This window comes from Effusibacillus lacus (assembly GCF_002335525.1).
Taxonomy (GTDB): domain Bacteria; phylum Bacillota; class Bacilli; order Tumebacillales; family Effusibacillaceae; genus Effusibacillus; species Effusibacillus lacus.
In genome coordinates this window covers 1-95,740 of record NZ_BDUF01000008.1, presented here as the reverse complement: position 1 = coordinate 95,740, position 95,740 = coordinate 1, and the positions used below count along the sequence as shown (strand labels likewise).

Annotated in this window: 92 protein-coding genes, 1 rRNA gene, 2 pseudogenes and 2 riboswitches; of the genes and pseudogenes, 83 read left to right on the top strand and 12 right to left on the bottom strand. The window is 50.9% G+C overall.

The window, feature by feature from the left end:
* Positions 1–187: 187 nt before the first annotated feature.
* Complete coding sequence (gene alaS / locus EFBL_RS02245; protein ID WP_096180509.1) at positions 188–2,827, top strand: alanine--tRNA ligase; 2,640 nt, start codon at positions 188–190, stop codon at positions 2,825–2,827.
* Positions 2,828–2,895: 68 nt separating this feature from the next.
* On the opposite strand, the gene EFBL_RS02240 is transcribed toward alaS, so the two are convergent.
* Positions 2,896–3,372: an acyl-CoA thioesterase gene (locus tag EFBL_RS02240; RefSeq protein WP_096180521.1), complete on the bottom strand. Its 477-nt coding sequence runs from the start codon at positions 3,370–3,372 to the stop codon at positions 2,896–2,898.
* Positions 3,373–3,556: 184 nt separating this feature from the next.
* Between EFBL_RS02240 and EFBL_RS02235 the strand changes: the two genes are divergently transcribed.
* The 9 genes from EFBL_RS02235 to EFBL_RS02195 all read left to right on the top strand — a co-directional run bounded on the left by EFBL_RS02235 (position 3,557) and on the right by EFBL_RS02195 (position 11,086).
* Positions 3,557–4,447, top strand: a complete 891-nt coding sequence (locus tag EFBL_RS02235) for an acyl-ACP desaturase (RefSeq protein WP_096180520.1) — start codon at positions 3,557–3,559, stop codon at positions 4,445–4,447.
* 139 nt (positions 4,448–4,586) lie between these two features.
* A complete protein-coding gene (locus EFBL_RS02230) occupies positions 4,587–5,756 on the top strand; it encodes an MFS transporter (RefSeq protein WP_096180508.1) in 1,170 nt (389 codons plus the stop codon).
* Between the two features lie 25 nt (positions 5,757–5,781).
* Positions 5,782–6,153, top strand: coding sequence for a sirohydrochlorin chelatase (locus EFBL_RS02225; RefSeq protein ID WP_096180507.1), 372 nt, complete (start codon positions 5,782–5,784; stop codon positions 6,151–6,153).
* Positions 6,154–6,157: 4 nt separating this feature from the next.
* A complete protein-coding gene (locus EFBL_RS02220) occupies positions 6,158–6,568 on the top strand; it encodes a hypothetical protein (RefSeq protein WP_096180506.1) in 411 nt (136 codons plus the stop codon).
* Between the two features lie 102 nt (positions 6,569–6,670).
* On the top strand, positions 6,671–6,976 hold the full coding sequence (locus EFBL_RS02215; RefSeq protein WP_231705652.1) for an iron-sulfur cluster assembly accessory protein: 306 nt from the start codon (positions 6,671–6,673) through the stop codon (positions 6,974–6,976).
* Positions 6,977–7,185: 209 nt separating this feature from the next.
* On the top strand, positions 7,186–7,968 hold the full coding sequence (codY, locus tag EFBL_RS02210) for a GTP-sensing pleiotropic transcriptional regulator CodY (protein ID WP_096180518.1): 783 nt from the start codon (positions 7,186–7,188) through the stop codon (positions 7,966–7,968).
* A gap of 185 nt (positions 7,969–8,153) precedes the next feature.
* A complete protein-coding gene (locus tag EFBL_RS02205; RefSeq protein ID WP_172899622.1) occupies positions 8,154–9,416 on the top strand; it encodes an adenosylhomocysteinase in 1,263 nt (420 codons plus the stop codon).
* A gap of 98 nt (positions 9,417–9,514) precedes the next feature.
* Complete coding sequence (locus tag EFBL_RS02200) at positions 9,515–10,222, top strand: gamma-glutamyl-gamma-aminobutyrate hydrolase family protein (RefSeq protein WP_096180504.1); 708 nt, start codon at positions 9,515–9,517, stop codon at positions 10,220–10,222.
* A 24-nt stretch (positions 10,223–10,246) separates the two neighbouring features.
* On the top strand, positions 10,247–11,086 hold the full coding sequence (locus tag EFBL_RS02195) for a lipid II flippase family protein (protein WP_231705655.1): 840 nt from the start codon (positions 10,247–10,249) through the stop codon (positions 11,084–11,086).
* 35 nt (positions 11,087–11,121) lie between these two features.
* Here the strand turns inward: EFBL_RS02195 and EFBL_RS20415 are convergent, their stop codons facing one another.
* From EFBL_RS20415 to EFBL_RS02180, 3 genes are all read right to left on the bottom strand, one after another.
* Complete coding sequence (locus EFBL_RS20415; RefSeq protein ID WP_165912584.1) at positions 11,122–11,364, bottom strand: DUF1450 domain-containing protein; 243 nt, start codon at positions 11,362–11,364, stop codon at positions 11,122–11,124.
* Between the two features lie 26 nt (positions 11,365–11,390).
* Positions 11,391–11,978, bottom strand: coding sequence for a DedA family protein (locus EFBL_RS02185; RefSeq protein WP_165912583.1), 588 nt, complete (start codon positions 11,976–11,978; stop codon positions 11,391–11,393).
* 217 nt (positions 11,979–12,195) lie between these two features.
* Positions 12,196–12,483 (bottom strand): DUF3055 domain-containing protein, encoded by a 288-nt coding sequence (locus EFBL_RS02180; protein WP_096180500.1) that lies wholly within the window; start codon positions 12,481–12,483, stop codon positions 12,196–12,198.
* Positions 12,484–12,723: 240 nt separating this feature from the next.
* Between EFBL_RS02180 and EFBL_RS02175 the strand changes: the two genes are divergently transcribed.
* The 10 genes from EFBL_RS02175 (at position 12,724) to EFBL_RS02130 (ending at position 25,006) form a co-directional block, all read left to right on the top strand.
* Positions 12,724–14,937, top strand: coding sequence for a Tex family protein (locus tag EFBL_RS02175; protein ID WP_096180499.1), 2,214 nt, complete (start codon positions 12,724–12,726; stop codon positions 14,935–14,937).
* Positions 14,938–15,316: 379 nt separating this feature from the next.
* The gene (locus tag EFBL_RS02170; RefSeq protein ID WP_096180498.1) at positions 15,317–16,216 is read left to right on the top strand and encodes a cation diffusion facilitator family transporter; all 900 of its coding nucleotides are present in this window, start codon (positions 15,317–15,319) and stop codon (positions 16,214–16,216) included.
* Positions 16,217–16,288: 72 nt separating this feature from the next.
* Entirely contained in the window at positions 16,289–17,341 is a 1,053-nt protein-coding gene (gene thiL, locus EFBL_RS02165) for a thiamine-phosphate kinase (protein ID WP_096180497.1), read from the top strand.
* An 11-nt stretch (positions 17,342–17,352) separates the two neighbouring features.
* Positions 17,353–17,820 (top strand): tRNA (adenosine(37)-N6)-threonylcarbamoyltransferase complex ATPase subunit type 1 TsaE, encoded by a 468-nt coding sequence (gene tsaE, locus EFBL_RS02160; RefSeq protein ID WP_096180496.1) that lies wholly within the window; start codon positions 17,353–17,355, stop codon positions 17,818–17,820.
* Positions 17,808–18,569: a tRNA (adenosine(37)-N6)-threonylcarbamoyltransferase complex dimerization subunit type 1 TsaB gene (tsaB, locus tag EFBL_RS02155; protein ID WP_096180495.1), complete on the top strand. Its 762-nt coding sequence runs from the start codon at positions 17,808–17,810 to the stop codon at positions 18,567–18,569. Before tsaE ends, tsaB begins: the two co-directional genes overlap by 13 nt.
* Complete coding sequence (gene rimI / locus EFBL_RS02150) at positions 18,569–19,051, top strand: ribosomal protein S18-alanine N-acetyltransferase (RefSeq protein ID WP_096180494.1); 483 nt, start codon at positions 18,569–18,571, stop codon at positions 19,049–19,051. The genes tsaB and rimI overlap by 1 nt, the downstream gene beginning before the upstream one ends.
* 48 nt (positions 19,052–19,099) lie before the next feature.
* Positions 19,100–20,155, top strand: a complete 1,056-nt coding sequence (gene tsaD, locus EFBL_RS02145) for a tRNA (adenosine(37)-N6)-threonylcarbamoyltransferase complex transferase subunit TsaD (protein WP_231705654.1) — start codon at positions 19,100–19,102, stop codon at positions 20,153–20,155.
* A 396-nt stretch (positions 20,156–20,551) separates the two neighbouring features.
* Positions 20,552–21,958, top strand: coding sequence for a PAS domain S-box protein (locus EFBL_RS02140; protein WP_096180492.1), 1,407 nt, complete (start codon positions 20,552–20,554; stop codon positions 21,956–21,958).
* A 380-nt stretch (positions 21,959–22,338) separates the two neighbouring features.
* Positions 22,339–22,779, top strand: coding sequence for a hypothetical protein (locus EFBL_RS02135; RefSeq protein ID WP_096180491.1), 441 nt, complete (start codon positions 22,339–22,341; stop codon positions 22,777–22,779).
* A gap of 355 nt (positions 22,780–23,134) precedes the next feature.
* Entirely contained in the window at positions 23,135–25,006 is a 1,872-nt protein-coding gene (locus tag EFBL_RS02130) for a hypothetical protein (protein WP_096180490.1), read from the top strand.
* Here EFBL_RS02130 and abc-f read toward each other — a convergent pair.
* Positions 24,903–26,879 (bottom strand): ribosomal protection-like ABC-F family protein, encoded by a 1,977-nt coding sequence (abc-f, locus tag EFBL_RS02125; RefSeq protein WP_096180489.1) that lies wholly within the window; start codon positions 26,877–26,879, stop codon positions 24,903–24,905. The genes EFBL_RS02130 and abc-f overlap by 104 nt on opposite strands.
* Before the next feature lie 213 nt (positions 26,880–27,092).
* Between abc-f and EFBL_RS02120 the strand changes: the two genes are divergently transcribed.
* From EFBL_RS02120 to EFBL_RS02050, 15 genes are all read left to right on the top strand, one after another.
* Positions 27,093–27,695 carry a 5-formyltetrahydrofolate cyclo-ligase gene (locus EFBL_RS02120; protein ID WP_096180488.1) on the top strand — a complete coding sequence of 201 codons (603 nt, stop codon included), beginning with the start codon at positions 27,093–27,095 and terminating at the stop codon, positions 27,693–27,695.
* An 11-nt stretch (positions 27,696–27,706) separates the two neighbouring features.
* Positions 27,707–28,420, top strand: coding sequence for an SDR family oxidoreductase (locus EFBL_RS02115; RefSeq protein ID WP_096180487.1), 714 nt, complete (start codon positions 27,707–27,709; stop codon positions 28,418–28,420).
* A 35-nt stretch (positions 28,421–28,455) separates the two neighbouring features.
* Positions 28,456–28,950 carry a hypothetical protein gene (locus EFBL_RS02110; protein ID WP_096180486.1) on the top strand — a complete coding sequence of 165 codons (495 nt, stop codon included), beginning with the start codon at positions 28,456–28,458 and terminating at the stop codon, positions 28,948–28,950.
* Positions 28,951–28,961: 11 nt separating this feature from the next.
* Positions 28,962–29,939 (top strand): molybdopterin-binding protein, encoded by a 978-nt coding sequence (locus EFBL_RS02105; protein ID WP_096180485.1) that lies wholly within the window; start codon positions 28,962–28,964, stop codon positions 29,937–29,939.
* Positions 29,936–31,198, top strand: coding sequence for a molybdopterin molybdotransferase MoeA (locus EFBL_RS02100; protein ID WP_096180484.1), 1,263 nt, complete (start codon positions 29,936–29,938; stop codon positions 31,196–31,198). The genes EFBL_RS02105 and EFBL_RS02100 overlap by 4 nt, the downstream gene beginning before the upstream one ends.
* A complete protein-coding gene (gene mobB, locus EFBL_RS02095; protein WP_096180483.1) occupies positions 31,195–31,698 on the top strand; it encodes a molybdopterin-guanine dinucleotide biosynthesis protein B in 504 nt (167 codons plus the stop codon). Before EFBL_RS02100 ends, mobB begins: the two co-directional genes overlap by 4 nt.
* 12 nt (positions 31,699–31,710) lie before the next feature.
* Entirely contained in the window at positions 31,711–32,448 is a 738-nt protein-coding gene (gene tatC, locus EFBL_RS02090; protein WP_096180482.1) for a twin-arginine translocase subunit TatC, read from the top strand.
* Positions 32,449–32,482: 34 nt separating this feature from the next.
* Positions 32,483–33,148, top strand: a complete 666-nt coding sequence (locus EFBL_RS02085; protein WP_096180481.1) for an HAD family hydrolase — start codon at positions 32,483–32,485, stop codon at positions 33,146–33,148.
* A 307-nt stretch (positions 33,149–33,455) separates the two neighbouring features.
* Complete coding sequence (locus tag EFBL_RS02080) at positions 33,456–34,721, top strand: MFS transporter (RefSeq protein WP_096180480.1); 1,266 nt, start codon at positions 33,456–33,458, stop codon at positions 34,719–34,721.
* On the top strand, positions 34,711–35,301 hold the full coding sequence (locus tag EFBL_RS02075; protein WP_096180479.1) for a DUF2087 domain-containing protein: 591 nt from the start codon (positions 34,711–34,713) through the stop codon (positions 35,299–35,301). Before EFBL_RS02080 ends, EFBL_RS02075 begins: the two co-directional genes overlap by 11 nt.
* Before the next feature lie 275 nt (positions 35,302–35,576).
* A complete protein-coding gene (groES, locus tag EFBL_RS02070; RefSeq protein WP_096180478.1) occupies positions 35,577–35,861 on the top strand; it encodes a co-chaperone GroES in 285 nt (94 codons plus the stop codon).
* 40 nt (positions 35,862–35,901) lie between these two features.
* Entirely contained in the window at positions 35,902–37,524 is a 1,623-nt protein-coding gene (gene groL / locus EFBL_RS02065; RefSeq protein ID WP_096180477.1) for a chaperonin GroEL, read from the top strand.
* 234 nt (positions 37,525–37,758) lie between these two features.
* Positions 37,759–37,986, top strand: a complete 228-nt coding sequence (locus EFBL_RS20860) for a hypothetical protein (RefSeq protein ID WP_165912582.1) — start codon at positions 37,759–37,761, stop codon at positions 37,984–37,986.
* Positions 37,962–38,216, top strand: coding sequence for a phage holin, LLH family (locus tag EFBL_RS02055; RefSeq protein ID WP_165912581.1), 255 nt, complete (start codon positions 37,962–37,964; stop codon positions 38,214–38,216). The genes EFBL_RS20860 and EFBL_RS02055 overlap by 25 nt, the downstream gene beginning before the upstream one ends.
* Positions 38,217–38,401: 185 nt before the next feature.
* On the top strand, positions 38,402–38,971 hold the full coding sequence (locus tag EFBL_RS02050) for a hypothetical protein (protein ID WP_096180475.1): 570 nt from the start codon (positions 38,402–38,404) through the stop codon (positions 38,969–38,971).
* A gap of 56 nt (positions 38,972–39,027) precedes the next feature.
* On the opposite strand, the gene EFBL_RS02045 is transcribed toward EFBL_RS02050, so the two are convergent.
* From EFBL_RS02045 to EFBL_RS02035, 3 genes are read right to left on the bottom strand one after another with little or no spacing between them, the layout of a single operon-like run.
* The gene (locus EFBL_RS02045; protein ID WP_096180474.1) at positions 39,028–39,666 is read right to left on the bottom strand and encodes a hypothetical protein; all 639 of its coding nucleotides are present in this window, start codon (positions 39,664–39,666) and stop codon (positions 39,028–39,030) included.
* 34 nt (positions 39,667–39,700) lie between these two features.
* Positions 39,701–40,447, bottom strand: a complete 747-nt coding sequence (locus EFBL_RS02040; RefSeq protein WP_096180473.1) for a hypothetical protein — start codon at positions 40,445–40,447, stop codon at positions 39,701–39,703.
* Positions 40,431–40,946, bottom strand: a complete 516-nt coding sequence (locus EFBL_RS02035) for an RNA polymerase sigma factor (RefSeq protein ID WP_165912580.1) — start codon at positions 40,944–40,946, stop codon at positions 40,431–40,433. Before EFBL_RS02035 ends, EFBL_RS02040 begins: the two co-directional genes overlap by 17 nt.
* Before the next feature lie 440 nt (positions 40,947–41,386).
* On the opposite strand from EFBL_RS02035, the pseudogene EFBL_RS21770 reads away from it, so the two are divergent.
* Positions 41,387–41,763: pseudogene (locus EFBL_RS21770) on the top strand (thermonuclease family protein).
* A gap of 253 nt (positions 41,764–42,016) precedes the next feature.
* Here the strand turns inward: EFBL_RS21770 and EFBL_RS02020 are convergent.
* The 3 genes from EFBL_RS02020 to EFBL_RS20410 form a co-directional block, all read right to left on the bottom strand.
* Complete coding sequence (locus EFBL_RS02020; protein WP_096180469.1) at positions 42,017–42,265, bottom strand: hypothetical protein; 249 nt, start codon at positions 42,263–42,265, stop codon at positions 42,017–42,019.
* A gap of 39 nt (positions 42,266–42,304) precedes the next feature.
* Complete coding sequence (locus tag EFBL_RS02015; protein ID WP_096180468.1) at positions 42,305–42,667, bottom strand: hypothetical protein; 363 nt, start codon at positions 42,665–42,667, stop codon at positions 42,305–42,307.
* A gap of 374 nt (positions 42,668–43,041) precedes the next feature.
* Complete coding sequence (locus tag EFBL_RS20410; protein ID WP_165912578.1) at positions 43,042–43,701, bottom strand: LexA family protein; 660 nt, start codon at positions 43,699–43,701, stop codon at positions 43,042–43,044.
* A gap of 154 nt (positions 43,702–43,855) precedes the next feature.
* Here EFBL_RS20410 and EFBL_RS02005 point away from each other — a divergent pair, with 154 nt between their 5' ends.
* The 11 genes from EFBL_RS02005 (at position 43,856) to EFBL_RS01960 (ending at position 55,359) form a co-directional block, all read left to right on the top strand.
* Entirely contained in the window at positions 43,856–44,080 is a 225-nt protein-coding gene (locus EFBL_RS02005) for a helix-turn-helix transcriptional regulator (RefSeq protein WP_096180466.1), read from the top strand.
* 54 nt (positions 44,081–44,134) lie between these two features.
* Positions 44,135–44,320, top strand: a complete 186-nt coding sequence (locus tag EFBL_RS02000) for a hypothetical protein (protein ID WP_096180465.1) — start codon at positions 44,135–44,137, stop codon at positions 44,318–44,320.
* Positions 44,321–44,347: 27 nt separating this feature from the next.
* Entirely contained in the window at positions 44,348–44,617 is a 270-nt protein-coding gene (locus EFBL_RS20405; protein WP_165912577.1) for a hypothetical protein, read from the top strand.
* Positions 44,532–45,683 carry a murein hydrolase activator EnvC family protein gene (locus tag EFBL_RS01995; RefSeq protein ID WP_096180464.1) on the top strand — a complete coding sequence of 384 codons (1,152 nt, stop codon included), beginning with the start codon at positions 44,532–44,534 and terminating at the stop codon, positions 45,681–45,683. The genes EFBL_RS20405 and EFBL_RS01995 overlap by 86 nt, the downstream gene beginning before the upstream one ends.
* A gap of 227 nt (positions 45,684–45,910) precedes the next feature.
* A complete protein-coding gene (locus EFBL_RS01990) occupies positions 45,911–46,906 on the top strand; it encodes an AAA family ATPase (RefSeq protein WP_096180463.1) in 996 nt (331 codons plus the stop codon).
* Complete coding sequence (locus EFBL_RS01985; protein ID WP_096180462.1) at positions 46,907–48,133, top strand: DUF58 domain-containing protein; 1,227 nt, start codon at positions 46,907–46,909, stop codon at positions 48,131–48,133.
* Positions 48,117–50,345, top strand: coding sequence for a DUF4129 domain-containing transglutaminase family protein (locus EFBL_RS01980; protein WP_096180461.1), 2,229 nt, complete (start codon positions 48,117–48,119; stop codon positions 50,343–50,345). Before EFBL_RS01985 ends, EFBL_RS01980 begins: the two co-directional genes overlap by 17 nt.
* A 19-nt stretch (positions 50,346–50,364) precedes the next feature.
* Positions 50,365–50,467: riboswitch (purine riboswitch) on the top strand.
* A gap of 131 nt (positions 50,468–50,598) precedes the next feature.
* Complete coding sequence (gene guaA / locus EFBL_RS01975) at positions 50,599–52,131, top strand: glutamine-hydrolyzing GMP synthase (protein WP_096180460.1); 1,533 nt, start codon at positions 50,599–50,601, stop codon at positions 52,129–52,131.
* A gap of 22 nt (positions 52,132–52,153) precedes the next feature.
* Positions 52,154–53,530, top strand: coding sequence for an NCS2 family permease (locus EFBL_RS01970; protein ID WP_096180459.1), 1,377 nt, complete (start codon positions 52,154–52,156; stop codon positions 53,528–53,530).
* A gap of 386 nt (positions 53,531–53,916) precedes the next feature.
* Positions 53,917–55,002: a flavodoxin-dependent (E)-4-hydroxy-3-methylbut-2-enyl-diphosphate synthase gene (gene ispG, locus EFBL_RS01965; protein ID WP_096180458.1), complete on the top strand. Its 1,086-nt coding sequence runs from the start codon at positions 53,917–53,919 to the stop codon at positions 55,000–55,002.
* 90 nt (positions 55,003–55,092) lie between these two features.
* Complete coding sequence (locus tag EFBL_RS01960) at positions 55,093–55,359, top strand: nucleotidyltransferase family protein (protein ID WP_103143236.1); 267 nt, start codon at positions 55,093–55,095, stop codon at positions 55,357–55,359.
* Between the two features lie 115 nt (positions 55,360–55,474).
* On the opposite strand, the gene EFBL_RS01955 is transcribed toward EFBL_RS01960, so the two are convergent.
* On the bottom strand, positions 55,475–56,686 hold the full coding sequence (locus tag EFBL_RS01955) for a copper amine oxidase N-terminal domain-containing protein (protein WP_165912576.1): 1,212 nt from the start codon (positions 56,684–56,686) through the stop codon (positions 55,475–55,477).
* Positions 56,687–56,993: 307 nt separating this feature from the next.
* Between EFBL_RS01955 and EFBL_RS01950 the strand changes: the two genes are divergently transcribed.
* The 36 genes and pseudogenes from EFBL_RS01950 to EFBL_RS01770 all read left to right on the top strand — a co-directional run.
* Entirely contained in the window at positions 56,994–57,476 is a 483-nt protein-coding gene (locus EFBL_RS01950) for a helix-hairpin-helix domain-containing protein (RefSeq protein ID WP_096180517.1), read from the top strand.
* A gap of 14 nt (positions 57,477–57,490) precedes the next feature.
* Entirely contained in the window at positions 57,491–58,327 is an 837-nt protein-coding gene (locus EFBL_RS01945; protein WP_096180516.1) for a VanW family protein, read from the top strand.
* A gap of 110 nt (positions 58,328–58,437) precedes the next feature.
* Positions 58,438–58,539: riboswitch (purine riboswitch) on the top strand.
* A gap of 204 nt (positions 58,540–58,743) precedes the next feature.
* Positions 58,744–59,232: a 5-(carboxyamino)imidazole ribonucleotide mutase gene (gene purE, locus EFBL_RS01940; protein WP_096180515.1), complete on the top strand. Its 489-nt coding sequence runs from the start codon at positions 58,744–58,746 to the stop codon at positions 59,230–59,232.
* Positions 59,229–60,446: a 5-(carboxyamino)imidazole ribonucleotide synthase gene (purK, locus tag EFBL_RS01935; RefSeq protein WP_096180455.1), complete on the top strand. Its 1,218-nt coding sequence runs from the start codon at positions 59,229–59,231 to the stop codon at positions 60,444–60,446. Before purE ends, purK begins: the two co-directional genes overlap by 4 nt.
* A gap of 33 nt (positions 60,447–60,479) precedes the next feature.
* Positions 60,480–61,841 carry an adenylosuccinate lyase gene (gene purB / locus EFBL_RS01930; RefSeq protein WP_096180454.1) on the top strand — a complete coding sequence of 454 codons (1,362 nt, stop codon included), beginning with the start codon at positions 60,480–60,482 and terminating at the stop codon, positions 61,839–61,841.
* A 291-nt stretch (positions 61,842–62,132) separates the two neighbouring features.
* Positions 62,133–62,852, top strand: a complete 720-nt coding sequence (gene purC / locus EFBL_RS01925; RefSeq protein WP_096180453.1) for a phosphoribosylaminoimidazolesuccinocarboxamide synthase — start codon at positions 62,133–62,135, stop codon at positions 62,850–62,852.
* On the top strand, positions 62,849–63,097 hold the full coding sequence (gene purS / locus EFBL_RS01920) for a phosphoribosylformylglycinamidine synthase subunit PurS (protein WP_096180452.1): 249 nt from the start codon (positions 62,849–62,851) through the stop codon (positions 63,095–63,097). Before purC ends, purS begins: the two co-directional genes overlap by 4 nt.
* 4 nt (positions 63,098–63,101) lie before the next feature.
* A complete protein-coding gene (gene purQ, locus EFBL_RS01915) occupies positions 63,102–63,782 on the top strand; it encodes a phosphoribosylformylglycinamidine synthase subunit PurQ (RefSeq protein WP_096180451.1) in 681 nt (226 codons plus the stop codon).
* Entirely contained in the window at positions 63,775–66,027 is a 2,253-nt protein-coding gene (purL, locus tag EFBL_RS01910; RefSeq protein ID WP_231705651.1) for a phosphoribosylformylglycinamidine synthase subunit PurL, read from the top strand. Before purQ ends, purL begins: the two co-directional genes overlap by 8 nt.
* Positions 66,012–67,427, top strand: coding sequence for an amidophosphoribosyltransferase (purF, locus tag EFBL_RS01905; protein ID WP_096180449.1), 1,416 nt, complete (start codon positions 66,012–66,014; stop codon positions 67,425–67,427). The genes purL and purF overlap by 16 nt, the downstream gene beginning before the upstream one ends.
* Before the next feature lie 9 nt (positions 67,428–67,436).
* Positions 67,437–68,540 (top strand): phosphoribosylformylglycinamidine cyclo-ligase, encoded by a 1,104-nt coding sequence (purM, locus tag EFBL_RS01900; RefSeq protein ID WP_096180448.1) that lies wholly within the window; start codon positions 67,437–67,439, stop codon positions 68,538–68,540.
* An 8-nt stretch (positions 68,541–68,548) separates the two neighbouring features.
* Positions 68,549–69,145 carry a phosphoribosylglycinamide formyltransferase gene (gene purN, locus EFBL_RS01895; RefSeq protein WP_096180514.1) on the top strand — a complete coding sequence of 199 codons (597 nt, stop codon included), beginning with the start codon at positions 68,549–68,551 and terminating at the stop codon, positions 69,143–69,145.
* Positions 69,142–70,710 (top strand): bifunctional phosphoribosylaminoimidazolecarboxamide formyltransferase/IMP cyclohydrolase, encoded by a 1,569-nt coding sequence (purH, locus tag EFBL_RS01890; RefSeq protein ID WP_096180447.1) that lies wholly within the window; start codon positions 69,142–69,144, stop codon positions 70,708–70,710. The genes purN and purH overlap by 4 nt, the downstream gene beginning before the upstream one ends.
* Positions 70,711–71,066: 356 nt before the next feature.
* Entirely contained in the window at positions 71,067–72,332 is a 1,266-nt protein-coding gene (gene purD / locus EFBL_RS01885; RefSeq protein ID WP_096180446.1) for a phosphoribosylamine--glycine ligase, read from the top strand.
* A gap of 247 nt (positions 72,333–72,579) precedes the next feature.
* Positions 72,580–73,172: pseudogene (locus tag EFBL_RS01880) on the top strand (alpha/beta fold hydrolase); the annotation flags it as partial.
* A gap of 70 nt (positions 73,173–73,242) precedes the next feature.
* Positions 73,243–74,103: an alpha/beta hydrolase gene (locus tag EFBL_RS01875; protein ID WP_096180445.1), complete on the top strand. Its 861-nt coding sequence runs from the start codon at positions 73,243–73,245 to the stop codon at positions 74,101–74,103.
* Positions 74,104–74,405: 302 nt separating this feature from the next.
* Positions 74,406–75,053: a PAQR family membrane homeostasis protein TrhA gene (trhA, locus tag EFBL_RS01870; protein WP_231705650.1), complete on the top strand. Its 648-nt coding sequence runs from the start codon at positions 74,406–74,408 to the stop codon at positions 75,051–75,053.
* Between the two features lie 185 nt (positions 75,054–75,238).
* A complete protein-coding gene (locus EFBL_RS01865; RefSeq protein ID WP_096180444.1) occupies positions 75,239–76,129 on the top strand; it encodes a carbohydrate ABC transporter permease in 891 nt (296 codons plus the stop codon).
* Positions 76,129–76,953: a carbohydrate ABC transporter permease gene (locus tag EFBL_RS01860; RefSeq protein WP_424955043.1), complete on the top strand. Its 825-nt coding sequence runs from the start codon at positions 76,129–76,131 to the stop codon at positions 76,951–76,953. The genes EFBL_RS01865 and EFBL_RS01860 overlap by 1 nt, the downstream gene beginning before the upstream one ends.
* A 28-nt stretch (positions 76,954–76,981) precedes the next feature.
* Positions 76,982–78,343, top strand: a complete 1,362-nt coding sequence (locus tag EFBL_RS01855) for an ABC transporter substrate-binding protein (protein ID WP_096180443.1) — start codon at positions 76,982–76,984, stop codon at positions 78,341–78,343.
* Positions 78,344–78,575: 232 nt separating this feature from the next.
* Positions 78,576–79,736: a hypothetical protein gene (locus EFBL_RS01850; RefSeq protein WP_096180442.1), complete on the top strand. Its 1,161-nt coding sequence runs from the start codon at positions 78,576–78,578 to the stop codon at positions 79,734–79,736.
* A gap of 93 nt (positions 79,737–79,829) precedes the next feature.
* Entirely contained in the window at positions 79,830–80,615 is a 786-nt protein-coding gene (locus EFBL_RS01845) for a hypothetical protein (RefSeq protein WP_424955042.1), read from the top strand.
* Complete coding sequence (locus tag EFBL_RS01840; RefSeq protein WP_096180441.1) at positions 80,612–82,228, top strand: hypothetical protein; 1,617 nt, start codon at positions 80,612–80,614, stop codon at positions 82,226–82,228. Before EFBL_RS01845 ends, EFBL_RS01840 begins: the two co-directional genes overlap by 4 nt.
* A gap of 12 nt (positions 82,229–82,240) precedes the next feature.
* Positions 82,241–83,194, top strand: a complete 954-nt coding sequence (locus tag EFBL_RS01835) for an FTR1 family iron permease (RefSeq protein ID WP_096180440.1) — start codon at positions 82,241–82,243, stop codon at positions 83,192–83,194.
* Positions 83,195–84,649, top strand: a complete 1,455-nt coding sequence (locus EFBL_RS01830; protein WP_096180439.1) for an alkaline phosphatase family protein — start codon at positions 83,195–83,197, stop codon at positions 84,647–84,649.
* Positions 84,646–85,404 (top strand): glycosyltransferase family 2 protein, encoded by a 759-nt coding sequence (locus EFBL_RS01825; RefSeq protein ID WP_096180438.1) that lies wholly within the window; start codon positions 84,646–84,648, stop codon positions 85,402–85,404. Before EFBL_RS01830 ends, EFBL_RS01825 begins: the two co-directional genes overlap by 4 nt.
* 388 nt (positions 85,405–85,792) lie before the next feature.
* Positions 85,793–85,996 carry a YezD family protein gene (locus tag EFBL_RS01820; protein ID WP_096180437.1) on the top strand — a complete coding sequence of 68 codons (204 nt, stop codon included), beginning with the start codon at positions 85,793–85,795 and terminating at the stop codon, positions 85,994–85,996.
* A 135-nt stretch (positions 85,997–86,131) separates the two neighbouring features.
* Positions 86,132–87,226, top strand: a complete 1,095-nt coding sequence (locus tag EFBL_RS01815) for a sulfate ABC transporter substrate-binding protein (RefSeq protein ID WP_096180436.1) — start codon at positions 86,132–86,134, stop codon at positions 87,224–87,226.
* A gap of 14 nt (positions 87,227–87,240) precedes the next feature.
* On the top strand, positions 87,241–88,077 hold the full coding sequence (gene cysT, locus EFBL_RS01810) for a sulfate ABC transporter permease subunit CysT (protein WP_096180435.1): 837 nt from the start codon (positions 87,241–87,243) through the stop codon (positions 88,075–88,077).
* 15 nt (positions 88,078–88,092) lie between these two features.
* The gene (gene cysW, locus EFBL_RS01805; protein ID WP_096180434.1) at positions 88,093–88,995 is read left to right on the top strand and encodes a sulfate ABC transporter permease subunit CysW; all 903 of its coding nucleotides are present in this window, start codon (positions 88,093–88,095) and stop codon (positions 88,993–88,995) included.
* Complete coding sequence (locus EFBL_RS01800) at positions 88,976–90,130, top strand: sulfate/molybdate ABC transporter ATP-binding protein (protein ID WP_096180433.1); 1,155 nt, start codon at positions 88,976–88,978, stop codon at positions 90,128–90,130. Before cysW ends, EFBL_RS01800 begins: the two co-directional genes overlap by 20 nt.
* 112 nt (positions 90,131–90,242) lie before the next feature.
* Positions 90,243–91,070 (top strand): alpha/beta hydrolase family protein, encoded by an 828-nt coding sequence (locus EFBL_RS01795; protein WP_096180510.1) that lies wholly within the window; start codon positions 90,243–90,245, stop codon positions 91,068–91,070.
* A gap of 425 nt (positions 91,071–91,495) precedes the next feature.
* Positions 91,496–92,407 (top strand): phosphotransferase, encoded by a 912-nt coding sequence (locus tag EFBL_RS01785; protein WP_165912575.1) that lies wholly within the window; start codon positions 91,496–91,498, stop codon positions 92,405–92,407.
* A gap of 209 nt (positions 92,408–92,616) precedes the next feature.
* On the top strand, positions 92,617–94,323 hold the full coding sequence (gene argS / locus EFBL_RS01780) for an arginine--tRNA ligase (protein ID WP_096180430.1): 1,707 nt from the start codon (positions 92,617–92,619) through the stop codon (positions 94,321–94,323).
* 21 nt (positions 94,324–94,344) lie between these two features.
* Positions 94,345–95,250: an EamA family transporter gene (locus EFBL_RS01775; protein ID WP_096180429.1), complete on the top strand. Its 906-nt coding sequence runs from the start codon at positions 94,345–94,347 to the stop codon at positions 95,248–95,250.
* A 417-nt stretch (positions 95,251–95,667) separates the two neighbouring features.
* Positions 95,668–95,740: ribosomal RNA gene (locus EFBL_RS01770) — 16S ribosomal RNA — on the top strand; the annotation flags it as partial.

The window sequence follows — 95,740 nt, the reverse complement described above, 5'->3', positions numbered from 1 at the left end:
GTTTAAGGGCTTCTGACCCGTGACACCCCCATCATACCGAGGCGTTTCCTGTTTTGGCAAAGGTGAAATCTTAACACCTACAGGAATGTTTATTTTCGAAACGAGCCCAGTCCGAAAATCGGGCCAAGTCCGCAAGTTAGGCCCAGTTCCGTACAAACCATTAATGAGCAATACGAGGAGGATTACAATGAAATCTTACGAAATCCGGGAGAAGTTTTTACGTTTCTTCGAATCCAAAGGGCATGACATCGTGCCAAGCGCCAGCCTGGTGCCTTATAACGACCCGTCCCTGTTGTGGATCAATGCGGGGATGGCTCCGCTTAAGAAGTATTTTGACGGCAGCGAGGTTCCCAAGAATCCGCGCATGACCAACTCGCAAAAGTGCATCCGGACCAATGATATCGAAAATGTGGGAAAGACAGCCCGCCACCATACCTTCTTCGAAATGCTCGGAAACTTTTCGATTGGTGATTACTTCAAACGGGAAGCGATTCATTGGGCGTGGGAATTCCTCACCTCCAAAGAGTGGATTGGTTTTGACAAGGATCGTCTGTACGTGACCGTTCATCATGAAGATGACGAAGCTTTCAAGGTCTGGAATGAGGAAATCGGTATCCCTGCCGAGAAGATTGCCCGAACGGAAAGCGACAACTTCTGGGACATCGGGGAAGGTCCCTGCGGACCGTGTTCCGAAATCTTCTATGATCGCAACCCGGAAAGAGGACAGCCGGAAGATTTCCATCCGGATCTTGATGGAGGCAACCGATTCCTTGAAGTCTGGAATCTGGTGTTTTCCCAGTTCAATCACAATCCGGACGGGACCTACACCGAACTGCCGAAAAAGAACATCGATACCGGCGCCGGATTGGAGCGCTTCTGCTCATTGCTGCAAAACGGCGAAACCAACTTTGATACCGACCTGTTCCTGCCGATCATTGAGGAGACAAGCCGCATTTCCGGAAAACCCTACCGTGAGAAGGAAGAATGGGATGTTGCATTCAAGGTGATTGCCGACCATGTACGAACCGTAACCTTCTCCGTTGGCGATGGAGCGCTCCCGTCAAACGAAGGCCGCGGGTATGTAATTCGCCGTCTGCTGCGCCGGGCAGTCCGTTACGGAAAGGTACTGGGCATTGAGAAGCCGTTCCTGTTCCGGTTGGTTAAGGTAGTAGGCGATATCATGGGCATGTACTACTCGGAAGTAGTGCAGAAACGCGAATTCATTGAGCGTGTAATCAAGGCGGAGGAAGAGCGCTTCTCCGAAACCCTGCAGGAAGGGGAAAATCTGCTTGCAGAAGTGATCGCCCGGGTCAAGGCTGACGGGAAAACCGTTATTCCCGGGGAAGACGTGTTCCGACTGTACGATACTTACGGATTCCCAATCGACCTTACAGAGGACATCGCTTACGAGAACCACCTGACCATTGACCGGGAAGGATTTGAAAAAGCGCTTCAGGAACAGCGGGAACGGGCCCGGGCCGCACGCAAGGACATATCCTCGATGCAGGTGCAAAACACCGTATTCGAAGAACTGGGCGAACTGGCATCCACGTTTGTCGGCTATACGGAAACGGCATCGTCCGGAATCGTACTGGCAATTATTAAAGATGGGGAGATTGCAAAATCGGCCCACGAAGGGGACGTAGTCGAAGTGGTTCTCGACCACACCCCGTTCTATGCCGAGTCGGGCGGCCAGGTAGCAGACAAGGGGATTATCTCAGTCGGTGAAAAGGCACAGCTGCAGGTAATGGATGTACAGAAGGCTCCGAACGGCTACCATTTGCATAAGGTTAAAGTGATTTCGGGTGAAGTGAACGTGATGGATACGGTGGAAGCATCGATTGACACGGACAAGCGAGCCGACATCATCAAGAACCATACGGGCACGCACCTGTTGCACAAGGCATTGCGGGAAGTACTGGGTGAGCATGTGGCGCAAGCGGGATCTTTGGTAGAGTCGGACCGCCTGCGGTTTGACTTCTCCCACCTGAGCGCCATGACACCGGAAGAGATTGCTCAGGTCGAGCAGAAAGTCAATGAACAGATCTGGGCCAATACGCCGGTTGAAATCCGTGAGATGCCGATTGACGAGGCGAAGAAAATGGGAGCCATGGCCTTGTTTGGCGAAAAATACGGAGATGTGGTGCGTGTGGTTAAAGCTGGCGATTATTCGGTCGAGCTGTGTGGCGGCTGCCATGTGGCCCGTACCGGGGAGATCGGCATCTTTAAAATCGTTTCCGAATCGTCCATCGGCGCAGGCATTCGCAGGGTGGAAGCTGTGACCGGACGCGGAGCTTACGAGTATATGCAGCAGCAAACCAGGCTGCTGGAAGAAGTGGCCGGAAAGCTGAAATCCAGCGTCAATGACATTCCGTTCCGGATAGACGTACTGCAGTCCAATGTCAAAGAACTCTCGAAGGAGATTGAATCTCTCAAAGGAAAGCTCGCTTCTTATGAAGTGAAGGCATTGGTCGACAAGGTGCAGCAGATGGAAGGCATTCCCTACATTGCGGCAGAACTGTCCGGCCTTGACATGGACGGACTGCGCAATGTAGCGGAAGATCTGCGAAACCGGATCGGTTCGGGAGTCGTGGTCGTTGGCGGAACCAATGAAGGCAAAGTGAATTTTGTGGCCGCCGTTACGAAAGATCTTGTGGCAAAAGGGCTGCAAGCAGGCAAGATTGTCAAGGAAGTGGCCGCCATTACCGGTGGCGGCGGTGGGGGGCGACCGGAACTCGCCCAGGCGGGCGGACGTGATGCATCCAAGGTGCCGGGTGCCATCTCGCAAGTACCCGAAATTTTAAAGAAACAACTGGCAAGTGTATAAGCCAAGCAGAATGAAAGCCGTTTCCCGTGAGACCGCACCGGCAGGGTGTCTCTACGGGAAACGGCTTTTTAGAAATCAAACCCTGCCCGGCGGCGTTTGCGGTGAGCGGCCCGCTTCTTCGCCAGTTCAAACTGGTATTTCTCTTCCTCTGTTTCCGGAAGAATGGGGGGAACTTCCGTAGGACGCCCGTTCTCATCTATGGCGACAAAAGTCAGGAAAGAGACGCCCGTAACCCGCCGCTCGCCTCGCTCGACATTCTCTCCTTCAATGGTGACCATCACTTCCATGGAAGTGCGTCCCGTCCACGTGACGGAAGCCCGCAGGATAATGATCTCGCCCAGCCGGATCGGAGCCAGGAAATCCAGACTGTCAAAAGAAGCGGTGACCACGCTTTTGCCGCAGTGTCGGGTGGCTGCGATAGCCGCAATACGGTCCACATAGGACATGACTTCACCGCCGAAGATGGTTCCATGGTTATTGGTCTGGGCGGGCAGGATAATATCGTTCATTTCCGTTCGGGACTCGGAAGGTGGTTTTGGTTTCATCAGCATGCTGCCACTCCTTTTCGCTGTAATCGTAATCAGTCTACACCATTCGGGACCAGATACCAATTATGTGAAAAATTTTGATTTTTCCATCTGTATCCATGTCTTTCTGCGGACGGATAGGGTATGATGGATGAAGTCGAGAGAGAAACAGAACTTGGAAGGAGCCTGCAAAAGCCATATGATTCTATTGTCAGACGCCAACCCGCGCCTGGAAGCCCGATTGCGGGAACTGCTTGTCCGCCACCGCGAACAGGCCCGCAATATCGACTGGAGCTATCACGAATATATTCCTTGGGAACAAGGCCGCAGTTTCAAAACAGAACCCTGGGCAAAGGAACAGAGAAAGATTCCTGATGAGATCTACGTTGCCATTGAGACCGCAATGCTGACCGAGGTGAACCTGCCGTGGTTTACCAGCGGTTTGAAGACCACCTTCAAGGGATCTTTTCAGCCGCTTCAGGATTTTGTTCACACTTGGACGGCGGAGGAAGACCAGCACAGCACTTTGCTGGAAACATACCTGATTGTCACACGCAACGGGAATCCGGCGGATTTGCACAGGATTCGCAAACAAGTGGTGGAACAGGGCTGGGAACCGGACTACGAGACGCCGATAGAAACCATGATTTATACCACCATCCAGGAGCTGGCCACGATGGTGTTTTACATGAACGTGGCAAAAGCGGCCCAGCCGCATGATCCGGAACTGTCCGCCTTATTGCGCCGACTCGCGAAAGATGAGACACTTCATTACACGTTCTACCGGGATGCGGTGAAGGTTCATCTGGAGCTGGAACCCAATTATGTAAGCCTGGTGGCTGCCGTAATCAAGGATTTCAGGATGCCGGGAGCCGTTATGCCCGATTTTGAAGAACGGGAACGCATTATCGCCAAGCATGCCAACTACAGCCCCGTGCACTACTTCAACCAGGTGATTGATATCCTGATCGACTACTGGGGCATTCGCGACTTGCGTCCGTCACTTTCGGAGGCAGAGACACAGCGGCTTGCGCTGCTTGCCTATTATGACCGCATGAAACGCATTGTGGACAGGATCAAAGCCCGCGCTTAGATACAAGGATCACCGCTCCCATACGACAGACTGAAACATTCTCCCCTGTGTTAGTGGTTGTTTGCCGCTTCGCAGGGGATTTTCTTCTCTTTTTTCAAGTGATTCGTTACAATGGAAGAGGAATTGAAAGGGTGGAGATATGCGAACCATCACTTACCGCCTTGGCGCTTTTTACTTCTTGTTGTTTTTTGGGTTTGGCGCGCACCTTCCCTTGCTGTCACTGTATCTGAAGGACTTTGGTCTGACAGGGATGCAGATTGGGACCTTGCTCGCTGCAGGCCCGATTGTGTCGATTCTGGTGCAGCCCTTTTGGGGGATGGTAAGCGACCGGTTTCAGGCGCAGAAAAAAATCCTGGTTCTGACACTGACGCTGGCAGCAGTATCCGGACTTCTGTTTACCGTAGCAGACACTTTTAGAGCATTTCTGATTTTGTATGTGTTTCTGGTTTTGTTTCAAAGTGCGATTGTGCCGATCATTGACGCGGTGACACTATCCCATGTGCAGAAAGTCAAAGGGGATTACGGAAGCGTGCGGCTTTACGGAGCCCTCGGTTTTGCGATTGCAGTGTGGGTTGCGGGACATTTGTCGGAAGCAGTCGGACTGCAGTCAATTTTCTACCTGTACGGGGGAGCTTTCCTAATATGTGTCGGAATAGCGATTACACTTCCCCACCAGGGATTGCCCTTGTCCACAAGCATCTGGTCGGGGTTGGGCAAGCTTTTGCGAATCCCCCAATACATTGTGTTCCTGGTTGCCGCTTTCTTGATTTTCGGACCGATCAATGCGAATAATTCCTATTTTTCACTGTTTTATACGGCAATCGGCGGTGCGGTGGCCGGAGTTGGCACGGCATTTCTCTTGTTTGCGGGATCGGAAGCCCCCATTATGAGGGTAGCCGGGAGGTTTGCCAAGCGCTACGGAATGCTTTCCTTGATCGTCCTGTCCGGAACCGTGTCGGCTATTCGCTGGTATTATTACGCATCGCAGCCTTCTCCCCGAATGGTCATTGCACTTTTTTTGCTGCAAGGGATTTCAGTCGGACTGTTTTTGCCCATTGCTGCAAGTTATATCAGAGAGAATACGCCCATTGAGGTACAGGTTACAGCGCAGGCTATATATGCCGCATTTGCCAACGGACTCGGAACAATGGTGGCCAGCTATGCTGCCGGGTGGCTGTTGGATCATTTTGGGATCTTCTCAACATACCGTTATTTCGCCTTTTCGTCCTTGATTGGCGCCATCTTGTTGGTGCTGCTGGCAGTCCGCCAGAAAAATGTCAGCATAAAACGGAACTTTCATAAAATCTGAACGTATTGATTATGGGGGGAAACGAATGGATGGGATTCTCATAATCGGGCACGGTTCCACAATGGAGAATGCCAGTGCGGGCTTGTATCAATTGGCGGAGGAAATCCGCCACCGCATAGACATTGAAGTGATAGAAGTGGCATTCCTCGACACGACACCGCCTGACATTCCCACCGGGGTGCTGACCTGTGTGAAAAAAGGGGTAACCCGCTTATTGGCAGTTCCCTATTTCTTGTCGGATGGGTACCTGGTAAGAAAGGCAGAGCGCATAGTCGAAGAGGAAGTTGCCAACTATCGAGGCATGACGATGCGGTTCGGACAGCCGATAGGGCCCGACCCGCGCATTGTGGAAGTTCTCAAAGATCGGATTCATGAGGCCTTGTCAAAGGAGGAGTAGGAAAATGAAAAAGATACTCGGCTTGTTGGTTCTCTCGTTTGCCCTGGCAGGCTGCACGGGAATCAATGCGGTGGATCAGAAAATAAACCAGGTCAAGGAAGCGGCCGAATCGGAAGTAAGAGGCAAACTGCAGGTGGCCATCCAGCAGCAGGTGGACATACTTAAGGCGAACAACCCGCAATTTGCGGCATTGCTTGCTCAAAAAGACAAATTGAATATGAATTGGGACGCATTGAAAAACACCGAATTGGCCCAGCATTCCTTTTTCTCAGCGTTTGGGTACGAGTATCTGGCGAGAGTTCGCGGTGACGGAACGGTGCAGGTAGTCCAGCGCAACGCCAACACCGGGGAAGAGAAAGTGTTCAAAGAATATAAGATGTCCATTGACGGAAACGGGCAGGTACAATTGCAGTAATGAGAGTAAGCGCCCTCGCTGAGGGTGTTTTGTTTGGTTTCTTGTTTCTGTGTGAATAATTGTCTATAATGAGTTTTCGGAAAATGAAAGGTGGAAACAGACATGGCTGATGTTACATTCAATAAACTGGCTGTTCGAAAAATGCAGGAAGCCCTCGACGGACCCAATGGGGAAGGCAAGATGGTACGGGTAATGGTGGATCATGTGCACGGCGATCATGCGCATTACGGATTGGTGTTGTCCACCCGAACCGGGCATGATGAAGTTGTGGATGTCGGAGGACTTGAAGTGCTTGTGGACAAGCGGCAAATGGATTGGCTTGACGGGGTGGAGGTCAAATACCTGTTATATCCGCAGGAAGGCTGGAAAATCACGAATCCTAAAAGGAATAACCACGGCGATCACTAAGCTGGTTGAATTTTGGAAAAGAGCGGTATATCATAGAATTGATATCGAAAATTGGCGGTATTTGTCGAAGTTGTTACATTTGGTTAGTCTTTTTTAACATTTTGTTAATTTTCGAAGATTTCGAGAAAAATACTTGAATTTTTTTCTTTTTTGGAATACTTTATATATGGTGTACAGAACTTAATAAATAGGAAAAGCAGGTGACTGAATTGCCTCTTTTGGAAAAAATCCAGGAATTTAATCGACTGTTGCAAAAATCGGCTTTGCAAGGTGTGGACTTTAAAGAACTGGCCAAGATGCTCAGTGATATGATTAAGGCAAACGTCTACATCGTAGAGAAAAATGGCAACATCCTCGGTTACGGGGTGGCTGAATACGAATTGACCCTGGAATGGAACCAGATTATGAATGTAGAAAAACGGTTTCCGGGGAATTTCAATGAAAGCTTGTTGAAAATTGACGAAACTGTCAAGAACATTGAAGATAAAGAGCCCTTTTATGTATTCTCCAAGGAAGAGAATGAAGTGTTCAAGAAAAAGAACCTCACGATCGTTCCGATCCGTGCAGGCGGACAACGTCTTGGCACATTGCTGCTTGCGCGCTTGCACAAACAATTCACCAACGACGATCTGATTTTGGCCGAATACGGCGCAACAGTTGTCGGAATCGAAATCATGCGGGCTCAACAGGAAGAAGTGCAGCTGCAGGCAAGAAACCGCACGGTGGTTTCAATGGCACTGGAGTCCCTGTCCTTCTCTGAACAGGAAGCGATTCATCATATCTTCCAGGAGCTTGAAGGAAACGAAGGGCTGCTGGTTGCCAGCAAAGTGGCCGACCGGGTTGGCATTACCCGTTCGGTTATTGTGAATGCCATCCGCAAACTGGAATCGGCGGGGGTCATTGAATCCCGTTCGCTCGGCATGAAAGGGACATACATCAAAGTTCTGAATCCCTTGTTCCTGGAACAGTTGGAGAAACTTCATACCCGCTAATAAAGTTTGTCCTGCGTGTCCCCGGTGGCGGGCCGGAAAGACTTACTTACCCGATGGAAGGAAAGCCGTTCGTTGGAGCCTGTGTCTGGAGGCTGGCGGACGGCTTTGTTTACTGGTATGATACGAAGTGACAATTTACCCGTAGGAAAAGACCATTCAGCGACATAAGGAAAGGTGATGGAACGGTGTCAATCACAGCGGCGGAATCACAAATTCGTGATCTGAAACTGGCCCCCCAGGGAAAGCTGAAAATTGATTGGGTGGCTGCCCACATGCCCCTGCTGAACAGCATCAAAGACCAGTTTGAGAAGGATAAACCCTTTCGAGGCAAGAAGGTTACCATATGTCTCCATCTGGAGGCCAAGACAGCTTACCTGGCGAAGGTAGTTCACGCGGGAGGTGCGGAAGTGGCGGTGGTGGCTTCCAATCCTTTGTCTACGCAGGATGACGTGGTTGCGGCTCTGGTAGATGGCGGGATCTACGGATATGCATGGTACGGAGCCAGCATGGAGGAATACAAGAAGCACATCAACATGGCGCTTGACTTCCGACCGGATGCCATCATTGACGATGGGGGCGATCTGGTAGCCACTCTGCACAGTGAGCGGTTGGACCAGACCAAATCTATACTTGGCGGTTGCGAGGAGACGACAACAGGGATCCTCCGGCTGCGGTCCATGGAGAAGGAAGGCAAGCTGCAGTTTCCAATGATGGCTGTAAACGATGCGTACTGCAAATATCTTTTTGACAACCGGTACGGAACAGGTCAGTCCGTTTGGGATGGAATCATGCGGACTACCAACCTGGTGGTATCCGGCAAGACGGCGGTAGTTGTCGGATATGGCTGGTGCGGCAAAGGTGTTGCCATGCGTGCCAAGGGGCTGGGAGCGAAGGTTGTCGTAACGGAGATCGACCCGATCAAAGCGGTGGAAGCGGTCATGGATGGATTTGAAGTGATGCCGCTGATTGACGCTGCCCGAGTGGGGGATTTCTTTATCACCGTTACGGGAAACAAGGATGTGATTACCGCCGAACATTTCTATGTAATGAAGGATGGGGCCGTACTTTGCAATGCCGGTCATTTTGACGTGGAGATCAACAAGAACGACCTGCACGGCATGGCAAAAACAGTGCGAACGGTTCGCAACAACATTGAAGAGTTTGCATTCGCCGACGGACGCAAAGTCTATCTGCTGGCAGAAGGCCGGTTGGTCAACCTGGCTGCAGGAGACGGCCACCCGGCAGAAGTGATGGATATGACATTCGCCCTGCAGGCGCTCGCGCTTCGTCATGTGGTTGAGAACCGGGCTGAACTTCAACCCAGGGTCTACTCGGTGCCGGATCATCTCGATGAGTATGTGGCAAAGCTTCGCCTGAAGACCTGGGGTATCGGGATTGATGAACTGACGGAAGAGCAGAAGCGCTATCTGGACAGCTGGGCGGAATAGCCCGAGCGGAGAACCTTGCCGGATGTCGTGTGCATAGGATGATAACCAAAGGGCCTTCGCTTGCATGGAAGAATCTGGAGTATTGGAGGTAGGGTCCTATGCGCAAAAGAATCGGAGTTACCGCTTCCGTCTTGACGTTGCGTTCGGGTGTTGAAGGGATCTTTGCGGGCGATGATTACACGTCAGCCATTCTGCAAGCGGGCGCTATGCCTGTGGTGCTGCCGATGATGACCGAAGAGGATGAGATCCAGACGTTGGCCGATCAGTTGGACGGTCTGCTCCTGACGGGAGGGGTGGATTTGGACCCTTCCTACTTCGGGGAGGAACCGATCCCCCAACTGGGGGAAGTTTCACCTGTGAGGGACGAGATGGAGTGGAAACTGACCAGAGCCTTCCTGCAGCTTGACAAGCCGATCTTTGCCATCTGCCGGGGTATGCAGGTACTGAATGTGGCGGCTGGTGGAAGTTTGTATCAGGACTTGGCGGTACAGAAAAGAAAAGTCCTTCAGCATATGCAAAAATCGCCCCGCTGGCATGCGTCCCATGAGGTGATGATTGAAGAGGGGACGAAGTTGGCCTCCATCTTCCGGAAGAAACAGATCCGGGTGAACAGCTTTCATCATCAATCGATCAAGGATGCAGCACCGGGATTTGTCGTATCGGGAACCGCACCGGACGGTGTAATAGAAGCGGTTGAAAGTCCTGCTCATCGGTATGTGGTGGGTGTTCAGTGGCACCCGGAGAATATGTGGCGCCGGCACCCGATTTTTTATCAATTATTTAAGACATTTGTGGATCATTGTTAGGTTGGAGTGAATTCGTTGGATTGGATGGAGCGTGTCACCGGCGGCCAATTTGAGGTCGGCTTGTTGCTGTTTATCTTTGTTATGATCGCCGTGACTAACTTTATAGACACAACCGCGTATGCGGCCAGATTGGCGGGGGTCAGGACGAAACAGCTGGCGGTTGCCAACTCGCTGTTTGCCATGCTGACATTCGGTTCCCGAATGACCACTTTTCTTTATCTGCCGCTGATAGCGGGAATTGTGGAAACGGCTGCCAAACAGGGGACAGATCCGTTCTTTGCGCTGGAATTCGTATTGTTGGGTGCAGCTGTTGGAACAGCGGCCGCCATCCTGCTGTTACCTGCAACCGACAGGTTTTATGAGCTTGGGATCCAGCAAATGGAGAAGCACGAAACTTCCATGCGGGTTTTTAAATCCCTCTTTTTCAGCAAACAGGGCTTGAAAGAATTGGCCGGTTGCTGGAGAGCGCCGAAATGGAGCATGTGGAAGGGAATAGGCTGGGAAGGCGTGCCGAAGGATATGATCATCTTGAACGCCGTACTGTACGGGTTGTTTACGGTAGGTTCCATTGCGGCTTACTATGCGGGCGCGTTCGAACCGGACATCCGGCTGTTGGGAAGCAGTTTGTCGGGGGCAATCAACGCGGTGGCCGCTTTTCTCCTGCTGTTCCTGGTCGACCCTCGTGGAGCCCTGATTATGGATCAAGGAATTCATCGCAAACTGGACATGGGAGTGGTCAGATCATCCATGGTTCTGTTGGCGGTGAGCCGACTTGCCGGAACGATTCTTTCCCTGTTGGTTCTTTATCCAGGGGGGATGTTTGTCGCGTTTTTGGCCAAGCTGATCGATCGGTTTATTGGATAGGGGCTGTCCCTGACAGGATTATGGCACAGCTCCTTTCAGGCCAGGGTCCCGATTTTATTCAGAACTTGATCCAGCAGTTCCTCCGGTGTTTCTGCGGAGAGGATCTCCTTTTCGTCGATTAACACAAACGGTCTTTTGTAACATTCGGAGCAGTTGCCAAGACACGCCCAGCGGTTTTGTGTCAATTGGGGGAATTCTTCCTTAATCTTGTCATACACCAGGTGGGTACCGTTGTTTTGCAGATTGCCCAGACAGTATTCCAGCTTCTTGATTGCCACGAAAGTACCTCCCGAAATCCGTCCATTCAGTTTCTTTTCCACCACCAAAACCCTGCCATGATGATGAGAAGAACCAGAGCAAGCAGGAGCTGGTTGATTCTTTCCAGGATCTGATCCCAATGCTCTCCGAACCAGACACCGATCCAGAGCCATGCGGCACACCACATGGCAAACCCCAACAAGGACATCAGCAGAAAAGTGGGCCAACTCATTCGTCCGATGCCGGCAAAGTAACTGGACAAAGTTCGCACTCCGGGCAGAAACCGTCCAAAAACCAAAATCCAGACTCCGTACCGCATGGACAAAAGTTCCGTTTCCCGAACATGTTTCGGCCTGAGCAGAAGGAACCGGCCAAATCGTTGAAGAAAGCCGACACCGTAAGTGCGGCCCACAAAAAAGGCGGCGATGGATCCCAGCCAACAACCCGCCGCACACCAAGCAACAGCTTGTACATAGGAAAAATGACCGGCTGATATCATATACCCATAGAATGCCATGACGGCGTCTCCGGGAAAAGGAACTCCCAGCCCTTCCAGCAAGAGGTCGGCTCCCATACCCTGATACCCCGCATTATGCACCCAGATGAGGAATTGATGCCAAAGGGATTCGAACATGACAACCCCTCCTTTGGATTGTACCATATCAGTACAAGGTACATCATGTCCCTTGAAACTATGCCAACAATTATTGATTTAATTCATGTATGGGGTTCGGATTAAGTAGAGAAGCGCAAAGAAAGGAGCCCCCGGAATCATCCGGGGGCCAATTGCCTGGTCGATAGGAAAATAAATATTTTGTCCTATCGACATAAGGGCATTTTCTTTGCGTGTATCAATATTGTTCCGTGCGGACAGGGTTCGTAAGCGGCAATTTCAGGAAGCTGGAGAGATGCTGTGCATCTTCCATACTCAGGTTGAAGAACTTCGCCAGATACTCAATGTTTTCAATGTCGTCGCCGTCCAAGAGAGCGCTTCGATTGGATTGAAGGCACGTGACGATGGTCTTTCCGAAGAAATGTTCAGAATTCGTCAGCGTGAAGTCGAACCGCTTCCCTCCGGTGATGAAACCGATGTGGCGTGTACGAGTGGTCTCCACTTCATCAAACAAAATTTCATCCATTCGAGTCGCCTCCTTTGTCGGTATTCAAGCCGTGCGCAGTACCATGCGGCTTGGTATATATCCATAATAACCTATATGGCCGAAAAAATAAAGATCCATTTTGTAAATGTTCCGTGAAGTTATTTGTCGACCTATGTCGTTGGGACAGGTTGTGGTCTATATTAATTTTAGTCCATGCATGAATGTTCGTTTGTGTGTGCATCAGATGGTACAATGATAAGGATGCATGGAGGTGTTGTTATGGCCATTATAGTACCCGATTTTGCCCAAATAATTTCGCAAGAGCTGAAAATCCGGAAAGGCCAGGCGGAAGCGGCCATCAAGCTGCTGGATGAAGGGAACACGATTCCGTTCATCGCACGTTACCGGAAAGAAATGACGGGCGAGCTGGATGAGAACCGGCTCCGATTGATCCAGGAAAAGCTGGAGACGCTTCGCAACCTTCATTCCCGCCGGGAAGAAGTGTTTCGCCTCATCACCGAACAGGAAAAGATGTCTCCTGAGCTGGAGGCTGCCATTCAACAGGCCAGGAACATAACGGAACTTGAAGATATTTACCGCCCGTACCGCCCAAAGCGGAAGACCCGCGCATCGGTTGCGAGGGAGAAAGGTCTTGAACCGTTGGCCGAGTGGCTGCAGACTGAAGGGACAGGAAATGTTCTGGCAGAGGCGGCCAAGTACATATCGGAGGAAAAAGGCGTTTCCACAGCAGAGGAAGCCCTTCAGGGAGCGCTTGACATATTTGCGGAAGAGGTGGCCGACAACGCGGAAAGCCGGAAGCTGGTGCGGGAACTGACCCTGAAGCTGGGAACCATCGTCAGCCGGGCGGCAGATTCTTCCGTTGAGTCTGTCTACGAGGCTTATTACGAATATGAGGAGCCTTTGGGGAAAATCCCTCCTCATCGAATTCTCGCCATGAACCGGGGTGAACGGGAAGAAATCCTGAAAGTGTCGATTAAAGTTCCGGTGGATGAGATCATTGACCGGCTGAAAAATCGGGCACTGCCCAGAACTGGCGAAGGAATGAACAACCGGATGACCGTGACAGATGCGACTCCCTATTTGACAGAAGCCATCCAGGACGCCTATAAACGTCTGATTGCCCCTGCTGTGGAGCGGGAAGTACGTGCAATCCTCACCGAAAAAGCGGAGGAGCAGGCGATCGTCGTATTTTCGGGGAATCTGCGTCAGCTTCTGTTGCAACCGCCTGTTCGCGGGAAAGTCGTCATGGGTGTCGACCCGGCCTACCGCACCGGCTGCAAAATCGCTGTTGTGGATGAAACGGGAAAAGTGCTCGATATTGCCGTTACCTATCCGACACCCCCGCAAAACAAAGTGGAAGAAGCAAGAAAGATTGTTGCGGGACTGATTGCCAAGCATGGAGTTGACGTGATAGCCATTGGGAACGGCACTGCCTCCCGCGAAACGGAGCAGTTTGTGGCAGATCTGATCAAACAACTGCCGCAAGAGATTGTGTATGTAATTGTATCGGAGGCGGGCGCCAGCGTGTATTCCGCTTCCAAGCTGGCGGGTGAAGAGTTCCCGAACCTGGACGTGGCGGAAAGAAGTGCGATTTCCATAGCCCGTCGCCTGCAGGACCCGTTGGCGGAGCTGGTCAAGATTGATCCCAAATCGGTAGGCGTCGGACAGTACCAGCACGACGTGTCGCAGAAGCGTCTGGAAGAACAATTGTCCTTTGTGGTGGAATCGGCGGTCAACTCGGTTGGAGTGGAATTGAACACTGCGTCTGCGTCGCTCCTTTCCTACGTGTCCGGGCTATCCGCAGCTGTGGCGAAGAACCTGGTCGCTTTCAGGGAAGAGAACGGGAAGTTCAGGAATCGGGAGCAAATCAAGAAAGTGCCGAAGTTGGGGCCCAAGTCGTTTCAACAATCTGTAGGATTTCTTCGGATTGTGGACGGCGATAACCCGTTGGACAACACACCTATCCACCCGGAATCCTATGATGCAACCAAATCCTTGTTGGAACGAATGGGCTTTCGTCTGGAAGCAGTCAGTGATCCCAAGCAACGGGAAGCGTTGAAGGAAGCCCTCCAATCGTTGAATATGGAGAAGACAGCGGAGGAACTTGGTATTGGGATTCCTACACTTCGCGATATTGTGGATGCATTGTTGAAGCCGGGACGTGACCCGCGGGAAGAACTCCCGCCGCCGGTATTCCGAACGGATGTATTAAAGATTGAGGATTTGGTAATAGGCATGATTCTCAAAGGCACGGTTCGAAACGTTGTGGACTTCGGGGCGTTCGTTGATATTGGTCTGAAGAATGACGGGCTGGTGCATATCTCGGAACTTGCCGACCGTTATGTCCGCCACCCGATGGATGTGGTAGCAGTGGGTGATGTGGTAGAAGTCAGAGTAAAGAATGTGGACCTGAACAAGGGACGTGTGAGCCTCTCAATGAAAGGAATCAAACAGATACACCATATAAGTTGAGACAATTTGTTGTAAAAATAAGACTGATTGTCAGCCTTATTTTTGACTTTTTGATTGCCGCTTCCAGAATAGGGCTGATTTTCAGACTTATTCTGGGGATTCTCGGGGTGCACAAGCAAGAAATAGCATATAGGACTGAAAAGCAGTCCTATTTCAGGAAGTACCTTTGAATCGACAAAAACAAGCCTGGAATACAGTGCTATTTTTTCTTACCTTTGCAGATGCTTTGAAGATAGGTTCCAAACGGAAACGGGAGCAGACTGTCGTTTAAGACAACTACAGAGATTCCCCAAGTATTGAAGGGATTTTAGTTGCCGGAAACAATGTTTCTGTAGACCCACTCAAGTTTTGTTTTGTAACATGGTTATATTGACAACTCATGGGGGTTTACAGTTTGGAACGTTACGATCAAATCCGGATGGGCGAGAGGGGTGCCTGGGTCAGCATCACCGCCTATATTGCCTTGTCTGTTGTGAAAATTATCACTGGCGGCATTACCCAGTCACAGGCGTTGATAGCAGATGGCGCCAATAACATCACGGATATGTTTGCTTCCGTTGCTGTACTGATCGGCCTAAAATTGTCGCGGAAGCCGCCGGATGAAAATCACCCTTACGGGCATTTCCGGGCGGAAACGGTAGCCTCCCTGATTGCCTCTTTCATCATGCTGGCGGTTGGTATGCAGGTGGTGATCCAAGCGTTCCGTTCTGTCATGCAGGGGGTAACCGTCACGCCGGATATCACTGCCGGGTGGATATCCTTGGTCTGTGCGGCTGTGATGTTGGCCGTGTACAGTTTCAATTCAAAACTGGCCCGAAGAATTAACAGTCAAGCGGTTATGGCCGCTGCGAAAGATAATCTTTCCGATGCTTTGGTCAGTGTCGGAGCGGCTGTCGGCATTTTTGGCTCCCGATTGGGCCTGATGTGGCTGGATCCTTTGGCTGCCATCATTGTCGGGCTCCTGATCTGCAGAACGGGGTGGGGCATCTTCCGGGAGGCGTCTCACAACCTGACGGATGGGTTTGACAAAGACCAACTGGACAAGTTGCAGGATACAATTCAATCGATTCCCGGTGTGGATGAGGTGAAAGACATTAAAGCGAGAACCCATGGCAGCCATGTTCTCGTCGATGTGGTGATTCTTGTTGACCCTGATCTGAACGTAGTGGAAAGCCACGAAATCACGGAAGAAATCGAAGAATTAATGTGGAGAAAACACAAGATCCGGGATGTGCACGTCCATATTGAACCTGTGGAGAACATCAAATGCAGCAGTTGACGAACGACCCCTGTGGGGTCTTTTTTTTCGTACTCCCGCATAAGTTGCCCCAAGTTTTGCGGGAGGGGTATAATGGAAACGCTTAATGAATGTGGAGCGGGGGGACAACTTCGTATGCGCCTGCGCGATATTGGGGAGTTTGGATTAATAGACCTGTTGCGATCCAAATTAAATCCAGCCGATCATACAGTGGTTGTCGGGATCGGGGATGATGCGGCTGTATTGGCTTATAACGCCGGGGCGCATGTCTTGTTGACCACTGACATGCTGGTTGAAGGTGTGCATTTTCGCCAGGACATTATTGATTTTTGTTCCCTCGGCTGGAAGTCTGTCGCGGCTTCCTTGTCTGATATCGCCGCCATGGGAGGGACTCCCCGGCATGCGGTAGTGTCTTTGGCCATCCCGCCGGATGCCAAGGTTGACAGCCTGGAGCGGCTGTATGATGGGATGGCGCAGATTTGTGCGGAATTTGAAACCCATGTGATTGGCGGCGACATCGTAAAGACCTCGGGACCGCTCGTCATTTCCGTCAGTCTGACTGGGGAAGTGGCAAAGGGGAAAGCACTGCTTCGTTCGGGGGCAAGACCGGGGGATCTTGTGTTTGTAACAGGGCATATCGGAGGATCGGCTGCGGGACTTGCTTTTTTGGAAAACGATCAAAAAGCTCTCATACCGGCAGATGAACAACTGGAGCTGACCAACTATCACCAGCGGCCCATTCCCCAGATCACAGCGGGAAAGATTCTGGCGGCAAGCGAGGGGTGTACCTCCTGCAACGATATATCGGATGGGCTTGCCAGTGAGTTGAACGAGATTGCAAAAGCAAGCGGAGTCGGTATACATATTGAGGAACGGAGGCTGCCAATCGCCCCTTCCGTCCGCAATTTTGCCAGATTCAGCAGCCATTGTGCCACCAATTGGGCACTGTACGGCGGGGAAGATTATCAGCTTGTTGGCACTCTGGATCCCTTGCGGTATGAAGAGGTCGCAGACCAATGCCATTTGCAAGGCATTCCTTTGACATTGATTGGCCGGGTCACACAAGGGAGCAGTGTCTTGATGGAGACGGAAGACGGCTACGAGGTTCTGCTGCAAGCAAGGGGATACAATCATTTTGCCGAATAGGAGGGAGCCGGATGTTCCAGAGAATCACTCACTCACCGGATCAGACACAATCGATTGCAGAAAGGCTTGCGGCACTTCTGGAACCCGGCGATATCCTGACGTTGTCAGGAGATTTGGGAGCGGGGAAGACCACCTTTACTCAAGGGCTCGCCAAGGGGCTTGCTGTGGAAGACCCGGTCAATTCCCCGACCTTTACCCTGATCCGGGAGTATGAAGGGCGCATTCCGTTGTACCACATGGATGTCTATCGGCTCGGGGACAAGGCGGGCGCGGAAAATCTGGGAATTGACGAGTACCTTTACGGTGACGGCGTATGTGTCATCGAATGGGCGGAATATATTGCATCTCTGCTGCCGGAAGAGTATCTGGATATAGCAATCCGCAAGACCGGCGAATCGGAGCGGCAGATTCAAATATCAGGCAAAGGGAAGAGATATGCAGGATTGATCAAGGAGTTGGACCAGACATGCCCTATTTAGCAATTGACACGGCTACCCAGGCACTGACCGTTGCGGTTGGCGAACCTGACTTGCTGTTGGCGGAAGCTTCGGTGGTGGTCAAGAAGAACCATTCCAACCGGTTAATGCCGCTGATTGAGTCCTTGCTTGCAAGTCTTGATCTGCAACCTGACGAACTGAAAGGAATTGTAGTGGGGCATGGACCAGGCTCGTATACGGGTGTGCGAATTGGAGTTACAACGGGAAAAATGATGGCTTGGACCCTTAAGGTTCCCCTTGTCGGTGTGTCCAGTCTGAATGGGTTGGCACGTCACTTTGCAGCATTGGACGCTTTGGTCTGCCCTATGTTTGATGCACGAAGAAAACAGGTTTACTGTTCGTTGTACGACAGACAGCCGGGAGATGGACGATTCATCAAACTGGAACCGGATGCGTTAAGGAAACTGGAGCACCTTTTCCAGGTGGTGGAACAGCGTCTGACTCATCGGGAGATGGAAGGCAGACCGCGTCGGGTTCTGTTTGCCGGGGACGGTGCCGAGAATTACCGGGAGTTGATTCAGGACCGGTTTGGAGATGGAGCCATGTTTCCGGTCAGTTCTGATCAGAAACTGGTTCGGGCGGCCTATCTGCTTGAGGAGGGAATCGCCCGGATTGTAGCGGGGGAAACCGTTGAAGCAGAGACGTTTGTTCCGGAATACCTGCAATTGGTGGAAGCGGAAGCGAAACTGCTTGCCCGACAAGGCCAAGCTTGCGGTGAGGAAGGTGCCTGATGAGCGAAATTACCTATCGTCAGATGCATTTATCCGATATTGATCGAATTTTGGAGATTGAACGGCAGTCCTTTTCCGCACCTTGGTCAAGATCCGCATTTGAAGCGGAATTGACGAGGAATCATTTTGCCAAATACATCGTGGTGGAAGTGAACGGCTATGTGGTCGGACACGCGGGAATGTGGATTATTATTGACGAAGCCCATATTACCAACATTGCGATTGATCCTGCCTACAGGGGAAGGAAATTGGGCGAGCAACTGCTGGCCCGTTTGATGGCGATGGCTGTCTGGAACGGGGCCGAGCGGATGACTCTGGAGGTTCGGGTGTCGAACAAGGCGGCGCAAAGCCTGTATCAAAAAATGGGGTTCCAGAATCACGGAATCCGCAAAGCTTACTATTCGGACAACGGAGAAGACGCTTTGATTATGTGGGCGAATCTGGACCCCAAACAGAAAGAATCGGCGACAATGGAAGGATAAGATGCAATGGGCTGGTTGGATCGCGTCAGACATAAATTCCAAAACGACATGCTGCAAGGCAAAGAGTCCCTGATTCTGGGGATTGAGACAAGTTGTGACGAAACCTCAGCCGCAGTTTTACGGGGAGGCCGGGAGGTCCTTTCCAACATAATTTCTTCGCAGGTGGAGATTCATCGGCAATTTGGCGGAGTGGTTCCGGAAGTGGCTTCGAGGCGGCATGTGGAAAACGTTGCGGTTGTTGTAAACGAAGCACTGGCGAAAGCGGGGGTGGGACTGGGCGACCTGTCAGCTGTGGCAGTGACATACGGTCCGGGTCTTGTCGGTGCCCTGTTGGTCGGTGTGACGGCAGGAAAAGCAATCGCTTATGCCAAATCCATCCCCTTGATCGGTGTACACCATATTGCGGGTCACATCTATGCCAACTTTCTGGCGGGCGGGATGGAACCTCCGTTAGTTGCGCTTGTTGTGTCAGGCGGACATACGGAGCTTATTTTCATGCCGGAACACGGCAAATTTCAATTTCTGGGCCGCACCCGGGATGATGCCGCGGGTGAAGCATACGACAAGGTGGCCCGTTCCATGGGACTCTCCTATCCGGGAGGACCTTTGATTGACAAGCTGGCGGCGGAAGGAGATCCGGAGGCCATCGTGTTTCCCCGGGCCTGGTTGGAGGAGGGGTCGCTGGATTTCAGCTTTTCCGGTCTCAAGTCGGCAGTCCTAAACACCCTTCACAACGCGGAACAGCGTGGAAGGAAGTTGAATCCTTCAGATGTTGCGGCCGGTTTCCAGGCATCCGTTGTAGATGTGCTAGTGGAAAAAACCGTTCTTGCCGTGCAAAAAACAGGAGTCAACAATGTGGTGGTGGCTGGAGGTGTCGCGGCCAACAGGGGACTGCGGGCAAGGCTGCGGGAACGGGCTGCCGTGGAAGGGTTTTCCGTGATGTTCCCACCGATGTCTCTCTGCACCGACAATGCGGCCATGATTGCGGCAGCGGCTCACCCTCTTTATGCAAGGGGGCTGTTCCACAACCTCGATTTGAACGCTTACGCGAGTCTGCCTTTAACCAAATGGGAAGAAGGGCCTTTTGTCAGTCTGGAGAAGTAAACCATCATGGACTGTTATCTTATGGCAGATCTTCTGCTATAAGGAACAGGCCATTTTTTTACAGGCCAGTGGTTGATCGTGAGTTTTCCACATAATTATCCACAGCAAAGGGCGGTTATTCACAGCAAGTTGTGAATAACTCCCGGATGGGTTCCAGGAGTAAGTCGCCGGATGGGCTTGTTTATCACCAGATATTATGTGAATTGGCTGTGGAGAATGGGGATAATCCTTAAGGAATGAAATGCACTGCGGCTTTCATTGTGGATAAAGATGTGGATGATGTGGGTTGTTGACTGTCATTATACGGAAAAATCGTAACTGAAAAAAGAAGGAATTCTGGAATGATAAGCAGAACTGAAATTATAATTCAAAGAGGTTAGTGGGGGGTGGCAATTAATGACGATCAACTCAAATTTTTTGAGAGACCGGATTCTGGACTCGATTCCGGTAGGCATCGTCACCTACGACAGCCACGGGAACGTCACTTATGTCAATAAAACAGCACAAACAATTACCGGTTATGATATGCAAGAAATTCAATCATTCCAAAGCATGAATTACATACTTAACGGGGATAGGGAAATCTTCTGGAAGACGCTTCAATCAGGCCAGCCTTTTTTCGGTTTTGAAAGCTACTGTCCAACAAAATCGGGAAAGGACATCCCGGTTGTTACGTCCACTACCCCACTGCTTGATGAGAAGAGCCAACAGATGGGGATTGTCGCCACATTTATCGACAATTCCGAGATGAACCGGCTTCGAGCCGCGGAGGAGCATGCCACACTGATTCTCGATCACATATCGGACGGAGTGGTAACGCTCAACACGGAAGGGGTTATAACGGGTTTTAACAGAGGTGCGGAAGAGATAACGGGAATGTCCTTTGAAGATGTGAAGAACTGCAGGTTCGAAGAGGTGTTTTCCCTTGACCGGCCCATCCTGGACAAATTGCGGGAAACTCTTCGGACAGGCCGGGAGTTCAAAGACAATAAGGCAAAGATTGTAGACAAGGAAGGCCGTACAAGGTACATACTGGTTACGACGCGGGTTCTCCGCAACCGAAACGATACCGTGCTGGGAGTAATGTTGACGTACAAGGATATCACCATGCAGGAAATGCTGGAAGAACAGATTCGTCAGTCGGAGAAGCTGGCGGTCATTGGGGAACTGGCGGCGGGGACCGCGCATGAAATCCGAAACCCGCTGACTTCAGTCAAAGGGTTCATCCAGTTGCTGGACCGGAAATATGAGATGGATGCTCCGGAGAAAGAGTATTTCCGGATCATACTGTCGGAATTAAACAGGGTTAACGATATCATTCGAGAGTTTCTTCTGTTGTCCAAGCCGACTGACCCCAACTTGCGCGTGATTGACATCAACAGTGTGATGGAAGATATCCGAACATTAATGACGAGTGATGCGCTATTACATAATATTGACCTTGAGTTTCATTTTTCGGAAGACCCAGCCGAATGTGAGGTGGATGTGGAACAAATCAAGCAGGTGTTTATCAATTTGATCCGCAATGCATTTGAAGCGATTGGTCTCAACGGCAGACTCTCGATCACAACCCGGGTGCTGGAGAAAGAATGTGAAGTTCTGTTTGCCGACAATGGTCCCGGAATTTCGAATGAGGCAATTTCCCGCATTTTTGAACCTTTCTTTACGACCAAGGAGGAGGGGACGGGACTCGGATTGACCGTTTCCTACCGGATTATCCAAAATCATGGGGGAACCATATCGGTGGATTCGGAAGAAGGAAAGGGGACAACTTTCAAGGTGGTGCTCCCTTTGAAGAAATAGAAAAGGAGCGGCTGTCCCAACAGGAGATACATCTGCCTGAGGGGTACAGCCTTTTTTCACGGAAAAAAACAATAAATCGGTCCAGTGTACTATTGGCAAATAACAGATTCAGGATGAACCCCTTACGATTTTGAGGGGTTTTTTGTATTTCCACGGGGGTTTTAAGACTTAATGCCTGTTTTGGCCCGAAATGACAATAATCTAATAATTTCATTTTTAATTCGACAATATTCGACAAAACTTTGGCTTGCGTTTTGGTAATATTTTATTAAAAAATAAATACAATAAATATTAATTAAAGTAATGATAAAAGGAGTGTTGATTAAGAGGGGTTATTTGTTGTTACCATCCGAGCATATAACAGAAATGAGGTGCACATCATGGGAAGAATTGTTGAATTCAGCAATGGCGAGGTGTACAAGCAATTTCCCAATAAGCAATGGGGTCTCCACACAGTCCGCTATACGGACAGTCCTAGAACAAGTTATTCCCGACCCTCCGGCCAACGTGTTGAGATTGCTGGCGAAGTTTACAGAGTGGACAGAAACACCGGGTCTGTCGATGTAAACGAATTGAACAAAGCAGTTGAGCGAAGAAAAATTGAGTATATGAATGCACAGGCACGCGGTGACTATACAGCCATGGAACGTGCCCACCGCGAAGCAAACGAACTTCGGAAAGCCGGAGCCACACTGGGTGCCAACGAAGATACGGCTACAACCAAAGTCATGAAGAAATCCTATGAAGGCATTAAAGTTGAAATCAGCAGGCGTTCGGTTGAAGATTTGAACAAGAGGAATGGGTGGCACCATTTCTGCTGAAACATCCCTGGTTGACGCTATAAAACAAATTGGCAAAGAAAAGGCTGCAGCAGTAATTCAAAACGTTAAAGACTTTTCAGAGGGTTACACCTACTCAACAGGGAAGGGTTTTCAGATCGTTAGCAGGCGGTCAGGTAGGTTGTTCCGAGTATGAATTGGATGAATTAGTACGTGTGAATCCGTTATCCTGAAAAAAGGCTCGAAGTTATATGAGATAAGTACATGACAATCCGCTATTTTGAGTGGGTGATGAGGAATCCCTTCCCTGTGTTTCCCTCGCTCTGCCATCAGTTGATCCCTGTGTGTAATATGGGAAAAAATGGACACGCTATAGGAAAATCCAAGAGGTGGGCAAGTGTCGGACAAACATAGAACTTGGGCCTGCATGGGATTCGTGCTGGTATCCCTGTTCATTATTAAATGGGCTGCATTCGGGTCAGAGGTCGCAGCATTCGAAGCAGTTGAGGTAAAAGCAATTGAAGCGGCAGAATCCCGGGCAGAAACCCCCGGGAATCCCCATCGAAAAGTGATAGTCCTATTGGTCGACTCGCTGAAAGAAGCGAATCTTCATGCATGGCCCTTTCCCAATTTGAAAAAATGGACGGAGTTTGGCGGAGTTGGCCTTATGAATGCCAACCAACCGGTGGATTGGAGTTCCATAAATTCTGATAACCTACAGGTGTGGCATGGAGATTCCAGCCAGTCGGGTGCAGTGGTCCTGGACCGGACAGCGACGGAGCTGTTAGACAGGGCTGATGAGTCGACCCTGGTGATCCTGATGTCCCCAAGTCCGGATCCAAGCTTTCGGAAGAGAGAATTACTGCCGGTGCTGATGGCAGGAGGGCCGATCCAGCCGCACAGCCTGCTGACCTCCGCCTCCACACGACGAACCGGAATTGTCACCAGCCAGGATGTGGCAGCCACTGTCCATAAGTGGCTGCAGATGGAAATGTCTCTTGAGCAACCCGGTCATATGATTACAGGGGTGCGATCAGAGAAAGATCCTTGGGATGCCCTGCACAGGTTGGCAAGCAGCACAAAAATCAAGTATATGGCAAAACCCTATTTTTATATTGTGTTTGGGCTGATGGGTCTGTTTTTCTTCTTGCTGATGGCAGGGGTACTCTATGCCCCGGGGTTGGGAGAACCGGGTTCCGTGACCAGGATCAACCTGAGAAATTGGGCGTTGTGGGGTGGGACGGCTGTATTGACCACACCATTTGTGACCTTGCTCCTGCCGTACGCGGAAGTATCCGAGCAATGGGGATGGCTGTCCAAAGACCTGGGGGGAGCCACAGTTTTGGCGGCAGTTCTGGCCGCCTGTACGACAGGGTTGATGAGGATCCGAAATTTGCTGGTGCGTCTTTCCGTAATCGGGTTTGTGACTGCGGGACTCGTAGCGGTTGACGTGATTTATGGGGGAACGCTTGCCAGCGGCTCCATCCTGTCCTATGACTCTATCAGGGGGGCTCGTTATTACGGGGTGGGAAATGAGTATATGGCAATCTTCATCTCATCCCTTCTGATTGGTACCGGTTGCGTCCTCAGTTTGCGTCCCGATTGGCGGATCTTCATCAAATGGGGGTTTGCGGCGGCTGGGATGGGCATGATTGTTTTTCTGGCTGCTCCCGGCTTGGGAGCCAACGCAGGAGGGACAATTGCGGCGGCCGTTTCGGTGGCTGTATCCCTGCACCACCTTTTCGGATGGCCGAAGCGGGTCGGGGGGATGGCGGGGGTTGCCATTGTTGCCGGTGCCGTCCTGCTCCTGCTGGTTTCCCATCATTCAACTGACCGCCTGACACATGTATCACAAGCCGTCATGCTTGCCATGGACGGACACTTCCGGCAAATCGGGCAGCTCATTGAAAGAAAACTGGCAATGAATCTGGAACTCATCACGTTGACTCTTGCAGGCCCTGTTTTCTTAGGAGTCATGTTGTATGCGGCTGTTGCCGTATTTCGGCCTCTGTCCTGGATAAAGCGGTTCTGGGACCGATGGGGCAATCTGCAGCCGTTTGTGACGGGGGGGATGGCAGGTGCCCTGGCCGGTTTTTGGTTCAATGATTCAGGTGTGGTGGTGGCCGTCTTGATGATGCTCCCGCTGGTGTATACGGTATGCATGATCAGGCTTGCTGAAGCGTTTCCCACTCCTCATACAACCGTGCCAGAAGCTCTTTCGCCTCTTGATACGCCTGATTGGTATCACGGGCCCGATCCGGGTCGTTGAAGATCTCCGGCAGGCACAACTGCTCTTCCAATGATGCGATGGATGTCTCGGTTTGTTCGATTTGCCGTTCGATATCGGCGATGCGTTCCAGCCGTTTTTTCTCTTCCCTTTGCCGCTGCCGTTCAATCTGTCTCTGCCGCTCCCTTTCTTCTTTGGTGGCGGCGTTTGCTTCCGCTTTGTCTGCACTTGCTTTGTCCGATGAAAGGGGACGGTTCGCCACTGGTTCGGGAAGCAGGCCGGATTCCCGCATGGCGGCAAGTTCCATTTTTTTCTCCAGATACTCGTCGTAGTTGCCCAGGTAGGATGTGAGGCCCTGTTCGGTCAACTCGATTACTCTTGTTGCAATCCGGTTTATGAAGTAGCGGTCGTGAGAAATGAACAGGAGGGTTCCCGGATAATCGTCAAGCGCCACTTCCAGCATCTCTTTGGACAGCAGGTCCAGGTGGTTGGTTGGCTCGTCGAGCAGCATGAAATTGGCCTGAAGCAGCATCAATTTGGCCAGAGCGACCCGGCTGCGCTCCCCGCCGGACAGTGTGGACACCTGTTTCATGACATCGTCGCCGGAGAACAGAAAATTGCCGAGTACGGTTCTGACTCTGGTGAGTTCCAATCGGGGAAACGCATCCCATACTTCGTTCAGTACCGTTTTGTTTGGTGTCAGGTCTTCCTGTTCCTGGGTGTAATACCCAAGCTTCACGTGGGCACCCAGGCGGATGCTGCCGGAACTGGGTTCCAGACGTCCTGCTATCGCTTTGATCAGGGACGATTTGCCAATGCCGTTGGGGCCGATCAATGCAACCCGCTCGCCCCGCGTGATCGAGAGATTCAGACGGTCAAAGAGCGTTTTGGTTCCATAGGACAGAGACAGATTCTCCACAGTCAGCACGTCGTGACCGCTTTGCCGTTCCACAGTAAACGAGAAATGGGCCTGATCCTGAGAGGTGACCGGCTTGTCCAACCGTTCCATTTTCTCCAGCATCTTGCGCCTGCTTTGAGCCCGTTTGGTTGTGGTGGCCCGTGCAATATTGCGCTGGACAAAGTCCTGCATGCGGGCAATTTCCGCCTGCTGCTGTTCATACCGCTTAACCTGAATCTCAAGTTCAGCCTGCTTCTGCTCAAGGAATGCGGAATAATTGCCCGTGTACCGGCGGGTGGTTCCGCGATCCAATTCAAAAATCACGTTCACCAATGCATCGAGAAAATACCGGTCATGGGAAACCAGCAGGAGAGATCCTGGGTACCCCTTAAGATAGCTCTCCAACCAGGTAACGGTGGGTAGATCCAGGTAGTTTGTCGGTTCGTCTAGGATCAAAAGCGTAGGTTGAATCAGCAGGAGTTTGCCCAGGGCCAGGCGGGTCTTTTGGCCACCGGACAGGGATTCAACCGGCAGCTCCCACATGTCTTCCGGAAAATCAAGCCCGCTCAGAATGGAGCGAACCTTGGCATCCACCGCATACCCTTGTCTGTCAGCAAACTCTTGGGTAAGAACGGTATATTGATCCGTCAGTGTCTGATAGAGGGACTCGTTGCCGTAGACGGACGGGTCGCTCATCCGGGCTTCCAGATCACGAATGCGGGCTTCCAACCCGAACAGATCCGCAAACACACTGCGGATCTCTTTGTAAACTGTTTTGTCCGACCGGATGCCCGTTTGTTGGGAGAGGTATCCGATGGTTACGTTTTTGCCGATATGAACTTCGCCGCTGTCTGCGGGAATGTCACCGGTAATGATTTTGAGCAGCGTGGATTTGCCGGCGCCGTTTACTCCTGCAAGCCCGACCCGTTCACCTTCGTGGACCGCCAAAGTGGCGCCGTTCAGAATCACGTCGGTGCCATAGGATTTGACTATTTGACTGGCCGATAGAACGATCATGGCTGCAAGGCTCCCCTTCCGCACAAACTCATATGGTTTTAAGTGTACCGCACGGTTCCCTCACAGACAACACACTGTGTCTGGGATATATTGTGAGGTAACAGTATAATTGCTCTTTCTTTATAGGGTGTTTTCATTTTTTGTCACACCGTTATGGGCATCCTTATGGTAGTTTATAGGGGTAGGATGTATCCAGCCGGTCGGAGGGACTCCATGGACAAAAGCTTGATTCGACAAAGGATTCTCGAACGGAGAAGTGCGATGTCGGGGGGTGTCAGAGCCGCCAAACAGGCATCCATTTTTCGCAATTTGATGACCATTCCCCAATTGCAAACAGCGCTGACTGTTTTTTTATATTTGGATTTTCGCGGGGAAGTGGAGACGGATGAGATCTTTCGCTGGGGCTGGCAGACGGGAAAACGCATGGCGGTTCCGGTCACGGTAATCCAGGAAAGGAAACTGATCCCGGTGGAACTCCATTCCTTTGAGGATCTGGAGATTGGCGCCTATGGCATTCGGGAGCCCCGAATTCAGCATTCCGGGTCTCTTGTGGAAGGACTAATGGAACATGCAGTACCGGTTTCTTCAATCGATGTGGTGCTCGTGCCGGGAGTGGCATTTGATTTGCAGGGAGGGCGTCTTGGGTATGGGGGTGGTTATTATGACCGGTTTCTTCCCATGCTACGTTCAGATGCGGTAAAAATAGGGTTGGCATTTGACCTTCAACTGGTGGATCGATTGCCTGTCGAAGAGCATGACATTCACCTGGATTATGTGGTAACAGAAAGCTCAGTCATTCATTGCAGCAGTACATAGGAGGGAACTGCATGAAAGAGAAAGTGATTGTGATTACTGGAGCGAGTCGCGGTATCGGTGAAGACATCGCGCTGGCATTTGCCGGGCAGCATGCCAAGCTTGTGCTGGTGGCCAGGAATCCCGAGGACCTGGAACGGGTTCGCGGGAGAGCCATGGAAGCGGGGGCCGGGGACGTTCTGACCGTAACAACCGATGTTTCAAAAGAAGACGAAGTGGAAGTTATGGTGGAAGTCACGTTGTCACGCTTCGGCCGGATCGATATCCTGGTCAACAATGCCGGAATCGGTTATTTTAAGCCGGTTCAGGAAACGTCCTTGGAAGAATGGCAGTCGATGTTTGACATCAACGTAACGGGGCTGTTCCTTTGTACCCGAGGGGTGCTGCCGGCAATGCTGGAACAGGGAGCCGGTCACATCATCAATATTTCTTCCGATGTAGGACGCCGTACCTTCGCCGGCGGGGCCGCTTATGTGGCCACCAAGCACGCGGTTCAGGGATTTGCGGACTGTCTCCGTAAGGAAGTACAGGCAAAGGGAGTCAAAGTGACCAATATTCTGCCGGGGATGACCGATACCTATTTTGCCGAGAGCGAGCAGGGTGCCGAACACAAGAAGGAGTGGCTCAAGGCGGACGATATTGCAAGGGCAGTGCTTTTTGCCGCGTCTCAACCGGAAGGCGTATTGGTGGATGACATCACGATCCACCCAATGATACAGGAATATTGAGCCCTGGTAAAAAAAGAAAGAAAGAGGTAACTGGTATGGAGAGAGAGCAATACCTGATAGGGCTGGGGTATGGGGGAACGCTTAAAGCCATGGCCCGGTTTGAGTGGGAGTTCCGCTGCACACTGGGACTGCGGGATCGGAAAGACGCAGCAGGCCGGGATGTGTTCATCCGGGAGTTTGTGGAAACCGTCTCACCGGAAGTACCCGTCGTGCTGGTGCTTGACGACTACAGCAATCCGCTTTTTCGGACGTTTATGGAAACGGGAAAACAGGCAATCACAAAGGATTCCGATCTGTATGTTTTTGTCGTGATAGAGGATCAGACTCAGGAGCCCCATGTCCAATACTTCCTGAATATTGAACAGGATCCCGTTGATGAGACATTAATGCCAAACCAGATGCTGTTGGATGCTGAGGGGGTTCCCGATTTCCTGCTTCTGTTTATGCAGGATCGGTTGAACGTGCGCTTTTACCGCAGGGAAGACGAAGTAATGCTGGAGTTCCGCATGGAGGAACTTCCGGTTCTGTAGGGGGAGAGTCAATGAGAGAGATTCATGTCCGCGATGCGGTGGGACTCCGGTTAGCCCATGATTTGACCCGGATTGTACCTGGAGAATTCAAGGGCCGGATTTTTCGGAAAGGGCATTTGATCCGGGAAGAGGACATCCCAACTCTGCTCGACATTGGCAAGGAGCACATTTATGTGCTGGAACTGCAACCGGGCCAGCTGCATGAAGAAGATGCAGCCATTCGCTTGGCTGGAGCCGTAATGGGAAGCCATCTGACAGCAACCGAACCTTCCGAGGGCAAGGTCGTACTGAAATCCGAAATCAAGGGATTGTTGAAAATAGACAAAGAAGCTTTGCTGATGCTGAATTCGATCGGAGACCTATTGGTGGTGACCAAAAAATCGGACAGCGTTGTCCAGCCAGGCGATGCGGTTGCGGCCATGAAGGCGGTTCCCTTGATTATTTCCGAGCAGAAGGTTGTTCAGGCGGAAACCATCGCCAGAATGTCGGCACCCGTGATAAGCGTTCTGCCCTTTCGCACGATGAAGGTTGGAATCGTAACCACCGGTAGCGAGGTGGCGAGCGGTCGAATTGAAGACAAATTCGGACCCAGAGTTCGGGAGAAACTGTCCCTCTATCAAGCCGACGTCCTTGGTCATAAGATTGTCGGCGACAAGAAAGAAGACATTCAAGCAGCCATTCGGGAGTTTCTGGATCAAGGCGCGGAGGTTGTGCTTTGTACAGGCGGCATGTCGGTAGATCCGGACGACCGGACACCGGGTGCCATCCGTGAACTGGCCACCGAAGTGGTTGCTTACGGTATGCCAATATTCCCCGGTTCGATGATGATGCTTGCGTATATCGGCGGGGTGCCTGTCTTTGGATTGCCGGGAGCTGTCATTTATGAAGAAGTGACGGCGTTTGACTTGTTCTTGCCGCGAATCCTCGCGGGAGATAAAGTATCGGGCCAAGAAATTGCCGAATTGGCCCACGGAGGTCTTCTCAAATGATGCGGGTGGGGCTGACTGTGGAAGAAGCGATCCGGGAAGTGCTGGCTCATGTCAAGCCGGTTTCCACGATCGAAATGCCTATGAAAGATGCGTTCGGATATACATTGGCGGAGGATGTGACGGCCAACGCTCCCGTTCCTTCTTTTGACCGTTCGATGATGGACGGTTTCGCCATCCGAACGGCTGATGTGCAAACGGCCACCCCGGAAACGCCGGTCCGGCTGCAGGTTCGGGGCCGGATTGGGGCGGGACAGGCAACGGATCATGTGCTGCAACCGGGGGAAGCTATCCGGATCATGACCGGGGCTCCCATTCCCAGAGGAGCGGATGGTGTGGCCCGGTTTGAAATTACGGATGCCCAGAACCACCCGGAAGCGGAAGAGGTAGGGATTCTGCTCCCCGTCCGTGAGGGAGAGTCGATTTCACTAACCGGCGAAGACATCGCTGTTGGAGCCAAAGTGCTGAAAAAAGGGACCGTCATTGGGGCGGTGGAAATGGCTCTTCTTGCAACAGTCGGAGTGGCCAAAGTTACGGTGTATCGAAAGCCCATTATCGGGGTGTTGTCCAGCGGCAGGGAACTGGTGGGTGTTGAACAGCCCCTGTCTTACGGGAAAATCTATAACAGCAACACTTATATGCTGTCAGGTCTGATCTCCGCTTGGGGCGGTGTCCCCTATTTGCTGGATCAGGTAGACGATGAAGTGGATGATGTAGTGGAAGCCATACGGAATGCGATGCCGGTCGTGGATGCGCTGGTGACGACGGGCGGTGTTTCCATCGGGGATTTTGACGTGATGCGTGCCGCCTATCATCTTTCTGGAGGATGGGTAAACTTCTGGAAGGTCAACATGCGTCCGGGTACTCCCTTCACTTTCGCCGTTGTCCAGGAGAAACCGGTGTTGGGTCTCTCAGGGAATCCGGCAGCGGGATTTGTCAATGCCATGCTGTTTGTGCAACCGGCGATCCGGGCGATGGCAGGGGTGGCTCAACCTGAAACCAGACCGCTCCAGGTCGTGTTGGCGGAAGATCCGGAGCTGAAAGTCATCGGCATGGACCGGTTTCTGCGGGCAACCGTCAGGATTGATCAGGGACAGGCCAGGGCTTATCCGCTTCCTGCCGGACAAAGTGCCGGAATCATCTCCACTCTTTCCGGCATTCAGGCGTTTATACGAATCCCTGCAAAGGCCGAGGTCAAGCCGGGAGACCTGGTGGAGGCATATATGCTGGATCTTCCCGTCGCCGGAGAGATTGTCCCATGAGTGTCAAAGCGTTTGCCGTAGTGGGGTATAAGAAGACGGGCAAAACCACACTGGTTTGCAGATTGGTGGCCGAGCTCAAGAACCGCGGATACAAAGTCGGAACCCTGAAGCATGACGCCCATGACTTCAGGATGGATTTCGAAGGCTCCGATACCTATAAGCACCGGCAGGCGGGGGCTGATGTGGTAGCCATTGCCAGTTCCGGAAAATGGACGGTTCAGGCTTGGCCGGAAGAGCCTCCGACCTTGGAGGAGATGCTTTCCCGCTTCGAAGGTGTCGATCTTGTCCTGGTGGAAGGATTCAAACAAGGGAACCTGCCAAAGATTGTGATTGCCGATGAACAGGGGGCCATTTTTCAAAACGAGCGGTTGGACAATGTAGTCGCCGTCGCAATGAAGGGAAGCGGGGACTTGGTTGCTCCTCCCGGCATCCCCGTGTATCATAGAGATGACATCGGCTTATTCGTCGAACTCATACTTACAACGTTGGCTCTCAAGTAGGAGGAGCGGGCAATGGATCAGGAACAGAACCTTGTGGAACATCTGGCGGAATTAAGAAAACGGCTGATTATCACGCTGGTTGCCTTTGTCGTTTTTCTCGTCTTGTCTTTTGCGTTTGTCGAGAACATCTTTGAATTCCTGAAGCAGGGGATGCCGCAGGGAACCAAAATGGTGGTATTGGGTCCGTCCGAGGTTCTGCGTGTTTATATGATTGTGGCGGGTGTAACCGCCATTGGCATGACGATTCCCGTGTTGCTGTATCAAGCCTGGAAATTCGTGGCTCCCGGTCTGACGGAAACGGAGAAGAAAGTCACTGCCAGCTTCATTCCAATCATTTCGCTGGTTTTCTTTGCGGGTATCGCGTTTGGATACTATGCCATTTTTCCGACCATCTACGAATTTTTTGTCAATTTGGGCAACACTCAATTTGAGATGATGCAGACGGCGGGCAATTATTTTTCCTTCATGGCAAATATTGTGGTGCCCTTTGGGTTTATCTTTGAACTGCCGATTGTGGTGTTGTTCCTTACAAGGTTGGGGATTCTGACACCCCAATTTTTGACCAAGAACCGGAAATACGCGTACTTCCTGCTGGTGGTAATCGGCGTCATCCTGTCTCCGCCGGAACCGGTTTCCGATATTATTACCACTCTGCCCATGATTTTGCTTTACGAGATAGGTGTTACCCTGTCCCGAATCGCTTATAAGAAACGCATGAAGCAGCTAAAAGCAAGCGGGTTGGCCGATTGATCATGTGAGATGAAAAGACCGGAGGAGTCATGGATTGATTAAGGCGATTGTGTTTGATTTTGACGGTTTGATCTTTGATACGGAAACACATGAGTACAAGGTATTGCAGGAGATTTTTGAAGATCACGGGGCGGAACTGCCGCTCGAAATATGGGGGAAATGCGTCGGCACCCGTGCCAATTTTTTCGATGCCTTTCAGTATCTTGAGGAGTGTATCGGGAAGCCTGTGGACAGGGAAGTTTTGGGCAAGCTTCGGCGGGAGAAGTTTGAGGTGCGAATTGCCAACGAGCGGGCGTTGCCCGGGGTGGAGAATTATCTGGCGGCAGCAAAACATTTGGGATTAAAGGTGGGCCTTGCTTCCAGTTCCGGACGGGCTTGGGTAGAGCGGTGGCTGGCTTATTTGAACCTGCTGCATCATTTTGAATGTGTAAGAACGGCTGATGACGTGGAGCATGTGAAACCGGACCCGACGCTGTACTTGAAGGCAGTCGAGTGCTTGGGCGTGGAGCCGAACGAAGCGATTGCTTTTGAGGACTCCCCTAACGGGGCTTTGGCTGCCAAGCGTGCTGGGCTGCACACGGTTGTGGTGCCGAATTACGTGACCCGGGATCTGATATTCGGTGAACATGACCTGCGGTTGGATTCCTTGGCAGAGATGGAATTGGAGCAATTGATCGAGAGAGTTGTACAGAAGGGGTAGTTTGGATTTTGGGCTCACGATGGAGTCGTGGCTTGGATAAATAAGCGCCTTTTGGGGCTTTGTTTCAGAAAAACCTTAGAATACGTTTTCGAAATAGCGGTGTTTTTCACCGCTATTTTTCAATATGGGGCAGCCTCTTTGCCCAGATATCGTTAAAGAACTCAGATTGTGTCGGCTCCAGTTTGTCCGAAAAGAGGGTTTTGTTCGGGAGTTGACGGCAGAACCTAATTTAATTACCATCTAATTAGATGATCGTCAAATTGCTTTGTCGGGACTCATGACTTGATACTGAAAGAAGGTGACTTGCATGGTTAGACAATGGAATTTCGCGGGAGAGCGGCAACTGCTTCAAGGCAACATGCAGTTTCGCCGGTTGTTTTATGCCGCTTTGATTAGCGGTATGGGGGACTGGATTAACAGTGTTGCCGTATTGGTTCTGGTTCTGGAGTTGACCCACTCCCCGACTGCGGTCGGTATCACATTGGCCATGCGGGTTCTGCCCCATTTGTTTATGGGTCCATTGGGAGGAGTGTGGACTGACAGGATCCGGCGGACCTGGATGATGATCGGAAGCGATTTGATGCGATTTGTGATTGCTTTGGGATTTCTGTTGATCCAAGACGTTTCCCAAATGTGGGGAGTTTATGCCCTGACAGCTTTTCTGGTGGTGTTTTCGGCATTGTTTGTGCCAGCTCGCACTGCATATGTAACAAGCATAGTAAGAACAGAAGAGATCGGACGGGCAAACGCTCTGCTGGAAGTGACCAACGGATTGGTCATGGTGATGGGATTTGCTCTCGGGGGACTGATTGTTGCCAATCTGGGAGTGTCTGCTGCTTTTGTGCTGAATGCCCTTTCGTTTCTTGCATCCGCCTGTTTTTTGCTGAAGCCTGCCATACAGGAGCCGCCAAGTGTTCAAATGAACGTAACAGTACCAACTTTTCGGGAAGATTTTCTCTTAGGTCTTGAATCGATGCGGTCAAACAAAATTGTACTTACGCTTCTGCTGCTGATGCTGGGGTGGGCAGTCGGTGGCGGAGCCTTCAATGTCTTACTTTCCGTTATGGCAACCGACGTTTACCAAAGTGACAGTTTTGGCTTGGGAATGCTGTATGCCTCCATTGGAGGCGGCACTGTAGCGGGGAGTATACTGATTGCGAAACATTCAGATCTGAGTCTGCGGAAAATAAAGGTGCTGGCTGGTTGTTCTTTTGTGGCCGATTCTTTGCTGCATATCCTGTTTGCCAATACTGATTCCTTTCTCTGGGGGTGTCTTACACTGCTTGGGGTTGGAATGGCGGGAGCCTTGGGGAATACCGCGATCGTCACGCTGATTGCCAAGACTACCCCGGAAGACTTGCAAGGAAGGGTTTTCTCAATCACCAATTCACTGAGTTCCTCGGTGCTGGCTTTATCCATGGTGGCAGCCGGCCTGTTGGTCCCGGTCATCGGCCCGCGTTTGTCGGGAACGCTCGGTGGCGGTCTCATTTTTCTGTTTTCTTTGTCGTATTCAGCTCTTATCCTGGCAGAAAGTCGTAAGGATGTAATCAGGAGGGATACTCATGCAGCTTGACAGACTGGTGAATTTTCATAAAGTGTTGGCCGATCCCACAAGGATCCGGATTTTGGTTCTGTTGGCCAATGGACCGCTTCACGGGCAAGCTCTGGCAGGAAAGCTCGGGGTTTCACCACCAACCATTACCCATCATATGACCAGGTTGCGGGAAGCAGGGCTGGTGAAAGAAAGGCGTGACAAGAATACGATCTACTTTCACCTGGAAGAAATGACGCTCAGGAGAAACGCAGGCGCGATTTTGGACGTTGTTTTCCGACACGAACCGGGAGGTCCGACAGAGATGGAGCTGAAACATCACAAAGAACGGAGCGAAGTCGTCAGGAATTTCTTCACGCCTGACGGCAAATTAAAGCAGATTCCCGCCCAGAGAAAAAAGAGACTGATGGTCTTAGAACATCTGGTGCGTGGGTTGGAACGGAACCGCAAATATACCGAACAGGAAATCAATGATTACATTAAGCAGTTCCACGGGGATTACGCCACCATTCGACGCGAATTCATCATCAATCATTACATGTACCGGGACAATGGAATCTATGAGTTGAATCCGCCGGAAATGTGGGCAAAAATTGAATAGAGGAGTATTTTTCCAGTTTGAAAGGACACAATAGAACGTGGTTGTGAAACGGAGCACAAATTAAGAGACAGCAGAAACAAGGAGATGAATGGTCGGGGTATTCTGTACACACAGACGGATTTACGAAAAATTAATCCAAAAAAGTTTAAAATTTTCCTTGTAAGGTCTTGCAAAGACAATATGAAATGAATATCATAAGAATTGTCGTTAGCACTCGGCCGAGGTGAGTGCTAACAAAGATCGACAAAAAATATCCTTTGTAGGAGGGGTAGTCCATGATCAAACCACTCGGTGACCGTGTGGTAATCAAAGTTGTCGAACGCGAAGAGAAAACTGCAAGCGGTATCGTACTTCCGGACACCGCGAAAGAAAAGCCGCAGGAAGGCGAAGTTGTGGCTGTAGGTCCGGGCCGTTACGAAGACGGCAAACGCGTCGAACTGGATGTGAAGGTCGGCGACCGCGTAATCTACTCGAAGTATGCAGGTACCGAAGTCAAGTATGACAATGTGGAATACCTGATTCTTCGCGAAAGCGACATTCTCGCCGTAATCGAGAAGTAATTGAATCGATAGAAACCTACATAAAAGGAGGATATTTATCGTGGCTAAAGAGATTAAGTTTCGTGAAGATGCCCGCCGTGCGATGCTCCGCGGTGTTGACGCTTTGGCTGATGCGGTAAAAGTAACCCTTGGTCCGAAAGGACGCAACGTGGTACTTGAGAAAAAATTCGGTTCCCCGCTCATCACCAATGACGGTGTGACCATCGCAAAAGAAATCGAACTGGAAGACGCATTTGAAAATATGGGTGCGCAGCTGGTGAAAGAAGTTGCCACCAAGACCAACGATGTTGCGGGTGACGGTACCACCACCGCTACGGTTCTGGCACAAGCTTTGATCCGTGAAGGTCTGAAGAATGTAACTGCAGGCGCCAACCCGATGATTCTCCGCAAGGGGATCGAGAAAGCGGTTCGTGCTGCCGTTGAAGAGATCAAGAACATCTCCAAGCAAGTGGAAGGCCGCGAAAACATTGCCCAAGTAGCTGCCATCTCCGCCGGCGACGAAGAGATCGGTTCCCTGATTGCGGACGCAATGGAGAAAGTGGGCAAAGACGGTGTCATCACTGTTGAAGAATCCAAAGGATTCACCACCGAACTCGAAGTTGTGGAAGGGATGCAGTTTGACCGCGGTTACATTTCTCCTTACATGGTAACCGACGCTGACAAGATGGAAGCGGTTCTTGACGAGCCGTACATCCTGATCACCGACAAGAAGATCGGCAACATTCAGGAAATCCTGCCGGTTCTCGAGCGTGTGGTTCAATCCGGCCGTCCGCTCCTGATGATTGCGGAAGACGTGGAAGGGGAAGCTCTTGCAACCCTTGTTGTCAACAAGCTGCGCGGTACCTTCACTGCAGTTGCGGTTAAGGCTCCTGGCTTCGGTGATCGCCGTAAAGCGATGCTGCAGGATATCGCGATCCTCACCGGCGGTCAAGTGATCTCCGAAGAGATCGGTCTCGAATTGAAGAGCACCACCATCGATCAGCTTGGTCGTGCCCGTCAGGTTCGCGTTTCCAAGGAGAACACCATCATTGTTGACGGTTCCGGCAACAAGGCGGACATCGATGCACGCATCAACCAAATCAAAGTACAACTGGAAGAAACCACTTCCGAATTCGATAAAGAAAAGCTGCAGGAGCGCCTGGCGAAGCTTGCTGGCGGCGTAGCGGTCATCAAAGTAGGTGCTGCTACCGAGACCGAGCTGAAAGAGAAGAAGCTGCGCATTGAAGACGCTCTGAACGCAACCCGTGCGGCAGTGGAAGAGGGTATTGTTGCGGGGGGCGGTACTGCACTCGTAAACGCTATCGCCGCTCTCGACAAAGTAACCGCAGAAGGCGACGAACTGACAGGTGTGAACCTGGTTCGCAAAGCTCTCGAAGCTCCTGTGCGTCAAATCGCTGACAACGCAGGTCTCGAAGGTGCGGTTATCGTTGAGCGTCTGAAGACCGAGAAAGTCGGCATCGGTTTCAACGCGGCAACCGGCGAGTGGGTAGACATGATCCAGGCGGGTATCGTGGACCCGGCTAAGGTTACCCGTTCCGCTCTCCAAAACGCTGCATCCGTAGCGGCCATGTTCCTCACCACCGAAGCTGTGGTAGCTGACAAGCCGGAAAAGGACAAAGGACCGGCAATGCCTGGCGGCATGGGCGGCATGGACATGATGTAATAATAAAGCGATCACCTTGAAAAAGTGACCGTTGATTCCCGAAGGAATCCTTGAGAAATCAAGGGTTCCTTTATTTTTATGACATCTAACCAAAACGTTGATTTTTTGGGATTGCAAATCAAATGCAAATCTTTAATTCGCTAAAGTGATTTTTTCCCGAAAAGAGCATCCCCGAATTCTTTTGCAACCTGCTCTTGAAGTCCGGGGAGAACATGAGAATAGGTGTCGAGAGTGATGTTGATCTTGGAGTGTCCCAGACGTTCTGACACAATCTTGGGGTGGACGCCTTGCTGGAGAAGAAGGCTTGCGTGGGCTCTGATTTGCATTGATCCGGGACATGGCGGTGCCGATCCCGATCCCGGGGCTGTTGCCAACGGCATGCCCGACCGTGGCAAGAAGGAAGACGATTATCAAGTGCTGTGTTGCGGAAGAAAATCATGGGGATTCTGTCCACCCATCTGAATGCCAGACAGCAGGAGATGCTGGAGCTTCTCGCACGGGAGGCGTATGCGTTTGCGGAAACCGCGTACACGCAATTAAAAGGGCATGAAAAACTCAGCCATGCACTGGATTATCTGGAGGCCCAGGCCAGGCTAAAAGGGATTCCGTTTGATGCGGCGCGGGCGAAGATCGCCATCGAAAAGGCGTGGCTGGAGATCGAGGGAATGCCGAAGCGGTTGCAGCAGAGATAACTGGACGAGGTTTATAAGTGGATTTTTCTTACAGTGAATGTAAATTGTGTCTCTGTACCTTTCAGATTCTTGAATTCTTGCATTTCTATAAAACTGTGAGGGGGGTGGTTGATAACGTAGCTTAATATTCATACGAGGTTGGCTATTTTTGGACTCAAATCAAAAATTGCAAAGGGGTTTTGCTAATGTGGGTTTTCACTTATCAAGGCGTTGGCGGTTATACTGAATCGGAAGGCGTTCGGGTCGACGACGGGCAACTTTTCTTTCAAGACGAAACCGCGTCTCCTGCCGTATTTTACACTTACGACCGCGTTTATGGTCAAGGTTGGGTTCCAATTAGGTCTGTCGCTATGCAAAATTCAACGTTCGGTATTATCTACGTTAACGGGGACGACGGGCTTCGTCATACCGAAGCGCTTTACCGTCTTGACACTTACAATTGTTCCGTTGATTCAAACTACTGTTTTTCCCTTGGTGGCTCTTTCTATGACCTTCGCCAGAATATGTCGGTTTATAGCTCCACTGGCTTTTTGTATGACACAATCGACTATATTACACACCAAGCTATTTTTGCGAATAATTATGGGTACACCAAGGTAACAACCCCAAGCGGTCTAAATTGTGGTGGAACGGGAATCCGTATTTGGGGTAAACGTCGTAAGTCGGACGGTCAGCTTATTCAATATGTGGGAGAGTATTTTGCTTCCGAGTTAGTTTGTAATGCCCCGAACAACTACATCATCAATACCAAATAAAGACTCTGAAAATAAAAAAACGGGGAGCGATGAAAGATTTCGCTCCTTTTTTTTCGTTATTTGACTTTCGGAACTAGCTTTTGCAAATTTATCCCTTCTCCAGTATAAAAGTTTTTGACTTCGAGTTGGTTATTGCCATAGTAGTCATGGAGCTGGATGGTGTAGGTATTCTTGTCTCCTTTGTTCCACCAAGCGATCACCAATCCGAGGTTTGTTACTCCATTTGGAACCAATGCCTTCTCAACTTTGGCATGCAGCTGCACCGCTTGTTGGGTGGTGATCGATTCACCTATAATTCCGACCAGCACATGGGCTTGATGTTGATTGTTGATGTCCTGTTCCCACTCCCAGAGGTTGTCTATCTCAAATCCGGCATTTTGAACCACCGACCGGAGTTTTTTCGCGGTTTCGCTTGTGTCGTCCCCTGGGTTCCGGTTGAATACAGTCATGGCATAGTTGATGTCTCCATCCGTTTTCCATTCCCGCTTGTAGCCGTATTCTGTAGTGTTCGGTGGCAGCTGCGGATCTGATTTGGTTTCTGTGGTGGGCGCTACTTCTAGCTGCGATTTTGGATCCGACAATTTGGTTTCCTCCTCTGCTATCGACTGTTTTCCGACCGATATTTCCACGGTTTCTTTGCTGCATCCTGTAAGCACAAGGATAGCGAGGATAGTTGCTGTTATTGCTTTTTTCATATTTCTTTACACTCTCCCGTTTTCCAAGTGTTTGTTATTTACCGTCGTTAAGGTAACGGTAATAACGGTTGAAAATTTCCTTCGCTTTTTGAACCCTCTGGTTGTCTAAATCTCCTCGTTCAAGATAAACTACAGCATTTCCGTAAGTATCCAGAACAAGTTCGTTTATTAATGGGACGGTATTCAAGGCTTTTAATTTCTTATATGCTTCTTCATCAAATTGCTTGTAAGGAAGTCCCAATTCTTTGTTTGTTCCTTGGGCCCAAATATACATATTTTGTCCGATCGTTTCGGGGAAAAGTTTACTTATTGCTTGCATATCACTACGTAATTCTTGAGCAGCATTAAAAGATCCTTCTTTACCTTTGGCTTGTTGTTCTACAATAACGTCATAACTATGTTTAAGAATCTTTGCAAATTCGTCTTTACGGTCGCCAATTCCGGGAAGTGCTTCGCTTAATTGCTGGGTGGAGACAGAATACTTCGGAGAGTCAGTATTGGGGGTTGGCGCAACCGAAGAATGCTTGCCGGGTTCAGCCACTTGACTGCCAAATTTTGATTTTATTTGATCGTAATTCATGATCCCGATCATCAATGCGATCGCGGCTGCAACCCCCGCCACACCGCCGGTAGCAAGTTTCATCCTTTTCCTTTTTCGATCAACGGCGGCTTGCCGCTTCATAAGTTCATTCATTTTTCCGCGTGCTGTATCAGGAACGTGCAGCTTTGGGAATTCACGCAATTCCTGAAACAGTTCCTTTTCTTCAGGTGTCCATTCCATAAAGGGCAACCTCCTTTTCCAATATCTCACGCAACGCTTTCATTGCACGATGTAATGTAATCTTCACTTTACTTTCTTTCCAACCAAGAATGGATGCGATTTCTGCCAGTGAAAATTCCTGTATGCCACGTAAAATGACAACGATACGATAATTAGGTATTAATGATTGAATCGCTTCGTACAGAATGCGTTTTCGTTCATTCATTTGCAGCAAATGATCAGGCAATTGTGGATCGTCCACAGGTTCCTTTTGCAAAACGAGATTTAGGGCTTTCAACCGTTCCTTTTTGCGAATGTGATCCAGTGCCACGTTTCGCGAGATGGACAAAATCCAGGTTTTGATACCGGAACGATTGTCAAATTGATGCAAGTTCCGGAAAACTTTAATGAACGTCTCATTTAATAAATCTTCCGCATCATTTCGATTCCCGATAAAATACATGAGAAATCGGTATACATCATCCCCATACTCCTGGTATAAGCTTTCCCATTCGTTCACCCGGTTCACCTCTTTTCGTTCTTTCATAGTGTTAGACGTTTGAAAATGAAAAAAGATATCAGTTAAGCAATTTCCGTTTCTTCGCCAAAGGATTCGATACACATCGCCTCGTCTACGTGCCGAGGCTTTTTTTATTTTTCAGGACTTTTATAATAGCAAGAGAAGAGGAGTGCAACATGAGGAAACTACTGGTCATAACATCTGCTTTTCTGTTCCTGGCCGGATGCTCACCAGGTGCAGAGAATCGGATCCAGCCAGCAGAACAAAGACCTCAGCAAAATGCTCAGGGTCAACAGGATTCGCAATCTGTACACATCAAGGGAAGATGGTCGACAGTCATCAAGGTATAGGACGGCGACACGGTGGAATTGGAAGGCGGAGAGAAGGTTCGGTTGATCGGCGTGAATACACCGGAGACCGTCAAGCCCGGCGTGAAACCTATGCCTTACGGGAAAGAAGCCAGCAATTTCACGAAATCCCAATTGCAGGGGAAGAAGGTCTTTGTTGAGGTAGATGTTCAGCCAAAAGATAAAACGGACGGACACTGTCATACCTTTATTTGCAGGAACCAAAGACTCAGGGTGACATAGAGAAATATATGTGTAACGCCATTTTGCTGAAAGAAGGTTACGCGAAGCTGATGACGATCCCACCGAATGTAAAATATGTGGATCTGTTTGTGAAACTGCAGCGGCAGGCAAGAAAAGAGAATAAGGATTCTGGGCGTTGGGCATTTATAAGGATTCTGCAACAAACTCCAGCGATGTGTTTCTGGATGGGAAGGCACAGAAGAATTAAGGATAACAAAGGGGCGTGAAAGTCCGTGAAACCGATCTAAGTAAAACCAGATCTCACGTGGCATTTAGCGCCCCTTTGAAAATCATTCAAATGGGTTAAATGGGATAAAGTACATGGACATGATGTAATAGAATCTCCTTGTGGAGTCGGGGAACCCCTTGTAAAGCAAGGGGTTTCTTGTTTTGTGCAGGATCATGCTGATCCCAACTCTACACAAACGTACGTTCTATTAGGTGATGAAAAGAAAAGCCCGAAATTGGGCTGCTCTTTTTCTATTTAATTCTCTTGATCTCTCGGATCTCAGACTCTTGTTCCAACGAACGAAGAGCCAAGGATTCAAGGATTTTGTCTTGTTTCTCCTGGATTTTCGCTAAGGAAGAGACCGCATCTTTGATATCTGAGACCTTTTCGTTGGTTGCTTTGACAGTGCCTATCAGCTGAATCAAGATGTCACCTTGCTGTTTTTGTTCAGTTTCGATTCTGTCAAGTCTTTCAAGGATCAAATCCAGTTTGTCACTCATATAAATCCCCTTCCAGCGTTACTCCACCTGCTTCCCCATTCACTGATTCTTCAACCGACTCAGTTCCAGTTCGTTTTGCGCGGTCTTATGATAGGTGTATTCGATATCGCTTTTCAGTCGGCGCAATTCCGATTTCACTTCAGAAAAACGATCGGTGATCTCGGAGCGAATTCCCTGTTGTCCACCTTTGAGGATCTGGATATCGGTTTGAATCGTGTCGATTTTGGATTCTACTCGACCAAGACGTTCACCCTGTTGCTCAAGACGTTCACCCTGTTGCTTAAGAAGTTCACCTTGTTGCTTAAGAAGTTCACCTTGTTGCTTTTGTTCGGTTATTACTTCCCGTAATTCAGTTTCGATTCTGCCAAGCTTTTGTAAAATCAGATCCAGCTTATCAGACATGAATATCATCCTTTCAGTCATTCTGGAATGACAATCTTTGCTCTGATTCCTTGTTGTTCAAGCAAATGCAGCAAATTTGGACCATCGATTCATTCGATTGGTTTGTCTTTTGCAAAACTTCCCCTATACGAGGATGATAACACGGACTAACAGATTTCGACACTTAACTAACTTGATTTGAGAAAATAGCAAGAATATAGCTTTATATTAACGGAATCCGTTACTATTATCTAGGTAACGGAAAACGTTACTTACGGAATCCGTAGCTTGATCTGAGCTCCACACCACATCCTCTCAGCCGCCTGGCGGGCGCAGGCATAGTAACGGATAGGGAGCTCTTTTATCAAGGGCTTCCTGTTTTTGTGCCAGGCTGTTCACACATCAAATTCAACCTTTGTCACTTGACCCTGAAACTGAACTGCTTCTTTCGGCAGAAGCAGGGGAGGGATTTTCCGGTTGGATGACTGCAAGATGACATTGTCTCCCTGGTAGAAAATCCGTTTGAGCTTGGCCCTGTCTCCATCTGCAAGCACTACGCCGATCTTTCCTTCATCAACAGAATCCTGAAGCCTGACAAGAACTCTGGAGCCCTCTTTAATGCCTTCGTCAATCATGGAATCGTCATTGACAATCAAATAAAAGTATTCTCCATCGGGAATTTCCTCTTTTGCCACCAGTCTGTAACCGACCACTTGCTGCTTTTCATACAGTTCGTTTCCGGCTTTGATAAATCCCAGAACCGGAATTCGAATCAGCTTCGCGGTCACATACCGGGATTTGTTTTCGGTTACATGGCTCTCATATCCGGTTGGCAAATAGCCGGCCGCTCTCATCAGGTCTTCATACGGATGCCCGGTTGCCTTGGAGATTCGTTTCAAAGTTTCCGGGGACGGTTTGATTGGCTCCCCCGTTCCCCGGCGGATGCCTTTTTCCAAATCGGCGTAATAGGTATGGCTTACTTCAGCCAGTTCTGCCATTTCCCGCAAACTTCGTTGACCACGTAACTTTCGAAGCAAATTACCCAATTCATTCATTCTGAACACATCCAAAATGTAAGCTGTATATAACAAATTGTAAACCAAACCTGACAAAGACAAAACAGAAAGATTGTTGAACATAGTTGACACTAAGTTGCACGTAATTTACAATTTGGGGTAGGAATCACATTTTGTAAAGAGGGGACTGATTTTGAGAAATATTGTTCGAAAACTGCGCAGGGATATGAATTTATCACAACAAGAACTGGCGGATGCTGTGGGGGTCTCCCGCCAAACCATCATTGAAATTGAAAAAGAAAAATCAGACCCCTCCGGTTCCCTCATGCTCAAGATTTCGAATTTCTTTGGGAAAGATCCGAGAGAGATTTTTTTTACCGACGATGTAAACTTTGTACAACAAAAAGGAACCGATTAAAATGATTTTCCGCAGGTTCCTTCCCAAAACCACAGTCGATAAAGGGGAGTAGGTATGTTTAAAGTTCGGGCGAACAATCTGGTGGATGCAGCCATCAAGGAAATTGAATCAGCCATGGAGCATCTGGAAGCAGCCCAGTCTGCGTTACAAAGCGCTCCGAGTCTGCACTGGGCAAACGTCTGTAACAAACTGTTGGATCTGAAAGAACTGCGTGATATTTTGAAAGAATACGGGGGATAGGAGAATCGGAATCGCCAGCAGGTATGGTTGCTGGCGAATTTTTTTGCGCAAAACCTGCCATTTATCGCCAAAAATATGGCGATTCTCCGAAAAAACCGCAGAAAGCGACAGGAAATCCACGAAACTCGTCGAATAAGTATGGATATCGCTTGGTTTATCATCGAGAAATCTGCTTTCGATGCGATGACAATCGATAGAAGGGAGATCGATCATGGCTTCAAGGAAATGGATGGCAGGGGTTCTTACGGCTGCCATGCTGCTGACACCGGTGTTTACAACGGCTCAGGCAAGTATTGAATCGGACCAACAACGGCTTGATGAACTCAGGCAGCAATATAACCAGAGAATGCAGGAAATCAAGAAACTTCGCAGCGATGAGAAAGACTTGGAGAAAAAGCTGGCGATCATCAACCAGCAAATTGCAGAGTTAGATCAACAGATCAACGCCATTCAGGCGGAAATCAATGCGGGTGCCGCCAAGATCCGGGAACTGGAAGTCGAGATCAAGAAGACGCAGGACAAGCTGGAAACAAGGAAAAAGATGCTCAAACAGCGTCTGCGTGTAATGTATGAAGACGGAGACGTTTCCTATCTGGAGGTCCTCTTCCAATCCACCGACTTCAGCGACTTTATTGATCGTATGAGCACGTTGTCGCTTGTGGTCAATCAGGACAAGCGTCTGGTGGAGGGCATTAAGGAAGAGAAACGCAAACTGGACGAGACCCAGGCGCAGTTGAAACGCGAACAGGATTTGCGCCAAGTCCGTCAGAACGCCATGTACGCCGCCAAGGCCGAACAGGACAAGATCAAGAAAGAGCAGCAGGCGATTCTGGCGCAGGTTCAGAAAGAACGCCAAATTACTGAAGCGCAAGCCAAGAAGGAAGAGCAGGAGATACAGGCAATTGAGGCGCAAATCGCGGCTGCAATCGCCGCCAAACTGAACGGCGGCAAAGGCATCAAGAGTGCCGGGAATTGGACATGGCCGGTTCCCTCTTCCCGGGTGATTACTTCCGGCTATGGACCGCGTTGGGGCACCATGCACGCCGGAATCGATATTGCCGGACCTGTCGGAACACCGATCGTTGCGGTCGACAATGGCGTGGTTCGGTTCGCGGGGGCTGCGCAAGGGTTCGGTCACTGGGTCGTTATAGAACACGCTGGCGGCATTATGAGTGTATACGGACACATGTACGGCAATCAGATCTATGTTTCGGTCGGTCAGGAAGTAAAACGCGGCCAGCAGATCGCGGGTATCGGAAGCGACGGTCAGTCCACAGGACCGCATCTGCACTTCTCGGTTGCTACGGGGATCAGCGGAAGCCGGATGTTGTACGTAAATCCGGGTCCGTATCTGGGTTTATAATAGATCAAGTAACCAAAACACTCTCGGGGATGTCCAATTCTCCGAGGGTGTTTCTTTCATAGCAGGGCCAATTTTTCCCGCGTGCCAGTTTACGTAAAGAATGATAGGTTAATAATAGGAACGTAGATATGGAATAAGGCATTTTCTCATTTTGGGAAGGTATCGCCATTCTGGCAGCGAATTGGAAAAAGATAACACTGATTCAGTGACTGGAGGATTTGACGGGAATGAAGCTGACGGACGAACAACGGCTGGTGGACACGAATTACGACAAACCTTATGCATTGCTGCAGCAAGTGGTTGCAAATGTGGAGAAAGTTATTGTCGGAAAATCCGAAGCCGTTCATTATTGCCTTGTGGCGCTGCTAAGCGGCGGCCACGTTCTCCTGGAAGACGTGCCGGGTGTAGGAAAGACCATGCTGGTAAGGACACTTGCCAAATCGCTGGGCTGTTCCTTCAAGCGGATTCAGTTTACACCGGACTTGCTTCCGTCGGACGTGACCGGGGTTTCCATATACAATCAGAAAACACAGGAGTTTGAGTTCCGGCCGGGGCCCATCATGGCCAATATTGTCCTGGCGGACGAGATCAACCGGACGTCTCCCAAAACGCAGTCGGCCCTGCTGGAGGCAATGGAGGAAGGAAACATCACCGTGGACGGGGTCACGCATGTCCTGCATAAGCCGTTTATGGTGCTGGCTACCCAGAACCCCATCGAATACGAGGGAACCTTCCCGCTGCCGGAAGCCCAGCTGGATCGCTTTCTGTTAAAAATCAGCCTTGGTTACCCGAGCATGCGGGATGAGATTGACATCTTGTCCCGTCAGGAGAAAGGCCATCCCATTGAACAGCTTGAGCAAGTGCTGGATCTGGAAACCATTCAATATCTGAAGGAAGCCGTCCAGGAGGTGTATGTGGAGCCAAGCGTCCGAGAATACATTGTGAAAGTTGCCACCGCTACAAGGGAGAACCGAAATGTGTACCTGGGAGCATCTCCCCGGGGGTCGATTGCGTTGTTGAAAGCCTCCATGGCTCTTGCCTTTATCCTGGGACGTGACTTTGTGGTGCCTGACGATGTGAAGCGGTTAGTGCCTCTTACCTTTGGCCACCGCATCATTCTCAAGAGCGAAGCACGGTTGTCAGGGGTGACGGTGCAGGACGTACTGCAGGATGTGATGCGAAGCGTTCCGGTTCCCATTGCGAGAGACGGGGAGAGAAGATAAGTGCGGAAGACCTTTGGCTTGTATGCACTCCTGTTTCTTGTGCTTGCTTCCACATACTCTTACGCAAAATTTCAGGGGGGATACGCTTCCTGGTTCTTGTTTGCCGCCACCAGCGTAATTGTTTTGTATGAGATCCTGACCCGTCTTTACGCCGGTCAACGCCTGACAAGCACAAGGCGAATCTCCGCCAATAAACTGACGGCCGGTTCCGGTCTGGAGGTGGACCTGGAAGTCAGATCCCAGTCAAAATGGCCGCTGGCCTGGTTGGTGGTGGAGGATGTGATCCCGCACCGGTTGGTCATTCGGGGTGCGGAAAACAAAAGAATCTTCTTCCCGGGATTTGAAAAACAGATCCGGATGAAATACGTGATTCCCAACATGCAAAGGGGCAAATACTCCCTGCAGGACACGATTCTGCAAACGGGGGATATTCTGGGGCTCTATCGAAAAAAAGCCGTCCACTCCCGTCACGACGAAGTGACTGTATATCCGAGAATTGTGCCTGTAAGATACTGGCATACGGTCAACCAGTTCAATGCGGGGATGTCCTACGCGCAAAACCGGATGGCAGAAGATACCACAAACGTGCTTGGAGTCCGAGATTACGCGCCTGGAGACCGGTTATCCCGCATTCACTGGCGGGCAACAGCCCGAACGGGTGCCCTCAAATCGAAAGAATTTGAACTGCATGTAACCAACGATCTGATGTTCTTTCTGAACCGCTGTCAGAAGGATTACGGGGCGGCCGGGGGGCCGGTGTTCGAGACGGCTGTGACCGCAGCCGCTTCCCTGATTCGTTACGGTTTGGAGAGGAAGTATACTGTCGGTCTTGTTTCACACGGGATGGAAAAGAAGATTTTCCCGGTATCCCGCAACCAGGAACAATTCATCAAGATTTTGGATCATTTGGCAATTGTACAGCCGGATTCAGACCTGTCTTTTACGGATACCGTGCTGAAAGAGATCAGCTACCTGACGCGGGGTTCGACGGCCGTGCTGGTTACCCCTGTTGTGGACGGGGAAATGGTCAAGCTCGTGGGACTGCTTGACTATCGAAAGATTAAGACGGAATTTTTCCTGATCAAGAGTTCCTCCATGATTACACAGGCCGAGCGGGAGATGATCGGCAAGCTGGCGCTGTTCGGAGTGCATGCGTATTTTGTTGGGAGTGAACAGGAATTGGAGGAAGCGGTAAGGGGGCCGGTTGTTCATGCAGCGTACATCTAATTGGATTACCGGCACTTTTTCAAGGGATTTTCTGTTGACCGCCATCTTGTTCGTCTGGCTGTACCAGTTGTTGGCTCCGCTGGGGCAGGCGGGCGGCATCCCCGACATGGACGGGTTCTACCTGTTTGTGGCTCTGTTGTTGGGAATTGAGTTGTTGGTTCCCGCTCGGATTGTCCAGATTGGCTTGAAACTGGCACTTATGTTCTCGTTTATGCATTATTTTTATTTCTTTGGCGAGAAGATCTGGGAGTTCAAATGGATTCTGGATCTGGGGAGGGAACTGTCGGTCGGATTCAATCTGCTGGTGGAGCGGAACTTTACGGATGTGCCCGAGATTACCCGGACGTTTCTGTTTCTTCTGTTCCTCTGGTTAACCGCTTCTGTCTATCGAAATGCAATGATCAGCCGGGTATGGTTGTTTGTGCTGCTGTTCATCGGGGAGCTTGTGATTGGCGTGATTGATACGTTCTTCCCGCCGGATGCTTCCGGATATGTGGTTCGCTACTTTCTGCTTGGGGTTATCATGTTGTCGCTTTCCCAACTGCCGGAACTGGAAAAATGGGCCCGCATTCCGAAAAGAATGCGAGGTTGGCCAGCCAAATGGGTGGTGTGGACGTTGGTTGTGACTGCATCAGCTGTCGGAACCGGCATGGCTGCCCCCAAACTCCCTCCTTCCTGGCCGGATCCCGTTTCCTTTCTGCAGGGGAAAGCGGTCAATGAGGGGCTGAACGGTCCGAAAAAAATCGGGTACGGGAACGACGACAGCAATCTGGGCGGTCCGTACGAGATGGACGAGACGATTGCCTTCACGGTACTTACCAATCAGGAAGGGTACTATCGCGGAGAGTCGAAAGCGGTATACACAGGGAAGGGTTGGGCTGATAACGGTTTTACGGTGGCTCCCCGTTTCCCGCTTCAGGAAACAACCCAACAGTTCCGAGACGACTATGCGATTCAGGCGGATGTCCGGACCAAGTACGTTCGTCAGCAAATCCAGATGGAAAACGGCCAGTTTGACGTGTTGTTGGGACAATACCAAATTGAAAACGTCCAGCCAAATCCGTCTGGCGGAAGCCGGTTTTCCATCAAATACTTTACCCCGACAGCTTGGCGTATGGCGTCCGATCTTCGGAAGGGGACCATTTATGATGTGGTGTCCCATGTGCCTTTCTATGACCCGGAGGGGATTCAAACACGGGAGGAGAAGTTCTGGCAGGAGACAAACAAGCAGGCATTTATGGATTTGATACGACAGAAGCGGTATGAAGCATACATGAACCTGCCTGGCACGCTGCCCCAGAGGGTGCGGGACCTTGCTGTTACGATTGCGGGCAATAAGGAGAATTTCTACGAAAAAGCAAAAGCGATCGAAGAATACCTGCGAACCAACTACACCTATGAAACGAAAGACGTTCCCTTCCCGGCCGCCGATCAGGATTTTGTCGACCAGTTCCTGTTTGACAGCCAAAGAGGGTATTGTGACCACTTCTCTTCTTCCATGGTGGTGTTGGCCAGATCTGTCGGGATGCCGGCAAGATGGGTGAAAGGCTTCACCGCCGGGGAGCAGGACACAACCCCCGTCCCGGGCAGTGACATGAAGAAATATCTGGTTCGCAACAAGAATGCCCACTCCTGGGTGGAGGTCTGGATTCCGGGAACCGGATGGGTTCCGTTTGAGCCGACTGCCACTTTCGCCCAACCTGTGGTGCAGGAAGTGACTCCGGTGGCTGCCCCGGAGCAGCCCGCCGAACAAACGGAAAGAAAAGAACCTGACAATCCGCAGCAAACGGATGACAGCGTCAAAGTGACATATGAGATTAACTGGAGACTGATTGGGTCCGTCACTTTGGCACTGTGCATACTGCTGCTTGCTGCGGGATTCCTGTTCCGCCGCCGCCTGCTGATCGCCTTCTATCTGAAGCGGTCTGCCGGGAAAGGTGATGACGGGAAGTTACAGATTGTTCATGCCATAGACCGTTTGTTGACGATTATCCAAAGATTCGGTTTGCGTCGGGATCCGAATGTGACAGTCAGGGAGTTTGGGGCGGAAATGACAGCCAAAGGCTTTCGTGGGAATGAGTGGATTCAGTTGGTCCGAATTTTTGAGCGGGTTCGTTATGGCAACAAACCGGTTGAAAAGAAGGAAGTAATGGAATCACAAGAGCTTTGGGAACGCATCGTTCGAAAAATAGGACGAACAAACAAGCGTTGACTTGCAAATAATGTTCGTGTAAACTGATGTCGGAAACGCTCGTATAACGTCGGGGATAGGGCCCGACAGTCTCTACCAGGTCACCGTAAATGACCTGACTACGAGGCGGTTGTTCGGCAAGTCTTGATTCGCGACCACCGTTTTTGCCTCGTATTTGACTGTCAATCTTTGCTAATCCTAGTAAGGAAGTCAAATTCAACGGGCAAAACCGGTGTTTTTTATTTTCTAATCAGTCTTGGGGGCTAGATGGGCAGTGAAACATGAATCTGTTGTGGTACTCGATTTTGGCGGACAGTACAACCAGCTGATCACCCGGCGCATTCGGGAACTGAACGTTTACTCAGAGTTGCTTCCGCCAACCGTTACGGCTGACAGGCTGAAAGAGATGGGAGTAAAAGGGGTTGTCTTCTCGGGCGGTCCCAATTCTGTGTATGCGGAGGGCTCACCGAAAGTTGACCCTGCCATTTTTGAACTGGGCGTTCCGATTCTGGGAATTTGTTATGGAATGCAGCTGATTGCCCACCACTTTGAGGCGAAAGTGGAGCGGGCGGCTGTGCGGGAATACGGAAAAGCGATGATCGAAGTTCGTTCCGATTCGATTCTTTACAAGAACCAACCTGGAGAACAGCAGGTATGGATGAGCCACAGCGACCTGGTGCTGGCACCTCCGGCCGGTTTTCAGGTGGACGCTTCCACGGAGCATGCTCCCGTTGCGGCCATGAGTTCCCCGGATCGCAAAATCTACGCCGTTCAGTTCCATCCGGAAGTGAACCATTCCATCCATGGCCAAGAGATGCTCAGGAACTTCCTTTACGAAGTTTGCGGTTGCCGCGGAGAGTGGACGATGGGATCTTATGTGGACGAAGCAATTGCCGATATCCGGTCTGTTGTCGGGGGCAAAAAAGTGCTCTGTGCGTTGTCCGGCGGTGTGGATTCTTCGGTGGCGGCCGTCTTGGTACACCGGGCTATCGGTGACAATCTGACCTGCATGTTTGTGGATCACGGCTTGCTCCGCAAGAACGAGGCGGATCTGGTCATGCAGACATTCGCCCAGGAATTTCACATGAACGTGGTCAAAATTGACGCAAAAGAACGGTTCCTGGCCCGTTTGGCGGGAGTCACCGACCCCGAACAGAAGCGCAAGATTATTGGTGAAGAATTTATCCGGGTGTTTGAGGAGGAATCGAAGAAACTCGGTCATTTCGATTATCTGGCGCAGGGCACACTTTATACAGACATTATCGAAAGCGGAACCGCCACGGCAGCCACCATCAAGTCCCACCATAATGTGGGCGGACTGCCGGAAGACATGCAGTTTGAACTGGTGGAACCGCTGAAGACGCTGTTCAAGGATGAAGTGAGGGCCCTTGGCACCGAGTTGGGAATTGCCGATGAAATTGTCTGGCGGCAGCCGTTCCCGGGGCCGGGTCTGGCAATTCGCATTATCGGCGAGGTAACGGAGGACAAGCTGGATCTGCTGCAAGAGGCAGACTGGGTGGTCCGGGACGAGATCAAAAGATCCGGATTGGACCGGGAGATTTGGCAGTACTTCGCGGTCTTGCCCAATATCAGGAGCGTCGGGGTCATGGGAGATGAACGGACCTATGCCTATACCATCGGCATCCGGGCTGTCACTTCCAAAGACGGGATGACAGCCGACTGGGCGAGAATTCCCTTTGACGTGCTTGAGCGGCTTTCGACCCGTCTTGTCAATGAAGTGCCTCATGTAAACAGGGTGGTTTATGATATAACTTCCAAACCGCCTGCCACGATTGAGTGGGAATAAAAGAAAGGGAGGACATCAAGCAATGGAAAAATTCTTCCGATTGCAGGAAAACAACACGAATGTTCGCACTGAGATCATTGCAGGGATCACCACGTTTATCACGATGGCTTACATTCTGATCGTGAACCCGCTGACCCTGACGGCTGGCGGGGCTACCGGAATGGAATTTAACGCCGTATTCGTGGCGACCGCTCTGGGGGCAGGTCTGGTCACGATCCTGATGGGATTGCTTGTGAATTTCCCGATCGCTCTGGCACCGGGCATGGGGCTGAATGCCTACTTTGCAGCCGTCGTCCTCAGTTCCAACGGGCAGATTACCTGGCAAATGGCACTGGGTGCCGTCTTTATCTCCGGTCTTATTTTTATCCTGTTAACCTTGACCAAGATTCGGCAGATGATGCTGGAGGCGGTGCCTAAATCCCTCCGTGCGGCAGTGACAGTGGGGATCGGGTTGTTTATTACCATCATCGGATTCAAGAACAGTGGCTTGCTGACTGCGTTTTACATCGGGAAAGATCCGGCGCAGCCGCTCAAGAACATTGGCGGTTTTGACTGGCTGATGCAATTGGGGAACTTTATCCATGACAAAGGGATTATGCTTGCGGCTATCGGCTTGCTCGTGACCAGCATCTTGATGGCGATGCGGGTTCCTGCCGCGATTTTGCTTGGAATCATTATCACAACGATTATCGGCATCCCGATGGGAATTACCAATCTTGGCTCCTTGGCCAACGCGAATTGGATCCCCGATTTTTCCAATCTGGCGATTGGCAGCCTGGATATTGCGGGTGCCATTAACGCGGGTCTGTTGACCATTATCTTTACCTTTACCTTTGTGGAATTGTTTGATACATTCGGAACCTTGACGGGTACTGCCGCGAAAGCAGGGCTTCTGGACAAGCCGGACGGCAAAGAAAAAATCGGCCGCGCAATGCTGGTGGATGCAGGTGGCGTAAGCTTGGGTGCACTGCTTGGAACCAGTACCATAACTGCATACATTGAAAGTGCTGCAGGTGTTTCCCAAGGCGGACGTACAGGCCTTACCGCTGTCACAACTGGCGTGCTGTTCCTGCTCGCCCTGTTTCTTGCTCCGTTGGCGCTGCTTGTACCGGGGCAGGCAACTGCTGCTGCGCTGATCATCGTGGGTGTATTGATGATGGGAGCGGTAAAAGATATCGAGTGGAATGATTTCGTGTATTCGATCCCTGCGTTCCTGACAATCGTGATCATGCCTTTCACCTATTCGATCGCAAACGGAATTTCCTTCGGGATCCTGTTCTTTGTAATCCTGGCTTTGGCCAACAACCTGGTGGGCGGAAAGCACAAGATCCACTGGCTGATGTGGGTGCTCAGCGCACTGATTCTGGTCAGATTCTTCTTTACGGAATTGAATGTGTAACTTGCACAATTCACCGGGCTGTCCCAAGTGGGGGCAGCCTTTTTTCGTGGTATTATGCAAGTAAGGGATTCAGAGGTCCCTATTTCTGTACTTAGGGAGCAATATATTGAAGCAGGGGATTTTCAGGCACTTATTTCGAGGATTTTTAGGGGGAAGCCCTTGAAATCCCACCAAATAAGACCTACTAAACCCCTTATTGTCAGAAAGGGAGCCAGGTGATACACAATAAGTTCCTCAAAGTCTCTTGTTTTTGGAATCGTCTCCCGAAGTTATGGGTGAGCAAGCAGCTTTCTGAAATGAAGGGTCTGCCGATTCGTGGCACTAGCCCGATTTTTGGCTAGAGGGTATAATAGGTACGAACATCTGACAGATGGGAGACTGTTCGAATGTACCACAGAAGAGAGACACGCCCGGTGCAGGTGGGCAATTTGACAATAGGCGGCAATGATCAGGTCATCATTCAAAGCATGACCATGACCAAGACCCATGACGTGAAAGCTACGGTGGAGCAGATTCACCGTCTGGAAGAAGCGGGCTGCCAGGTGGTCCGTGTAACGGTGAACAACGAGGAAGCGGCTGCAGCGATCAAAGACATCAAGAAAGAGATTTCCATCCCCCTGGTGGCGGATATCCATTTTGACTATAAACTGGCGCTGAAGGCCATTGAGAACGGCATCGACAAGGTTCGCATCAATCCCGGCAACATCGGTCGTCGCGAACGTGTGGAAGCGGTGGTCAAAGCCTGCAAGGAGCGAAATATTCCGATTCGGATTGGTGTGAACGCCGGTTCCCTGGAGAAGCATATCCTTGACAAGTACGGGTATCCGACCGCGCAAGGGATGCTTGAAAGTGCTTTGCACCACATTCGGATCCTGGAAGATCTTGATTTCCGGAACATCATTGTGTCAATGAAAGCGTCCGATGTCCCTCTGGCGATTGAGGCATACCGTCTGGCGGCGGAATCGTTCAATTATCCGCTGCACCTGGGGATCACCGAGTCCGGCACTTTGTTTGCCGGAACCATCAAGAGTTCCGCCGGGCTGGGGACGCTTCTGAGCATGGGGATAGGCAATACCATCCGTGTGTCGCTTAGCGCAGATCCGGTGGAAGAAATCAAAGTGGCAAGGGAACTGCTGAAAGTATTCGGTTTGGTTTCCAATGCTGCAACGCTTGTTTCGTGCCCGACCTGCGGCCGGATTGAAATTGACCTGATCAGTGTGGCAAACGAAATTGAGGAGTACCTTTCCAAAATCAAGGCGCCGATCAAAGTGTCCGTTCTGGGATGCGCCGTGAATGGCCCCGGGGAAGCCAAGGAAGCGGATATCGGGATTGCCGGTTCGGTTGGGGAGGGATTGCTGTTCCGTCATGGCGAGATTGTGCGGAAGGTCCCTGAGAAGGATCTGGTGGCGGAATTAAAGAAAGAGATTGACCTGTTGGCGGAGAAATACGAGAAGACAGGTTCACTGAAATAAATATCGACTATGTTAAGACACCTTGGTCAATTCAAAGTGTCTTTCTGTATAATTGGAATTGAACTTCCAGACGAAGTGAGGGGATTTCAGATGCAGGTAGATACTGATATAAAGAATCAACTCCACACAATTTTCTCGGCTTCACCCGCCGTCCAAAAAGCTATTCTATTTGGTTCACGTGCCAGAGGAGACTGCAATCCCCGTTCTGATATAGATTTGTCAATTGAAGCTCCGGAAAAAGAAACATTACAGAAAGCATTTCAAGCCGAATGGTTGGTGGATGAGACTGGCACAGTGGATTCGAGAATGGAGAGCAAGTTGATGATGAGTTTATTACAGAGAATCGTGCGTTTATGATGTATAGTCCGCTTCTGGCGGAGGGACAGTAGCTATAGAGAGGCCAAGTGGTTGGAACAATCGTTCCGCTCACTTGGCCTAAACGTCCGGTCACGTTTCGCTCACTTACGAGTTACTAGCGACGATCTCCCCGCTCCTGCTCCTGTTCCGCCTTCAAAGCATCAGGCGAGACTATCACGGGTGGTGCGCTGTTAAAGTCACCTAGGGTGATAAAAGCATCTACAGCATATGGTACACTTTCGTAAAGTCTTGCACTGATATGGGATTTAACTAGATGAGCAGTTGATTTATCGAAGTAGAGAACGAGTTTCGAGTGAGAAGGTGCCAATTCCTCATAGTCATTGCGGAAATACCCATACTTAGCAGCTCTGGCTTGCTTCATGGCTCTGTAATCATCCCCTGTCAAGCGGAACACAACCATCTGGTATCCATCTTCTTCAAGTAACTCTGTATAGGGAAGATACTCTTCAATATCCTCGTTTTTGAGAAAAGATGCGAAAGGATTGCTTGCTTCCATACTTTCTCTTTCAGACAGAGTTTCGACTTTCCATTTCTTTGGGTCACGATAATGCAGGGAGTATACTTTACCGTTTGCAATATAGAAGTTCCACTCTTTTAGAAGGTTGTCAGCAAAGTTGGGGGGCAGATTGGAAGTGGAGCCCGGACTGGTTTGCACATGTACAGCCAGTGGTTCCTTATGAAAAACAGCCTTTGCCTCACCCGAAACATCCAATTTAGCCAACGTAATTGGGAGTTGTGCGTGAATCTCATATTGAGCCTTGGCTGTGAAGGAGTTCAACTGCTGCATTGCATCACGCGACTTGACGAGTTGAGTCCGAATGACAGCCCATTTGTCCAAAGTTGCCTGACTGGGCCCCAAGCGTACTTCATTCGTTTTGGAGTCCCAAGTAATAGGCAGGCCAAAAGTCTCTGCCAAGAATCTAGCTGGTAGCACAGGTTGGCCATCCTGCAGTTTGGGTTTGGGTGACACGGGGATGGCTTGCCCATTTTTCACCACAGTTCCCTGTTTAAAATCAATTTGGAGTCGGACGTCAGCTTTAATGATTTCTGCCTGAGTAGAATCAGAGTTAAAGAAAACACTTGCCCCCAAAGCCTTAGCCACAGGGTCTACTTCAACGAGCAACCGCCCCTCTTCCGTTTGTAGAGGAGCATTAAATGCCACAGGCTTTCCTTCTACATAAACAGAGAACAGAGGCTTCGGTGGTACATACTTGCCCTGGTTAGCCAGAGTTGTACTAGCGGGGATCGTTGAACCAAACAGAATTGCCGCTGCTATCAGTATCGAACCCAGTTTAAACTTTTTCATATAACCCTCCTCAGTACTCATCAATCTGGTTCTGGTTAATATTTCAACAGAAGTTTCTCCTGTCCTTTAACGAACATTAAATACCCTAACGATAAAATCTTTCGACTTTTGGTTGACACGCCATCTAGTGACCGGGTAAATTGGTCGTGGGACTAAATGAGTAATCTCAAATTTGACCTGTTGGTGGAGAAATACGAGAAGACAGGTTCACTGAATAAAGATTGAGTTAGGCAAACGATGCGGCACCTTGGGATGAGACTAAGGTGTCATTTTTCAATTTGGAGGTCACTATATGGAGGAACCCCGGATGAAAACGAAAACCCCCAAACTGCCTTTAACCCCGGAAGAATGGGGTAACCTCAAGCGGAACAGAATCACATTGGCACAGATTGCTGACCTGGAGCCGGAAGAGTTGGCAAGAATCCTGCAAGTCTCTATTAACCGGGGCAAGACTCTGCATGCACTGGCGGTTTTTCAACAAATTCCTTCCATTGGTCCGAGGTTCGCAGAGGACGTGGTTGGGCTGGGGTATTATTCGCTGGAGGAGCTGCAAGGATCCGATGGGGCGAAACTGTTTGATCAATTGGAACAGCAGTGCGGGGGTTGGATCGACCCGTGTGTGGAGGATCAATTCCGGTTGCTGGTTCATTTCGCCAACAATCCGGAAAGCGACAAGTCCTGGTGGGATTTCACAGAGGCAAGAAAGGAATATCGAATGCAGCACGGCTATCCGGAAAACCGGCCGAAGACAGCTTGGAACGACCCCGCAAGGCAGGAGAAACAAACTTGATCCGGAGGAACCACATGAACGAATTCAGTTTGCGCCCGCGACGGCGGAGTTGGCTGCGGATGAAGTTGGGCAGGCTCTATTTTTCCCTTAAGAGATATATTCAATGGCATCTGTCGGGCACCGGTTTCGCTCAGGAAAAATGGGACGGGCGTGTGGGAGATGCCCCTTTTTTATATGTGGTGTTTGAGCATCGTTCCTTGCTTTACCGGCAGCTTCGGAACGTCGATATGTGGTTGCAGAAAAATAAGGTGCATAATTTGCAACTGGCGGTTCCCAAGCTGAACGGGTTGATCCTGAGACCGGGCGAGACCATGAGTTACTGGAAGCTGATCGGCCCTCCCACGAAGCGAAACGGATACTTGAAAGGGATGGTGCTGCATGAGGGAACCTTCCAACCGGATTACGGAGGAGGTCTGTGCCAACTGTCCAATCTCATCTATTGGGCGACATTGCATACACCTTTGACGGTTACAGAACGGTACCGACACCAGTATGATGTGTTTCCGGATGCGGACCGCACGCAGCCTTTTGGGAGCGGTGCCACCTGCGCTTACAATTATGTGGATTTGCAGATTCGCAATGATACCGATGTCACTTTTTGCCTGCAGCTGGATCTGACCGACACCCACCTGGTTGGGGTGTGGCTTGCCGATCAGCCGATTGCGAAAACTTATGAAGTCTATGAAAAACATCACCGGTTTACACAGGAACTCTGGGGCGGGCATGTCCGTCATAACCAGATTTGGCGGAGGGTATTCGAGAATGGGGAGCAAGTGGATGATGAGTTGGTAACAGAGAATCATGCGTTGATGATGTACAGTCCGCTGTTGGCGGAAGGTGAAAAAACTTAGTCGAAAAAGCGAGAGGTCCCAGCTCATTTACGAACGTTTCTTCCTGGTTAGTTAAAATTGTTCGCCTTTTGCGTTGACACCCCCCACCATCACTGGTACACTGTTTATGGATGACACTTCAATTGAATACTCGTATATCTTCGGGAATATGGCCCGAAAGTCTCTACCCGGTTACCGTAAATAACCGGACTACGAGTTGAAAGCGAATCTAGGGTTCCGGTAAACCCCCCCAAAGCCTTTATAAGCAGAGGGGGTTTATGTCTGGTCCAAGCGATTCACATGCCGGTTGGCATGACACCGAAGGGATAAAAGCCCAGGCGGGCAGGTTTCGCTCGCTTACGAGGAAGAAACTTGCCCTGCCTGGGTTTCTGTTTCTGGAATGTGGAATAATAAGGCGGATGAATGGAGGTACCATAATGAGGAAACCGTTGGTGGGAGTGATCATGGGGAGCCAATCCGATTGGGATACCATGCGGGAAGCGTGCGTGATCCTGGACGAACTGCAGATTCCTTATGAGAAAAAAGTGGTATCAGCTCATCGTACGCCTGACCTAATGTTTGAATATGCGGAGACCGCCGTCGAACGCGGTCTGGAAGTGATCATTGCGGGAGCGGGCGGGGCCGCCCATCTGCCCGGTATGGTGGCAGCCAAGACCGTGCTGCCGGTGATCGGTGTTCCTGTGCAGTCAAAGGCCCTCAACGGGCTGGACTCCCTGTTGTCCATCGTCCAGATGCCGGCGGGAGTTCCTGTAGCAACCGTCGCCATTGGCAAAGCAGGCGCTGCCAATGCGGGATTGCTGGCCGCTCAGATCCTTGGCACGACTCGACCGGAGATCCGGGAACTGTTGGAGAAAAGGCGGTCGGCTATACGGCAGCAGGTAATGGAAAGCGGGGAACTGGCATGACGGACGCTTCGGGACAGTTGAAAGAGAAGCGAACAAGGAACGAGTATCCGAGAATCCTGCCCGGCAGCACCATCGGGATCTTGGGTGGCGGCCAACTGGGTCGCATGATCGCGCTTAAAGCCCGTGAAATGGGATACCGGATCGTCACGATGGATGCAACTGCTGATTCTCCCTGCGGACAAGTGGCCGATGAGGAATTCGTGGCATCGCTGGACAACTTGGAAGCGGCCCGGAAGATGGCCAAACGGTCAGATGTCTTGACCTACGAATTCGAAAACGTCAGTGACGAGATGGTCCGGGAGTTGGAACAGGAATCCTATCTGCCTCAAGGGGGCCATGTGCTTCATGTTACAAGACACCGGATTCGGGAAAAATCGGCCCTGGAAGCAATCGGGGTTCCGGTGGCACCATGGCGGCCAGTACACTCACTTGGGGATCTGGAACAAGCAGTGTCGGATCTGGGGTTTCCCTGTGTGCTGAAAACAGCCACCGGAGGCTATGACGGGAAAGGCCAATATGTACTGCGGGAACAAGCTGACATCGAACGCGCCTGGAAAGGGCTGGAAAAATCGTTGGACTCCGGGATTTCGCCCGATGCGATGGCCTCCGCTAGAATGCCTGAACTGGTTCTCGAGGGCTGGGTCGATTTTGACAAGGAACTGTCGGTTGTTGCCGCCCGCAATGGCTCGGGGGAGGTCCGCACCTTCCCGACAGCGGAAAACATCCACCGGGAGAATATCCTGCACCAATCCATTGTGCCGGCCCGGATTCCGGATGAAGCAAATCGTCTGGCACAGGAACTGGCAATCCGAATTGCCGAAAAGCTGAATGTGGTCGGACTTATCGCAGTCGAGATGTTCTGGAAAGAAGGCGTCCTGTTGGTCAACGAACTGGCTCCGAGGCCCCATAATTCAGGCCACTACACGATGGATGCCTGCATGACGTCCCAATTTGAGCAGCATATACGGGCCGTTTGCAATCTTCCGCTTGGAGACACCGATCTGTTAACGCCCGTGGTGATGGTCAACATTCTGGGGGAACACCTGCAGCCGGTGCTGGATCAGGCAGACTGCCTGGGTAGGGGAATCAAGATCCATCTCTACGGCAAAGCGGAAGCCAAAGAGAAAAGGAAGATGGGGCATCTCAACGTCCTGGCCCCATCCGTCGAAGAAGCGCTTGCAACCATTAACGGGCTTGCCATCTGGCAGCCATAAAATACAAAGGATCAACAATAAGGAGCAAAGACCATGTCCATAAAGGCAATTTCACCGCTTGACGGAAGATATCGGGATCAGGTCGGCATTCTGGGCGACTACGTGTCGGAATGGGCCCTGATCAAATATCGCGTGCATGTGGAGATCGAATGGCTGATCACCATGTCGCAAAACGATTGGATCAAGGATGTGCGTTCTTTTACGCAGCAGGAGGTAGATTTCCTGCGGACACTGGCGGCTGACTTCGACGAGGCGGCATCGCTGGAAGTTAAGAAAATTGAAGCAACAACCAAACACGATGTGAAAGCGGTGGAGTATTATATCAAGCGCCGCATCAAGGAGACGTCGCTTGCGGATGTGGCGGAATTCGTCCATTTTTGCTGCACGTCGGAAGACATCAACAACCTTTCCTACGGATTGATGATTCAGGGGGCGATCCGTGATGTGTGGTTGCCTTTGGCGGAAAAGTTGGCCGGTGCAGTAGCTGATTTTGCAGACCAAACAAAGGACGTGCCGATGCTGGCACGAACTCACGGACAGCCTGCAAGCCCCACGACTGTAGGGAAAGAACTGGCTGTGTTTGTCCGCAGATGGCAGCGGCAACTGAAGCAGATCCGAAGTCTCGAGTATCTTGGCAAGTTCAACGGGGCGGTCGGCAACTTTAATGCCCATGTGTCCGCCTATCCGGATGCGCCGTGGCAAGAGATTGCCAGATCGCTGGTGGAAGGGTTGGGACTTGCCTACAACCCTTTAACGACCCAGATCGAACCGCATGACTATCTGGCGGAAGTGTTCATGGCCTTGATTCGGTTTAATAACATCCTGCTCGACTTTGACCGGGATGTTTGGTCCTATATCTCTCTAGGGTACTTCAAACAGCAGACGGTAGCGGGTGAGATTGGATCCTCCACAATGCCGCACAAGGTCAATCCGATCAACTTTGAGAACTCGGAAGCAAACGTCGGACTCAGCAACGCCATGCTGGAACATCTGGCGATCAAGCTCCCGGTTTCCCGAATGCAGCGGGACCTGACCGATTCTTCCACACTGCGCAACATCGGTGTCGGTGTCGGACATTCCGTAATCGCGATTCAAGCGGCTCTTCGCGGGTTGAAGCAGTTGTCCGTCAATGAACAGGCGCTGGCAAGGGATCTCGACGACAACTGGGAGGTACTGGGCGAAGCTGTGCAAACCGTAATGCGCAAGAACGGCCATGACAATCCCTACGAGAAGCTGAAGGACCTGACCCGGGGGCTCAAGGTAGACGCGGAGGCTATGCGGAAATTTATCGAGGGGCTCGATCTTCCGACCGATGACAAAGCTCGTCTGCTGGAGCTCACACCTGCAACTTACGTCGGTCTGGCAAGCCAATTGCTGAAGCATATCGGCAAGTAACCCTCCGGGATTGCCGAATGGGACTGCCGAATAAGGGATTTTGGATCCCTTATTTTTAGGGAAAATGGGGTTGGTTTGTAGAATAAGGGACTCTCAGGTACTAATTTCGGATTTTTCTGGGTCGCCATCGGCCGAAAGTGACAGAATAGGTACCTCAAAATCCCCTATCTCAAAAATACGAGGGGAAAATCAAGAAATAAGGGACTAAAAGCCCCTTATTTTGAAAAAGGCTCCTGAACCGGGCAGAAGTCCCGGAATTATAAAAAACGGAGAGGCAAGGGGGAACGGCAAATGCCGGCAAAAGGTGAAATGCTGTACGAAGGCAAGGCGAAGAAAATATTCCTGACCGATCATCCGGAGCAGGTGATCGTCGAGTACAAGGACGATGCCACCGCGTTTAACGGTCAGAAGAAGGGACAAATTGCAGGCAAGGGGGAAATGAACAACCGGATTGCCTCCATCTTCTTCAAGCTGCTGGAAGCAAAAGGAATCCCCACCCACTACATCGACACGCTTTCCGAGCGGGAGATGTTGGTAAAGAAAGTGAAGATTCTTCCTTTGGAAGTGGTGGTTCGCAATATCGCGGCCGGTTCCCTTGCCAAGCGGATCGGCTGGGAAGAGGGAACGATTCTGCCGAAGACGGTGGTGGAATTTTACTACAAAAACGATGATCTGGGAGATCCGCTCGTGACTCCCTCCCACATTGACGTTTTGGAACTGGCAACCCCTGAACAACTGAACGTGCTGGAAAGCCTGGCGCGCGACATCAACGTTTATCTCAAAGCTTTTCTGTCTGACAAGAACCTGCTGCTGGTAGACTTTAAACTGGAGTTTGGCATCGATTCGGATGGCAACATCCTGCTGGCCGATGAGATTTCGCCCGACACCTGCCGTTTCTGGGATGCAGATACCAGAGAGAAGCTTGACAAAGACCGCTTTCGCCGCGATCTGGGTTCGGTGGAAGAAGCATATGAAGAAATCTTACGCAGACTAGGAGGACTCACCCGATGATTCTGGCCAAAATCCATGTTACCTTGAAAGCTTCCGTTCTTGACCCGGAAGGAACCACTGTCACCAAATCCCTGCATGCACTGGGATACGATGAAGTGGAAGACGTGCGGATCGGCAAGTACATGGAAGTGAAGATCAATACCACCGACAGGAAAACGGCGGAAGAGCGCGTCACCGAAATGTGCGAAAGGCTTCTGGCGAATACGGTGATTGAAAAGTATTCGTTCGAACTGACGGAGGTGTAAGTCGGTGCGCTTCGCGGTCATCGTATTTCCAGGTTCCAATTGTGACATTGACGCAGTGAAAGCGATTGAAGACGTGTTGGGTGAACCGGTCGAGATGGTTTGGCACACAGCCGCCGATTTGTCCGCTTATGATTGTATTATCCTGCCGGGCGGATTTTCTTATGGCGATTACCTCCGCTCCGGTGCCATCGCCCGCTTTTCACCGGTAATGGAAGAAGTCCGCAAGGCCGCAGCTGAAGGCAAACTTGTAATCGGGATTTGCAACGGATTTCAGATTCTGACCGAGTCCCATCTGCTCCCCGGTGCGCTGAGGGAGAACAATCACACCCAGTTCAACTGTGAAATCGTTCCGCTGGTGGTGGAGAATGCGAACACTCCCTTTACCTCGGGTTATCAGAAAGGACAAGTGATCCACATTCCGATTGCCCACGGGGAAGGCAACTACTACGTGGATGAAGAAACCCTGGCGAAGATGAAAGCCAACAACCAGATCGTATTCCGTTATCACGGCAAGAATCCCAACGGTTCCATCGAGAATATTGCGGGAATCTGCAACGAACAGGGCAATGTGCTGGGCATGATGCCGCACCCGGAACGGGCGGTGCATGATCTGCTCGGTTCCAGCGACGGCGGTGCACTCTTTACGTCAATTCTTACCAACTGGAGGGAGAAGCACGGTGCTTAACGAAACGACGAAGCAAACCCAACGGAAAGAACCGACTGCGCAAGAGGTCAAAGACCAGAAGATCTACCGCAGCTTTGGCCTGACGGATGAAGAATACGAGAAGATCGTCAAGCTGCTCGGACGCATGCCCAACTATGTGGAGACAGGCATCTATTCGGTGATGTGGTCCGAACACTGTTCCTATAAAAGCTCCAAACCGGTTCTGAAACGGTTCCCCACATCGGGCCCGCGGGTTCTGCAGGGACCGGGCGAAAACGCGGGAATTGTCGATATTGGCGACAACCAGGCGGTTGTGTTCAAGATCGAGTCCCACAACCATCCTTCTGCCATTGAGCCCTATCAGGGAGCCGCAACAGGGGTAGGCGGGATTATCCGTGACGTCTTCACCATGGGCGCCCGTCCGGTGGCCCTGCTGAACTCATTGCGTTTTGGAGAGATTGAGGACAATGCCCGCAACCGCTACCTGTTCAGCCATGTGGTGGCCGGAATCGCAGGGTACGGCAACTGTATCGGAATTCCCACCGTTGCCGGGGAAGTTGTATTTGATGATCGCTACACCCACAACCCGCTTGTGAACGCTATGTGCGTAGGGTTGATCGATCAGGATAAAATCACGAAGGGGAATGCGTCAGGGGCAGGGAACCCTGTGATGGTGGTCGGTGCCCGCACCGGCCGTGACGGAATTCACGGGGCCACCTTCGCGTCAGCGGAAGACCCCCACTCCAAAGAACGTTCCGCCGTTCAGGTGGGCGATCCGTTCATGGAGAAACTGCTGCTGGAAGCATGCCTGGAGCTGATTGCAACCGGAGCGGTTGTCGGCATTCAGGATATGGGAGCCGCCGGCATGACCTCTTCTTCCTCCGAGATGGCATCCCGTGCAGGGTCCGGTCTGGAAATGGACGTGGCACTGGTGCCGCGCCGTGAGGAAGGAATGACTCCCTATGAGATCATGCTGTCCGAATCGCAGGAGCGGATGCTGGTCGTAATGGAAAAGGGCAAGGAATACATTGCCGAACAGATCTTCCAAAAATGGGGCCTCGAGGCAACTGTAATCGGACGTGTAACGGACGACGGGATGCTGCGGATCAAGGAAGGCGATGAAATCGCAGCGGAGATCCCGGTTACAACACTGGTGGATGATGCACCGGTGTACAACCGTCCTTCCAAGCGCCCGGCCTACCTTGACGAAGTCCAATCATTCGACATCGAGGGGCTCCCTGTACCTCAGAACCTGAACGACACCTTGCACACCCTGCTCCGGCAGCCAACCATTGCTTCCAAAGAGTGGGTCTACCGCCAATATGATTACATGGTTCGCACTTCCACCGTGGTTCGGCCCGGTTCGGATGCGGCCGTGATCTCCATTCGGGGAACCCGCAAAGGGCTCGCCATGAAGACAGACGGAAACGGACGCTATGTGTACCTGGATCCGGAGATGGGCGGTAAGCTGGTGATTGCGGAAGCGGCACGCAACGTAGTCTGTACGGGTGCCGAACCGCTCGCGGTGACCGACTGCCTGAACTACTCCAGCCCGGAGAAACCGGAAATCATGTACCAGTTGGAGAAATCAGCCGACGGAATGTCCGAAGCCTGCCGCGTACTGGACACACCGGTCATTTCCGGCAATGTGTCCCTCTATAACGAAACCAACGGCATTGATATCTACCCGACTCCAATCATCGGCATGGTAGGACTGGTTCATGACCTTGATCACATCACGACGGCCGACTACAAAGAAGAAGGCAATCTTCTTTACATGACGGGCGTCACGAATGCGGATATCGGCGGTTCCGAATACCTGAAGGCGGTGCACGGCACAGTGTCAGGCAAAGCGCCGCAGATCGATCTCAACCTGGAAAAATCGGTTCAGCGCCTGACCCTTTCAGCCATCCAAAAGGGACTCATACGCTCGGCGCATGACTGTGCGGAAGGAGGACTGGCGGTTACGCTTGCAGAGTCTGCGATTGCAGGCGGCAAGGGAGCCAGGGTAGAGGTGGCAACGGAACTTCGGGCCGATTTTGCCCTGTTCTCGGAAAGCCCGTCCCGAATCGTTCTGGAGGTGACTCCGGACAATGCGGGCAAATTGGAAGCCCTTGCAAAAGAACAGAACGTTCCGATTACCCGCATCGGCCGGGTGGAAGGCACAAACCTTGTGATTGCCGTCAACGGACAAACAGTTGTGGATCAACCTGTAGGAGAACTCGCGAACACATGGAAAGGAGCCATCCCATGCATCATGAAATGATGTCCGACAAGTGGCATGAGGAGTGTGGCGTATTTGGAATTTATGGCCATCCGAACGCGGCGGAACTGACCTATTACGGACTCTATGCGCTGCAGCACAGGGGGCAGGAGAGTGCCGGAATCGCATCGGTGGATGGACGCAAGATGTACCAGCATAAAGGGATGGGCCTCGTATCGGAAGTCTTCGACTCAGACGTTTTGAAGACCCTGAAGGGCCACGCGGCCATCGGGCACGTACGCTATTCAACAACCGGGGAGACCTCCATCGCAAACGCCCAGCCGCTTACATTCGGCTCCCAGCGGGGAAACATGGCGCTGGCTCACAACGGAAACCTGATCAACGCTTTTCAACTGCATAACCGCTTGGAGCGGCAGGGCAGCATTTTTCAAACCACCAGCGATACGGAAGTGGTCGCCCATCTGATTGCCCGCTCCGGGCTTCCGACTATAGAAGAAAACGTCAAAGAGTCCCTCTCTATTGTCAAAGGAGCCTTTGCGTTCCTGATCCTGACCGATGACAAGCTGCTGGCAATGCGGGATCCCCATGGCTTGCGTCCGATGGCACTGGGGCAGTTTGAAGGAGCTTATGTAGTCGCTTCCGAAACCTGTGCCTTTGACACAATCGGCGCGGAATATCTCCGGGACATTGAACCGGGCGAAATGCTCGTGATCGATAAGAACGGGCTTCACTCGTCGAAGTTTGCCCATTCTTCAAAGACATCGCTCTGCACCTTTGAATACATTTACTTCGCCCGTCCCGACTCGGACATTGACGGATTCAACGTTCATTCCGTACGGAAAAAATTCGGCAAGCTGCTGGCGGAGGAACATCCGGTAGACGCGGACGTGGTCATTGGCGTCCCTGACTCCTCCATTTCGGCCGCCATCGGCTATGCGGAAGCAACCGGAATCCCTTATGAAATCGGCTTGATCAAAAACCGGTACATTGGCCGGACCTTCATTCAGCCAAGCCAGGAACTGCGGGAACGTGGAGTCAAACTGAAACTGTCCGCCGTACGCAGCATGGTGGACGGGAAGCGGGTTGTATTGATTGATGACTCGATCGTGCGCGGCACCACTTCCAAACGAATTGTCCAGATGCTGCGGGATGCCGGAGCCACGGAAGTGCATTTACTGATTTCGTCGCCCCCGGTGACCAATGCGTGCTACTACGGGATTGATACATCCGCGCGCAATGAACTGATTGCCGCCAACAAGACGGTGGAAGAGATCCGCGACTATATTGGGGCCGATTCGCTTCATTACCTGTCGGAAGAGAAGATGCTGAGTGCGTTTGACGTTGTGGATTTTGCCAATCACAAGTTCTGCAACGCCTGCTTTACCGGGCGCTATCCGACTGAGGTGTACGAAGATCTGGAGAAGCACATGTTGGAAAGGTAGGGGTCGACAGTGAGCGAACAGAAGCAGAGCGTTGCCCGTGCAAACAGGAAAGGTCGTGAGGCACCCCGTCTTGACGCCTACGCTCGGGCCGGTGTCAACATTGACGCCGGAAATGAAACGGTAGATCGCATCAAGCCCCATGTAGCCCGCACCTTCCGCCCGGAAGTGATCACTTCCCTCGGCGGTTTTGGCGGCGGGTTCCAATTGGATATGAGCAAATACAAAGAGCCGATTCTGGTATCCGGAACGGATGGAGTGGGCACGAAACTGAAGATTGCCTTCCTGATGGATAAACACGACACCATCGGAATGGATGCTGTCGCCATGTGTGTAAACGACATCCTGGTCATGGGAGCCGAACCCCTCTTTTTTCTTGATTATCTTGCAACCGGCAAACTCGTTCCGGAGACAGCGGAGCAAATCGTCAAGGGAATTGCGGACGGATGCGTGCAGGCCGGCTGCGCCCTGGTGGGCGGCGAAACGGCCGAGATGCCCGGCATGTATGCGGATGGCGAGTATGACATTGCCGGCTTCTCTGTGGGCATTGTAGAGAAAAGCAAGATGATCGACGGTTCCAAAGTCAAACCGGGGGATGCGCTGATTGGCCTGGCTTCCAGCGGCATTCATTCCAACGGCTATTCTTTGGTACGGAAAGTTCTGCTGGAAGAGAAGGGCTACTCCCTGAATACCCGGCTGCCGGGTCTGGACAAGACGTTGGGCGATGAACTGCTGACCCCAACCCGCATCTATGTAAAAAATGGGCTGGCCCTCCGTGGGCAGTTTGATGTGCATGCGTTTGTCCATGTGACAGGCGGCGGTTTCTGGGAAAACATCCCGCGGGTGCTGCCCGAAGGATGCGATGCGGAAATCGAGCTCGGCTCCTGGCCGGTGCTGCCGATTTTTGCACTGCTGCAGCGGGAAGGAAACATCCCGGACGTGGATATGTACCGCACTTTTAACATGGGCATCGGATTGATTGCTGTGGTTCCGGCCGGGCAGGCGGATGATTTTGTGGAAGCGGCCAATCGCCTCGGGGAACGGGCATACCGGATCGGACGGATTGTGGAAGGGAACCGCAAAGTGATCATCCCGGGAATTGAGGAAGAAGAATGAGCGGGAGCATGAAGCGGATTGCAGTTTTTGTTTCCGGCAGCGGCAGCAACTTGCAGGTGCTGTTGGACCGCTCGGCGGCAGGAAACCTGGGGGGTGCATCCGTTGTGCTGGTGGTTTGCGACAAACCCCAAGCCAAAGCGGTTGTCCGTGCGGAAGAGGCGGGTGTTCCGAGCCTTGTATTGATTCCCAAAGAGTTTCCTGACAAAGCTGCCTACGAAACCCGAATTCTGGAGGAATTGCGAGCCAGACAGGTTGATTTTGTCGTGTTGGCAGGATATATGCGGTTGGTGGGACCTACCCTTCTGGATGCCTACGGCGGACGGATACTCAACTTGCATCCGTCCCTGCTGCCCATGTTTCCCGGTAAGGACGCGATTGGACAGGCTCTGGAAGCGGGAGTGGAGGAGACCGGAGTCACGGTGCATTTTGTTGATGAAGGGATGGACACCGGGCCTGTAATTGCACAGGAGAGAATCAAGATCGAAAGAAACGAAACCAGAGAGACACTGACGGCAAAGATCCAATCGGTGGAGCACAAGCTGCTGCCTCGGGTTGTGGCCGATTTTGCCGCCGGGAAGATCCAAATGGGTGGGGGTAGAACATGAGACGGGCTTTGATCAGTGTGTCAGACAAGACCGGAATTGTAGAACTGGCGAAGGTTCTTGTAAAACACGACGTGGAAATCGTGTCGACTGGCGGAACCGCCAAGCTGCTGCAGCAAGAGGGGATTCCTGTAACGGGCATATCCGATGTAACGGGATTTCCGGAAATTATGGACGGACGGGTGAAGACCCTTCATCCCAATATCCACGGCGGATTGCTGGCCGTTCGTGACAATGAGAAACACATGCAGGCAATCGAAGAACTTGGCATCAAGCCGATTGACCTGGTTGTCGTCAACCTTTATCCCTTTAAGGAAACCATCCTGAAGCCGGGCGTGACTCATGACGAGGCGATCGAGAACATCGATATCGGGGGACCGTCCATGCTCCGTGCGGCTGCGAAGAACTACCGTGACGTCATCGTTCTGGTCGATGCGGTTGATTATGGATTGGTCGTGGAGAGCCTGGAGAAGGGACAACCTATTTCTGAGGATACCCGATTGGCGTTGTCGGCAAAAGTGTTCCGCCATACGGCCGCCTACGATGCGCTGGTAGCCCAGTACATGACCCGTCTGACGGGAGAAGAGTTTCCGGAGTCGGTCACGTTGACCTATGAGAAGGAACAGGATCTCCGCTACGGAGAGAACCCGCATCAACAAGCGGCGTTCTACCGGGAACCGGCAGCGGGCGCCGACACGATTGCAGGGGCCAAACAGCTCCACGGCAAAGAATTATCCTACAACAATATCAATGACGCCAACGCAGCCCTGGCCATCGTAAAGGAATTCGCGGAACCGGCAGTCGTCGCCATCAAGCACACCAATCCCTGCGGTGTGGGTATCGCCGACACAATCCATGGCGCATGGCAGAAAGCCTACGAAGCGGACCCTGTCTCCATCTTTGGCGGCATTATTGCACTCAATCGGGTTGTGGATGCAGCTACCGCGCAAGGGATGTCCGAACTGTTCCTCGAGATCATTCTGGCTCCCGGTTACGAACCGGAAGCGTTCGAGATTCTTGCCAGAAAAAAGAACCTCCGCCTGATGGAAGCGGCGATCGGGGAAACGTCTGAGGCATCCAAGGCATCCAAGGCAAGCTCCCTTCTCGGTGCACCCCGCACCTCCTTGAAGGTGGAAGGCGGTTTGCTGATTCAGGATTTGGATCGGAAGGTGGTCACAGCGGAAGAACTGCAGGTTGTTACCCGTCGTCAGCCGACACAAGAGGAATTGAAGCAGTTGCTCTTTGCATGGAAAGTGGTCAAGCACGTGAAGTCCAATGCAATCGTATTGGCACGGGAAAACAGAACCGTCGGGGTCGGGGCAGGCCAGATGAACCGCGTGGGTGCGGCCAAGATTGCGATTGAACAGGCAGGCGACCTGGCAAAGGGAGCGGTGCTTGCATCCGATGCGTTCTTCCCAATGCCTGATACAGTGGAGGCGGCAGCGAAGGCTGGAATAACCGCCATCATTCAACCGGGCGGTTCAATCAAGGACAACGAGTCCATCGAAGCGGCAGACCGGACAGGGATTGCCATGGTGTTCACCGGGGTTCGCCACTTTAAGCATTAATTCAAGCACGGATGAGTCAGGGGCGTCTCTGGCTCATCCGCCTTCTAATATTTGTCGAAAAAGCCAGTTTCGACAAATGGCGGAGAAAACGACCATCAAGCGACATCGGATCATTGAGTAACCCTTTTATGGCAGCATTTACTGACAAAAAGAAAGGTCAGACCCTTTTTCTCGCCAAAACCCTGCACTCACTGACACCGTTTGACAAGTGTGAATCAAGAAAGGCCTTTATGGCGAGAACCAGCTTTCAAAAAACAGGTAAGACCTTATAGGGCTATGGAACAGATGGGTCAGGATTGATTTAAACAAAGGTCAGACCTTGCCTGTCGAAAAAAATGGAAAGGGGGCGAAACAGAATGAAGGTTTTGGTGATTGGAAGCGGGGGGCGTGAACACGCTCTCGTATGGAAATTGGCCGAAAGCCCCCGCGTGGACAAAATCTTCTGTGCGCCGGGCAACGCTGGAATAGCTCAGATTGCCGAGTGTGTGCCCATTGCAGTGGAGGCGGTGGAGCAGTTGGCCGATTTTGTGCAGCGGGAAGGTGTTGATCTTACTGTGGTAGGGCCGGAAGCGGCTCTGCTTTCCGGGGTTGTGGATGAGTTTGAAAAGCGGGGACTCCGCATCTTCGGACCGCGCCGGGAGGCGGCTCTGATAGAAGGCAGCAAATCCTTTGCCAAGGATCTGATGATGGAACTGGGAGTGCCGACCGCCAAGTATCAGACATTTACGCAGATGGAACCGGCATTGCAGTACATCCGGGAGCAGGGTGCCCCGATTGTTGTGAAAGCGGACGGATTGGCGGCCGGAAAAGGGGTGATTGTGGCGCAAACGGTCACGGAAGCGGAAGATGCGGTTCGGTCGATCATGGAAGCGAAGGAATTTGGGGAAGCGGGCAGTCAGGTGGTCATTGAAGAGTTTCTTGCCGGGGAGGAAGCGACCGTTCTGGCGTTTGTAGACGGACAGACTGTCAGGCTGATGGTGCCCTCCCAGGACCACAAACAGGTATTTGACGGGGACAAAGGGCCCAACACCGGGGGCATGGGTACCTATGCGCCGGTATCCAAGGTGTCTGCCAAACTGCTGAAAGAAGTGGAAACCACCATTATTCGCCCAGTGGTTGACGGATTGGCGGCAAAAGGAACTCCTTACAAGGGAGTCCTCTATGCAGGCCTGATGCTGACCGCCCAGGGGCCGAAAGTGATCGAATTCAACGCTCGCTTTGGAGATCCTGAAACGCAAGTGGTGCTGCCCCTATTGGAGAACGATCTGGTGGAAGTGGCGGAAGCTGTCATTGAGGGACGGCTTGGCGAAGTGGAATTGTCCTGGAAAAATGGGGCTGCCGTGTGCGTAATTCTGGCGGCACAGGGATACCCCGGCTCTTACCGGAAAGGGGATGTCATTACCGGTCTGGATCATTTGCCGGAACAGGTGGCCGTATTTCACGCGGGTACCGCTGCGAAGGACGGCCAACTGGTGACCAACGGAGGCCGCGTTCTCGGTGTGACCGGTTTCGGCCACGACTTGAAAGCCGCCAAAGAAGCCGCTTATCGCGGAGTAGAGGCAATACACTTCGAAGGCATGCACTACCGGACAGATATATCGGATAAGGCGTTTCGCTCATAGTTGTAAATGCATTTCAGAATGGCAGAATAAGAGAATCCTCAGTCCAAAAGCTTTCTGGTCTGAGGATTTTTTGTTAATCTATTTTCACGGTTGCCAATATCTTTTTTAATGCTCTGTAAAACGTGATTGTTATAATGGAATAAATGCCTTCGAAAAAAGGGGTTCATTATGAAAAGAAGAGTTGAAACATTTTCGGTTGAAGTAAAACAATTGAGTATTCAATTAGGGGGGAAGGAACACCCATCCTCTTCTTGCTATTTCAGCAGGAGGACCAAGCGGAATTTACTTGGCTTCTCGTCACCCAGAAAGGGTTAAGACATTTACGTTACTATGTGCAGTGACGAAAGAATGGCTTACTCCCAAGGATAAAGAATATAAGGTTGCACAGATTCTATTCCGTCCCTCGGTTGAAAAATACATATGGAAATTAGTTTCATAAACAATCAATTTCCTCACTATATTTTCAAACATATGATTCCTTCCTTCAGTTGGCTTCCTTATGAAGATGTGATAACCAAAATGAAAGAAGAGGATATAGAAGAAATTCGAAAGATGAACAATCGCCAACGGTCAGGGCATGGGTTCTTGATTGACTTATTACAAACCAGTCAGATTTCTTCTGATGATTTGCAAGCCATTTTTTGCCCGACCCTCATCATGCACAGCCAATACGATGGAGCAGTACCGTTGGAACACGCTTACCATGCAAATAGACAAATTCCTCAATCGGAACTTTTTATACTTAATTCATGGGGACATTTAATTTGGCTTGGAAAAGAATCTGAAGAAGTTGATAAAAAATTATTAGATTTCTTGAAATCTCATAACAACTTTTATTAATTTAGCCCCAAAGGGACAGAGAGCGCGACATTCGTGATCTGTTTACCCATATGTATAGGAGGAAAACCATATGGTCTACGTGAATCCGTCACAGTATCCCGTTCCCGATCTCCAGCCTTACGCGACTGGCGATGGGAACGAGCTTTACTGTCGATACTATCCTGGTGCCGCTGAAACGGCGACTGCGATCATTCTGATTCATGGAATATCCGAAGACAGTAAATATTTATACCCCTACGCCCAAAAAATTTCGTCAACCGGGCTTGCCCACGTTTATACGCCCGATCTTCGAGGCTACGGGCCAAAAGCCGCACGCCTCGGTGACATCGACTATATTGGCCAACTGGAAAATAATCTTGCGGATTTGGTCAAGCACATCAAAAAACAACTCCTTAACGTAAAAAACGTCGTGATGGCCGGTCACTCCGCTGGGGGCGGAACGGCCATACGCTTCGCCGGTAGCCAATATGCCGACTGCGTAGACTCGTACCTACTGCTCGCGCCGCACCTCGGTCCGGGCAACCCGACGGAGCGCCCAGGGGATGGGCACCACAAGCTCCATATGGGTCGTGTGATCGTCCTCAGTATGCTTGATGCGATCGGAATCAAGCGCTGGCACGGGCTCCCTGTCATAGAACTGTACAAGCGTCCTGAGGAGCTGCACGACGGACTGGCTGCGAAGCTCAGCTTTCGACTGCTATTGTCCCGCATGCCGATGAAATACAAGCGAAACCTGAAGAAACTGACGAAACCGACTCTTGTGCTGGTCGGGGCGGAGGACGAAGTTTTTTATGCAGATCGTTATGAAGCATTGCTTGGTATGTATACCAAAGCACAGGTTCACATCGTCCCCGAATCGAACCACGATGGTCTGCTTGAAAGCCCGATTTCTTATGAACTTACGGCTAATTGGCTGCAAGCAGGGGGATAATTAGTATTCCCCTACTCTTATTGAGCTAACGGGAAACGATTCTCATATATAAAAGAATCGATTTTTTCATATTGAAGTAATGGACAGGTTTGTTTAAAAAAAGACACGGAGCACAAATCTCCATGCCCTTGAAAGCAAAGGATTCAACATTTTCCGCTGCTATTCCACACGGGTACCATAATGTCCGTCTTACCGTTTCATGCGGGAAGAGGGGGCTTGATTATCCAGTCAAATTGCACCAAGATGGAGGAAGAGATCAGACGGAGTACACAAGAAGAGCATTCGGAGCGGAGGCGAGTGAATTGAAATTCCTGAGAATGAAAGAACCGGTCAACACCTTGACGCACTTCGTGACGTTCCTTGCAGCGATTGTCGGGTTGGTGTTCCTGATTCTTCTGTCCAAGGACAACGCGTCCAAGTTGGTGACCATGACCATTTACGGAGTCAGCGTGATCCTGCTTTATGGGGCCAGTTCCTTGTACCACTGGGTCCGGACCACACCTGAGAAAGAGCTGATCCTGAAGAAGTTTGACCATATATCCATCTACGTGCTGATTGCGGGTTCTTACACGCCGGTATTTTATTACGGGCTGGAAGGCGCGTGGAAATGGACGATGCTGTCGGCCGTCTGGGCATTGGCATTGATCGGGATGATGCTGAAGATCTGGTTCATTCATGCTCCCCGTTATGTGTCCACCGCTTTTTACGTTACTCTGGGCTGGATTGCGCTGGTCCCCATTGTACAACTGATCGACAACCTGCCAACAGGAGCGATCGTGATGATGGTAGCGGGAGGTGTGGCATATACGATCGGGGCGATCATATATGCGACCAAATGCTTTGATTTCTTCCCCAACCGGTTTGGGTTTCACGAAATTTTCCACCTGTTTGTGACAGCCGGAAGCACCGTTCATTTTTTCATGATGACAACCTATATTTTGCCGCTGTAAAAGTCAAAGGCCCACAATCAAATACACAATGCCGTAGCGCACCCCGAAAGAGCAGGATTGAAAGAACTTTTACGGGGTGTGTCTTTTTTTGTTTTTTTGCCAAGTTTACAGAATTTTAACATAACCAAAACACTTCCATTCATATAGTTTTGCTAGATTCGTGTTGTGTCTTGAGGGGGTGCCGGATGTTGTCAAAGAGGAAACGCCAGTGGCGCCAATTGCTGACGGCAGGTCCGTTCCTGCTGCCATCCGTTTTTCTGTTCATTGTGTTCTTCTTTTATCCTTTGGCCAAAACCGTTTATCTCAGTTTCTTTCTGACCAATGCAAGGGGAGAGGCGAAACGGTGGGTGGGGTGGATGCAGTACAAGGAACTGTTTGCATCTCCCGAGTTTCATCAGAGTTTGCTGGTGACTCTCACCTTTGTGCTGTTGACAGTCATACCCGGTATTCTTGCCGCTTTGTGCCTGGCGCTGCTGGTGGAAAAGCCCATTCGGGGCATGGTTTTTTTTCGAACGCTGATCATTTCGCCGGTTACGGTATCTGTGGCAACGGCGTCGACCATCGGGCTGCTTCTGTTTAACCCCAGCATCAGCATCATCACCTATGGGTTGTCCTTCTTGGGTGTCAAAGAAATCGCATGGTTGACCGATCCCTTCTGGGCGATGATTGCGGTATCGCTTGTAACTATCTGGCTGGGAGTCGGGTTTAATACGATCATTTTGCTGGGCGGTCTGCAGAATATCCCCTCCGATATTGTAGAAAGTTCGCTGATCGACGGGGCCGATTTTTGGACACGGCTTCGTCATGTGATCCTCCCGCTGTTGTCACCTACGTTGTTCTTTGTCCTGATTGTTTCCGTGATCAACGCGTTTCAGGCATTCGGACAGGTCAATATTCTGACCCAGGGAGGGCCGTCACGGGCGACACACCTGCTGGTGTATTCGATCTACCGGGATGCATTCTTCAACTTCCAGTTCGGGTATGCGGCCGCACAGTCGATTGTGCTGTTTGTCATCATTCTGGTGCTGACCCTGCTTCAATTCCGGGTTGTGGAAAGGAAGGTGCATTACCAGTGATTCGAGCCAAGAAGATAACGCTAGGCATTCATTATCTCGCTTTGATCGTTGTTTCGCTGGTGATCGCTTTCCCGATTCTCTTTGCGCTGTTGCAAAGCCTGATGACAGCTTCTGATGCAGCTTCTTACCCGCCGCACCTGCTGCCGCCCAAAATCTATCCGGGCAGTTACCGGGAGGCTCTGCAAACGGCTCCGCTCGGGAGGTATATCGTTAATAGTTTTGCGGTTTCTCTCATCATTGTCATCGGACAGCTTGCAACGTCGAGTCTGAGTGCATACGCATTCGCTTTTTTGCGGTTTCCGGGGAGGGAGCTGTTGTTTTACACGTTTCTTGCGACTCTCATGATCCCATGGGAAGTAACCATTATCCCCAACTACTTCACAATCAAGCATCTGGGGTGGCTCAGTACATACCAAGGCCTGGCGGCTCCTTTTCTGGCGACAGCGTTTGGAACCTTCCTGCTTCGCCAATTCTACCTTCAGATTCCGCGGGATCTGTACGAAGCGGCAATCATTGACGGGTGTGGTCACTGGCGATTTTTCCTGCAGATTGTGGTTCCGCTGTCGCGGCCTGCCATGGGAACTTTGGGGGTTTATGCGTTTCTGCAGGCCTGGAATATGTACCTGTGGCCACTGTTGGTCACCAACCAGACCTCGATGCGTACGGTGCAAATCGGGATCAGTATGCTGCAGTTTGAAGAGGCTCTTTCCTGGAACCTGGTGATGGCTGGCGTAATCATGGTTTTACTCCCGACCATTGTTCTGCTGATTGTCGGCCAGCGGCAATTGGTGAAAGGACTCATGGCGGGCGCCATAAAAGGGTAATTATTCTTTGTCATCTGAAGGAGGACTTATGGTGAAAAAAGGTTTTGTGGCAGGATTGCTGACGGTCGCTCTTGGAGCATCCACACTCTTGGCCGGTTGTTCCAACTCCCAGGGAACTTCTGCAGAACCCGGGCAGAAAGGTGTTACCGAAATCACCATGTGGCATGCGATGGGCGGTGCTGCCGGTAAAGGAATCGATGCACTGGTAAGCAGGTTCAACGAGACGCATCCGAACATTAAAGTCACCACCGTTTACCAGGGCAACTATGACGAGTTGTTCAACAAGTTCAAGACTGCGCAGGGCAGCGATACGGCTCCGTCTCTGATGCAGGTATACGACATTGGAACCCGGTTCATGATTGATTCCGATTCGGTCGTTCCGATGCAGAAGTTCATTGATCAAGAGAAATATGACGTCTCAGACTTCGAACCCAATATCATGGCTTACTACAAACTGGACGGCAAGTTGTATTCGATGCCCTTCAACTCTTCCAATCCGATTCTTTACTACAACAAAACCGCCTTTAAAGAAGCGGGCCTGGACCCGAACAAACCGCCGGCAACCTGGAAGGAAGTGGAGGAGTACTCCAAAAAGCTGACGAAAAAAGGCGCGGACGGCAAAGTGGAACGCTATGGCTTCTCAATGGCGGTCTACGGGTGGTTTTTTGAACAATATCTGGCCAACCAGGGTGCACTCTATGTCAATAACGGGAACGGTCGCCAGGCACGCGCCACTGAAGCGGCGGTCAATAAAGAGGCGGGCGTCAAACTGCTGGAATGGTGGAAGCAGATGTATGATGCAGGACTCCTCGGCAACTTTGGCCGCAAGACTTCCGATACACAAGCCGCCTTTACGTCTGGAAAGACCGCCATGTTCATCGATTCGACCGCCGTTCTTCGGGCCATGGTCGACGGTTCGCAAGGTAAGTTTGAAGTAGGCACCGCTCCGCTTCCCAAACCGGAAGGGGCCCCCGGTGGCGTAATTATCGGCGGGGGTTCCCTCTGGATCATGAAAGATCAACCGGAAGAAAAGCAGAAAGCGGCGTGGGAGTTCGTGAAGTTTGTGGCGGAACCGAAGCAGCAGGCCTCCTGGCAGATTGCTACCGGTTACTTCCCGATCCGCACGAAGGCTTACAATGAGCAGGAGCTGAAAGAGAACGTGGCAAAATATCCGCAATTTGAAACAGCGGTAAAACAGTTGCACGATACCAAACTGTCGGAAGCCACAACAGGCGGCGTAATCGGTGTATTCCCGGAAGCCCGCGCAACTGTGGAGACTGCAATCGAAGAGGTTCTTCTCAATAAGAAGAAACCGCAGGAAGCTTTGGATGATGCGGCAAAGAAAATCACTGAGGCAATCGGCAAGTATAATCAAATCTACAAAAAATAGTCCGACAGGCCGGAGTTAGTCAAATGGCAACGGGAACCCTGCAAGGAGACCGCAAGCATTGCGGTGCTTCCTGCAGGGTTTTTTTGTGACAAAAAATTCACCGGTAATTTCTAAAAAAACTCTTTACAGATTTTATAGATCGTTGTATTCTATCAACGGTAGTGAGAATCATTATCAATTACATTAGAACCATTCTAAATAGACTGGTAGATAATCAGGGGGAGAATCGCACATGATGTACAAAAAGTTGGCAATTGCAGTTCTTGCATCTTCCATGGTATTGACCGCTTGTGGCGGCAAGGAAACTGCCAAGCCGGTGGAACCGGCCAAAACCCAGGCCTCAGAAACGAAACCCGCTTCCGTTACTCACGAGGCTCTGGTTAAGGCCTATAAGGATATGGTCGATGAGCTGGCCAAGGGCAAAGATGGCGGCAAGATCGACTGGGAAAAGGTTGAGAAAACTTACAACGAACAGTTCAAGAAATTGGTTCAGGACCGCGACAGCGAGTACAGCGAGAAACTCGACCAGGAGATCTCCAGTGCGATAAAAGCCGGCAAGGACGGCGCCATGAAGTCCGACATCGTGAAGCAAGTGGTTGACAAGCTGGGACAAAAGGTATTCTTCCTGACCCTCCGCCACAACTTCAAAACCATTGAGGACAACATCTCCGACAAGGCGAAAGCGAAAGCGGAACTGGATCAGGCCAAAGCTTTCTACAACGGTGTGCTGAAGTCCACTGTAGAAAAGCGTGACAAAGCGTATGAAACCCAAATGGTAACAGCCATCGAGGGTGCACTGAAAGATATGGACGCTGCGGTGGAAGGCGGCAAGAAACTTGAATTCTCGCTCGCCAAGCAGGTTGTCGACAAGACATTGATGAAAACCTTCTATCTGGCAACCGGTGGTGCCCAAGGATATGTGTACAAGATTGAGAATGCCGTGAAAGAAGGCAAAGATCCGAAGGTTGAGCAGGCCGAGGGATGGGCATTCTACCAGTCCCTGCACGGATATCTTGTAAAATCCGCCAAGGAAGATGCCGAGCTGATCCAGAACAAGCTGGATCTGAAGACCGCAACCAAGGACATTAAGGGAGATGAACTCAACAAAGCGTTTGTCCGGGGGTTTGCAGTCGTTGCAAAGAACGAATACGAGGAATCCTTTAAAAACTGGGGCAAGGACAAAGGTGTCATTACCGCTCTTGAAGGAGCATTGTTCATTCAGTTGATTGAAGCGGACGCGAAGAAACTTCTGGGCGAGGAACAGACGAAAGCCCTGCTTGTCAAAGCGGATGAATTCCTGAAGGCAGCCAAGGCGAATGACAAAGCGAAAGCGGATGCTCTCTATAAGGAGATTCAACCGTCGCTGGATAAACTGGCCAAAGCAGGAAAATAGTATAAAACGGAAGGGTATCCGGGAATCCGGGTACCCCCTTCGCGCAATTAGAACCTACTAATCAAAGGCTGTCGGTGGCAGGGGGTAGTTGGAGTGGCAATATCGATTTTTTCCAAATCGGTTCGGAAGTGGTTTCTGATTCTATGTGCCGGTTTGCTGGCAATTGGCGGACTTCCCGCCACAGCAAACGCTTACTCTTACGGAGACCCAAATGAAGAACAGGTTGCGGAAGTTTACAAAAAAATGGTGGCGGAGTTAAACGAATCTCCCCCCGATTTCGCCGGGGCCCAGGCGATATTCGAGTCCATCAAAAACGAACTTGACATGCATATGGGGACAGAACCGGCTGCGACCGTACTTCAGCATCTGAAAGACAAGAACAAAGACAGCGTCATCTCTGACATGCAGAAGGTCCTGGTGCTCAACATTGCCAGGCGTTTGGATAACATCGAGAAAGACTTTCAGAATTACCAGCAAAACAAGCTGCTGATTGCCAAGGCGAAAGCGACCTTCAATGCACTTTCGCCGGTGATCAAGCAGAAGGACCCGAGTCTGGAAAGCACGTTGGTGCAAGAATTTGACAAGGCACTGCAAGCGCTCGGGAACCCCGGACTGTTCGGGGTCGGTGTGAAAGAACCGGAACCGGCCGTGTTCAAAGCGAGCAAAGCGAAGATTCTGAAGTCGTTGCAGGACCAGTTCGGCTTGAAGAGTCTGGAAACAGGCCACTTTACGGAAGGAGACGGCCCCGGCAACGAACAGAACCGCAACAAACAGGTGGGTACCGACTTTAGTGATGCCCGGAACTGGATTCCGATAGGAATTATTGTTTTGGTCTTATTGGGAATTGTGCTGTTCACCCGCAGGAAGTTCCGAAAATGATCCGGTCGGGAGGGTGGGCGACCCGGGGGCATCTGGCAGCGCTGGTCATCTGTTCACTGCTGGTCAGGTTGCTGTATCTGGCACCCTATCCCACCGGATGGGATGATGTAGACTTTGCCCTGGCCCTTGCAGAATATGATCTGTTGAGGATGCAGCCGCATTTTCCGGGGTATCCCATCTACATTCTGGCGGCTCATCTGTTTAACAGTTGGCTGCATGACCCGTTTCTTGCGCTGTCCTTGTTGTCAGGCGTTGCCGGTGGCCTGACGGTGATTCCGCTCTGGCTGTTGTTTCATCGCATGGGCAACCGGTGGGTGGCTTCATTGGCAGTGTGGATGTATTCGGTTGCTCCCTTGCCGCTGATTACCAGCATTCAGCCGATGTCCGATTCACTGGGTGCATTCCTGGCGGCATGGCTTGCCTATTTTGCGTGGCGGGTTCAGGAAAGCAAACAGATAGAAGGCTCGGATGCTTTCGTAAGCGGTGTCGGGAATGCGACTGACCGGACGCAGTTCGTTTGGCCGACTTTGGCGGCAGGAGTTGTGCTGGGGTTGCTGCTTGGAGTTCGAATTTCCTATCTGGCATTGTCAGCCCTTTGGGTTTGGGCTGTTGCCCAACTCTTGTCGGACCGGGGAACCAGTGTCGGATTCCGTTTTAGCTCAGCAACAGTATCGGCAGTCGCTCTGGCAGCCGTTTGCGGCAGTTGGTTGCTGGCGCTGGTTGTGTCGGCAGGTGGAGTCGATTCCTTTGCGGCTGTTGCCGTATCCTTCACGGAAGGACATTTCTCCGACTGGGGAGGCGCGTACGAAGCGAATGCTTCCTTGTGGGAGAGGGCCAGGCTCTTTCTTTTCCGCCAAATAGGGGGAGCCGGGCTCGGTACGGTCTGGCCCGTGGACGGGATCTTCAATGGGGTGGGCCTCTGGCGTTGGGTTCCAACAGCCGCAGTCGTACTTGGCATAGTGGGGCTGATCCCCCGACTTGCAAGTGACAGAAATCATCGACGCCCTTCCAAAACGGCAGTATTCTTGTGTATATGGATCATCCCTTATCTGCTGTGGGCGTTTTTTGCCCAGAATGTGGAGAAACCGAGACATATTCTCCCCCTGCTACCACCGCTTCTGTACCTGCTTGCGGCAGGTCTGTGGCATCTGGCAGGCTGGGCGGGAAGATTGCGGCAGCCGAGGTTGTATTTGCTCGTCGGAGCCTTCTGGCTGTCCGGGGTCATGGCAATTTCGTACCCGCTGCTGGTGGAAGCCCGCACGAGCGAGTCGCCGATGATGCAGTTGGCTCGCTATGTGAAAGCAAATGTTTCAGCCAATGACAGTTTGATTTTTACTTGGGAAGAACAACGGGTTCTGCGTCTTGTGAGTCCGGCTCATACATCGATTCGTTTGAGACGGTGGGAGGATTTCCGGACGGAAGTCCTCCAGTATCAGGCAAAGCCGATGAAAGTCTATGCCACCAACGCCTTGATAAACGGATTTAACAAGGATGTTGCCGGACTGTTTCGGGAAGTGGCGGTGTTTCGGGGGAATCCCTGGCTGTATCCGACATACCATACAATTGTTCTCTACGAGGGTACTTCGTTGTTATATGAAAACATCCTGTTTTAAGGGGTGCACGATATGGAAGTGCAAGCATTATTGATTACATTCCGCGAGGCATTGGAAGCCCTCTTGATTGTTGGGATTATTACGTCCTATCTGCATCGTGTGAAGCGTCCGGAATTCACGAAATACGTTTGGCTCGGAGCCGGCCTTGCCGTGGCGGCAAGCTTTGGGGTTGCGCTGTTGTTCCAGGTGGTGCTCACCGGATTTGCCGCGATGGGCAGCGAAATGTATCTGAAAATCGGCATCATGCTGATATCCGCTATCCTTCTGACCCAGATGGTGTTCTGGATGGCGAAGCAAAGCCGGGACATCAAAGGGCAAGTGGAAGGCAAACTCGACCAATTCATCACTGCGGGCAACGTGGCAGGCATGGTCATTCACTCGTTTCTGGTCGTGCTGCGGGAAGGAGTCGAAACTGTCTTCTTCTTTGCGGCCATCACGGGGGGCAATATCGGAGCCGCCATGCAGGGATGGGGCGCCATCACCGGAATTGTGCTGGCTGCCATTGTCAGCTACTTCTTCTTTAAGGGTACCATGCGCATCCCGCTCAAAACGTTCTTTAAAGTTACGGGAGCCTTCATTATCCTGATTGCGGCGGGTCTCCTGGTGCAAGGGTTCTCGATGATGCAGGATCTGAACTGGATCGGCAGCGTAATGCCCCAGCTCTATGATCTCACCTGGCTGATGCCGGAGCACCCCATTGATCATGAACACTATGTGCGGGATACCGGTCGCGAGCCGCTCATCTCGGGGGATGTGGGAATCTTCTTAAAGGCTTTGTTCGGCTATTCTTCTATGCCTTCTCTGGAAGAAGTGCTGGTGTATGTCGGGTACTTCGTGGTTCTGTATCTTCTGCTCGAACGACGGAATGCCCAATCGACCGTTGAGGAGAAGGCAACGGTTGAGCAGGCGGGTGCTTCCGCAGCCGGGACTCCCAGGGTGAATCAAGCGGCAAAGGTGGCTGAATAAGTGAAATCCGCCTCGCTGTTTGAGATTGTGGCCGCAAGATGCTGGAATGTGCTGAATGAAGGCAAGACGTTTACTCCGGTATTCGTCTTGTCTGTTTTTCTGATCGCCAACGGACTTGCCGTGGATCCGCTCCGGTTTGGGATTGCTGCCGTTGCAGCCCTGCCGTTGTTTGTCGTGTACTACATCTATGATTACCCGCTTCACCTGCGGTGGTTCCTATGGGTTCCGCCGGCGGGGTTTATCGCAATGTTTGGCCATTGGAATACGGGGCTTCTCTTGTGGGCTTTCGGGCTGTATGTTTTTTTTACCGTCTTCTTCTGGGGAACTTTGTATTATCACTTGCGAATCGGGACCACATGGTGGAACTTTACGAGAATTTGGAAGCTGTTTCTGAAGAACACAGATTCAACAAGCGGCAATGTGGGAGAGCAGCTGCCGAAAGTGTTCCTTCTTTTGTTGGTGATGGATTGGGCGTATCGAGATGGGGTTGGTCCGGGGACACATTCTTGGGAAGCGTATGCTGTCTTTGTCGCAGGGGTTGCGTTTTACAGTTGGTTGGTTCACAAGTTGTTGTTTAATTGGAAGCCGCAGGAATATCCTGATTATACAAGCAATGCGGCTGTCTCGAATCCTTTGGCCAAACGGGTTGTTGTCATTGTGATTGACGGCTGCCGCAAAGAACGATTTGAAGAAGCGGACGCCCCTTTCTTGCACTACCTGCAAAAAACGGGTGTGTACTATGACTTAATGGAGACAGTCTACCCGGCACGGACAGTGGTTTGTTTTTCTTCCATGTTTACCGGGACCTATCCGCGTGAGCACGGGATACAGTCGAACATGGTGTGGAAACTCGGGGTGCGTGTGGAGAGCGTTTTTGACAAGTTGAAACAGCAGGGGCGTAAAGGCGTGCTGTTCGGCTGCGCCCACTTGATAGACGCTTTTGGCGATTATGTGGAGAGCTTTACGGCTGTAGAGAATAACGACATCGTGGACCATAAAATCATGGCCCGCGCAAAAGAGATCATGAAACGGGAAAATCCGGATTTGATGGTCATTCAGATGATTGCGGTGGATCAGACGGGTCATAGCCGCGGCGTCCTGTATCCGGAGTATCTTGACAAGATCAAGGAATCGGACCGGTTGATCGAGGATTTTTACCGTTGGATGGAGCGTGAAGGCTTCTTAGATGACACGGTTCTGGTGGTGATGGCTGATCACGGGCAGGGAAACGGGATTGGCGGCCACGGGCATCTGGATGTCGGGGAACGGTTTGTTCCTTTTATCCTGCACGGATCTGGCATCAAACGGGGCGTGAGAGTAAAAGAACACCGAAGCATCGTATCGCTGGCCCCGACGATTTCCTATCTGCTGGGTGTCCCGTTTCCGGACAAGTCCCGGGGACCGGTACTGACGGAAGCTATTGATGAAGTGAGCAGCAAAGGAGAAACAGCATGAGAAAACTGATTGTGGTGATCCCCGCCTACAATGAGGAAGATTCCATCGCCACTGTGATTCGGAAAGTGCCGCGGAATTTCGATCCTCAAACAAAGGTGGCGGTGCTGGTAGTGGATGATGGTTCCACGGATCGGACAGTGGACGCGGCATTTGAAGCGGGAGCCGATCGAGTGCTTTCCTTTGGACGCAACCGTGGATTGGGGGCTGCCGTTCGGGAGGGGCTGCGGGAAGCTTACCGGCTGGGGGCCGATTTTGCCGTTATGATTGATGCGGATGATGAGTATCCGGCAGATTGTATACCGCAAGTGGTGGCACCTGTTGTGCTTGGGGAAGCCGATTACGTGCTGGCTTCCCGCTTTGCGGGCACCATTCAGGGGATGAAATTGCATCGAAGGCTTGGCAATTACTTTTTTACGCTGCTGCAGTCTGCATTGCTGAGAAGAATCATAACTGACGGTCAGACGGGATTTCGGGCATTCTCGCGGCAGGTGCTTGCGACAATGGATATCATCCATGACTACAACTACGCACAGGTTATGACCTTAAACATAGTAAGGCAGGGGTATCGGATGGCGGAAGTGCCGATTCCTTATAAGGTAAGGACAACAGGCCGATCGTTTATCCGGTTTTGGGCGTATATGCGGAATGTGCTGCCGGCAATTGTTAAGGAGATGAGGAGAAAGCCGGGGGAGGACCGGCGGGGGAACTCGTCCAAGGATGCTTCACAAGCGGCACTCACAAATGCGGAAGCTTGACAGGTACAACTCCTGATCGCAGTGATTTTACAAGCGATTAGGAGATTTTTATTTTTGGGGTAAGGAGTGACGAAAAAATATTGACAATTGGTTCGGTGCGTTGTAAATTAAGTGTAACCTAAATGCCTTAAAAACAAGGTTGTTTACTCGGAATTATTTTTTCGGAAAGTGTGTATCCCCTGACAGCCGCCTGTAATATGTTAGAAGGGGCACAGAAATTACGACCTTTTGGACGGTCCCCTTTCGTTATGGCGGATGGATAAGAATTATTTATTTGTATCATTAGACTACCTTATGAAAAGGGAGGCGACAGAAGGGAAACACAACGGAAATCAAACCTGAAACCGTTTGAAAAAGTAACAACACCAAAGGGTAAGGGGGGAGTATCGTGACAACAAAATTTGAGCCTCAACGGCCGGAAGATTTGTGGATTGATCGAATTCTTAACGCTTTACAGGATCTTGAGTTCGGATCTGTTCAGATTATCGTTCATGATTCTAAAATCATGCAAATCGAACGGACTGAAAAACTGCGCTACCCTTTGGAACGTACAACCTTTGATGAGCGGCCTCCCCGCAGGAAAAACAAGTAAATCGTAAGCTGTTTCAAAATTCAATGCCGATCGGACCACCGAAGGCTCCCGTTGAATGCAGGTTTGCTTCTGCATGCACAGGGAGTCTTTTTGTTTTCGGATCCGATACGAAAGTGATTCGAAGGAGAGAGGACTATGTCAATTCAAACAGGAGCACAAAAAAAGTTTTATGCATTCACACGAGGAATTCAGTTACTGGCTGCAGGAAGTCTGGTGTTAGGGTTAGCCGCTTGCGGCAAAAGCGGCAGTGAGGTAACTAATTCTGCGGCACAAACCAATGGGAAAACGGGTTCCAACGGTACGGTTGAGATTCTGAATGTTTCTTACGACCCAACCCGTGAACTCTATCAAGAATTGAACACTGCTTTTGCCAAACACTGGAAAGAGAAAACGGGGCAAACCGTGAGCATTAAACAGTCTCATGGAGGTTCCGGCAAGCAGTCACGTGCAATCATCGACGGTTTGGAAGCCGATGTGGCAACACTCGCACTGGCTTATGACATCGATGAGCTCGAGAACAAGAAGCTGATTCCGGCTGAGTGGCAAAAGCGTCTTCCGGACAACAGTTCACCTTATACGTCGACCATCGTATTTCTGGTGCGCAAAGGGAATCCAAAGGGGATCAAAGACTGGGACGATTTGGTGAAACCGGGTATCTCCGTCATCACCCCCAACCCTAAGACATCAGGAGGAGCACGGTGGAATTACTTGGCTGCCTGGGGATATGCACTGAAGAAATATGGTGGAGATGAAGGAAAAGCCAGGGAGTTTGTAAGCAATCTGTATAAGAACGTGCCTGTTCTTGATTCCGGAGCCCGGGGATCCACTACCACATTTGTTGAAAGGGGCCTTGGTGACGTATTGATCGCATGGGAAAACGAGGCTTTTCTCTCCTTGAAGGAATTTGGAAAAGACAAGTTTGAAATCATCGCGCCTTCCGTCAGCATTCTTGCAGAGCCTCCGGTGACCGTGGTTGACAAGGTGGTAGACAAACGGGGGACACGTCAAGTAGCACAAGCGTATCTGGAATTCCTCTATACGGAACAGGGGCAGGAGATTGCGGCCAAAAACTATTACCGGCCCCGATTGACGTCGGTAGCTTCCAGGTATGCAGAGCAATTTCCCAAGCTGAACCTGTTTACGATTGATGAGGTTTTTGGTGGATGGCAAAAAGCGCAAAAAACCCATTTTTCCGATGGCGGAGTCTTTGATCAAATTTATAAAAAATAAAATGGTGAGTTAAAATGGCAAACACTGCGAAACAGCGAAGTACCCTTCCGGGATTTGGTTTGGCAATGGGGTTTACCCTTCTCTATCTGAGTCTTGTTGTACTGATTCCGCTCGCCGGACTCTTTCTTAAGACAACCGAATTGCACTGGGAACAATTCTGGAGCGTGGTGACCGCTCCACGAGTACTGGCTTCCTATTGGCTCAGTTTTGGCACCTCATTGATCGCGGCAGTGACAAATACGGTCTTTGGACTGTTGGTTGCGTGGGTGTTAGTTCGCTATTCTTTTCCGGGAAAGAGAATCATTGACGGGTTGGTGGATCTTCCTTTTGCCCTGCCGACTGCTGTTGCGGGCATCTCTCTGACCATTCTCTATTCTCAGAATGGTTGGCTTGGCCGATATTTGGAAGCGATAGGAATCAAGGCAGCCTATACGCCGCTTGGGATCACCATTGCACTCACCTTTATCAGCCTTCCGTTCGTTGTTCGGACGGTGCAGCCGGTACTGCAGGAATTAAACGTACAGGTTGAGGAAGCGGCTGCCACGTTAGGGGCAAATGGTTGGCAGAGATTTGTGAGAATCATGCTGCCCCAATTGCTCCCGGCGGTGCTGACAGGGTTTGCACTAGCGTTTGCACGAGCAATTGGAGAGTACGGCTCGGTGGTCTTTATTTCCGGAAATATGCCGATGCGTACAGAGATCACGCCCCTGCTTATCATGACGAAACTGGAACAATATGATTATGCGGGTGCCACCGCGATTGCAGTTGTGATGCTTGTAGTTTCGTTTGTACTGCTGTTGCTGATTAATTGGCTGCAATGGCGGAGCGGCCGCCGTCATGTGCTGGGGTAAGGGGGAGGAACAGGTATGGTACCTCCAATGTCCCGGTCCCGCAGCAAGCTTGAGCCGGTTATCCGCTGGACGCTGATTGGGATTGCACTTGCATTTGTTGCGCTGTTCTTGATCTTACCGTTGTTGACTGTCTTTACTCAGGCCCTCGGCAAGGGTCTGGAAGCTTATGTCAGGGCCATCAGCGAACCTGAAGCACTGGCAGCCATTCGTTTGACACTGGTTACCGCCGCGATTGCGGTTCCGCTGAATCTGCTGTTTGGTATAGCCGCATCATGGGCGATTGCCAAGTTCGAGTTTCCGGGGAAAAACATTTTGATCACGCTTATCGATCTTCCATTTGCTGTGTCACCGGTCATTTCGGGGCTGATCTACGTGCTTCTTTTTGGTGCGCAGGGGGCATTAGGACCGTGGCTGGCTGAGCATGATATCAAAATTATCTTTGCTGTTCCGGGGATCGTCCTGGCTACCATTTTTGTAACATTTCCTTTTGTCGCACGCGAATTGATTCCTCTCATGCAATCCCAAGGGAAGGACGAGGAAGAAGTTGCATACACACTGGGTGCGAACGGGCGGCAAACTTTTTTTCGGGTAACCCTTCCCAACGTAAAATGGGGGTTGCTGCATGGCGTCCTCCTATGCAATGCACGGGCCATGGGGGAGTTTGGAGCCGTCTCGGTTGTGTCCGGACATATTCGAGGGCAAACCAACACGATTCCCCTGCATGTAGAAATTCTTTATAACGAATATAACTTTGCAGCCTCTTTTGCTGTTGCTTCGTTATTAACAATACTCGCGGTAGTGACGCTGGTGATCAAGAGTGTTCTCGAGCGAAAATCCAGACAGCCATCCATTCTTGCTGTGCGACAGACAGATCCAGGAAAAGTTGGGGGAGAGCACTATGAGTATCGAAGTGCGTAATATTACAAAAAAATATGGTTCTTTCACGGTCATTCAGAATCTGAATCTGGAAATCCCAACCGGAGAGTTGGTGGTCCTGTTGGGACCTTCAGGATCAGGCAAAACCACTTTATTGCGGGCGATCGCCGGGTTGGAAAGGACGGACATCGGACAGATTCTTTTAAACGGAGAAGATGCAACCCATCTGGGCCCGCGTGACAGAGGAATTGGTTTCGTATTTCAGAACTATGCGCTGTTTCGTCACATGAATGTGTTTGAGAATGTTGCTTTTGGCCTGCGAGTCCGTCCCCGAAAACTGCGACCTTCCGAAAAAGAGATCCGCGATAGGGTGCACGAACTTCTCAAACTGGTACAGTTGGAGGAATTTGCAAAGCGGTTTCCCTCCCAACTGTCAGGCGGTCAATGTCAACGTGTGGCGTTAGCGAGGGCGTTGGCGGTGGAACCGAAAGTACTGCTGCTGGATGAACCGTTCGGCGCCCTGGATGCCAAGGTTCGCCAAGAACTGCGCAGTTGGCTTCGCAACATTCATGATGAGCTGCATATCACCAGTGTGTTTGTTACCCATGACCAGGAAGAAGCGTTAGAGGTAGCAGACCGCATCGTGGTCATAAATGAAGGCCAAATCGAGCAGGTTGGTACACCTGAGGAAGTTTACACCCACCCTGCTACTCCTTTTGTCTACAATTTTATTGGCCGGGTCAATGTGATAAGCGGCCAGGTGCAAGAGGGAAGAATTCGGATCGGCAATCTCGAAGCGGAGGTGCCGGAAGGTTTCGGTACATCCGCCATTTGCTATGTGAGACCGCACGACATCGAAATCGAAACCCAGCGGGAAAATCAGAGCGAAAATCAAAGCACAAACGCAATCGAAGCGACGATTCGCCACATAAATATTATCGGACCGGTGGCAAGACTTGACCTGAAACGGAGTGATACAGGCGAATTCATTCAGGCTGAAATCAGCAACGACATGTATCAGCGGCTTGGACTGAAGGTGAATCAACCTGTTTATGTGAAATTCAGAAACCTGAAAGTATTTGCACAAGAGAAGTCATTAGGGAAGGGACCTCAAGATGATTCGGAAGCTCTGCCTGTTGGCTCGGTAAGCTTAAATGCAAATTTACACGTTTCCTGAATGAAAATGTGTTAATGATGGCTTGTGCTGACTGGACTGCCAGAAGCCCCCGTATCTCCGCTGTTTCGACTGCGAGAGAAGGGGGCTGTTTTAATGGAAGGAGGCGATTTTGCTGGAACAGATTGTTACCATTCAAACCGGTGATGCAGAACTGACGGCAACATTACACTACCCGGCAGTGGCTTCAGATGAAAAGAAGCGCACTGAGGCTCGATACCCGACGGTCATCATTTGTCATGGGTTTATTGGCAATCGAATCGGAGTGGATCGGCTGTTTGTCAAAACCGCTCGCTACCTCGCCGCGAGTAACCATATCGTTCTTCGGTTTGATTATGCGGGTTGCGGGGAAAGTGCCGGGGATTACGGACAAGGTGGAATGGATGATTTGATTTTGCAAACCCGGCATGTCATTGATTATGCACTCGGAATCGAAAGAGTGGATCCCAATCGCATCATTCTTCTGGGGCATAGTTTGGGCGGAGCTGTTGCATTGCTCACCGCGGTAAAAGACAGTCGGGTCAGATCGCTTGTTCTGTGGGCGGCTGTGGCCAATCCTTTTACCGATATTGTTCGAATCGTCGGGGAAAAGGCATATGATCTGCTCTCGCAGTCTGCATATATTGATTATCTCGGGTATAGGCTGACGAGCAAGTTTTTTGAATCTCTATCCAAGTATCACCCCCTTCTGCAAACGCGGAATTTTGCAGGCAATGTGTTGCTGGTTCATGGAAGCGGGGACGATGTGATACCGGTAGACTACTGTTTCCTCTACCAACGGGCATTTTTGTTTCGATCCGGTGCCAGGTGTGACAAAGAAGTGATCTTGGGAGCCAACCATACGTTCTCTTCCATCAGTCATTTTAACCAATTACTGAGGGTAACAAGCAGTTGGTTGGCTGCCGATCAGCGGAATATAGAATGGACCGATTGGGTGATTTGACCGAGTCATGTTTTCGCAATATGGCTGGCTTTCCGCAAAGATATTGCCGGTACCGACAGAGGTCTTGCGGGCGGGGGCGGCGAAAGTCGGGGAAGTTGCGCCAGAATGATTTGCAGGATGCAGATTGCACGAACGTTGTATGCCGAAAGGTAAAGGTGTAAATTCGAGAAGATGATGACCTGTTTTGGCAGGTCATTTTTCATGTAAGCCGCAGTCTCTAGTGGGGAATATTCCGGAATCATGAAGTGATGATAGAGTTTTTACCCTGAACATCGTAAGATATACGTAGTCGCATATTTATCCATAAACCCGCCCGTGAGGTTAGAAAAGGAACACAACTGTACGTCCGAGTTCCCACACCTGTGCTATACAAGAAACTTAAAAGGGAACGTTAGTCTTGGTTTGGAAAAAAGGAGAGTATGTTCTTGACAAGCCTGCAACTGCGTGTCGAGCAAGTAGTTAAGGCTTTGCAGCACATCGGAATTCATTCAAATGAGGTCAAGGTATTGGCTGATGGGGGAAACCTCATTGTATATCTGTCACCATATCCCATTGTAGCGCGTGTGATAACCCTGTTTGAGGGAGATGATTCACAATATTGGAGGGACATTCTTGCACGTGAGATTGACGTTGCACGTCACTTGGAGAGTGTGGGTGCTCCAGTGGTTAAACCAATCTATGACTTTGATCCAGGCCCTCATCCTACTGGAGATACATGGTGTACTCTGTGGGAATATATTCCCGCTTCAGACTTGCCAGTCCTGACTGGGGATGAGGCGTTCAATCTCCTTAAAAGTCTGGAATCCAGCATGGAGACATATCCTGGTTCTCTTCCTCTATTGGGGGCTTGGAACCCAGTCTGTGACGCTATGACCCGGCTTTCAACTATTGAACACGAACAGCTAAGAGATTTGACAATGTACTGGACAGAGATTGACAAACGCCTTCGGGGCCTTTCTGCGGATAAATTTGTTCCTGCGCACGGAGACGCTCACCTCGGTAACCTTATAGCAAGCCCAAAGGGATGGCTATGGATCGACTTTGAAGATGTTTCCCTGATGCCGCGGTTTTGGGATCTTGCTTCTGCCGTAGCACGAACTCCTTTACTTGGAGAGTCAAAAGAACTCTCAAACGAATTGATACGAAAATACCTTGGAGATACCCCAAGCCAAGCTGATAACGAAGCATTCAACTTGGCCCTATCTGCACGTGTAGTTGCATCAGTTGCAATAAATTTGTCTTTAGCCCTGGAAGGTCACTCAAATTCAGAATTAGCCTGGAGACGGCTGGAAAATGGATTACATATACTTGATAAAATTCTCTCTGGTTGGTCTTAAATCTTCAGGATCAAGCAAAATCACTTTACTGGGGGCGATCGCCGGGTTGAAAGGGACGGACAGCGGTTTCAGGACCGGATTTCTTGACAGAACTTGCCTGTTTTAATACGATGCTTATAGATTGATGCCGGAAAGTACACCCTTACTGTCATGGATGAGCCGATGCCATGATGCTAAGGGGTGTTTCTTTTTGTTTAAGGAGGATACGGATGTACCGTCAACAGTTGATGGAACAATTGAAACGGTTTGTAGAGCTTGAGGACTCGCAATTGCTTGGCTTGATTGAAATTCCGAAAGAGGAGTCGCACGGGGATCTGGCGTTTCCCTGTTTCCAGCTTGCGAAACAGTTTCGGAAGGCTCCCAACCTGATTGCGGCCGAACTGGCAGATAAAGTGAACGCGGATCTGCTGCCTGTGTTTGAGAAGGCGGTGGCCGTCGGCGGCTATTTGAATTTTTTCCTGAACCGGGATGCGGTTATTCGTGACATCTTGGCCACGATTGCAAAGGCCGGGAATACATATGGGAATTCCAGTGTGGGCCGGGGACAGAAAGTTGCCATCGACATGTCGTCGGTGAATATCGCCAAGCCCTTTGCCATCCACCATCTTCGTTCGACGATGATCGGAAATGCGATAGCCAATATTTTGGACAGCCAGGGCTACCATGTCATGAAGATCAACCATCTTGGAGATTGGGGAACGTCTTTCGGCAAGTTGATCGTGGCATACCGGAACTGGGGCCACGAATATGATCTGAAGGACAATGCCGTTAGGCAGTTGCTTGAACTCTATGTACGCTTTAACCAGGAAGCGGAGAAACGGCCTGAAATGGAAGATGAGGCACGGGCAGCGTTTAAAGCCCTGGAAGACGGGGACGAGGAAACGGTTCGGCTCTGGAAGCGGTTTATTGAGATTTCCCTTGCGGAATTCGAGAAGACGTACCGTTTGTTAAACGTGGAATTTGATTATTACCTTGGCGAAAGCTTCTATAGTGACAAGATGGGGGCGGTGGAAGAAGAGCTTGCGGAGAAAGGGCTTCTGCAAACCAGTGAAGGGGCGGAGATTGTCGATCTGTCCGCTTTCGATATGCCGCCATGCCTGATTCGAAAATCGGACGGAGCTACTTTGTACGCTACGCGTGATCTGGCTACGGCCCTTTACAGGAGACGGGAAATGGGTGCCGACCTGTTGGTGTATGTGGTTGGCGCTGAGCAGAAACTCCATTTTCGCCAGGTATTCAAGGTGTTGGAGCTGATGGGCCATGAGTGGGCCGCGAAGGATTGCATTCATGTGCCGTTCGGTACCATGTTTGTTGACGGTCAGCGGTTGTCTTCGCGCAAGGGTCAGGTAGTGTTCCTGGAAGATGTGCTGCGCAAAGCGGTGGAAGTGGCTGCCGGCATTATAGAAGAGAAAAATCCGGCTTTGCCCAATAAAGAAGAAGTGGCGGAAGCGGTCGGTGTGGGTGCCATTATCTTTAACGACCTGAAAAACAACCGTGTCAACGATGTGAATTTTGTCTGGGCTGAGGCGTTAAACTTCGACGGGGAGACTGGACCGTATGTGCAGTACACCTATGCCCGTATCTCCAGTTTGCTGCGAAAAGGGGATTATCAACCGGACCAGAAATTGCCTGATACCATGTCCGCTGTGGGAGGAGATGTGGAATGGTCTCTTGTGAAACTTCTGGGCCGCTTCCCGAACGTGCTGGACCGGGCTCGCGAGCAGTATGATCCTTCGGTGGTTGCCAAGTATGTGATTGATGTATGCCAGATTTTTAACCGATACTATAACACAACCCGGATTCTGGAGGGCGAGCGGAACGAAATCGTGCAGAAGCTGACCCTGGCAAGTGCTGCCCGTACGGTGATCGGCAAGTGTCTGCATTTGCTGGGTCTTCGGTCGATGGAGACAATTTAATTGGATGGGACGAAGTGATCTATGAATCGGATTACAGCCGGTCTCTTGGTGTTGGCAGGGGCTACAAGCTACGGACTGCTGGGACCCTTCGTAAAAAAGGCCTACAATGCCGGGTTTACCCCACAGGATGTAACGAGCAGCCAATTTGCGTTTGCTTTGCTGGTATTGGCGGTATTGTCCTTTTTCTCGTGGAGGTCCCTCAGGCAAGTATCCCGCCGGGATTTGCTTCGTCTTTCCCTGCTTGGAGTGCTGTCAACAGGTACTAGTGTGTTTTACTATTTTTCGCTCCATTACTTACCTGCATCCCTGGGGATTGTGTTGTTGTTTCAATTCGTATGGGTTGTAATGGTGATCGATTACCTTGTCGCCCGGCGGAAACCAACCGGTCTTAAATGGTTGTCCCTGATGCTGGTGATGGTGGGAACCTTGTTGGCGGTAAACGTGTTTGCGGCTGATTGGCAGAAAGTTTCTTCTGTCGGGCTGCTGTTGGGTTTGTTGTCTTCGGTGACATACGGCGGTTTCCTTTATGGGTATGAAAAAGTGGAGAGTCGGGCGCCGGCGGTGGTCAATTCTTTCATCCTGAGTTTTGCCTCGGTTGTGGCAATTTTTTTGATCTTTCCCCCGCAGTTTGTTTGGAACGGAACACTGGGAGGAGGTTTATGGATGTGGGCTCTTTTGATAGGGTCTCTCGGGCAGGTCATACCGCCAATTCTGTTTAACAAAGGCATACCGGTCGTGGGGGGAACGCTTGCAGGGTTATTGGCATCGATTGAGCTTCCCGTAGCTGTGATGGCAGCTGCCTGGCTGCTAAGTGAGCAGGTGCTGCTCATTCAATGGTTGGGAATTCTGCTGATCCTGGGAGGCATTGTCGTGGCAGAACTTCAGGGGCGCGAATCTCCGCGAGAAATGGCAAAAGCTCACGAATAGAGGGTCTCATCGTGGGCTTTCTTGTTTTTTATCAGATTTTGTTCGAAAAATGGCGGATCAATGCGTTGTGTTTCCCGTCAGGGGATGATAAGATAGCTCTTGTGCCGCGAGGGAATCCTGAAAGTAAGGGCTTCGCGGGACGATAAAAAAATATCGCATCCTGAAAATACCAGTTGAAATGGATGGGATGGATGTGATAAGATGACATTTGCCGCCGCGAGAGAGCGGGTGGCAAATGAAGCAAAACGAGACCAAGTCGTTCTTTGAAAACTGAATCGTGTAGGGAGCCACGATTGACTTGAGGTCGCTCGGCTAAGAACATCGGCGTCCATGCCGCGTCGAACCTAAACGCCACATCCGTGTGGCAGGTTCGACACTAGCGCATCGTACGCGTCGTAACGCCGAGTAGATCATCCATGATCTAAGAGTTTGATCCTGGCTCAGGACGAACGCTGGCGGCGTGCCTAATACATGCAAGTCGCGCGGCTTG

Excerpts from the sequence above, each read along its gene's own strand:
- alaS (WP_096180509.1), top strand. The coding sequence starts at position 188 with ATGAAATCTTACGAAATCCGGGAGAAGTTTTTACGTTTCTTCGAATCC.
- EFBL_RS02240 (WP_096180521.1), bottom strand. The coding sequence starts at position 3,372 with ATGAAACCAAAACCACCTTCCGAGTCCCGAACGGAAATGAACGATATT.
- EFBL_RS02230 (WP_096180508.1), top strand. The coding sequence starts at position 4,587 with ATGCGAACCATCACTTACCGCCTTGGCGCTTTTTACTTCTTGTTGTTT.
- EFBL_RS02225 (WP_096180507.1), top strand. The coding sequence starts at position 5,782 with ATGGATGGGATTCTCATAATCGGGCACGGTTCCACAATGGAGAATGCC.
- EFBL_RS02220 (WP_096180506.1), top strand. The coding sequence starts at position 6,158 with ATGAAAAAGATACTCGGCTTGTTGGTTCTCTCGTTTGCCCTGGCAGGC.
- EFBL_RS02215 (WP_231705652.1), top strand. The coding sequence starts at position 6,671 with ATGGCTGATGTTACATTCAATAAACTGGCTGTTCGAAAAATGCAGGAA.
- EFBL_RS02200 (WP_096180504.1), top strand. The coding sequence starts at position 9,515 with ATGCGCAAAAGAATCGGAGTTACCGCTTCCGTCTTGACGTTGCGTTCG.
- EFBL_RS02195 (WP_231705655.1), top strand. The coding sequence starts at position 10,247 with ATGGAGCGTGTCACCGGCGGCCAATTTGAGGTCGGCTTGTTGCTGTTT.
- EFBL_RS02185 (WP_165912583.1), bottom strand. The coding sequence starts at position 11,978 with ATGTTCGAATCCCTTTGGCATCAATTCCTCATCTGGGTGCATAATGCG.
- EFBL_RS02180 (WP_096180500.1), bottom strand. The coding sequence starts at position 12,483 with ATGGATGAAATTTTGTTTGATGAAGTGGAGACCACTCGTACACGCCAC.
- EFBL_RS02175 (WP_096180499.1), top strand. The coding sequence starts at position 12,724 with ATGGCCATTATAGTACCCGATTTTGCCCAAATAATTTCGCAAGAGCTG.
- EFBL_RS02170 (WP_096180498.1), top strand. The coding sequence starts at position 15,317 with ATGGGGGTTTACAGTTTGGAACGTTACGATCAAATCCGGATGGGCGAG.
- thiL (WP_096180497.1), top strand. The coding sequence starts at position 16,289 with ATGGAAACGCTTAATGAATGTGGAGCGGGGGGACAACTTCGTATGCGC.
- tsaE (WP_096180496.1), top strand. The coding sequence starts at position 17,353 with ATGTTCCAGAGAATCACTCACTCACCGGATCAGACACAATCGATTGCA.
- tsaB (WP_096180495.1), top strand. The coding sequence starts at position 17,808 with ATGCCCTATTTAGCAATTGACACGGCTACCCAGGCACTGACCGTTGCG.
- rimI (WP_096180494.1), top strand. The coding sequence starts at position 18,569 with ATGAGCGAAATTACCTATCGTCAGATGCATTTATCCGATATTGATCGA.
- tsaD (WP_231705654.1), top strand. The coding sequence starts at position 19,100 with ATGCTGCAAGGCAAAGAGTCCCTGATTCTGGGGATTGAGACAAGTTGT.
- EFBL_RS02140 (WP_096180492.1), top strand. The coding sequence starts at position 20,552 with ATGACGATCAACTCAAATTTTTTGAGAGACCGGATTCTGGACTCGATT.
- EFBL_RS02135 (WP_096180491.1), top strand. The coding sequence starts at position 22,339 with ATGGGAAGAATTGTTGAATTCAGCAATGGCGAGGTGTACAAGCAATTT.
- abc-f (WP_096180489.1), bottom strand. The coding sequence starts at position 26,879 with ATGATCGTTCTATCGGCCAGTCAAATAGTCAAATCCTATGGCACCGAC.
- EFBL_RS02120 (WP_096180488.1), top strand. The coding sequence starts at position 27,093 with ATGGACAAAAGCTTGATTCGACAAAGGATTCTCGAACGGAGAAGTGCG.
- EFBL_RS02115 (WP_096180487.1), top strand. The coding sequence starts at position 27,707 with ATGAAAGAGAAAGTGATTGTGATTACTGGAGCGAGTCGCGGTATCGGT.
- EFBL_RS02110 (WP_096180486.1), top strand. The coding sequence starts at position 28,456 with ATGGAGAGAGAGCAATACCTGATAGGGCTGGGGTATGGGGGAACGCTT.
- EFBL_RS02105 (WP_096180485.1), top strand. The coding sequence starts at position 28,962 with ATGAGAGAGATTCATGTCCGCGATGCGGTGGGACTCCGGTTAGCCCAT.
- EFBL_RS02100 (WP_096180484.1), top strand. The coding sequence starts at position 29,936 with ATGATGCGGGTGGGGCTGACTGTGGAAGAAGCGATCCGGGAAGTGCTG.
- mobB (WP_096180483.1), top strand. The coding sequence starts at position 31,195 with ATGAGTGTCAAAGCGTTTGCCGTAGTGGGGTATAAGAAGACGGGCAAA.
- tatC (WP_096180482.1), top strand. The coding sequence starts at position 31,711 with ATGGATCAGGAACAGAACCTTGTGGAACATCTGGCGGAATTAAGAAAA.
- EFBL_RS02080 (WP_096180480.1), top strand. The coding sequence starts at position 33,456 with ATGGTTAGACAATGGAATTTCGCGGGAGAGCGGCAACTGCTTCAAGGC.
- EFBL_RS02075 (WP_096180479.1), top strand. The coding sequence starts at position 34,711 with ATGCAGCTTGACAGACTGGTGAATTTTCATAAAGTGTTGGCCGATCCC.
- groES (WP_096180478.1), top strand. The coding sequence starts at position 35,577 with ATGATCAAACCACTCGGTGACCGTGTGGTAATCAAAGTTGTCGAACGC.
- EFBL_RS20860 (WP_165912582.1), top strand. The coding sequence starts at position 37,759 with ATGTTGATCTTGGAGTGTCCCAGACGTTCTGACACAATCTTGGGGTGG.
- EFBL_RS02055 (WP_165912581.1), top strand. The coding sequence starts at position 37,962 with ATGGGGATTCTGTCCACCCATCTGAATGCCAGACAGCAGGAGATGCTG.
- EFBL_RS02050 (WP_096180475.1), top strand. The coding sequence starts at position 38,402 with ATGTGGGTTTTCACTTATCAAGGCGTTGGCGGTTATACTGAATCGGAA.
- EFBL_RS02045 (WP_096180474.1), bottom strand. The coding sequence starts at position 39,666 with ATGAAAAAAGCAATAACAGCAACTATCCTCGCTATCCTTGTGCTTACA.
- EFBL_RS02040 (WP_096180473.1), bottom strand. The coding sequence starts at position 40,447 with ATGGAATGGACACCTGAAGAAAAGGAACTGTTTCAGGAATTGCGTGAA.
- EFBL_RS02020 (WP_096180469.1), bottom strand. The coding sequence starts at position 42,265 with ATGAGTGACAAACTGGATTTGATCCTTGAAAGACTTGACAGAATCGAA.
- EFBL_RS02015 (WP_096180468.1), bottom strand. The coding sequence starts at position 42,667 with ATGTCTGATAAGCTGGATCTGATTTTACAAAAGCTTGGCAGAATCGAA.
- EFBL_RS20410 (WP_165912578.1), bottom strand. The coding sequence starts at position 43,701 with ATGAATGAATTGGGTAATTTGCTTCGAAAGTTACGTGGTCAACGAAGT.
- EFBL_RS02000 (WP_096180465.1), top strand. The coding sequence starts at position 44,135 with ATGTTTAAAGTTCGGGCGAACAATCTGGTGGATGCAGCCATCAAGGAA.
- EFBL_RS01995 (WP_096180464.1), top strand. The coding sequence starts at position 44,532 with ATGGCTTCAAGGAAATGGATGGCAGGGGTTCTTACGGCTGCCATGCTG.
- EFBL_RS01990 (WP_096180463.1), top strand. The coding sequence starts at position 45,911 with ATGAAGCTGACGGACGAACAACGGCTGGTGGACACGAATTACGACAAA.
- EFBL_RS01980 (WP_096180461.1), top strand. The coding sequence starts at position 48,117 with ATGCAGCGTACATCTAATTGGATTACCGGCACTTTTTCAAGGGATTTT.
- EFBL_RS01970 (WP_096180459.1), top strand. The coding sequence starts at position 52,154 with ATGGAAAAATTCTTCCGATTGCAGGAAAACAACACGAATGTTCGCACT.
- ispG (WP_096180458.1), top strand. The coding sequence starts at position 53,917 with ATGTACCACAGAAGAGAGACACGCCCGGTGCAGGTGGGCAATTTGACA.
- EFBL_RS01960 (WP_103143236.1), top strand. The coding sequence starts at position 55,093 with ATGCAGGTAGATACTGATATAAAGAATCAACTCCACACAATTTTCTCG.
- EFBL_RS01955 (WP_165912576.1), bottom strand. The coding sequence starts at position 56,686 with ATGAAAAAGTTTAAACTGGGTTCGATACTGATAGCAGCGGCAATTCTG.
- EFBL_RS01950 (WP_096180517.1), top strand. The coding sequence starts at position 56,994 with ATGAAAACGAAAACCCCCAAACTGCCTTTAACCCCGGAAGAATGGGGT.
- EFBL_RS01945 (WP_096180516.1), top strand. The coding sequence starts at position 57,491 with ATGAACGAATTCAGTTTGCGCCCGCGACGGCGGAGTTGGCTGCGGATG.
- purE (WP_096180515.1), top strand. The coding sequence starts at position 58,744 with ATGAGGAAACCGTTGGTGGGAGTGATCATGGGGAGCCAATCCGATTGG.
- purK (WP_096180455.1), top strand. The coding sequence starts at position 59,229 with ATGACGGACGCTTCGGGACAGTTGAAAGAGAAGCGAACAAGGAACGAG.
- purB (WP_096180454.1), top strand. The coding sequence starts at position 60,480 with ATGTCCATAAAGGCAATTTCACCGCTTGACGGAAGATATCGGGATCAG.
- purC (WP_096180453.1), top strand. The coding sequence starts at position 62,133 with ATGCCGGCAAAAGGTGAAATGCTGTACGAAGGCAAGGCGAAGAAAATA.
- purS (WP_096180452.1), top strand. The coding sequence starts at position 62,849 with ATGATTCTGGCCAAAATCCATGTTACCTTGAAAGCTTCCGTTCTTGAC.
- purF (WP_096180449.1), top strand. The coding sequence starts at position 66,012 with ATGCATCATGAAATGATGTCCGACAAGTGGCATGAGGAGTGTGGCGTA.
- purN (WP_096180514.1), top strand. The coding sequence starts at position 68,549 with ATGAAGCGGATTGCAGTTTTTGTTTCCGGCAGCGGCAGCAACTTGCAG.
- purH (WP_096180447.1), top strand. The coding sequence starts at position 69,142 with ATGAGACGGGCTTTGATCAGTGTGTCAGACAAGACCGGAATTGTAGAA.
- purD (WP_096180446.1), top strand. The coding sequence starts at position 71,067 with ATGAAGGTTTTGGTGATTGGAAGCGGGGGGCGTGAACACGCTCTCGTA.
- EFBL_RS01875 (WP_096180445.1), top strand. The coding sequence starts at position 73,243 with ATGGTCTACGTGAATCCGTCACAGTATCCCGTTCCCGATCTCCAGCCT.
- EFBL_RS01865 (WP_096180444.1), top strand. The coding sequence starts at position 75,239 with ATGTTGTCAAAGAGGAAACGCCAGTGGCGCCAATTGCTGACGGCAGGT.
- EFBL_RS01855 (WP_096180443.1), top strand. The coding sequence starts at position 76,982 with ATGGTGAAAAAAGGTTTTGTGGCAGGATTGCTGACGGTCGCTCTTGGA.
- EFBL_RS01850 (WP_096180442.1), top strand. The coding sequence starts at position 78,576 with ATGATGTACAAAAAGTTGGCAATTGCAGTTCTTGCATCTTCCATGGTA.
- EFBL_RS01840 (WP_096180441.1), top strand. The coding sequence starts at position 80,612 with ATGATCCGGTCGGGAGGGTGGGCGACCCGGGGGCATCTGGCAGCGCTG.
- EFBL_RS01835 (WP_096180440.1), top strand. The coding sequence starts at position 82,241 with ATGGAAGTGCAAGCATTATTGATTACATTCCGCGAGGCATTGGAAGCC.
- EFBL_RS01825 (WP_096180438.1), top strand. The coding sequence starts at position 84,646 with ATGAGAAAACTGATTGTGGTGATCCCCGCCTACAATGAGGAAGATTCC.
- EFBL_RS01815 (WP_096180436.1), top strand. The coding sequence starts at position 86,132 with ATGTCAATTCAAACAGGAGCACAAAAAAAGTTTTATGCATTCACACGA.
- cysT (WP_096180435.1), top strand. The coding sequence starts at position 87,241 with ATGGCAAACACTGCGAAACAGCGAAGTACCCTTCCGGGATTTGGTTTG.
- cysW (WP_096180434.1), top strand. The coding sequence starts at position 88,093 with ATGGTACCTCCAATGTCCCGGTCCCGCAGCAAGCTTGAGCCGGTTATC.
- EFBL_RS01800 (WP_096180433.1), top strand. The coding sequence starts at position 88,976 with ATGAGTATCGAAGTGCGTAATATTACAAAAAAATATGGTTCTTTCACG.
- argS (WP_096180430.1), top strand. The coding sequence starts at position 92,617 with ATGTACCGTCAACAGTTGATGGAACAATTGAAACGGTTTGTAGAGCTT.
- EFBL_RS01775 (WP_096180429.1), top strand. The coding sequence starts at position 94,345 with ATGAATCGGATTACAGCCGGTCTCTTGGTGTTGGCAGGGGCTACAAGC.